100 protein-coding genes, 3 tRNA genes and 2 pseudogenes (1 of these 105 running past the window's edge) are annotated in these 115,343 nt (G+C 44.2%); 41 read left to right on the forward strand and 64 right to left on the reverse strand.

All coding sequences use genetic code 11. The features are described from left to right. Positions 1-110: 110 nt before the first annotated feature. From IEW88_RS10665 to IEW88_RS10715, 11 genes are all read right to left on the reverse strand, one after another. Positions 111-404 carry a hypothetical protein gene (locus IEW88_RS10665; protein ID WP_147904482.1) on the reverse strand — a complete coding sequence of 98 codons (294 nt, stop codon included), beginning with the start codon at positions 402-404 and terminating at the stop codon, positions 111-113. Next, positions 401-1,105: an aspartate/glutamate racemase family protein gene (locus IEW88_RS10670; RefSeq protein ID WP_147904481.1), complete on the reverse strand. Its 705-nt coding sequence runs from the start codon at positions 1,103-1,105 to the stop codon at positions 401-403. The genes IEW88_RS10665 and IEW88_RS10670 overlap by 4 nt, the downstream gene beginning before the upstream one ends. A gap of 114 nt (positions 1,106-1,219) precedes the next feature. Further along, on the reverse strand, positions 1,220-1,414 hold the full coding sequence (locus IEW88_RS10675) for a hypothetical protein (RefSeq protein ID WP_053424663.1): 195 nt from the start codon (positions 1,412-1,414) through the stop codon (positions 1,220-1,222). 185 nt (positions 1,415-1,599) lie between these two features. Continuing rightward, entirely contained in the window at positions 1,600-2,541 is a 942-nt protein-coding gene (rluB, locus tag IEW88_RS10680; RefSeq protein WP_147904480.1) for a 23S rRNA pseudouridine(2605) synthase RluB, read from the reverse strand. A 3-nt stretch (positions 2,542-2,544) separates the two neighbouring features. After that, positions 2,545-3,126, reverse strand: coding sequence for an SMC-Scp complex subunit ScpB (scpB, locus tag IEW88_RS10685; protein ID WP_147904479.1), 582 nt, complete (start codon positions 3,124-3,126; stop codon positions 2,545-2,547). A 38-nt stretch (positions 3,127-3,164) separates the two neighbouring features. Next, the gene (locus IEW88_RS10690; RefSeq protein ID WP_147904492.1) at positions 3,165-3,986 is read right to left on the reverse strand and encodes a segregation and condensation protein A; all 822 of its coding nucleotides are present in this window, start codon (positions 3,984-3,986) and stop codon (positions 3,165-3,167) included. Between the two features lie 143 nt (positions 3,987-4,129). Beyond that, complete coding sequence (locus tag IEW88_RS10695; RefSeq protein WP_147904478.1) at positions 4,130-4,750, reverse strand: L-threonylcarbamoyladenylate synthase; 621 nt, start codon at positions 4,748-4,750, stop codon at positions 4,130-4,132. 58 nt (positions 4,751-4,808) lie between these two features. Next, positions 4,809-5,672 (reverse strand): RNase RNM, encoded by an 864-nt coding sequence (gene rnm / locus IEW88_RS10700; protein ID WP_147904477.1) that lies wholly within the window; start codon positions 5,670-5,672, stop codon positions 4,809-4,811. Positions 5,673-5,794: 122 nt separating this feature from the next. Further along, positions 5,795-7,189 carry a glycoside hydrolase family 30 protein gene (locus tag IEW88_RS10705; RefSeq protein ID WP_147904476.1) on the reverse strand — a complete coding sequence of 465 codons (1,395 nt, stop codon included), beginning with the start codon at positions 7,187-7,189 and terminating at the stop codon, positions 5,795-5,797. Positions 7,190-7,201: 12 nt separating this feature from the next. After that, a complete protein-coding gene (locus tag IEW88_RS10710) occupies positions 7,202-8,701 on the reverse strand; it encodes a tryptophan halogenase family protein (protein WP_147904475.1) in 1,500 nt (499 codons plus the stop codon). A 15-nt stretch (positions 8,702-8,716) separates the two neighbouring features. Beyond that, positions 8,717-11,473 carry a TonB-dependent receptor gene (locus tag IEW88_RS10715; RefSeq protein WP_147904474.1) on the reverse strand — a complete coding sequence of 919 codons (2,757 nt, stop codon included), beginning with the start codon at positions 11,471-11,473 and terminating at the stop codon, positions 8,717-8,719. Positions 11,474-11,918: 445 nt separating this feature from the next. On the opposite strand from IEW88_RS10715, the gene IEW88_RS10720 reads away from it, so the two are divergent. From IEW88_RS10720 to IEW88_RS10785, 14 genes and pseudogenes are all read left to right on the forward strand, one after another. Then, positions 11,919-13,088 carry an AraC family transcriptional regulator gene (locus tag IEW88_RS10720; protein WP_147904473.1) on the forward strand — a complete coding sequence of 390 codons (1,170 nt, stop codon included), beginning with the start codon at positions 11,919-11,921 and terminating at the stop codon, positions 13,086-13,088. A 514-nt stretch (positions 13,089-13,602) separates the two neighbouring features. Beyond that, positions 13,603-15,183, forward strand: a complete 1,581-nt coding sequence (locus IEW88_RS10725) for an anthranilate synthase component 1 (RefSeq protein ID WP_147904472.1) — start codon at positions 13,603-13,605, stop codon at positions 15,181-15,183. Then, a complete protein-coding gene (locus tag IEW88_RS10730; RefSeq protein WP_147904471.1) occupies positions 15,180-15,779 on the forward strand; it encodes an aminodeoxychorismate/anthranilate synthase component II in 600 nt (199 codons plus the stop codon). The genes IEW88_RS10725 and IEW88_RS10730 overlap by 4 nt, the downstream gene beginning before the upstream one ends. After that, positions 15,776-16,810, forward strand: a complete 1,035-nt coding sequence (gene trpD / locus IEW88_RS10735; protein ID WP_147904470.1) for an anthranilate phosphoribosyltransferase — start codon at positions 15,776-15,778, stop codon at positions 16,808-16,810. Before IEW88_RS10730 ends, trpD begins: the two co-directional genes overlap by 4 nt. Next, the gene (gene trpCF / locus IEW88_RS10740; protein ID WP_147904469.1) at positions 16,803-18,185 is read left to right on the forward strand and encodes a bifunctional indole-3-glycerol-phosphate synthase TrpC/phosphoribosylanthranilate isomerase TrpF; all 1,383 of its coding nucleotides are present in this window, start codon (positions 16,803-16,805) and stop codon (positions 18,183-18,185) included. Before trpD ends, trpCF begins: the two co-directional genes overlap by 8 nt. Continuing rightward, positions 18,178-19,395, forward strand: coding sequence for a tryptophan synthase subunit beta (gene trpB, locus IEW88_RS10745; RefSeq protein ID WP_147904468.1), 1,218 nt, complete (start codon positions 18,178-18,180; stop codon positions 19,393-19,395). Before trpCF ends, trpB begins: the two co-directional genes overlap by 8 nt. Positions 19,396-19,405: 10 nt before the next feature. Beyond that, positions 19,406-20,206, forward strand: a complete 801-nt coding sequence (trpA, locus tag IEW88_RS10750; protein WP_147904467.1) for a tryptophan synthase subunit alpha — start codon at positions 19,406-19,408, stop codon at positions 20,204-20,206. A 564-nt stretch (positions 20,207-20,770) separates the two neighbouring features. Further along, entirely contained in the window at positions 20,771-22,168 is a 1,398-nt protein-coding gene (locus tag IEW88_RS10755) for an undecaprenyl-phosphate glucose phosphotransferase (RefSeq protein WP_147904466.1), read from the forward strand. Positions 22,169-22,180: 12 nt separating this feature from the next. Next, positions 22,181-23,362, forward strand: coding sequence for an outer membrane beta-barrel protein (locus IEW88_RS10760; RefSeq protein ID WP_147904465.1), 1,182 nt, complete (start codon positions 22,181-22,183; stop codon positions 23,360-23,362). Positions 23,363-23,455: 93 nt separating this feature from the next. After that, entirely contained in the window at positions 23,456-23,983 is a 528-nt protein-coding gene (locus IEW88_RS10765; RefSeq protein ID WP_053424647.1) for a polysaccharide biosynthesis/export family protein, read from the forward strand. A 2-nt stretch (positions 23,984-23,985) separates the two neighbouring features. Next, on the forward strand, positions 23,986-26,178 hold the full coding sequence (locus IEW88_RS10770) for a GumC family protein (RefSeq protein ID WP_229670442.1): 2,193 nt from the start codon (positions 23,986-23,988) through the stop codon (positions 26,176-26,178). Between the two features lie 32 nt (positions 26,179-26,210). Continuing rightward, positions 26,211-26,939, forward strand: coding sequence for a tyrosine-protein phosphatase (locus tag IEW88_RS10775; protein ID WP_147904463.1), 729 nt, complete (start codon positions 26,211-26,213; stop codon positions 26,937-26,939). After that, positions 26,929-27,702 (forward strand): hypothetical protein, encoded by a 774-nt coding sequence (locus IEW88_RS10780; protein ID WP_147904462.1) that lies wholly within the window; start codon positions 26,929-26,931, stop codon positions 27,700-27,702. The genes IEW88_RS10775 and IEW88_RS10780 overlap by 11 nt, the downstream gene beginning before the upstream one ends. Before the next feature lie 55 nt (positions 27,703-27,757). Beyond that, a pseudogene (locus IEW88_RS10785) lies at positions 27,758-27,928 on the forward strand (IS481 family transposase); the annotation flags it as partial. An 86-nt stretch (positions 27,929-28,014) separates the two neighbouring features. Here the strand turns inward: IEW88_RS10785 and IEW88_RS10790 are convergent. The 11 genes from IEW88_RS10790 to galU form a co-directional block, all read right to left on the reverse strand. After that, on the reverse strand, positions 28,015-28,593 hold the full coding sequence (locus tag IEW88_RS10790) for a serine O-acetyltransferase (RefSeq protein ID WP_147904461.1): 579 nt from the start codon (positions 28,591-28,593) through the stop codon (positions 28,015-28,017). A gap of 63 nt (positions 28,594-28,656) precedes the next feature. Next, entirely contained in the window at positions 28,657-29,685 is a 1,029-nt protein-coding gene (locus IEW88_RS10795) for a hypothetical protein (protein WP_147904460.1), read from the reverse strand. Between the two features lie 37 nt (positions 29,686-29,722). Continuing rightward, positions 29,723-30,637 carry a glycosyltransferase family 2 protein gene (locus IEW88_RS10800; protein ID WP_185148604.1) on the reverse strand — a complete coding sequence of 305 codons (915 nt, stop codon included), beginning with the start codon at positions 30,635-30,637 and terminating at the stop codon, positions 29,723-29,725. Between the two features lie 16 nt (positions 30,638-30,653). Then, a complete protein-coding gene (locus IEW88_RS10805) occupies positions 30,654-31,787 on the reverse strand; it encodes an endo-1,4-beta-xylanase (RefSeq protein ID WP_147904458.1) in 1,134 nt (377 codons plus the stop codon). After that, positions 31,788-33,056 carry an O-antigen ligase family protein gene (locus IEW88_RS10810; RefSeq protein WP_147904457.1) on the reverse strand — a complete coding sequence of 423 codons (1,269 nt, stop codon included), beginning with the start codon at positions 33,054-33,056 and terminating at the stop codon, positions 31,788-31,790. 18 nt (positions 33,057-33,074) lie between these two features. Beyond that, the gene (locus tag IEW88_RS10815; protein WP_147904456.1) at positions 33,075-34,013 is read right to left on the reverse strand and encodes a glycosyltransferase family 2 protein; all 939 of its coding nucleotides are present in this window, start codon (positions 34,011-34,013) and stop codon (positions 33,075-33,077) included. Between the two features lies 1 nt (position 34,014). Beyond that, positions 34,015-35,250: a polysaccharide biosynthesis protein gene (locus tag IEW88_RS10820; RefSeq protein WP_147904455.1), complete on the reverse strand. Its 1,236-nt coding sequence runs from the start codon at positions 35,248-35,250 to the stop codon at positions 34,015-34,017. Next, positions 35,251-36,033: a WecB/TagA/CpsF family glycosyltransferase gene (locus IEW88_RS10825; RefSeq protein ID WP_147904454.1), complete on the reverse strand. Its 783-nt coding sequence runs from the start codon at positions 36,031-36,033 to the stop codon at positions 35,251-35,253. Then, entirely contained in the window at positions 36,033-37,025 is a 993-nt protein-coding gene (locus tag IEW88_RS10830) for an NAD-dependent epimerase (protein ID WP_147904453.1), read from the reverse strand. Before IEW88_RS10830 ends, IEW88_RS10825 begins: the two co-directional genes overlap by 1 nt. 3 nt (positions 37,026-37,028) lie before the next feature. After that, positions 37,029-38,408: a UDP-glucose dehydrogenase family protein gene (locus IEW88_RS10835; RefSeq protein WP_147904452.1), complete on the reverse strand. Its 1,380-nt coding sequence runs from the start codon at positions 38,406-38,408 to the stop codon at positions 37,029-37,031. Between the two features lie 175 nt (positions 38,409-38,583). Next, on the reverse strand, positions 38,584-39,516 hold the full coding sequence (gene galU, locus IEW88_RS10840) for a UTP--glucose-1-phosphate uridylyltransferase GalU (protein ID WP_147904451.1): 933 nt from the start codon (positions 39,514-39,516) through the stop codon (positions 38,584-38,586). Between the two features lie 617 nt (positions 39,517-40,133). Here galU and IEW88_RS10845 point away from each other — a divergent pair. From IEW88_RS10845 to IEW88_RS10870, 6 genes are all read left to right on the forward strand, one after another. Then, positions 40,134-40,787: a transglutaminase-like cysteine peptidase gene (locus IEW88_RS10845; protein WP_147904450.1), complete on the forward strand. Its 654-nt coding sequence runs from the start codon at positions 40,134-40,136 to the stop codon at positions 40,785-40,787. 5 nt (positions 40,788-40,792) lie between these two features. After that, positions 40,793-42,820 carry a bifunctional diguanylate cyclase/phosphodiesterase gene (locus IEW88_RS10850; protein WP_147904449.1) on the forward strand — a complete coding sequence of 676 codons (2,028 nt, stop codon included), beginning with the start codon at positions 40,793-40,795 and terminating at the stop codon, positions 42,818-42,820. 18 nt (positions 42,821-42,838) lie between these two features. Continuing rightward, positions 42,839-43,375 (forward strand): hypothetical protein, encoded by a 537-nt coding sequence (locus IEW88_RS10855; protein ID WP_185148603.1) that lies wholly within the window; start codon positions 42,839-42,841, stop codon positions 43,373-43,375. 98 nt (positions 43,376-43,473) lie between these two features. Next, positions 43,474-44,820 (forward strand): O-antigen ligase family protein, encoded by a 1,347-nt coding sequence (locus tag IEW88_RS10860; RefSeq protein WP_147904448.1) that lies wholly within the window; start codon positions 43,474-43,476, stop codon positions 44,818-44,820. A 72-nt stretch (positions 44,821-44,892) separates the two neighbouring features. Next, positions 44,893-45,867: an ABC transporter substrate-binding protein gene (locus tag IEW88_RS10865; protein WP_147904447.1), complete on the forward strand. Its 975-nt coding sequence runs from the start codon at positions 44,893-44,895 to the stop codon at positions 45,865-45,867. Next, complete coding sequence (locus IEW88_RS10870; RefSeq protein ID WP_147904446.1) at positions 45,867-48,611, forward strand: diguanylate cyclase domain-containing protein; 2,745 nt, start codon at positions 45,867-45,869, stop codon at positions 48,609-48,611. Before IEW88_RS10865 ends, IEW88_RS10870 begins: the two co-directional genes overlap by 1 nt. Before the next feature lie 56 nt (positions 48,612-48,667). Here IEW88_RS10870 and IEW88_RS10875 read toward each other — a convergent pair whose 3' ends face one another. The 3 genes from IEW88_RS10875 to IEW88_RS10885 all read right to left on the reverse strand — a co-directional run bounded on the left by IEW88_RS10875 (position 48,668) and on the right by IEW88_RS10885 (position 54,742). Continuing rightward, the gene (locus IEW88_RS10875; protein WP_147904445.1) at positions 48,668-50,440 is read right to left on the reverse strand and encodes a M14 family metallopeptidase; all 1,773 of its coding nucleotides are present in this window, start codon (positions 50,438-50,440) and stop codon (positions 48,668-48,670) included. 153 nt (positions 50,441-50,593) lie between these two features. Beyond that, on the reverse strand, positions 50,594-53,659 hold the full coding sequence (locus IEW88_RS10880) for an efflux RND transporter permease subunit (RefSeq protein ID WP_147904444.1): 3,066 nt from the start codon (positions 53,657-53,659) through the stop codon (positions 50,594-50,596). A gap of 3 nt (positions 53,660-53,662) precedes the next feature. After that, on the reverse strand, positions 53,663-54,742 hold the full coding sequence (locus IEW88_RS10885; RefSeq protein WP_147904443.1) for an efflux RND transporter periplasmic adaptor subunit: 1,080 nt from the start codon (positions 54,740-54,742) through the stop codon (positions 53,663-53,665). A 110-nt stretch (positions 54,743-54,852) separates the two neighbouring features. Between IEW88_RS10885 and IEW88_RS10890 the strand changes: the two genes are divergently transcribed. Beyond that, entirely contained in the window at positions 54,853-55,737 is an 885-nt protein-coding gene (locus IEW88_RS10890; RefSeq protein WP_147904442.1) for a LysR family transcriptional regulator, read from the forward strand. 188 nt (positions 55,738-55,925) lie between these two features. On the opposite strand, the gene IEW88_RS10895 is transcribed toward IEW88_RS10890, so the two are convergent. The 3 genes from IEW88_RS10895 to IEW88_RS10905 all read right to left on the reverse strand — a co-directional run bounded on the left by IEW88_RS10895 (position 55,926) and on the right by IEW88_RS10905 (position 60,191). Next, positions 55,926-56,699, reverse strand: coding sequence for a putative porin (locus IEW88_RS10895; protein ID WP_185148602.1), 774 nt, complete (start codon positions 56,697-56,699; stop codon positions 55,926-55,928). A 136-nt stretch (positions 56,700-56,835) separates the two neighbouring features. Then, complete coding sequence (uvrB, locus tag IEW88_RS10900) at positions 56,836-58,827, reverse strand: excinuclease ABC subunit UvrB (protein WP_147904440.1); 1,992 nt, start codon at positions 58,825-58,827, stop codon at positions 56,836-56,838. After that, positions 58,827-60,191, reverse strand: a complete 1,365-nt coding sequence (locus IEW88_RS10905; protein WP_147904439.1) for an MATE family efflux transporter — start codon at positions 60,189-60,191, stop codon at positions 58,827-58,829. The genes uvrB and IEW88_RS10905 overlap by 1 nt, the downstream gene beginning before the upstream one ends. 534 nt (positions 60,192-60,725) lie before the next feature. On the opposite strand from IEW88_RS10905, the gene IEW88_RS10910 reads away from it, so the two are divergent. From IEW88_RS10910 to nth, 11 genes are all read left to right on the forward strand, one after another. Continuing rightward, positions 60,726-60,802, forward strand: a tRNA-Asn gene (locus IEW88_RS10910). 26 nt (positions 60,803-60,828) lie between these two features. Further along, positions 60,829-60,905 (forward strand) — tRNA-Asn (locus IEW88_RS10915). A 35-nt stretch (positions 60,906-60,940) separates the two neighbouring features. Beyond that, positions 60,941-61,017: transfer RNA gene (locus IEW88_RS10920), tRNA-Asn, on the forward strand. Positions 61,018-61,140: 123 nt separating this feature from the next. Then, positions 61,141-62,997: an EAL domain-containing protein gene (locus tag IEW88_RS10925; RefSeq protein WP_185148601.1), complete on the forward strand. Its 1,857-nt coding sequence runs from the start codon at positions 61,141-61,143 to the stop codon at positions 62,995-62,997. A gap of 319 nt (positions 62,998-63,316) precedes the next feature. After that, positions 63,317-63,898: an electron transport complex subunit RsxA gene (gene rsxA, locus IEW88_RS10930; protein WP_053424623.1), complete on the forward strand. Its 582-nt coding sequence runs from the start codon at positions 63,317-63,319 to the stop codon at positions 63,896-63,898. After that, entirely contained in the window at positions 63,899-64,453 is a 555-nt protein-coding gene (gene rsxB, locus IEW88_RS10935) for an electron transport complex subunit RsxB (RefSeq protein WP_053424622.1), read from the forward strand. Between the two features lies 1 nt (position 64,454). Then, positions 64,455-66,584, forward strand: coding sequence for an electron transport complex subunit RsxC (gene rsxC / locus IEW88_RS10940; RefSeq protein WP_147904437.1), 2,130 nt, complete (start codon positions 64,455-64,457; stop codon positions 66,582-66,584). Then, a complete protein-coding gene (gene rsxD, locus IEW88_RS10945; RefSeq protein ID WP_147904436.1) occupies positions 66,581-67,645 on the forward strand; it encodes an electron transport complex subunit RsxD in 1,065 nt (354 codons plus the stop codon). Before rsxC ends, rsxD begins: the two co-directional genes overlap by 4 nt. Then, positions 67,645-68,271 carry an electron transport complex subunit RsxG gene (rsxG, locus tag IEW88_RS10950; RefSeq protein WP_053424619.1) on the forward strand — a complete coding sequence of 209 codons (627 nt, stop codon included), beginning with the start codon at positions 67,645-67,647 and terminating at the stop codon, positions 68,269-68,271. Before rsxD ends, rsxG begins: the two co-directional genes overlap by 1 nt. 4 nt (positions 68,272-68,275) lie before the next feature. After that, positions 68,276-68,974 (forward strand): electron transport complex subunit E, encoded by a 699-nt coding sequence (locus IEW88_RS10955; RefSeq protein WP_147904435.1) that lies wholly within the window; start codon positions 68,276-68,278, stop codon positions 68,972-68,974. A gap of 27 nt (positions 68,975-69,001) precedes the next feature. Continuing rightward, the gene (gene nth / locus IEW88_RS10960; protein ID WP_053424618.1) at positions 69,002-69,664 is read left to right on the forward strand and encodes an endonuclease III; all 663 of its coding nucleotides are present in this window, start codon (positions 69,002-69,004) and stop codon (positions 69,662-69,664) included. Between the two features lie 59 nt (positions 69,665-69,723). Here nth and IEW88_RS18880 read toward each other — a convergent pair whose 3' ends face one another. From IEW88_RS18880 to IEW88_RS10970, 3 genes and pseudogenes are all read right to left on the reverse strand, one after another. Beyond that, positions 69,724-70,251 (reverse strand): methyl-accepting chemotaxis protein, encoded by a 528-nt coding sequence (locus tag IEW88_RS18880; protein ID WP_371870982.1) that lies wholly within the window; start codon positions 70,249-70,251, stop codon positions 69,724-69,726. Between the two features lie 6 nt (positions 70,252-70,257). Next, positions 70,258-71,019: pseudogene (locus tag IEW88_RS18885) on the reverse strand (PAS domain-containing protein); the annotation flags it as partial. Between the two features lie 221 nt (positions 71,020-71,240). Beyond that, a complete protein-coding gene (locus IEW88_RS10970) occupies positions 71,241-72,230 on the reverse strand; it encodes a LysR family transcriptional regulator (protein ID WP_147904433.1) in 990 nt (329 codons plus the stop codon). A 134-nt stretch (positions 72,231-72,364) separates the two neighbouring features. Between IEW88_RS10970 and IEW88_RS10975 the strand changes: the two genes are divergently transcribed. The 4 genes from IEW88_RS10975 to gloA all read left to right on the forward strand — a co-directional run bounded on the left by IEW88_RS10975 (position 72,365) and on the right by gloA (position 76,231). Further along, on the forward strand, positions 72,365-73,873 hold the full coding sequence (locus tag IEW88_RS10975) for an NADP-dependent isocitrate dehydrogenase (protein WP_147904432.1): 1,509 nt from the start codon (positions 72,365-72,367) through the stop codon (positions 73,871-73,873). Then, positions 73,874-74,704 carry a DUF6671 family protein gene (locus IEW88_RS10980; protein WP_147904431.1) on the forward strand — a complete coding sequence of 277 codons (831 nt, stop codon included), beginning with the start codon at positions 73,874-73,876 and terminating at the stop codon, positions 74,702-74,704. A gap of 30 nt (positions 74,705-74,734) precedes the next feature. Next, positions 74,735-75,715: an L-threonylcarbamoyladenylate synthase gene (locus IEW88_RS10985; RefSeq protein WP_229670444.1), complete on the forward strand. Its 981-nt coding sequence runs from the start codon at positions 74,735-74,737 to the stop codon at positions 75,713-75,715. A gap of 114 nt (positions 75,716-75,829) precedes the next feature. Beyond that, positions 75,830-76,231: a lactoylglutathione lyase gene (gloA, locus tag IEW88_RS10990; RefSeq protein WP_147904430.1), complete on the forward strand. Its 402-nt coding sequence runs from the start codon at positions 75,830-75,832 to the stop codon at positions 76,229-76,231. Positions 76,232-76,284: 53 nt separating this feature from the next. Here gloA and IEW88_RS10995 read toward each other — a convergent pair whose 3' ends face one another. From IEW88_RS10995 to IEW88_RS11020, 6 genes are all read right to left on the reverse strand, one after another. Continuing rightward, positions 76,285-77,175, reverse strand: a complete 891-nt coding sequence (locus IEW88_RS10995; protein WP_147904429.1) for an aspartoacylase — start codon at positions 77,173-77,175, stop codon at positions 76,285-76,287. Between the two features lie 135 nt (positions 77,176-77,310). Beyond that, positions 77,311-77,535, reverse strand: a complete 225-nt coding sequence (locus tag IEW88_RS11000; protein WP_053424611.1) for a bacterioferritin-associated ferredoxin — start codon at positions 77,533-77,535, stop codon at positions 77,311-77,313. Positions 77,536-77,654: 119 nt separating this feature from the next. After that, on the reverse strand, positions 77,655-78,047 hold the full coding sequence (locus IEW88_RS11005; protein WP_147904428.1) for a DUF2750 domain-containing protein: 393 nt from the start codon (positions 78,045-78,047) through the stop codon (positions 77,655-77,657). Positions 78,048-78,193: 146 nt separating this feature from the next. Beyond that, complete coding sequence (locus IEW88_RS11010) at positions 78,194-79,087, reverse strand: peptidylprolyl isomerase (RefSeq protein ID WP_147904427.1); 894 nt, start codon at positions 79,085-79,087, stop codon at positions 78,194-78,196. Between the two features lie 19 nt (positions 79,088-79,106). Next, a complete protein-coding gene (locus IEW88_RS11015) occupies positions 79,107-79,541 on the reverse strand; it encodes a YqaA family protein (RefSeq protein WP_147904426.1) in 435 nt (144 codons plus the stop codon). Beyond that, entirely contained in the window at positions 79,541-79,960 is a 420-nt protein-coding gene (locus IEW88_RS11020) for an MAPEG family protein (protein ID WP_147904425.1), read from the reverse strand. Before IEW88_RS11020 ends, IEW88_RS11015 begins: the two co-directional genes overlap by 1 nt. Before the next feature lie 198 nt (positions 79,961-80,158). Between IEW88_RS11020 and IEW88_RS11025 the strand changes: the two genes are divergently transcribed. The 5 genes from IEW88_RS11025 to rfbA all read left to right on the forward strand — a co-directional run bounded on the left by IEW88_RS11025 (position 80,159) and on the right by rfbA (position 85,506). Further along, complete coding sequence (locus IEW88_RS11025) at positions 80,159-80,749, forward strand: thymidine kinase (RefSeq protein ID WP_147904424.1); 591 nt, start codon at positions 80,159-80,161, stop codon at positions 80,747-80,749. 4 nt (positions 80,750-80,753) lie between these two features. Then, positions 80,754-81,785 (forward strand): MJ1255/VC2487 family glycosyltransferase, encoded by a 1,032-nt coding sequence (locus tag IEW88_RS11030; protein WP_147904423.1) that lies wholly within the window; start codon positions 80,754-80,756, stop codon positions 81,783-81,785. Positions 81,786-81,880: 95 nt separating this feature from the next. Continuing rightward, complete coding sequence (locus tag IEW88_RS11035) at positions 81,881-83,497, forward strand: response regulator (RefSeq protein ID WP_260394371.1); 1,617 nt, start codon at positions 81,881-81,883, stop codon at positions 83,495-83,497. Between the two features lie 72 nt (positions 83,498-83,569). Then, positions 83,570-84,634 carry a dTDP-glucose 4,6-dehydratase gene (gene rfbB / locus IEW88_RS11040; protein ID WP_147904421.1) on the forward strand — a complete coding sequence of 355 codons (1,065 nt, stop codon included), beginning with the start codon at positions 83,570-83,572 and terminating at the stop codon, positions 84,632-84,634. Next, the gene (gene rfbA / locus IEW88_RS11045; RefSeq protein WP_147904490.1) at positions 84,634-85,506 is read left to right on the forward strand and encodes a glucose-1-phosphate thymidylyltransferase RfbA; all 873 of its coding nucleotides are present in this window, start codon (positions 84,634-84,636) and stop codon (positions 85,504-85,506) included. The genes rfbB and rfbA overlap by 1 nt, the downstream gene beginning before the upstream one ends. A gap of 63 nt (positions 85,507-85,569) precedes the next feature. Here rfbA and IEW88_RS11050 read toward each other — a convergent pair whose 3' ends face one another. The 27 genes from IEW88_RS11050 to IEW88_RS11180 form a co-directional block, all read right to left on the reverse strand. After that, entirely contained in the window at positions 85,570-86,376 is an 807-nt protein-coding gene (locus IEW88_RS11050) for a PI-PLC domain-containing protein (RefSeq protein ID WP_147904420.1), read from the reverse strand. Further along, a complete protein-coding gene (locus IEW88_RS11055; RefSeq protein WP_147904419.1) occupies positions 86,376-87,731 on the reverse strand; it encodes a sulfatase-like hydrolase/transferase in 1,356 nt (451 codons plus the stop codon). The genes IEW88_RS11050 and IEW88_RS11055 overlap by 1 nt, the downstream gene beginning before the upstream one ends. A 164-nt stretch (positions 87,732-87,895) precedes the next feature. Further along, positions 87,896-88,915, reverse strand: a complete 1,020-nt coding sequence (galE, locus tag IEW88_RS11060) for a UDP-glucose 4-epimerase GalE (RefSeq protein WP_147904418.1) — start codon at positions 88,913-88,915, stop codon at positions 87,896-87,898. Positions 88,916-88,926: 11 nt separating this feature from the next. After that, on the reverse strand, positions 88,927-89,811 hold the full coding sequence (gene rfbD / locus IEW88_RS11065) for a dTDP-4-dehydrorhamnose reductase (protein ID WP_147904417.1): 885 nt from the start codon (positions 89,809-89,811) through the stop codon (positions 88,927-88,929). Beyond that, positions 89,811-90,374, reverse strand: a complete 564-nt coding sequence (gene rfbC / locus IEW88_RS11070; protein WP_147904416.1) for a dTDP-4-dehydrorhamnose 3,5-epimerase — start codon at positions 90,372-90,374, stop codon at positions 89,811-89,813. The genes rfbD and rfbC overlap by 1 nt, the downstream gene beginning before the upstream one ends. A 108-nt stretch (positions 90,375-90,482) precedes the next feature. Beyond that, a complete protein-coding gene (locus IEW88_RS11075; protein WP_147904415.1) occupies positions 90,483-92,573 on the reverse strand; it encodes a YjbH domain-containing protein in 2,091 nt (696 codons plus the stop codon). Continuing rightward, positions 92,570-93,325 carry a capsule biosynthesis GfcC D2 domain-containing protein gene (locus tag IEW88_RS11080; protein ID WP_147904414.1) on the reverse strand — a complete coding sequence of 252 codons (756 nt, stop codon included), beginning with the start codon at positions 93,323-93,325 and terminating at the stop codon, positions 92,570-92,572. Before IEW88_RS11080 ends, IEW88_RS11075 begins: the two co-directional genes overlap by 4 nt. Next, positions 93,322-94,008, reverse strand: a complete 687-nt coding sequence (locus tag IEW88_RS11085) for a YjbF family lipoprotein (protein WP_147904413.1) — start codon at positions 94,006-94,008, stop codon at positions 93,322-93,324. Before IEW88_RS11085 ends, IEW88_RS11080 begins: the two co-directional genes overlap by 4 nt. Before the next feature lie 77 nt (positions 94,009-94,085). Continuing rightward, positions 94,086-94,430 (reverse strand): hypothetical protein, encoded by a 345-nt coding sequence (locus tag IEW88_RS11090; RefSeq protein ID WP_147904412.1) that lies wholly within the window; start codon positions 94,428-94,430, stop codon positions 94,086-94,088. A 132-nt stretch (positions 94,431-94,562) separates the two neighbouring features. Further along, on the reverse strand, positions 94,563-96,470 hold the full coding sequence (locus IEW88_RS11095) for a nucleoside-diphosphate sugar epimerase/dehydratase (protein ID WP_371870983.1): 1,908 nt from the start codon (positions 96,468-96,470) through the stop codon (positions 94,563-94,565). Positions 96,471-96,711: 241 nt separating this feature from the next. Then, positions 96,712-98,640 carry a polysaccharide biosynthesis protein gene (locus IEW88_RS11100; protein ID WP_221411426.1) on the reverse strand — a complete coding sequence of 643 codons (1,929 nt, stop codon included), beginning with the start codon at positions 98,638-98,640 and terminating at the stop codon, positions 96,712-96,714. A gap of 117 nt (positions 98,641-98,757) precedes the next feature. After that, on the reverse strand, positions 98,758-100,098 hold the full coding sequence (locus IEW88_RS11105; protein WP_147904410.1) for a UDP-glucose dehydrogenase family protein: 1,341 nt from the start codon (positions 100,096-100,098) through the stop codon (positions 98,758-98,760). Positions 100,099-100,174: 76 nt separating this feature from the next. Next, positions 100,175-100,729 (reverse strand): sugar transferase, encoded by a 555-nt coding sequence (locus IEW88_RS11110; protein WP_147904409.1) that lies wholly within the window; start codon positions 100,727-100,729, stop codon positions 100,175-100,177. Between the two features lie 7 nt (positions 100,730-100,736). Beyond that, on the reverse strand, positions 100,737-101,675 hold the full coding sequence (locus IEW88_RS11115; RefSeq protein ID WP_147904408.1) for an NAD-dependent epimerase/dehydratase family protein: 939 nt from the start codon (positions 101,673-101,675) through the stop codon (positions 100,737-100,739). Positions 101,676-101,677: 2 nt separating this feature from the next. Further along, positions 101,678-102,442: a glycosyltransferase family 2 protein gene (locus tag IEW88_RS11120; RefSeq protein WP_147904407.1), complete on the reverse strand. Its 765-nt coding sequence runs from the start codon at positions 102,440-102,442 to the stop codon at positions 101,678-101,680. A 1-nt stretch (position 102,443) separates the two neighbouring features. Further along, positions 102,444-103,859, reverse strand: a complete 1,416-nt coding sequence (locus tag IEW88_RS11125; RefSeq protein ID WP_147904406.1) for a phosphomannomutase — start codon at positions 103,857-103,859, stop codon at positions 102,444-102,446. A gap of 3 nt (positions 103,860-103,862) precedes the next feature. Continuing rightward, positions 103,863-105,266: a mannose-1-phosphate guanylyltransferase/mannose-6-phosphate isomerase gene (locus tag IEW88_RS11130; RefSeq protein ID WP_147904405.1), complete on the reverse strand. Its 1,404-nt coding sequence runs from the start codon at positions 105,264-105,266 to the stop codon at positions 103,863-103,865. A 19-nt stretch (positions 105,267-105,285) separates the two neighbouring features. After that, positions 105,286-106,317 carry a glycosyltransferase gene (locus IEW88_RS11135; protein ID WP_147904404.1) on the reverse strand — a complete coding sequence of 344 codons (1,032 nt, stop codon included), beginning with the start codon at positions 106,315-106,317 and terminating at the stop codon, positions 105,286-105,288. Beyond that, on the reverse strand, positions 106,299-107,249 hold the full coding sequence (locus tag IEW88_RS11140; protein WP_147904403.1) for an EpsG family protein: 951 nt from the start codon (positions 107,247-107,249) through the stop codon (positions 106,299-106,301). Before IEW88_RS11140 ends, IEW88_RS11135 begins: the two co-directional genes overlap by 19 nt. After that, a complete protein-coding gene (locus IEW88_RS11145; RefSeq protein WP_147904402.1) occupies positions 107,249-108,154 on the reverse strand; it encodes a glycosyltransferase family 2 protein in 906 nt (301 codons plus the stop codon). Before IEW88_RS11145 ends, IEW88_RS11140 begins: the two co-directional genes overlap by 1 nt. 86 nt (positions 108,155-108,240) lie before the next feature. After that, positions 108,241-109,425 (reverse strand): glycosyltransferase, encoded by a 1,185-nt coding sequence (locus tag IEW88_RS11150; protein ID WP_147904401.1) that lies wholly within the window; start codon positions 109,423-109,425, stop codon positions 108,241-108,243. Continuing rightward, positions 109,395-110,324 (reverse strand): NAD-dependent epimerase/dehydratase family protein, encoded by a 930-nt coding sequence (locus IEW88_RS11155; RefSeq protein ID WP_147904400.1) that lies wholly within the window; start codon positions 110,322-110,324, stop codon positions 109,395-109,397. Before IEW88_RS11155 ends, IEW88_RS11150 begins: the two co-directional genes overlap by 31 nt. Then, positions 110,314-110,916, reverse strand: coding sequence for an acyltransferase (locus IEW88_RS11160; RefSeq protein ID WP_221411425.1), 603 nt, complete (start codon positions 110,914-110,916; stop codon positions 110,314-110,316). The genes IEW88_RS11155 and IEW88_RS11160 overlap by 11 nt, the downstream gene beginning before the upstream one ends. Further along, complete coding sequence (locus tag IEW88_RS11165; protein ID WP_185148599.1) at positions 110,909-112,168, reverse strand: lipopolysaccharide biosynthesis protein; 1,260 nt, start codon at positions 112,166-112,168, stop codon at positions 110,909-110,911. Before IEW88_RS11165 ends, IEW88_RS11160 begins: the two co-directional genes overlap by 8 nt. A gap of 39 nt (positions 112,169-112,207) precedes the next feature. Further along, on the reverse strand, positions 112,208-113,224 hold the full coding sequence (locus tag IEW88_RS11170) for a glycosyltransferase family 2 protein (RefSeq protein WP_147904398.1): 1,017 nt from the start codon (positions 113,222-113,224) through the stop codon (positions 112,208-112,210). A gap of 123 nt (positions 113,225-113,347) precedes the next feature. Further along, a complete protein-coding gene (locus IEW88_RS11175; protein WP_147904397.1) occupies positions 113,348-114,571 on the reverse strand; it encodes an acyl-CoA reductase in 1,224 nt (407 codons plus the stop codon). Then, positions 114,568-115,343, reverse strand: the 3' portion of a protein-coding gene (locus tag IEW88_RS11180; protein WP_147904396.1) for a LuxE/PaaK family acyltransferase. The gene runs 307 nt beyond the window's last position; only the last 776 of its 1,083 coding nucleotides appear in the window; its start codon lies off the right edge, out of view — the gene reads right to left on this strand; it ends in the stop codon at positions 114,568-114,570. The genes IEW88_RS11175 and IEW88_RS11180 overlap by 4 nt, the downstream gene beginning before the upstream one ends.

The following is a 115,343-nucleotide window of genomic DNA, read 5'->3' on the forward strand; positions in this document are numbered from 1 at the left end:
AGGAAGATATGGACGTAGAAAACGAGTTTGGAATAATCGAACGGTTCAGACAGCATACTGCTGAGTATGCTGTCCGGTGGGCTGCTTAATGAAAAATTCGTGGGGATCCCTCAGGATCTGACCCCATTTTTACTGAGATGTACTGAGCGGCTGGAGGATACCGCCGGATGCGAAATTTGCACCTGAATATCACTGATCAATTGATGTAGCTCAGTATCATCAATAGCCTCTTTCATCTCTAGCTGAAACTCCAGGCAGGCATGACCATGCCAATTGGTTACACCTAATAAATCCCAGTCCAAAAGCTGCGGATGACTCAAGGTATGACCACTGTCCCGCGCTACTTCATCTAAGTCGGCGTCATCATCCGACAAATCCACTTCGAGGTATAAATACAACATCATCGGTCTTCCTGCTCCAAGGCAAAGTCAGCAGCTTTTTGTGCATGCAAAAAAGTCGTATCAAATAATGGCACGGCGCAGTCCTCAGCGCTTACCAATAAAGCTATTTCAGTGCAGCCCAGAATAATGGCTTCTGCACCTTGAACCACCAAATCTGCCATGATCTGCTGATACTGCAGCCGTGAGTCTGGCTTCACCACGCCCAGACACAATTCCTGATAAATCACCTGATGCACTAAGGCTCTGCTCTCTTCGTCCGGCACCAGCACCTCTAAACCATAAGACTCGGTCAGACGTTTTTTATAGAAATCCTGCTCCATGGTAAAGCGGGTGCCTAATAAAGCGACTTTGTTCAAACCTGCCAGCTGAATAGCTTCGGCCGTAGCATCAGCAATATGCAACAGTGGAATAGTCACAGCGGTTTCAATCACAGCGGCAACCTTATGCATGGTATTGGTACAAAGCACTAAACAATCCGCACCAGCAGATTGCAGCTTAACTGCCGCTTCAGCCAATAATTCAGCTGCTTTGTCCCAATCGCCACTGCGTTGCAACGCCTCAATGTCGGCAAAATCCACGCTGTATAAAATGATTTTGGCGCTGTGCAGGCCGCCTAGTTGCTGTTTAATGTGCTGATTGATCTGACGGTAATAAGGAATAGTTGACTCCCAGCTCATACCGCCTAGTAAACCTATAGTTTTCATTAAAAGTTCTCGAGGGTAATGACGGGGTTACAGTAACAAGGCCGGCCACTATAAACAACAAACCCGTTGACGACTGCAACGGGTTTTTATCATTCACGCAGAAGTAGGTAGTGCTTAGTAATAAATATCAGCTTTTTGATGCAGCTGAGGTTCGTCCTGCAGATCATCAAAAGAGACAGCTATATGCTGATCTTTATTATCCAGATCAGACAAATACACAGCTCTGTCCTGTGCATCAATCCAGCTCACTACACCTATGCCTTTTTTGGTTTGGCACACCATGCCTAATTTCAGCTCAAGTACGTTCATCTTACTTCTCCTCAGGCTTCGTCATTTAACTTGTCTGCTAAGTTAGACGCCCAAAGATGTCATTTTGATGTCCGACCAGATAAATTAATGCTAACTGAATGAATTAAAGCCGAATTTAGTTCAAAAAAATGGGGTCAGATCACATTGTTAACAGTTAACAATGTGATCTGACCCCATTTTAAGAGTTAGATACGGGTACGTTTTTTCTGAGTTTGTTTTGGCTTTTTCGCTTTAGCGCTTGAAGCGGCCGCTGCTTTTTCTGCTTTGACGACTTCAGGTTTCACACCCGACTGCACCATGATTTGATGCTTACGCACGGCACGCTTAATGCCAGCCATACGACGACGACGCTCATCGCGGTCTTCCGGCTTCATTAAACTTGTCGTCTCTGGCGACATCTGCACCAATTTACGTAAATAGTTTACTTCTTCCAGCGGGTATTCAGCATAACCACCCGCTGGTAAATGTTTAGGCAGTAATAAATCACCGTAACGAATACGGATAAGGCGGCTGACTACAGCGCCCTGCGATTCCCACATCCGGCGCACTTCGCGATTACGGCCTTCCGTCAACACTACGTGGAACCAGCGGTTAATACCTTCGCCGCCCATAGACTTCACTTTTTTGAAGTTGGCTTTACCATCTTCCAGCTCAACGCCCGTGCGCAGTTTTTGGATCATCGCATCGTTGACATCACCAAATACCCGCACTGCGTATTCACGTTCAACTTCAAACTTTGGATGCATTAAACGATTGGCCAGTTCACCGTCTGTGGTGAACAGCAATAAACCGCTGGTATTAATATCTAAACGGCCTATGGCTATCCAGCGTGAGTCTTTAATTTTCGGCAGGCGGTCAAATACCGTAGGACGACCTTCCGGATCGGTACGGGAACAAATCTCGCCTTCAGGTTTATGGTAAGCAATAACCCGGCACACCTGTTCCGCTTCAGCGGCAATTTTGACAGGATGGCCATCGACCCGCACTTGTTGGTTGGCATGAATACGATCGCCTAAATGCGCCACTTTGCCATCCACAGTCACACGTCCAGCACTGATGTATTCTTCCATCTCGCGGCGGGATCCAACACCGGATCGCGCCAGCACTTTCTGTAGTTTTTCACTCATGATTTAATGTATCTCTTCAGTCATCACGACTGGGTTAAAAAAATCCGGCGTTGCCTGAAACTCGGCCAGAGCAGGTAAATCGCTTAAATCCTTTAAGCCAAAATAATCTAAAAATATCGCTGTGGTGGCATACAAACCAGGACGACCCGGTACTTCTTTATGCCCCACCACTTTGACCCAACCGCGGTCGAGCAGCGTTCGCATAATCTGACTGCTGACCGTCACCCCCCGCACTTCTTCAATTTCGCCGCGGGTAATAGGCTGACGATAAGCAATCAGTGCCAAAGTTTCCAGCACAGCACGGGAATAACGCGGTGAACGTTCAGGCCATAATAGCGCCAGATATTCACTTAAATCAGCGCGGGTCTGAAAGCGAAAACCAGAAGCGGTTTCAATCAACTGAATGCCCCGGCCTAAATAATCCTGTTGCAACTGACTTAAAGCCTGCTGCAAACGTTTTCGGGTTAACTCAAAACTTTCCAGCACAGTGCTTTGCAAGTCATTCACAGACAAAGGTTTATCAGAGGCAAAAATAGCGGCTTCGACTAACTGCAGCAGTTGTTGCTCGTTAATTTTTTTCGCCATGCCCTCTCCTTAGTCTGTCGCTTCAAATAAGGCCGCTATTATGAAGATCTGATATGGATTTGACCATAAGCTTCTACTTGAATGACTTGTATCAGCTTTTCTTTAACCAGCTCCAGAATAGCTAAAAAGCTCACCACTACACCCTGCCTTCCTTCTGATAACTCAAAACATTCGGCAAACTCCAGGTAGTCGGTGCGTCCACGCAATAACTCCAAAATTTTACTCATACGCTCGCGGGTGGATAAATGCTCTTTTTTAATCTGGTGATGCTGAAAATCCTTGGCGCGTTTGGCAATGTCTTTTAGTGCCAGCAAAATTTCCTGCAACGACACTTCTGGCAAAATTACATAAGGCTCAAAATTATCATCTAAGGCTGCTTTGGCAGGAAAATAATCCCGCTCCTGGCGCGGCAGGCCGTCCATATCCGTAGCGGCTTTGCGGATAATTTCGTATTCCTGCAAACGCCGGACTAAATCAGCACGGGGATCCACCTCTTCATCCGACTTATGGTCGTGCTGCGGCAGTAATAAACGTGATTTAATTTCCGCCAGCATAGCGGCCATTAATAAATACTCTGCCGCCAGTTCAAAGTTCATATCCTGCATTAAATCAATGTATTCCATATACTGCAGGGTGATTTCATTGATCGGCAAATCGACAATATCAAAGCGGTGACGACGAATTAAATACAGCAGAAAATCCAGCGGGCCTTCGAAACTTTCCAGCAATACCGACAGCGCTTCAGGCGGAATATACAAATCTTCCGGCTTATCCAGCACAGCCTCGCCGCGGACAAAAGCCAGCGGCAAAGGCTGCTGTATCGTCAGGCTGGCAAAGCTGTCGGCTAAAGGCTCAGACATCATTGTTCAACCGGATTTCCAACCCAAAGTAATTGATGTTGCAGCGCGACGACAAGTGCGTGAGACCCCAGGAGCATAGTTTACCTATGTGACTGGGGCGAGCGCATGAAGTCAACAAAGCTGCAGCTTCAAGTACGAAGGGCTTAAACGAAAGCACTGCTATCGCCTGCACCCTGACGTATTACCACCGGATTGTCTTCTGATAAATCAATCACTGTGGTGTGGTTTTCAGCGATTACGCCACCGTGAATAATTAAATCCACCTGACGTTCTAATTGGTCGCGCATTTCTTCCGGGTCGGATTCGGCAAAGTCATTGCCAGGCAACACCAGTGAGCTCGACATTAAAGGTTCGCCCAGCTCTTCCAAAAGCGCCAGCGCAATTTTGTTTTGCGGAATACGCAAACCTACGGTTTTTTTCTTGTCGTTTAACAAACGCTTAGGTACTTCTTTGGTGCCCTTTAAAATAAAAGTATAAGCACCAGGGGTATGGTTTTTGATTAAACGAAAGGCGCTGTTTTCAACCTTGGCGTACACAGACAACTCAGAAAAATCGCGGCACATCAGGGTAAAATGATGCTCTGTGTTCATCTGGCGGATTTGTAAAATACGCTCAAGCGCGGCTTTGTCACCTATATGACAACCCAGTGCATAACCTGAATCTGTAGGGTAAATCACCACCCCACCTTGTTGAATAATATGCACAGCCTGTTTAATTAAACGCTGCTGTGGATTTTCAGGATGAATATAAAAAAACTGGCTCATAAAACTCTTCTTATTTTTTGTGCGCGTGATTAAGCAATAGCAATAAATTTGTTAAAAATCAAGATGAAAGCTGTACTGACTTGGGCTCAGGCAACTGCCAGTCCTGCCATACCGGAATGACATCGTCGGTAAAATACAATTGTCTGCCCAGCTCATTCCAGGGCGTTTCCTGATGAAAATCTGAACCGGCAGAGGCGGTTAAACCAAACTTCTGGCACAGCATCCACACCTGGCGTTTTTGCACAGGTGTCATCTGAGCTGAAGCCACCTCTATCGCCTTGCCACCAGCGGCAGAAAACTCTTCAGCTAAACGGGTTAACCAGCGGCCATTGAGTTTGTACTTCAGCGGATGGGCTAAAACCGGCGTACCACCTGCGGCTAAAATCCACTGCACAGCCTCTTGCAGCGGCACCCAGTTATTTGGCACATAGCCCGTATTGCCGCGGCTTAAATACTTTTTAAACACAGTATTCATCGAGCTGGCTTTGCCAATCTGCACCAGATAACGGGCAAAATGAGTGCGGGTTAAGGCGGCGCCATTAGCAATTTTGAGTACGTTCTCCAGTACGTCCGGTATTTTGTTTTTCTCTAAACGGCGTGCCATCTCTTCAGCCCGCTCTACCCTGCGCTGTTGCTGCGATGCCAAATGCTGTAAAAACACCGGACAATAGCTATTGATATTCAAACCCACAATATGAATTTCAAACTCGTACCAACTGGTCGAGATTTCCACACCTGGGATCAGGGTCAAAGGCAGTTGTTTTTCTGCAATAGCGGCACGGGCTTCTGCCAGACCAGCAATAGTATCGTGATCGGTAATAGCCAGCACATCCACGCCTTTACTGACGGCGCGTTCAACCAGTTCGGTTGGGCTTAATACGCCATCTGAGCAATAAGTGTGGCTGTGTAAATCAATTTTCATGGGAAAGGCTGCCTGACTAAACGGCCGTCATTGTGCCATACAATGCCCTTCGCGACCAGAAAGACGCTCGCCCTTTAGCTTCAACTCTCAAAGCAGTAAAAACTAAAGGACTTTTCTAAGCTTTAAAGCACCAGACTTAATACAGTGCGTGGAGGTAATTGCACAGAATAAGGCTGCAACGCACCTTTGAGCTGCAAATTAAAGCCTTTAGACTCCTGCGTAATATTTTGTACGATCAGCGCATAACGGCCATTAGGGCGCAGATAAGCCACATGACGAATATCCTGAGTGGATACTGAATCAATACGCACTGAGCCCTGCGGTACTACTTTAGTGGCGTGGGCAATTATGTAATAAGCCACATTACGCTTCACCTGTTGCCCCTCAATAGTCAAAGCCCCCAGACACAAACTGCAGCCACCTTTGGTATGAGGCTGCAGCTTAGCGTCAGAGCTTAAGTTCCATTGCAACACATTGCGGGCCCAATGCCGTGGCGCACCAATAATTAAATGTTCGATATGCCACATCAAAGAATCGTTAAAATCTGAATTGGCCCCCACCCACTGCTCGGTAAAATAAATGTTTTTATCCGGATGCGCCTGTTTTAGCTTATCCAACTCTTCGATGCTGCCGTTGTACAAATGAAAAGCTGAGCCATCGATATAAGGCTTTGCCTCTTTGTCGTTCAGCACCGCAATTGGGTATTCGATATGATCGGTATTGTGGTCATAAATAATAATTTTGGTGTCCAGTCCGGCTTTTTTAAACGCGGGCCCCAGATGGTTTTTAATAAAGTTGGCCTGATCCCGGGCATGCATCAATAAGCTTGGATTGTTGCCTGGATGCAGTGGTTCGTTTTGCACTGTCACAGCATCCAGATGAATCCCCTGCTGCTGCATCGCCTGAATGTACTTCACAAAATACAGCGCATAGCTGCCAAAATGTTGCTCCAAAAGCTCGCCACCTATAGTGGAATTGTTGCTTTTCATCCAGGCTGGCGGCGACCAGGGGCTGCCCAGCAGTTTAATCTTCGGATTAATCGCCAAAATTTGCTTCAACACCGGGATCAGATACTTTTCATCCGGCTTTATTGAAAACTGTTTAAGTTCAGGATCCTGCTGGCCTTCAGCTAAGTCGTTGTAGCTAAAAGGTTCAGGATCTAAATCCGAAGCACCAATACTGATGCGTAAATAACTCACGGCCAGTCCTTGCGCACCAAACAACTCTTGCAGCAAGGCGTTGCGATTCTCTGCGGTTAAGCCCATCAGATGCATAGCGCTGCCGCCCGTCAGGGTATAACCAAAGCCGTCCATCTGTTGAAATTGCTGCTCAGCCTTCAGCTGCAGTAGCGGCAGTTCTTTATTGAGCGGCTGCTGCCATAAGGCGGTTTCAGTACTTAATAACTGTTTTTGATCGGCGCTGGATAAATAGCTTTTTGTTGCCGCACTGGCGGTAAAAGGCAAAACAAATGCCCAAACCAGAGCAATCAGCTCCAGCTGTATTTTCAACAACTTCATAAATAACCTCTGTTAATGCGCGGCAATACCGGCAATAAAATCTGTATGTGTTGGCATTTTTTCAACACAAGCGCTAATGACATGGGCAGTGGACGCGGCAAAATCAGTGATTTGGGCCAGAGTTTTATTATCCACCATAGGGTCGTAACGCTCTGGCATCAGGCGCTGACCTAACAACACCTGCACCCAGCTGTCTTCGCGAAACAGCTCATCGGCCACTCGATGCACCCGGCCATAGCTCTGAAAAATGTCCAGTTTTTGCTGTAATGAGTCAGGCACTGTCATCTGCTTTAAGTAACGCCAGTACTCACTGTCATCCCGCTCTGTCACCTTATAATGCGCAATAATAAAATCGCGGATCTGCTCCATTTCCTGAGCGGCCAACAGGTTGTAATGATCGGTATTGGCCTTAGCAAAACTGCGATCGGGAAACAAATTCACCAAACGAGTGATGGCGGTTTGTACCAGATGTAAACTGGTCGACTCCAGCGGTTCCAGAAAGCCACTGGATAAGCCAATAGCGACACAATTACCCACCCACATTTGCTTGCGTTTACCTGTAGTAAAGCGGATCAGCCGGGGATCTGCACTTGCTGGCTGCTCAAGTGTCTGCAGCAAGCGTTGTTGGGCTACATCATCACTGGCATAAGCAGAGCTAAACACCAGCCCGTTACCAGTGCGGTGTTGCAGTGGAATACGCCATTGCCAGCCAAACTCATGTGCCGTAGCACGGGTATAAGGCGGCAAGGGGTTCAAGGTCGCCGAAGGCACAGCCCATGCGCTGTCATTGGGTAACCAGTGGCTCCAGTCGTCGTAGCCCACCCCCATAGTCTGACCAATCAATAAAGCGCGCAAACCTGAGCAGTCGATAAATAAATCTCCTGCTACCTGACGACCATCTTCCAGCAGCAGATGCCGGATATGACCACTGACCGCATCCCGCTCCACATGCCTGATCACCCCCTCATGCCGAATTACACCACGCTTTTCACTTAAGCTGCGCAGATAACGGGCATACAAACTGGCGTCAAAATGGTAGGCGTAGGCAATTTCACTGACAGGTGACTTAGGTTTGCCAGGATCAGCTGGCATAAACTTGTGCTGCTGAGCCATCTGACTGGCAATACAGTAGTGCTCAAAAGGCAAAGCCAGGCCTTGTTGTTTTAGCTTTAACCAGTACTGATAAAAACTTAGCCATTCCCACTGTCGGCCCAAAGCGCCAAAGGCATGAAAATAGCTGTCGCCTTGTTGCCCCCAGTTGGCAAACTCAATACCTAATTTAAAGGTGGCACCTGTAGCACGAATAAACTCCTGCTCGTTTATGCCACATAAATGGTTGTAGAGTTTAATGGCAGGAATAGTGGCTTCACCAACCCCTACAGTACCAATCTGCTCGGATTCCACCAGTTCAATCCGATAACGCTGCCCCGTCAGTTTCGCCAGCAAGGCTGCGCTCATCCAACCGGATGAGCCGCCTCCGACGATCACAATGGTCTGAATAGGTTCAAGCATTGTGCCGTCCTTCTGCTAAAGCTTGTAGCTCACACCCAGCAGGAACTGCCGGCCATATTCTTCATACACTTCCGGGAAGTAACTGCCACCGCCTTGCAAGGTATTCAGACGAGTGGTGTAAGGTGAGTTCGTCAGGTTATTCACTTGCATCAACAAAGTGATGCCGTCAAAACGGCCTTCGTCAAAGCTGTAACTTAACTGAGCATCCACTTGTTTATCCGCCAGTACTTCAGTGTAACCACGGGTGGCAAACAGCTGCACCACCTCACCACGGAATTCAGAGCGGTAGCGCTGACTCACCCTGGCTGAAAAGCCATTTTGCTCGTAGTAGAAAGTTAAATCCCGTACCCGATCAGACAAGCCTGGCAACTTGCTTGATGTACCAGGGCCGTCCGGCTGGATACTCGAATCTGACCAGGACTGACTACCAATAAAACCAAAACCTTCCAAAGCTGTTACATAGTTGCCAATATCTATCGACATACTCAGCTCCAGCCCTTTGATATTTCCGCCCTGACCATTGGCTGGACGGCTCATATTGCCAATAGGACTGATAGGTTCGATAGTGGAGTTATTGGGCGCATTGGAAAAATCAAAGTCAAAATTCTGGGTGTAGATATAGCTGTCGAGCTTTTTATAAAAAGCACCAGCTGCAACATAAGTGCTGCCATCCAGATAAGCTTCGTAGGTTAAATCCAAAGCTTTAGCACGCCATGGTTCCAGTTCAGGGTTACCACTGCTGCCGCTCCAGCGCCGTGAATCCACACCTACACCAGCGGTAATACTGGCGCGCATTTCATCCATGCGCGGACGCGCCATAGTTTTACCAGCCGCAAAACGGACAAACTGATCCTCCAGCACTTCCAGACTCAGGTTAATAGCAGGCAGCACATCGGTATAGGAAGCACCGGTTTCAACCTGAACTAAAGTAGCCGGGTTGTCCGGGTCATAGTCGCTGGCAAGGAAGCCGCTGGACAGCTGATCGGTTTGCACCACTTGCGTACCAAAGTTACCTTTGAGCGGTAAACCAAAAACTTCGGTATCCAGGTTGGCCCGCAGATAACTGGTCAGCACTTCTTCATCCACACCCCAGGCTTTATTCCATCTGTTGGTATCCAGAATAGGTTTGATGTCGTAATACCGATCGACCGTTGGCAAAATGTCGTACGAAATCACGCCAGGAATACCAGCAAAAGCCAGCGAGGTTGGGCTCACGAGCAAGGATGGGTCGATAGAAACCGGCGCTCTGTCATTTTTCAAAAACAGGTCGTTATCGTCTACCACTTTATCTTTGGTGCGTTTGGTGAAGTTCATGCCAAAATCGATAGAGCTGAAATTAGCACCGAGTTTGGTGTCTGTTAAATCGTAACGGGCACTGGCTTCGGCTTCACGGATTTGCTCTTTGACATGAGGGAAACGAATTGCACCGTCATGACCCCAACCGCCCCATGGCGCCGGGTCGCTCAACTGCACCTGATTGACATCAGTGTAATCTGTTGCCGGCGTATAGGTTGGGAAACCATGAGGCACTAAATCAAAACCAATGGAGTCAAAACCACCATTGTTGATACCAGCATAAGTTTCTAGCACCTGTTCGTCACGCTCAGAGCCTGAATAAGATAAATCCAGCTCCAAAGTCCAGCGATCCACTGTGTAGCTGGTGTTCCAGCCTATGGCTTTTAGCTCATCTTCCCGGGTATTGTTGTCATTACGCAGCACAGGACGCAGGTTGGTCGCAGTGCCGCTTTGCACCACTTTAGTGCCGCCAAATTCAGTAAAAGCAGGATTCTCAAACTGCATGCCGTCACCTGTCCACTGGTTAGTGAACCACATGGCACCCCGCATAATTTCATCTTGTTCGAATTTGGAGTAGTAAGTATCTATAGTGCTGTGCAGCTGATCGTTGGGCTTAAATTCAAACACAGCCATCACACCGTCACGCACCTGACTGCGCGCTACGGCTGTGACTTCCTGTCCGACTAAACCTAAAGCGTCGTCATTGTCAGTGCCTTCCAGCGCAGTATCGACAGTATTCCATTCCCAGGCTTTGTAATGCTTGACCTGAGTGGGCGTATCCATATGAGCAAAACCAATGGCCAGGCCTATAGTGTCGTCGGCAAACTGGTCAATATAAGACACACTGCCGCGCCAGCCATTAGCTGACACTTCAGGATGCATTTGGTCAAAGGAGCTTTTTTCACCCCGCAGGTTCATCATCACGGTTTGCTCGCCATGAGCCAAAGGCCGGATGGTGCGCATATCCACAGTGCCTGATAAGCCCATACCTGCTATAGCTAAATCTGAGGTTTTATATACCACAGCCCCATTAATCAGCTCTGAAGGGTACTGATCGTATTCCACAGCCCTGTTATCACCAGCACTGGCCTGTTGGCGGCCATTAAGAGTAGTAGTTGAGAAATCCGGTGCCAGACCCCGAATAGAGATCACCTGCACCCGGCCATTGACCCGCTGTCCTGCTAAACCAGGTAAACGGGTCAGAGATTCGGCAATACTCTGATCCGGCAATTTACCTATATCCTCTGCCGATACCGCTTCAACGATAGAGCTTTCATTCTTTTTAATATCAATAGTGGATTCCATACTACGACGGATACCCATCACCGAAATCACTTCAATTTGTTCATCAGCTTTTGCTTTCGCTGTGGTCTCAGTACCCGTTTGTTGAGCTATTGCCAGCGACGGCAACAAAGTCACGCCAACGGCCAATCCTAAAATCTGCTGAATAGCACTGCCTAATTTTGTCTTTTTCATCTTGATGTCTTCCTTCCCCTGTTGATGCCGGCTTTGCACCTTATTTATTTAGTTATGCCGATTTGACCCTACCCCAAGGCTCCCTGCTTGTCGTTTGAAACAGGTCGAACGCGTTAAAAAAATTCAATTATGCAGGTTCGAATAAAGTCGAACCAACAATCAGAACCATTAACCAATTGAAATTATTAAGCTTACGCTCAAAGCCTCCGACTATAAAATTTGTAAAATTAATCACAGTTTAAAAAAGCGCTGTTCTGAAAAAGCCTGTGCTGACTCAACCTACTTTGATTTTTACCGCAGAAAAATGCCTGCGACTAATGTATCAGTAACTGCCTCTACAAAGTCCTTGCCCTTCCCTGGTGACAGAGGCATAGTAAAGCTCTGATTGCACCGAAGATGTGCAAAACCATAACGAAAACAACGACAAACGCTGACGACACCCTCTATGGATACCATTCTGTTTAACTTCCATGACCTGCTGATGGTGGTCACGGCTTTTGAATCTTTGCTGTTGGCCTTACTGCTGGCGGCTTCGACACCAAAATCGTCTTTAAGTAACTGGCTGTTGGCTGCGTTTTTGTTTTGTCACTTTTTGATCCCTTTGCATGAGCTGACTTTCTGGGGCAAATTATTCCGCATCTGGTTGCTGGATATCTCACCTAACATCTTTTTTCTGTTTAGCTACGCCTACTTTTTAGATGGTCCTTTGTTGTACTTCTTTGTCCGGGCTTTGCTGTATAAAGATGTGCGTTTGCAGCGAAAACATCTGTGGCATCTCACGCCCTTAGCACTGTACGCTTTGCATATGCTGTGGAATTTTTACTCGCTGGATCACTCAACCCGGCTTGATCTGATTGAAAGCCAACATATCGCCTACTCGTCACCCCATTTGTATTTCGAAGCCTTGGGCCGTTTTGTCCGGGTCGGTTATGTGATCTGGTGTTTCCTGCTGGTCTGGAACTACCGCCAGCAATTAAGACATGAACAAGCCGATTTAAAAACTGCAGATATCGCCTGGTTAAAATTGATGCTGCTGTCCTTTCTGGTCATTTTTGGCTGGGATAGCGCTTTGCATTGCATCAAACTTTATGGCTTATTCACCAACAACTTTGATTTAGAGCTGTTGAATGTGGTGGGTTTATCCAGTTATTACCTGAACTTTATTGCGTTGAATATTCTGATTTTTTTACGTTTTACCGCATTTTCAAGCGTCAAACCTGTTAGTGAACAACCATGGTATGAAGCCAAAGAAGAACAAAACCCGTTGTCTGATCCGCTGATAGTGCAAAAGCTGGAGCAACTGATGTTGCAACAAAAGTTCTACGCCAACCCGGATATCACGCTGGACAAGCTGGCCGAAGCAGCGGGTTATCCGGCAAAAAAAATATCGCTGACGATTAAGCAGGCCTACCAGCTGAATTTCTATGAGTATGTAAACAGCCACAGGATCAACGCTGCGAAAAAACTACTGGCGGACAAGAGCCCTGACGCCAAAACCATTACCGACATTTACTACGAAGTGGGTTTTAACAGCAAATCTGTGTTTAATACTTTTTTTAAACGCCTGGAAGGGGTAACTCCCAGCCAATACAGAGAAAAGATGACGTCCGGATAATAGCAACACTTGTGGTATGCCAGTAAAAACAACAGCATCGCCCTAAAAAACTTAGCCATCTATCCACTTATACGTATTTTTTTGGGTTTATAACCAAACAGAGCTTGACGGCCATTTGATTTCAGGGTTTTATAGAGGCGTTTTCAAGACAACTGAATTAGAACGGATTTATAGCCAATGCAATTTCAAACAACAACTCAAACTCACATTTGGTGGTGGCATACTCCTTAACGGGCGTGTGGAGGCGTTGTATTCGCTATAAAACCAGGCCCGTTTCGAAAGATGCGGGCCTTTCGTTTTCTTAGGGTTGGTAAAATTTAATAACAGGAAAAACAATGATGAATTCTCAAGTAACACGTTGGCACTGGTGGCGACTTCCTGTTTAGCGGGCCGGACAACTATTGTCCGAATACAGCCAAAAAGCCCGCTTAAAGCGGGCTTTTTTTATATGGCCAATACTTCGCGTTGTTAAAAATCGTTCCTGACGATTTTTTATAAGAATTTAGGATTAGTGATGAATTTACAGCAAATTACTACCACCACAGGACAAGTGGCCAGCTTCAGCCAAACTCTGAGTATTCAGCCTGATCCGCTGCAAAGCTTCAGAGCTTTAACCAGCCAGGGCCAAATGGCGTTGTTACTGGAATCGGCTGAAATTGACAGCAAAAACAGCTTAAAAAGCCTGATGCTGATTGACGCCGCTTTGCGTATTGAGTGCAACTCCTTAGCAGTAAAAGTTGAAGCCTTAACAGACAACGGCAAAACGCTGCTGCCTTATCTGGCGTCTTTGCTGCAAGGCAAAGCAGAGCTGGAGCTTTCCCCTACTCTGTTACAAGTGCAGTTTGCCAAAGCCGACCCGCTACTGGATGAAGAAAGCCGCTTGTTGCTGCCGAACTCTTTAACTGTATTACGTTTGCTGCAACAGCAGTTGCAGAACAACAGCGACGAGCCTTTAGCCATCTTTTTAGGCGGTGTGATAGGTTACGACTTAGTCGCTATGGTGGAAGATTTACCCCAAGTGCCAACCGCTGAAAACCAATGCCCTGACTACCTGTTTTATCTGGCTGAAACTTTATTAGTGGTCGATCATCAGGCAGGCAATAGCCGTCTGATTGGTAATGTGTTTTGTGGTGCGCAAGCCCAGCAGCAGTATTTTGTTATAGGTCAGCGTCTATCAGAACTGCAGCAGTTATTACAGCAAGCAGCAGAGCCAACAGCAGCAACAGAGCCTGCAGCCAAAGCTGAAGTTAAAGTCGATATCAGCGACGCCGACTTTGTCGCCCAGGTCGAAATGCTGAAACAAAACATTGTGGCTGGTGATGTATTTCAGGTGGTGCCGTCGCGTTGTTTCAGCCTGCCCTGCCCTGATCCACAAGCCGCTTACGCCAAACTCAAACAACAAAACCCAAGTCCTTACATGTTTTACCTGCAGGACAGAAACTTCAGCTTATTTGGCGCTTCTCCTGAATCAGCATTGAAGTATGAAGCACAGACAGCCCAAGTTGAAATTTACCCTATAGCTGGCACCCGCCGCCGTGGTTTCGCGGCTAACGGCAGTATTGACCGCGACTTAGACAGCCGCATTGAACTGGAGCTGCGTCAGGACGAAAAAGAAAAAGCCGAACATTTAATGCTGGTCGACTTAGCCCGTAACGACGTCGCCCGTATCAGCGTGCCGGGCAGTCGTTACGTCAAAGAGCTGCTCAAAGTCGACCGTTACTCCTATGTGATGCATTTAGTCTCTCGTGTGGTCGGTACCTTAAAACCAGAACTGGACGCTTTGCATGCCTATCAGGCTTGCATGAATATGGGCACCTTAGTAGGCGCGCCCAAAGTGCGGGCTGCAGAACTGATCCGTGGTGTCGAGAAAAAACGTCGTGGCAGTTACGGTGGTGCAGTCGGCTATTTAGCAGGCAATGGCGACTTTGACAGCTGTATTGTGATTCGTTCGGCTTATGTGCAAAACGGCACAGCTTATATTCAGGCCGGTGCTGGTGTGGTGTATGACAGCGTAGCGCAAGCCGAAGCCGATGAAACCCGCAGCAAAGCTCAGGCTGTGATTAACGCTATTCAATCTGCAGGAGCTGCCGTATGAGCGTTGTGTACCTTTTAGATAATTTAGATTCGTTCAGCTACAACCTGGTCGATGAAGTCGCGCAGTTAGGCTTTAGCTTAAAGCTGTACCGCAACACAGTTCCTGCCGCTTATATCTTTGAAAAAATGCAGCAAGAACAACAGCCTGTCGTCTTATTATTATCGCCAGGCCCAGGCGCACCTTCACAAGCGGGCTCAATGCCGGAGCTCATTTCGCTTTGTGCCGGCAAATTTCCTATGCTCGGTATTTGTTTAGGTCATCAGGCGCTGGTGGAACATTATGGCGGAGTGGTCGGTCGAGCCGGTGAAACAGTGCATGGTAAAACCTCCATTATTACTTTGAACGACCATCCGGTATTTGGCGCTTTACCCAAACAATTCCCTGTGGCGCGTTATCACTCGTTAATGGCGACTGAAGTACCAAATTCGTTACAAGTCATTGCTGCTTATCAACATATTCCAATGGCTATAGTGCATGAAGAGCATAAAGCTCTGGGTTATCAATTCCACCCTGAGTCTATTTTGACCACTTTAGGTAAGCCTTTGTTAAAACAAAGCCTGGATTACTTAATGAAAAACCAGGGAGCCATAGCATGAGCCTTTCCTTATTAGAACTGGTACAAAAAAGCCTGAAAGGCGAAGCGTTATCCTTCGAACAAAGCCATGCCTTTTTCAGCGCAGTCGTCAAAGGTGACGTCGAACCTGTGTTACTGACAGCGCTTTTGGTCGCGCTGAAAATGCGTGGCGAAACGGCCGATGAAATTGCCGGTGCTGCCGCTGCGATGCGCGAAGCTGCAACAGCGTTTCCGACATCAGTAGCTGGCGCTATCGACTGTTGTGGTACAGGCGGCGATGGCTCCAATACCATCAATATTTCCAGCACTGCAGCTATTGTTGCCGCAAGTATGGGGTTGCCAGTGGCCAAACACGGCAATAGAAGCGTATCCTCTCAGTCCGGTTCAGCCGACTTACTGGAGCACTTAGGCATTAATATCCAAATGAGCCCTGCTACTGCCGCCAAAGCCTTAAGCCAAAGCAACAGCAGCTTCTTATTTGCGCCTTTGTATCATGCGGGTATAAAGCATGCGATGCCGGTGCGTACAGCGCTAAAAAGCCGCACTATTTTTAACTTATTAGGACCGCTGATGAACCCGGCTAAACCTGATTTCCAGCTGCTTGGCGTCTACGATCCGGCCTTAACGGGCGTGATGGCAGAGGCTCTGCAGCAATTGGGTGTCAAAGCAGCCTGGGTGGTGCATGGCAGCGGTTGTGATGAAATTGCTTTACATGGTGTGACCAACGTCAGCGCTGTCACCAGCACAGGGGCTATTGAGCACTTTGAACTAACGCCTGCTGATTTTGGTTTACCACAAATCAGCCTGAGTGAACTGACAGGCGGCAGTCCGGCCGACAACGCCGCTGCCACACTGGCTATTTTACAAGGCCAGGGCAAAACAGCGCATAACCAGGCGGTCGCGGCAAACGTTGCAGCCATGCTGCATATCACAGGTAAAAATGGCAGCCAAGGTTCTGATTTAAAACAGCTTACACAATCTGTCCTTGATCATTTAGCTTCAGGACAGGCTTTTTCGACATTGACGCAGTTAAGGGAACTTAGTCATGGCTAATGTGTTAACCACTATTATCGACCACAAAAAACTGGAAGTAGCAGAGCGCAAGCAACAACTGCCACTGGAGCAGTTTAAACAGTTAGTGCAACCTAGTCAGCGTAACTTTTTAAAAGCGCTGCAGCAAAAAGGCCCACGTTTTATTCTTGAATGCAAAAAGGCATCGCCCTCTAAAGGTTTAATCCGTAGCCCTTTTGATTTGGATGAAATATCTGCCGCTTATGCTCAATATGCCGATTGTATTTCAGTACTGACCGACGAGAAGTTTTTTCAGGGCAATTACGACTATCTGGCCAAAGTGCGCGCTAAAGTAAACCAGCCTTTGCTGCACAAAGACTTTATTATCGACCCTTACCAGATTTACCTCGGCCGTTTGCAGGGTTCTGACGCTGTGCTGTTAATGCTCTCTGTGCTGAACGATCTGGAGTATCTGGAACTGGCCAAGGTAGCGAAAAGCTTAAACCTGACCATCTTAACCGAGGTCAGCAACGAAGCAGAAACGCTGCGTGCTGTGGCTTTAGGTGCGGAGCTGATTGGCATTAATAACCGTGACTTGCGCACCTTGGATACCAACTTAGAAACCAGTTTTAAACTGGCTCGTCTGATCCCTAAAGGTATTACTATCGTATCCGAATCAGGCATTTACAGTTCACAACAAGTACGGCAACTGGCCAAAGTCGCAGATGCCTATCTGGTCGGTAGTTCGTTAATGGCGCAAGCTGATTTAGCCGACGCTTGCCGCTCACTGATCCGTGGCGAACATAAAGTCTGTGGTTTAACCCGCGCGCAAGACAGCAAAGCTGTATATGACAATGGTGCTTATTTTGGTGGCTTAATTTTTTATCCAAAATCACCGCGTTGTGTCACAGTCGAGCAAGCGAAAGCCGTACAACAAGGTGCGCCAGCACTGCATTATGTCGGTGTTTTTGTGGACGAAGCCGTAGAGACAGTAGCCGAAATAGCAAGGGATTTAAAACTAGCTGCAGTGCAGTTGCATGGTGATGAATCCGACTTGTACTTACAAAAACTGCGCCCTTTATTGCCGAAAACAACAGAGATTTGGAAAGCCTATCGTGTACAACACCAGCTACCGAAACTAACACGTTACGCTGACCGTTATTTGCTTGATGCTTACCATCCAACTCAAGCCGGTGGCACAGGCCAGCAATTTGACTGGCAATTATTGGACGAACAGCTGCTGGATAAAAAAGTGATGCTGGCTGGCGGTTTAACACCAGACAATGTCATAGCAGCACTTAAACATCAGGTTTTGGCCGTGGATCTTAATTCAGGCCTCGAATCCGCTCCCGGCATCAAAGATGCGGGCAAAGTTCAACACGCTTTTGCAAATATCAGAGAATTCAGTCATGACTAAACTCAATTTAAACCCCTATTTTGGCGATTTCGGTGGCATGTTTGTGCCTGAGTTGCTGGTTCCGGCTTTAGTGCAACTGGAGCAGGCTTTTGTGGATGCGCAAAAGGATCCGGCCTTTATCGCCGAATTTCAGGCCTTGCTAAAAGATTATGCTGGTCGCCCGACACCTTTGACCTTATGTCGAAATTTATCACCTAACCCGCTGGCAAAAATTTATTTAAAACGCGAAGACTTATTGCACGGTGGCGCGCACAAAACCAATCAGGTGTTGGGTCAGGCTTTGCTGGCTAAACGTATGGGTAAAAAAGATATTATTGCTGAAACAGGCGCTGGTCAGCATGGTGTAGCTACAGCTCTGGCGTGCGCCCTGTTGGGCCTTAACTGCAAAATTTACATGGGCGCTAAGGATATCGAGCGCCAGCAACCCAACGTATTCCGTATGAAGCTGATGGGCGCTACTGTTATTCCTGTCACAGCAGGTTCAGGCACCTTAAAGGATGCCGTCAACGAGGCGATGCGGGATTGGTCTGGCAGTTATGCCACCAGCCATTATTTATTAGGCACAGCAGCGGGCCCTCACCCATTCCCGACTATAGTGCGCGAATTCCAGAAAATGATTGGTGAAGAAGCCAAACAACAAATTCTTGAAGCCGAAGGTAAATTACCTGACGCTGTGCTGGCGTGCGTCGGCGGCGGCTCTAATGCCATTGGTATGTTCGCTGATTTCATTAAGGAAGAAGGCGTACGCTTAATTGGTATTGAACCAGGTGGCATGGGCATTCAAACGCACCAACACGGCGCAGCCTTAAGTACCGGCAGCTTTGGTATTTTGCATGGCGCGTACACTGCTATTATGCAAACCACTGATGGCCAGATTGAAGAGTCTTATTCTGTGTCTGCAGGTTTAGACTATCCGGCCGTTGGACCGCAACACACTTATCTGCAAAGCATAGGCCGCGCTGAATATGTGGCGATTAACGACGACGAAGCTTTAGCGGCTTTCCAGCATCTGGCGAAATCTGAGGGTATTATTCCTGCCCTTGAAAGCTCACATGCTTTGGCTCACGCGCTAAAAATGGCTGCAGCAGCGACCGAACCTTTAGTACTGCTGGTCAACTTATCAGGCCGTGGCGACAAAGACTTAAACCACGTCTACTCAATTATTGGCGAAGAGCACATCCAACCTAACGACATGGCCAAGCGCAGCTAAGGAGATTTTTATGCAACGTTATCAGCAGTTATTCAGCCGCCTTGCCGCTGCTAAACAAGGTGCTTTTGTACCATTCGTCACCATGGGAGATCCTGGTCTTGAATTGTCTTTTGATATTATCAAAACCTTAATTGACGCAGGCGCAGACGCGCTGGAACTGGGTATTCCCTTCTCCGACCCTATTGCCGACGGTCCTGTCATTCAAAACGCCAATATACGTGCATTGGCCGCAGGCGTGACACCAGCCCAGTGCTTTGAACTGATAAGCCGTATTCGTCAGTACAACAAAGACATTCCTATTGGTCTGTTGCTGTATAGCAATCTGGTGATGGCCAAAGGCATCGACAGCTTTTATCAGCAGGCGCAGCAAGCAGGCGTAGATTCTATTCTGATCGCCGACGTACCACTGCATGAAAGTAAGTTATTCAGAAACGCCGCGATGAAATACGACATCGCACCTATTTTTATCGCGCCGCCAAACATCACAGACGACAGCTTACGTGAATTGGCGTCTTACGGCCGTGGTTACACTTATCTGTTAAGCCGCGCTGGCGTCACTGGCACTGAAACTCAGGCCGCTATGCCTGCCAGCACACTGATTAATCAGCTGAAAGAATACAACGCAGCCCCTACCTTGCTCGGTTTTGGCATCTCCAAACCAGAGCATGTCAAAGCAGCTATCGAAAGCGGTGCGGCAGGCGCTATTTCAGGCTCAGCCATAGTGCAGATCATTGAAAAATATCAGGCAGAACCAGAACAACTAAAACAGCAGTTGTTTAACTTTGTCTCAGCGATGAAAGCCGCCACCTAACAATGTAAAAATGGGGTCAGATCACATTGTTAACAGTTAACAATGTGATCTGACCCCATTTTCATTACAAACCTCAGTACCTCATATCGCAAAACCCGCCAGTTTCGACTTTTTTTTGTAATTTTTCTGAAAATAAATTTCTGGCTTTTTAAATTTTTTTTCTGACGGATTTTCAGTTTTTTTGGCGCCAAACGAACACTTCTCAAGCAGTCTATAGATGGTAAATTTTTATCTATAAACCGCAGCAAAGCCAAAAAATCAGCACTTTCCACAAAAAAGGGAAATGAAAAAAACCGTTAAAAATCAAATAAAAATCGCCATTCCCGCCACAAAATTGCTCGAAAAAACTGCAATAATTGCAAAACCGATAATGATTTAATAAAATTCATCCGTTTGAATCTGTGAAAAAGATCGTTATACCTGTGTAAGGCCTTTGTCACACAATGTGGCTAAAGTCACGGGTAGGTGGAAAAATTAAAGCAAATTTTTTCGTTGTTTTAGTTTTTTTGCTGTGTAAAATCTGAGCGGCAATCTTATTGCCCCCTTAGTTAACAGGATGTAACTATGAACACGCACACAAGTTTTAAAGCTGGCGACAGCAGCTCCAGCTTCCTAAATAGACTTTTTGACATCATAGCTATAGGCGCAGCTTTATATCTGAGCCTTAAACTCTATGGTCAAGTCGTGACTACCAGTTACATTATGTTGTACTTCACTGTGATGGCTGTTTATCTGTACGCAGCGGAGTCAGTGCAACTTTACCGTTCATGGCGAATAGGATCGTTTTCACACAATATCTTTTTTGTAGCTTTGTGCTTATTTTTAGCTTTTAGCGCAATGCTGCTTATCACTTTTGCGTTAAAAAATACTGCCAGTTATTCGAGGGTGGTTTGTGTAGGCTGGTTTACCCTGGCATTTTGTTTTTCTGCACTGTGGCGTATCGCAGGTCGCATGATCAAAAACACACTGCACAAAAAAGGCTTCAGCACCAGAAAAGTGGCCATTATTGGTTGTACCGCTAATGCCAGCCGCTTAATCACTGAAATAGCGAACAGACCAGAACTTGGCCTGCAATTTCATGGCGTCTATGACGATCGCGTGCCGGATCGTCTGCCTGAATGCGGTCAATTGCTGCATGGTAAAATTGATGAATGTGTAGAGTCGGCCAGAGATGGCGCTTTTGACAAACTTTATATCACTTTGCCTTTGTCAGCCGACAAACGTATTTCAGAAATTATTCAACGCTTAGGCGACACCACTGTCGACGTGCACATAGTGCCCGACCTGCTGCTCTACAACCTGATGCATGCCAGATTAGGCAACATAGGCAGTGTGGAAACCTTAAGTGTATTTGAATCGCCCTATTACGGCGCCAGAGACTGGTTAAAACGCACTTTCGATGTTGTGGTCAGTACTATAGCTTTAGTTTTACTTGCTGTTCCTATGCTGGTTATAGCTGCAGCTATCAAGCTAACAAGCCGTGGTCCTGTGTTTTTTAAGCAGGACAGGTACGGATTGGACGGCAAGCCAATCAAGGTCTATAAGTTCCGTAGCATGACAGTTCAGGACAATGGCAACACAGTTATTCAGGCGACAAAAAACGATGCCAGAGTCACACCATTAGGTGCTGTATTGCGACGTACCTCACTCGACGAATTACCACAGTTTATCAATGTATTAAAAGGCGACATGTCTGTTGTTGGCCCGCGCCCTCATGCGGTAGCTCACAACGAACAGTACCGTAAGTTAGTGGCCTTTTATATGCTGCGGCATAAAGTAAAACCAGGCATTACCGGCTGGGCGCAAATCAACGGTTGGCGTGGTGAAACTGATTCGTTAGAAAAAATGGAGAAACGCGTAGAGTACGACCTGAATTACATCAAAAACTGGTCACTCTGGTGGGACACCAAAATTGTATTTTTAACCTTTTTCCGTGGTTTTACTGGAAAAAACGTTTACTAAAAGGGAAACTTTATGAAATCCAAGTTAGCTGTTATGGTGGCATTGGCATGTGCCAGCTCGCAGGTGGTTGCTGTTGAACCTCAGTCTATTCAAACCTCGTCCGGCTTTGACATTACGCCTTTATTGACTACTGGTTTAAAACATGACGACAACGTCGCCAGCACCAGTGCCAATGAAATTGACAGCTGGATCATGACTGTAGTGCCTTCAGTCAAAGCAGTGCTGGACGATGGTGTCAGCAAAACTGAATTAACTGCAGCAGTGGCTAACGGTACTTATTTTGACAGCAGTGCTGACAACTTCACTGACACTTTTGTCGGTGGTCTGTTTGACACCCAGCTGTCTGAACAAGGTAAATTTAATGCCAAAGCAGATTTTGTCTGGGGCCATGAAGACAGAGGTACTGGTATTACTGAAGGCCTGAGTAACGGTCAGGATGAACCAACCCGCTTTAATAACCAGACAGTGTCAGGCTACTACGAATATGGCGCTAAAGCAGCCCCTGCCCGTGTGCGTTTTGGCGCTAAATACTTTAATAAAGAGTATATGAACCAACGTGAAGTCACTCAGTTCCGTGATTACGACTCAGTGTTAGGTGGCGTGAATTTTTACTACGACACCTTAAGTGGCGTATCTGCAGTATTGGAAAGCAGTGTGGAAGACACTGGTTACGATTTTGTCGACCCTACAGCGCCACGCGATAGCAAAGACACCAACGTTAAAGTAGGTGCCGAGTGGCAAATCAGTGCTTTAACTTCTGGTGAAGCTAAAATTGGTTATCAGAAAAAGAATTTTGACGACAGCGCCCGCGAAGATTTCAGCGGTGTAGCCTGGACAGTCAACGCTAACTGGTCGCCTCTTACTTATAGCGTATTTAATATAGGCACTGGCCGCAAAGCCAAAGATCCATTGCAAGGCGGCGATTACATCAAAGAAACGACTTATGTCGCGGGCTGGAGCCATAACTGGAGCGAAACAGTGCAAACCAATCTGTCTTACAACAGAATGGAAGAAGATTACGTTGGCGTAGCGCGTAAAGACGAAAACGACTCTTACACAGCCAGCATCAAATATGCTTTCCGTCGTTTTGTTGACGTGTCTTTATTTACTACTGTGACAGACAAAACTTCATCTGTGCAAGGTATTGAGTTTGATCGCAATATCACAGGTATAAGTTTCGACTTTTCGCTCTAAGTTGTTGTAAACAAGGCCGCTGCAAATCATGCAGCGCTAAATAAAATTTTTAGTTCGTATTAAATAGTGTTCACAAACTTTAGGCAAAACCTCATGCAACAACTCGTAGTGCTGTTTGTTGCCCTTTGTATCAGTTGGTCGTCCTGGGTGAAAGCCCAGGACGACGCTGGTTATTTATTAGGGCCAGGCGACAAAATTATTATTCAGGTATATGGCGAAGAAGAGCTGAAAATAGAAACTCAGCTGACCGACAGCGGCAAAATAAACTACCCTTTCCTTGGCGAAATCATGGCTAAAGGCTTAACCATTAAGCAGCTGGAAAACCGTATTTATACCGGATTAAAGGGCGATTATTTTGTCGAGCCTAATGTATTTGTTGGCATGGTGGAATACAGACCATTTTTCATTAATGGTGAAGTTAAACAATCTGGCGGTTACCCTTATAAACCAGGTATGACAGTTAATCAGGCTATAGCTTTAGCCGGTGGTTTAACAGAGCGTGCATCTAAAGAGAAAATCTTTATTTATCGCGAAGGCAATAAAAGTCAGGCTTTAAACGCTAACCTGAGCTCCAGAGTGAATGCTGGCGACACCATTACCATAGAACAGAGATTCTTTTAATTATGGCAGTAACGGATTTAATGGTAAGCCCTGCACCACAGCAGGATGTAATCGACTTACGTAAATACCTTAGTGTGATTAATATTCACAAATGGCGTATTTTTGGTCTGGCTATATTAGTCACCTTAATTACGGTGTTAGTGGTGTTAAATATCCGCTCACAATATTCGGCTACTGCCACTTTGCTAATAGAATCTCAGCAAGCCAAAGCTGTGTCTATTGAAGAAGTCTATGGCATGAACTCCAGCCAACAGGAATACTACTTAACCCAGTTTGAAATTTTAAAATCCCGTTCTATTGCTCAAACCGTAGTAGAAAAAATGGATTTGACCAATCATCCGGACTTTGAAGTAAAACCAGGCTTAATGACGCGTTTACGCGATTTATTGCCGTTTTTGCCAACGCCGGAAAGTGAACTGACAGAAGCTGAACTGGCGCACAAAGCCCGCGAAGACTTAATTACCGAGTTTCAAAAACGTTTAACCATAAGCCCAATCCGCAAAACCCAGTTGGTGAACATCAGTTTTCAAACCTATAGCCCGCAGTTGGCGGCTGATGTTGCCAATGCCATAGCTGATGCTTATATCGAAAGCCAGTTAGAGGCTAAGTTAGGTATTACCCAAAAAGCAGCAAGCTGGTTAGGTGGCCGTTTAGGCGAATTAAGAGCGCAATTGGATGATTCTGAAGCACGTTTACAAGCTTACCGTGAAAAAGAAGGTTTAATAGATGTTGAAGGTGTACGAGGCTTAGGGGCTAAAGAGCTGGAACGCTTGTCTGAAGCTTTAACTGAAGCCCGCTCACGTAAAGCCCAAGTGGATGGTTTTATGCGGGTCATTCAACAATATGGCACTGATAAAATTGAGCGGCTGGAAAGCTTGCCAGAAATTACAGCTCATAAAGGTGTGCAGGACGTAAAAGCCCAGCAGGTATTAACAGAGCGCCGGGTGTCTGAGCTATCAAAAATTTATGGTGCTAAACACCCTAAATTAATAGCAGCACAAAGCGAGTTGACGGCAGTACAGGACAACTTACGCAACCAGATTAAAAAGCTGATCGCTGGTATAGAAAACGAAGCCCAAACCATACAAGAAACGGTGAATTCGCTGGAGGCCGAAATAGCTAAAGCGAAAGACTTGTATCAGGACGTAAGCTTAAAAGAAACCACTTACCAGCGTTTAGAGCGGGAAGTAGAAACCAATAAACAGCTGTTTGATACCTTTTTATCGCGCCAGAAAGAAACCGAAGTCACCAGTGACTTTAACTCAGCCATAGCCCGTTTTACCGACAGAGCTGTTGCTGCTACTGAGCCGGTAGCGCCTAAACGTAAGCTGATTGTGATTTTAGCTTTTGTGGCCACTTTAGGTTTTGGTGTGATGTTGGCTTTTGTGCTGGATGCACTGAACGACACCATTAAATCGCCACAGGAAGTCGAAGGCTTATTAGCGCAACGCTCTTTAGGTTTTATTCCTGCTATACCGCATAAAAAGACAGTGGATTTACCTATCCATACCTTTTTCAGCGACCAGCATAAACAATATGCCGAGTCGGTGCGCAGTATACGCACCAGCTTAACTTTATTAGCGCTGGATCGCAGTTTAAAAACAATCGAAGTCACATCATCAGTGCCAGGGGAAGGCAAATCGACAGTGGCAGCCAATATAGCTTTTGCTTTTGGCCAAATGGAAAAAGTATTGTTAATAGACGCCGATATGCGCCGCCCTACTCTGGCAAAGCGTTTTGGTTTACCGGCTTATCAGCCAGGTTTAGCCAATATTATTGCCGGCCGTGAGCAAATAGACGATTGTTTAGTGCTAGACGAAGCTTCGGGTATTACTTTATTGGCCGCCGGTAATGTGCCACCTAACCCACTGGAGTTATTAGCTTCAGAAAAGTTTAATGAAGTCATAGCAGAGCTGGCGTTACGCTTCGACCGCATTATTGTTGATACACCACCAGTGCAGGCCGTCAGCGACCCGTTGGTGATTGCCAAACAAATGGATGCTGTGGTTTATGTGGTATCAGCTGATCATACCAGAGGCGGCGCTGTACGTAATGGTGTGGCGAAGTTACTGCAGGCCGAAAACAACCTGTACGGCGTAGTGTTAAACAAAGTGGATATGAAAAAAGTAGCCCAGGCCTATGGCGACTATGGCCAGTATGGCTATTACCATTACTACAGCAGCAGCGAGAGTTAATGCCATGCACAGCACTTTAAGGACAAACCGCTGTGTATGATTTGCACTGCCACATCATCCCTGGTATAGACGACGGTGCCCGCAATATGGACGAAGCCCTTGCTCTGCTGCGCATCGCAGAGCAAGAAGGCATTAGCCATATGGTGATTACCCCTCATATTCATCCGGGCACTTTTGACAATACCAGCAGTATTATTCAGCAAGGTTTATTTGAACTGCGTGCAGCCAGTAAACAAGCTGGCCTGCATATTCAGTTAGCCGCAGCTGCTGAAGTACGTTTGTCTACTGAAATCCTCAACTGGGCCGAACAGGGTATGTTGCCTTTTATTGGTAAGTATCAGGGCTTTGATGTGCTATTGCTGGAGTTTCCGCACAGCCACATTCCAGCTGGCGCCGACAAACTGGTGAAATGGCTGCTTAGTAAAAATATTTTGCCTATGATAGCCCACCCTGAGCGCAACAGAGATGTGCAAAGCGACACTGCCAAATTAGCGCCTTTTATCCGGCTAAACTGTTTATTTCAGCTGACTGCCAGCTCTGTACTAGGCGATATGGGCGAACGCAGCACCGCGCTTGCTGAGCAGTTATTAAAGCAAAAACTGTTTCATGTCATGGCAACCGACAGTCATAACTTATTACGCCGCCCGCCTAAATTAAAGCAAGCAGCACAATATGTCAGCGAACTGGTGAGCCCTGACTATGCAGAACTTTTAGTGCTACAGATGCCAAAACAAATCAGTGAGGTATTGTTTGCCAGCTAAAGCCATTTCAACCTCAGCTCAACTGCAGCAACCAAGCACGAACAAGCAAACTAAATACCTGCTTTGGACACATAAAATATTACCTGCTCTGATTTTAGTAGCATGCTGCCTGTTGGCTTTGTCAATAGCCGACAAAGGCCTGGCTAGCGCTTATTATTTTAAAGCTAATCATTATCTGGAATTATGGCAGCGTAAGCCTCAAACTCTTGATATAAACAGCTGGCATCAAGCTGAGGATGCTATAAAAACTGCAGTTAAATACCATCCTGATCATCCACATTATTTACTAACCCAAGCAAAAATTAATGAATGGGCTTGGTATAACGGCTTTAAAACTGCAGATCAGATAGCAATAAACGACCAGCTATACCAACAAGCTATTTCATTAAGGCCAAACTGGCCCAATACTTACGCTGACTATGCTTATTATTTGGGTATTGTTAATTTTAGGGTAAGCGAAGCCTTTGATGCTTTAAAAACAGCGAACAAATATGGTCCCTTTATTCCGGAAACCTTTCAGCGCACCTTTAGCATAGCCACCTACCACTGGCCCCATCTAAACGGTGATCAAAGAGCTAAAGGGCTTTACGCACTGGAAAAGATGGTGAAGCACTCCAACACAACCTATCGGCAGGCGGTTGGCGACACAAAACAGTACAACTTACAGCGCATCTTCTGTCTGTATTTGCGCCTGAAAAAACAAGAATTTCCGGACAGCACGCAAAAGCGAATAGAAAAAGATTTTTGCGGCGGCAGACACTGAGGGTTTTCCGCGAATTTAAGCCTATAAATCATCTCCATAGGAAGCGGTGATTTGTCTAACCTTCCTCAAAAAGCTGTATCAAACGCCGGAGGAGCTACAAAAAGATCTGGACGAGTGGCTGTTTTATTAAAGCAATAAACAAACTCATCAGGGCAAAATGTACAACGGCAGAACGCCACTTGAAACAATAATTTGTAGGAAAGGGGTTTATCTGACTCGAATCTAGTCTAACAGACACCAACACAAAACTGGTAAATGTCAGATCAAGTCTAAGCTAGTACAGATTGTGTATCATGTGCTTCCCCCTAAGAGCTAACGTTTAAGTGGCCAGGCTTTAACAAGAAACCCTTCAGATGTTTTGTCAGAAATAACTTTTGCGGGAATGCCACCTAAAGTACAATTCCCTTTAGGGAAACTTTTATTTACCACTGCATTTGCGCCAAAAGCGACATTATCACCAATTTCAATGTCGCCATACATCTTTACACCTGGCCCTATATAACAATTTTTTCCTATTTTCGGAGCTTTAAACTCGTGCCCTGCTGCGGTACCGATATTGACACATACATGTATCCTACAGTTAGAACCTATTTTAGCAGCTGAATTGACTATAATTGGGCCTATGTGTGCAATACATAATCCAGGGCCAAATACATTTGGCGGAATGCTGAAACCCAAGCGAGAACCAAGTCTTTTCAAACGATATCTGTAATAAAATCTAAGTATTTTTGGTTTTTTACAATTAATCACGTATTCGAGCTTTCTTAATATTATTTGGTAGCGCCAAACATAGTCGAAAAGAAAATTCTTTAAATTATTTTCAACCCCTAGAGCTATCCGGTCTGCTTCTAAAAAATTTTTCAAACTCAACTTACTATCAATTTGACACATAAAAATTATGTCCGTAAAAATAAAAGTATAAATTATTACATCGCCTTAAATGATTATAAATAATTATAACCAATATGCTTGTTTGATGATATCCAATGGGGGAATGTCTAGTTCAGAAACTTTATCCATACCTAACAGCAAACTTGTTTCGTGTAATGTAGCTAAAGCTCCCGGTAATTTGTGTAGTGAGTAGCCTTCATCCGGTATAGCATAAAAAAATGCAACTAGATCCAAATTAAACTTACTAACACGCTGATTAATATTATCTGAGCGTTTTTTAGGTCTTTGTTCAAGCGCAGTTCTAATTAACTGAATATAATCGAAGTCGAGACAGTATGGCATCTTTTCTAAAAACCTATCGACGTCTAGATCAGTTTCACATCTTTCAATTAACTTATCAGCCGCAATATATGGTCGTCCTGCTACGTGATTAACCCAGTGAATATGCACCAAACCGCCTATATCTCCATGCTCAGGGCTGTGTCTCAATCGGTAAGCTAAACGAAATAGCTGCTGGAGTAACTCACTACGATAAGCCCTCATCAAGCCCGTGTTTGATTGCAGAATATGTTTATCACAAGCTTCAAGTATTTCAAGAACTTGCAACTCAGAAACTTGCTTTTTTGGATCATGTCGAGAGAAAGTCATCAAAATTGAGGGTATACCACCAATCCAATGACTTACACGCCACGTATGGTGAGACCATTTCTCAGGCCAAATAGGTAACTGAGTTTTAGCATCAACAAGTTTGTTTAGGTCCAACTTTATTGAACTTAGCACTTCTGCACGCACATCTGCACCTGCATATGCCAACAAATTCAAAGATGCCAACACGTATGCTGTAAGGTGAGGGAGTAGAGGTTGATTGACTCCTTCCTTTCCTGCTAACGGTGCATTTTTGATAACTTCTTTATATTTCGTAACAGCTTCCGGGATATACCAGCCTGAGTCGCCTAGTAAAACTCTCGTATAAATATAGTCTGCATGGTCTTGTAACAACTTCGCATTCCATGGCGTCTCTTTTCCTGTTAACCAAAAGGTTTTGACGGCAGGAGCAACTAAATCCAAAAAAGCCTCAATCTTTAATTTCAATGTCCTTACTCCCTAGAAGCTATAGTTTCAAAAGCAATCAAGGCTGTACCCCAAATTTTGCTAAAATATCCGACATTTTTCGGTATGCACTTTTTGATAACGCTACTTGTAAAAAAACAACTACTGCCATTTTTGGTCTGAAGCTTCCCATAAATAAAGCTTTGAAATAATGCTTCAATGCCTGTATGCGTTTACCATCCTCAGCTAAATATTTCGCAATCGGCCAGCCCATTTCAGCATAATATGCTTTATCAGTTATCAAGCCTCTAATACGGTTCAACCAATCAATACGCTCTTGTGTATTAATCGCGTTAGACAAACGGTTGGGATTCCATTTATCATCCCAAATAGCCGCTGGCTTATCTAACATAACTAACTCGCCCCCAGCAGCGACTAACCTAATAGCAAAATCATAGTCATCACCTTTACTAAGATTCTCGTCATAACGAACCTTCTTCGCTAATAACTTAGGTACAATTAATGAAATTGTTGGGATAAATCCTCTATCTGCCATCAAATATTCTGATATATGTTCATTTTCTTTTTGGGCTCTATGCGGTTTCAAATATTTAATGCCATCGCCTCGGTCAACAATAATTTGAGTAAATGTGCAAATATTCGCACCTTTTTCTAAAACATCGAACGCTTGTTTTAAATGATGCGGTAGAAATAAGTCATCAGAATCTAAAAAAGCTATGTACTTTCCTTTAGCCTGGTCTATTCCAGTATTTCTTGCGCTAGAAGCACCTTTATTCTGTTGAGCCACAATTCTAATTCTTGAATCGCCGACACCTTCAACAACCTTAATAGTATTATCTTCAGAACCATCATCTACAATGATTATTTCATAATCCTGAAAATCTTGTTCTAAAACTGAATTTATAGAATACTTTATGATATCAGCTCTATTGTAAACAGGCATCACAACACTAAATACTGGCGAGTTAGACATTTTCATTCCTTAAAAATTAGCGACAAGAAAGATCGCTAGACAATTTAACTTCCTTTAGCCTTTTCAAAGCATTCTTCGGCTTCATCTCTCGATCAAACAATAACGGGTAATCTACTCTACCATTAACAGGCCAGTGATTTAACCAACTATGCTTGTCAGAAATACCCCAAAATGTAACACGATTGATAAATTCACTATGTTTAATGAATATGCAGAACAGTTCCACATATCGATTACTTTGACTATCAGCAATACTATCAGGTAATTTATTAGGATATGGGTTCAATAGTAATTTTTTTACCTCTGAAACTATAGCTCCTTGCTCCATCACATCTTGGCTAACAAAAGGCAAAACAGAAACATCTAGCTCAGTGATCATTACATTTATGCCCTCCTTTGAAAAACGCGATATCGCTTGATCCAGCTTTGATAAATCAGGAAATTGAAGACTGTAGTGACCCTGTATACCTATAGCATGGACAGGTATACCCTTACTTCGTATTCGTTTAACCAAAGAAATAACAGCTTCTTGTTTTTTAGAATGAACCAACCCATAATCGTTATAATACAACTCAGCTGTTGGGTCTGCTAAATGAGTAAATTCGAATGCCTTTTCTATGTAATCGTCACCAATGATATTAAACCAAGGGCTCTTACGAAAAGAACCATCATTATTAAAGGCTTCATTAACAACATCCCAACCAGTAACTCGCCCACGATACCTGCCAACATAGGTATTAATGTGTTCCTGTAGTTTTACTAGTAGTTGCTCGCGTTTTAATGGATTACCTTGCTCATCACGAAAAAACCAATCTGGAGAATTCTTATGCCAAACAAGCGTATGACCGATAAGTGAATGTCCATTCTCTTCCGCAAATCGCAAAAATTTATCTGGCCAGTAAAAATCATAAATACCAGGTTTTGGAATTACATCAATCATTTTCATACCAAACTCAGCGACTATCGAATTGAATTCCCTATTAACGATAGAAACACTCTTTGGGTCATCTAAGTCACTATTCGCCAAAGCAACCCCAACAATAAAATCATTCTTGTATATGTCTCTGAGCGGCCGAGCTTCAGAACAGAACGGAGCGAACAAGAAAAAAAAGAAGAGTCCTTTTATATATAAAGAAAAATCATAGAACATTTAATCAAACTCTCGCTCATTTTTGATATAGAGACAGAAATGCATAATCAAAATTAATAACCACCGCCCATCCGCAGGATTTAGGTAATCAACTTCGACTAAATTATGTAAAACAAAGAACAAATAAATAGAAAAATATAAAAATATAAATTTTGGAGCATGAAATCTTATTGATAAACCATTTAAAAAAGGAAGGACTACGAACACCAAAACAGATAATAAGAATCCCACAAAACCAGTAGATGCAAAAATTTCTAAATAACCATTGTGTGCGTGCGTTAGTGTAAAAACCCAATCAACCCAACCGATTGCATAATCGACTAACCTCATGTCCTCACCAACGCTCCAGATAGAACCATAACCAACACCAAACCAAAAATGGTCTTTTATTAGTAAATAAACCATATTCCAGATGGTAGATCTTCCAGTGAATGCCTCAGGATTATCGAGAAGCTCGACAAAAAAATCTAGCAACAATGGTATCGACAAAACAAAAGAAGTTAAGATCAAAAAAAACAGTATCGTAATAAAACGCTTACTTCCTGGATTGTCATTTGATTTATACATCAAATAGCCAAAAAGCAAACAAGGCAAGAGCAATACTATGCTTGTCTTAGATTTTGTGAAAATTAAAAAAACCAATGATAAAACAATCATTACTAACCAACGGAATCGATTAGTTCTATTAAAATTAAAAATAAAAAGAGAAATAGAAAAAACAAGGGCGGGACCAGCGTGATTCTTATGTATAAAGATACCCTTCCAGCTCCCAATCAACCCAGAATCTAATAGTTCGGTTCCAGAATGCACAGCCCCATCAATGATAGGTATTGATATCAAGCTTGTAATTATCATTATCACCATAATATTTGAAATACTAGCTATTACTTGATTAAAACTTAAAACACTTACTAACATAAATATTGATGATGTAATAATAAACAGTAAACCGACGCGACGTAGCGATATTAACGAATGGTCCGCCCAGAGAACAGACAGAAGGCACCAACTGAGCATTAAAACCAAAGGCATAGATTGTTTGAAATCGCCAACTTTTACATGATTCTTATAAAAAAACACAGAAACTATAAAAAATAAAAGATAAATAATTTGCCTTAACAAATTAGAAGCACCTGTTTCATCTAATGCTCTTACATCATTATCCATCACGGAAAACGGTGATAAACCAATAAATGAAAACGCTACAATAAGCGCCAATATTAAACTAGCAACATTATTAACATCAAATGCACGCTTAGATAATATCATTTTTTCTTCAACCGTCTGTTAATTACCATGGACATTACGATACACCTGCTTTTGAATCCCTAACAGGGCACTGATTTTACCCATTTGCCTAGAAAACTTTAATCTAGCCTTCATACGTTTATGTGGTACAGCAATCATTAACACAAATGCAACGGTAGAAACTACAATAGCCCCGATAAGTTTTATAGTTTCTTTTATCCAAGTCAAAGTCGACGGGTTATTTTTACTAATTATACGGATGTCACCGGCACCAATACGATATGAGCGCTCAATCGCCCATTTTTTAGTTAGGCGTGACGCACCGAATATCTCATGAGCTTTCGCTTCATGTGCAAAAGCAAAGGTCGCCCCTAACCGTTTAAGTCGTGTGAAAAATTCTTTATCACCGCCACCAACTAATGAATAGTATGGGTCAAACCGTTCTCCTGGATACTTGTCTATTATGCTGCGACTGAGTAAGACATTTGTGGTACCAGATACTAACGGGACAATACCAGATTCATCATATTCACTTTGATAGTAAATATTTAGCCCTTTAATCCAATTAGGCGGTGTTACTTCAAATTCAGGACTAACACTCCCACCAACTACGTCTACTTTAGTCTGTTGTTGAACCTTCACCAACGCAGAAATCCACTGTGGTTCAACCCACTCATCATCATCGATCATAGCCAGCATGTCGGCCCCGATATTATCGAAAGCCTCACTCATAAGAGCATTACGTACTTGTGAAATACCTCGTTCATTAACCGCTATAGCACTCAACTGTAGTGGATATCTCTCTGCTAAAATCTGTTGGACAGTAACCAAACCTATGCCACCATCGCCCTCATTATCTGCGACTAATACTATTAGTTCATGATCTACGATTTGCACAGCAACAGATTCCAGCAAACGTCGGAGACCATGAGGCCGCTTGAATGTGGGGATACCTACTACTATTTTTAGATTTTTCATGTTAGAGCTTTACCCTTTGATAGAGCCTTACCAGTAACAAAAGGGCAAACAATTCACCCAACAAAATACCAGCTAAGGAAAATGATGGTTCAAAGATGAGTAATGAAACATAAACCAATGGAACAGTTAGAAATGAAGATTTGATCGTGATTAAACTTAATTCTTTAAATTTATCTGCTGCTTGCATATAAACATTATAGGTAGTGCTTATGCATCTACTCAATCGAATTAAAGAAAAAAATACTGCCGCCCACACTAAATCACTTTTACTATGTTCTTCCTTCCAGTAAACATCAAAGAATAAACTTAGCAAGAAAATAACAAAAATTGAATTTATTGACCAAAAAAGTAAATTTAACATTTTGAAACGACGTAAAGAATATTCTATCGCAAAAACTTTTGAGTCTAAGATAAGCTTTCTGATACGAGGTTTTTCAATTTGTGTAAGGCTATTCAAGACAACCATCACTGGCCGGAATAACAAAGATGCAGCAGCTATCGGCGCAAATGCAGTGGGTCCAAGGATTAACGTTACCAAGTAAGAATGACTATTTAATGTGCCTTCTGTCGTCAGTACACCGACTAAAGCATGCTTACCTTGCTGCTGAAACCCTTGAATAAAACCACGGAGCCCAGCAGTAAGAGAACTTATAAATTGTAATCTAGCATAGTTTATTCCTAATGCCGGAAAGGCAAGTATGGCTGCCGTAGCGGTTATTAATCCGAAACTAAACAAACTTACGTCTTCGGTAAAATATAGTATCGCAGCTGCACTCAAACTACATAGACTGTAGAGAGCATCAGATGCAACCACTCTATCGTGCTGGTGACTATTATTACAGTATGCTCTACCGAACCAACGTAAGGTTGTAATAAAGGCACTAAAAGCATATACAAGTGCCATTGCTATTGAATAAACAAATGACAGCAAGATAGCTGCCTGTATCAAAGAAAACAGTAAACTCAAAAGTAAGTTGGCAAGCATAAAACTACGTATTTTCTCTGAAGCCTGCGATGTATTATTTTCGCTTAGAGCGATTAATAAAGGAGAACCTAACAATGCATTTGATATACCGGTAGCAAGTGCTTGGGTAACTAACAAAAACGCAAACAATCCATAGTCAGCAACGCTTCCCTTTTGTATTAAACACAGTGCTAATACTAAACTGGTTAACGCCATTCCAGCAGAGCTACCAATGGCTGCAAAGGCAGTTTTAAATGGAAGTTTGTCAGTCATTTATCCAGATATTCTCTTTGCTAAACCATTTTTTACAACACAAAAAATAGCATGTGGGTTGGTTAGTAAATAGCGAATAAATAGTTTCCTCGGATCGCTAGCCATACGAAATAGCCATTCCAGACCAGCATTTTGCATCCATATTGGCGCTCTGGGGTATTCGCCAGTGATGTAGTTGTAACAACCACCGCAAGAAATAATTACAGGCACATTTAAGCGATCTTTATTTCTTATACAAAAAATTTGCTCTTTCGGCTTGCCTAAGCCAACCCATAATACGTCTGGTTTTGCTTTATTAATGGCGTTGCATATGGCGTCTTCATCAGAGTCTGTAAAGTAACCATGCTGATGACCCACTACATCAAAATTATTATAGGTGTGGGCCAGTATTTCACCTGCTTTGCTAACTGAACTCTCTTTGCCACCAAGCAAAAAATGCTTTAACTTGCCGGAATAATAATTAGGAATATCATGGATCATATCGGTGGTCGCGGTGCGTTCTGGCACAGCTTTACCTTTGCCAAACCAACGAGAAAAGCTGACAACACTCTGCCCATCAGCGTGAACTAAGTCTGCTTGGTTCATTTGCTCGCGAGCTTCTTTATCTGAGTTGTATATAGATATGGCATGACCATTATTACTGAAGATAACAAATGGGACCGTCTTTTCATCTTTAACAGATGCTGAGCAAATATTGCCAACTAATAGCGCCAATTCTTCTCTACTAACACAAGCGGTTTGAATGCCACCCACATTAACGGTATCAAATACTGGTTTGAACATTAATGTTTCTCTCCGTAAAAACTTTTATACCAACTCACAAAACTTTGTATACCTTGTGCCAATGTAGTTTCAGGCATAAAACCTATCGATTTATACAACTTGCTTACATCAGCAAAAGTTTGGTACACATCGCCTGGCTGCATAGGTAAAAGAATTTTCTCGGCCTTCGTCCCGACTGCTTTTTCAACGGTAGTTATAAATTCTTCTAATTTGACTGGTTGATTGTTGCCAATGTTGTATAAAACCGAGGTGTCTGGTTTTGTCGGAATCAAATCCTGAACACTAATCACACCTTTAACGATGTCGTCGATAAAAGTAAAATCGCGCATCAAATTACCATTATTGAATACTTTGATAGGCTTGCCGTTCATTATCGCTTCAGTAAATAACCAAGGCGCCATATCAGGGCGCCCCCAAGGTCCATATACGGTAAAAAATCTCAGGCCTGTGGTAGGCAACTGATATAAATGGCTATAAGTATGAGCCATTAATTCATTGGCTTTTTTGGTGGCCGCATAAAGTGATATTGGATGGTCTACTCGATCGTCTTCAGAGAATGGCACTTTTTCCTGATTACCATATACAGAACTGCTGGAGGCATAGACTAGGTGTTCCACTTTATTATGGCGGCAGCCTTCCAGAATGGTCATCATACCAACCAGGTTTGAATCTACGTAAGCCATTGGATTATCAATGGAATAACGTACACCAGCTTGAGCAGCTAAATGAATAACCCGCTGAAACTGTTCTGCGGCAAAAAGTGACGCTATGCCCTCTCTGTCTGCCAAATCCATCTTCAAAAAGCGAAAATTGGCTTGTTTACCATGCTCAGTCAGTAAAGTTTCGATACGTTTTAAGCGCGCTAGCTTTAGATTTGGGTCGTAGTAGTCGTTTAAATTGTCTAAACCAATAACATCATGGCCCAATAAAGCTAATTCTTCAGCAACACGGCTTCCAATAAAGCCTGCCGCTCCTGTCACTAAATATTTCATATCTTAATTGCCAGCCACTTTCAAAGTATCACCACGACCTATCGCATAATAAGCCAACCCATGTCGATGCACATTTGCAGGCTCAAATAAATTTCTGCCGTCAAAAATAACCGGGTCGCTGATATTTTCTTTTATGGCATTAAAATCTGGCGCACGGAAGTTTTTCCACTCAGTGCAAATGACTAACGCATCAGCGTTATTGATGGCGGCTTCCTTGGTACCACACAAAACTAAGTCAGCTCTGTTGCCATAAATACGTTGGGTTTCTTCCATAGCTTCAGGGTCGTAAGCTTTCACTGTAGCTCCGGCCAACCATAAGTTCTCCATTAATACACGGCTAGAAGCTTCACGCATATCATCAGTATTAGGTTTAAAAGCTAGGCCCCAAAGTGCAAAAGTTTTACCTTTCAGGATATCTTTAATGTCACCTTTGGCTGCCTGCTGCCATACACCATAGTGCTTACAGATCAGCTCAAAGAGTTTGTATTTTTGCTTGTCGTTAACTTGCTCTACCGCATTAAGGATTTTTGACTCGTAACCAAATTGCTCCGAAGTTCGGGCCAATGCCTGTACATCTTTAGGGAAACAGCTGCCACCATAACCGCAGCCTGGGTAAATAAAGTGGTAACCAATACGGGGGTCTGAACCTATACCTTTACGCACGTTTTCAATATCAGCCCCTACCCGCTCGGCAATATTGGCCATTTCGTTCATAAAGCTGATTTTAGTGGCTAACATGCAGTTGGCAGCGTATTTGGTCAGCTCACTACTGCGTACATCCATCACTATGACTTTGTCATGGTTGCGGTTAAAAGGAGCATAAACTTCCCGCATTATGTCTTCGGCAAATTTAGAGCTGGTACCTATTACTATCCGGTCTGGTCTCATGCAATCTGCTACTGCTGCGCCTTCTTTTAAAAACTCCGGGTTGGATACCACGTCAAACTCAGCCTTAAAGCCACGTTGATCTAAAGTTTGTTGAATTGCAGTAGTCACTTTGTCGGCTGTGCCTACTGGCACTGTGCTTTTATTGACCACCACTTTATAACTTTGCATCAACTGGCCTATGGTTTTGCCCACAGCCATTACATACTGCAAATCGGCTGAGCCGTCTTCGTCTGGTGGTGTGCCTACAGCTATGTAGATCACTTCAGCATGTTGCACTGCTTCTTCAGCACTGGTGGTAAAACGCAGGTTGCCCTGGCTGACGTTGGTTTTTACCACGTTTTCCAGGCCAGGTTCGTAGATAGGGATAATGCCTTGTTTTAAGCCGTCAATTTTTGCCTGATTTACATCTGCACAGATAACGTCGTGGCCTACATCAGCCAAACAAGCACCGGTAACCAGACCAACATAGCCTGTACCAAAAATACTAATCTTCATTCCCTTTCCTTTTGTATCGTGTGACGGTTTTTAGCTGCCATTTTTTAATGCGTTGCGGGCGGGTAAACCTCCGCCCCTACATTATCTGGGGTTGAATTCCCCAGCAACATTTGGTTTCGTTTTGCGGGCGGGGGATAAAGCCCGCACCAACAATCTATATGGCCGTTATATCAGATCAGGCAATTAAACTAAGTGGTGTGCCTGTCGTCATTTTTTTCAATAACGCCGCAAAATCAGCACCTAGTTTAGGATCTTTTAAGGCGTAATCTACTATAGCTTCTAAATAACCCAGTTTGCTGCCGCAATCGTGGCTGCGGCCTACAATACGGTAAGCTTCCATGGCTTCTTCGGTAAGCAGCTGAGCTAAAGCGTCGGTTAACTGTATTTCGTCGCCAGCACCAGGTTGGGTAAAACTCAGAATTTCCATCACTGTAGGCGACAATACATAGCGGCCTGTAATGGCCATATTAGAAGGAGCGTCGTCTGCGTCTGGCTTTTCAACCATCGCCTTCAGGCTAACCGAATGCCCTGCTTCTATCGGCTGGCCGGCTAAATCGACAATACCGTAGCTGCTGACTAAGTCGCGTGGTACAGCTTCTACCATCACCTGACTGGCGCCGGTTTGTTCGTAGCGCTCGATCATCGCTTTAAGGTTGTCTTGTCGTAAGTTACTGCGGTATTTATCTATTAATACGTCGGGCAACAACACCGCAAATGGCTCATTTCCTACCACTGGAGCCGCGCATAAAATGGCATGGCCTAAGCCTAATGCTACAGGCTGGCGCACTGAAATGACGGTCAGGTTTTTAGGGTTGATGCTGCGCACTTCGTCCAGCAAGGAACGTTTCACTCGTTTTTCTAACTGGGTTTCCAGTTCAAACGAGGTGTCAAAGTGGTTTTCAATCGAATTTTTACTGCTGTGGCTTACCAAAATAACTTCAGTAATTCCTGCTGCGGCAGCTTCTTCAATCACATACTGGATAAGAGGTTTGTCTACCACAGGCAGCATTTCTTTTGGAATAGCTTTGGTTGCAGGTAACATGCGGGTGCCAAGGCCTGCTACAGGTATAACGGCTCTGGTTACTTTGCGGTTGTCTGGAGCTTGCATATAAAATTCCCTCTTGTTACTGATGCAGATTGCTTGTGCAGAGTGCTTGTTTAGTTCACTCGCGCAAAAAAGTTATACCGAATTCAAAAACGCAACGAACTCACTACTTTTGCTCAACAACTCAGCAAAGGCTGTTCCCTGCCTTTCATGCTTAGTCCTCACCGGACAAAACGTTTTTTTACTTTAACCCTGCTCTGTGACAGAAAAGTGAAAAAACGCGCAGCACTATATAACAAAGTGGCATGGTTTACAAAGCAAAGCATATCTCGTGCCACTAAAAAGTATTAAATTTGATAGTTTAAATTTGATAAATTCGATAAATTTGCGAAATACGGTTGAATTTTTCGTAATTAGCTGCAGCACGCAAGGCCAAATTGGTGCATAATCGCCCTAAACTAATGCACAAGTTCTGGCTGTTGATTATTGATGCTGCGCCACCTTGGCAAGTCAGGCAGAAAGTGGCAAATTAATCTATCTTTTTCAGCCAAATCTGATTCACTTAATACAAAGTATCTGTTTAACACGCTGCAGATGTGGGTTGGACGGATTCTTATGTCATGGAAGGTGCCTGATAAAATGCTAATGTCAGTTGCACATCAGGTTGTGCAGGGAGGTTTATGCTACGCAAATATATTGTTGTAGCACTGCTGGCTCTTTCTATATCTGTCTTTAGCAACGCCAGCTATGTGCTGCCTGTGTTTAAGCCGGAGATGCTGCAGACGATTCGCTCTCAATACGGCGATGCAGCTCTGGCAAGAGTCGAGCTGTGGCGCGATTTACTTGAGGAAGGTAAATCGGAGTCAGACTGGGTACGGGTTAACAAAGTAAACAAATTTTTTAATGATCAGATGCGTTATGAGTCTGATCAAAAGCATTGGGGTCAGACAGACTATTGGGCTACCCCACTAGAATCGCTTGGCACAGCGGCGGGTGACTGTGAAGACTTTGCAATTGCAAAATATGTGTCACTGCGGGCTATGGGCATACCTGATAGCAAGTTGCGAATTATGTATGTCAGGGCAATGTCAGTAAATGAGCCTCATATGGTACTCATTTACATGGAAACTGAAGACGCTGTGCCTTTGGTTCTGGACAATTTGATCAAAAAAGTTCAGCCTGCCACCCGCAGACCGGACTTGAAACCTATTTACGGTTTTAATGCTGAAGGGTTATGGCTTGCAAAAGCACAAGGGCTGGGCCGGAAAGTAGAAGGCAAAACAGGCGGTTCGAACTGGCAGGATTTGCTAAACAGAATTGAAAAGGGAATGTAACTGTTATGGCGCATAAATGGTGGAGAAAACTCCCGGGTATTTCGTTAAGGACACAACTGCACTTACTCATAGTGCTGGTGGCTTTATTTACCTTCTCGTTTAGTTTGTACATTTCTGTACAAAGCACACAAAATTATCTGAATACTCAGATGAAATCTCACGCTCAGGACGCGGCAACCAGTTTAGGCTTGTCGATGTCGGCTTATATGGACGACCCCGATCTGGTGATAGCCCAGACGATGGTCAGCGCGATTTTTGATTCGGGTTATTACGCCGAGCTGGAATTTAAAACCGCGAAAGGCGAAGTGAAAATTAAGCGGCAAAATCCTATCGAATACGATGAAGTCCCCCAATGGTTTGTCCGGCTTTTTCCTTTGTCACCGCCTTTCCAAAGCAGCGAAGTGAATAACGGCTGGATGGTAGCCGGTGTGTTATCTATTCAGTCTAATCCTGGTATCGCCTATAAAACACTGTGGCAACAAGCACGACAAAGCTTTTACAGCATTGCGCTCATCACCTTATTCAGTGCATTTTTTATTCAACTGATTGTTTATGCCGTGCTTAAACCTTTGCGCCGCATTGAGGTGCAGGCACAGGAAGTTGGCAAAAAGAACTTTTTGCAACAAGACAAGCTGCCCTTTACTACGGATTTGCGTTCTGTGGTCAAAGCCATGAATACAATGGTGGCTAATATTCAGCGTAGTTTTAAGTCGCTTAGCCTGCAGGCCGACGAGCTGAAGGTCAAAGTATTCACAGATATGCTGACCGGCCTTGGCAACAGACGTTTGCTGGAACAACGTTTCGCCGCCGAAAAAACTGAGCAAAAAGCGCATGACTTACGTTTGCATATTGGCATGATGAGTTTGCATTCGCTGACGGAAGTGCATCAACGCCAGGGCTTTGAAGCGGCTGACCAGTATATTCTGCTGGCGGTAAAAGAATTTAAAGAAATGCTCGAAGCAATGACTAATAACCAACTGTTCCGTTTAAGTGGCAGTGATTTTATCTTTTTAAGTCATTTAGGTGCTGACGAACTGGAACAACAAGTACAGCAATTAAGCACCAAACTGAAGCTGCTGGACAGCGTGTTTTATCCTAAAGGTTTTGCCTCAGTGGCTCTGATGGAAGTGGAGCCTGAAGACAACCTGCATCACTGCCTGTCCAGCTTAGACAGCGCTATCATTCAGCGCGCTCAGCAGCCAGACTTACCTGTGATGGTTAAAGATGAAAGCATGCTGATTAAACCTGAAGGCAGAATGGCCTGGCATGCAGTGATCAAGGATCTGATCCAGAATCAAAATTTTGAGTTGTGGGCTCAGCCTGTCATTAATGCTGACAAGTCTGTTGAGTATATTGAAACTTTCGTACGCTTTTATTACCTGCATTCGCAGCTGTCTACTGCTGAAACTTACGCTATGGCTGAGCAGCAAGGGTTGTCGTTGCAACTGGATCAGCAGGTTATTCATTTCATTCTGCAGCAAGTGCAGAATGAACCTGACCACATCTACGCTATTAATTTATCGTTGGGTGCGGTTAGTTCAGCAACATTTTTGCAGTGGCTTGAAAAAGAACTGCAATTATTAGCTGGTAAAGTTCGTCTGGTGTTTGAGGTGTCTGAGTACTCTATTTTGCGGGCGCCAGAAGAAACCAAAGCACTGATGAATGTGATTAAACAAAATAGATGCAAAGTTTGTATCGAGCGTTTTGGCTCAAGTATGGCCACCTTCAAGTACTTACAAGGTTTGAATGTCGACTACGTAAAAATTGACGGTGCTTACGTGAGCGTACTCAATGACGCGGACAACCAGTTCTTTATCAAGACCTTATGCCAGATCAGTCACGGTATAGGAATTAAAGTGCTGGCGCCGCACATTGAATGTGAGCAAACAATGGACAGTTGTTTTGCTGCAGGAGTAAACGCGGTTCAGGGCAACTGGCTGCTTGCACCACAGAAAGTTAATGCACAAGTGAAAAAATCTGTCTTGACACAACCGTTCATTAACCTAGAATTGGTGCATTCGCCCAGAAATTAATCAAAAAGGATGTTAAATATGAAAAAAATGAACACTCTTGCTGCAGCGGTGTTTGCTGCTACGCTGTTCAGCACTGCTGCAATGGCACAAGATACTTCAGCTGTTGATGCTGCAGTTGCTCAATACCCAACGCTGGTTACTCAGTATCAGGCTCAGGGTATGTCAGCTGCTGAAGCTGAAGCTGCTGCTGCACAAACTGTGGAAGCGAACCTGCAAGCTTTAATTGCTGCTGCTCCGGATGATGCAACTAAAGAAGCTTTAGTTGCTGCTGCTCTGGAAGCTGCTGCAACTATCGGTGAGTCAGCTGTATCCGCTGTAGCTTCTGCTGCTGCAGCTGCTGGTGTATCAGCTGATACTATCACTGCCATCGCTGCTGCAACGCCTGGCGTGAACGTTGCGACTGTTGCTGCAGCTACTGCTGCAGGTCCAGGTGCTGGCGCAGGTGCAGGCGCTGGTGCGGGCGCGGGTGCTGGTACAGGCACTGTTGGTGCTCCTGGTGGCGCTGGCTTCGGCGGCGGTTCAGGTGGCGGCGGCGGTACTGCTTCAGGCAACTAAGAGCTGTAACTGTTCAGTTATATGAGGGCCGCAAGGCCCTTAGTACTTTTTACCCTGATACATTTTGAGTATCGGTGCGATATGGAAAGCGCTCCCCGATGGCTACACGACAATATTTGTTTTCTCTGATCCGAGCCTTGTGTTGTTTCACCCTGGTCTGGTGCCCTATTCCTTTGGCAAGTAACAGACCCTGGGCATGGGCTATTCTTGAACTTCTGATCCTTGTTATTTTCAGTCTGCATTTAATTTCCGTCTATCGTGGCCGCTCTCCCTGGTTCGCCGGACTCTGGCAACAGCTTAGTCTTTTACCTTTTGTCGCCATACTGGCGGTGCTTGCTGCGCAGCTTTGGTCTCCGGTGTCCTGGTTAAGTACTGTGGACCCGAATCAAACAGAAATTCTTTGGGTTAAAACGCTGTGTTATGGCCTTTTTGCCTGGATGATCAGCAGCTATTTCCGTACAGACAGCCAGTTGAAGCTGCTGTGTTACATCATTGTTGCCAGTGGTGTATTTCAGGCCAGTTATGGTGCTATCCTGAATTTACAGGGCGCTGAAACGTCCCCCATTTTTGGCGTGCCCGAAGGCAACAGAGCCCGTGGATCTTTTGTTTATCAGAATCATTTTGCCAACTATTTGGCGATGACGCTGGCTTTGGGCGTGGGCTTGTTGATGGCTGAATTATCCAGCCGTGCTATGCAGTGGAACTGGCGTAATATCAGCCGTACTGTGCTGGAATCTATGCTCAGCACTAAAATTTTGTTGCGTCTGGCTTTGGTGATCATGGTAATCGGCCTCATCTTAAGCCGCTCCCGTATGGGCAACGCTGCCTTTTTCACTGCCCTGTTGGCAATCTCTTTGTATGCCATCTGGTTTTACAAAAATAAACCTGCACTGCTAAAACCTCTGGTGATCAGCATTTTTATACTGGATATGATTGCGGTAGGTTCTATTTTTGGTATTGAGAAACTGCAACAACGTTACGAAGAAACGTCGTTTTCATCTGAAACCCGTGACGAAGTTGTGCAGGATAGTCTGCCGATAGTGGCTGATGCGCCCTGGTTTGGTCATGGCGGTGGCAGTTTTTATACAGTGTTCCCTGGTTATCAACCTGGCCACTACTCAGCTTTTTATGATCACGCTCATAATGAATACCTGCAGTTTGCGATTGAACTGGGAGTTCCATTAACTGTCTTGCTTGGACTTTGGTTGTTGTGGATGCTGTGGCTGAATTTGCAAACCATGAGGCTAAGACAGAATAAACTCAGCAGAGGCATAGCGTTCGGCTGTTCCATTGCTATTGTTCATATGTTGATCCATAACCTGGTGGATTTTAATTTACAGGCACCTGCGAATGCGGTGCTCTTTATCACAGTGTTGTGTCTGAGCTGTATTGTATTTACGCGACAGGACAATAGAGGAATAAGTTCCACCCAGCCTGAAGCCTGAGGAACAAGGGATGTCTGTTTTTCGGCTGGATTTGATTTAGCAACCATTGAGTTGCAAGGATTGCACATTATTATGGGGAACTTGTTCGGGTTGTCACGTCGCCGGTTTTTACAACTGTGCGTGGCAAGCCCTTTGCTTTTGACTGCGGCTTCGGCCTGCGGCAGAAAAAAAGATTTTAGCCTTGGGGTGTATCAGCACCCTGGTCATGAAGCTTTTTATATCAGCGATCATTTCAATTTATTGCCCGATAACGTAATGCTGCGAAAAAGCCAGTCGGCAGAGGTGATTGTCAGTGCCATGCTCGCAGGTGAGCTGGATGCAGCCACTCTTGCACTGGACGAAGTGCTGACTTGTTTGGCCGCAGACATACCTTTGCAAGTGATCCTTATTCTTTCCCGCTCTTGTGGTGCAAATGTTTTGTTGTCCCGCCCCGAGCTGACCAGCGCAGCACAACTGAAAGGCAAAATCATAGCGCTGGAATCTCGCGCAGTCTCTGAGTTATTGCTTGAACACTATTTGCAAAAATCCGGTTTGCAACGACAAGACATAGAAGTTGCTTATCTGCCTCAGCTCAAACAATTAATGGCATGGGAAAATGGCCAAATTGATGCGGCTATCAACACGCCTCCGGTGTCGCATTACATCGAACGTACCGGTGCAAAACGGCTGTTTGATAGCAGTCAGTGCCCTGCCCTGATGTTCCAGGTGCTGGCCGTCAGAACAGACAGGGTGAACCTGCTTAGTGACATTCCGGCCCTGTTACTCAATAGCTATTATCTGGGACTGGATCATCTGCGGCTATTCTCCGGCGATAGCCTCAGGCGAACGGCCTTCTGGCGTAATCTGACGTTAAGTGAAACTACAAATTACTTTGCCAGTGTGCAGTATCCTGGTTTGGCTCAAAACATTGCTTTGCTGTCAGAGTCGGACGCCCTACACAAAGCGATGCAGCAGCTGATTCGCTTTATGCCCGCAGCGGCGCAACCCAAAATCTATAGCCCCGCTTTATTTGATACCGCAGCTTTACGTCAATTGGTGTTGAACTGATGAAGAACCTGATCTTTGGCCTGTTGTTGCTGTTCTGGCTACCGGCACCGGCATCTGCTTTAACAATCCGTTTTGCCGTAGTTACGCAAGATGCCCAACACAGTATGCAGCACTACGGTGCACTGCAGCTTTTCCTGCAAGCCCAGCTGGCGCCGGATCAAGTGCAACTCCTTGCTATTGACCCTGCTAACCAGGATTTAAACGATATCCAAAACAAAGCAGATTTTCTGCTAACGGACCCCTACCATTACCTTAAACTAAAAGCCAAAGGTGCGGTGCGAGCTCCACTGCTAAGTCAGGTAACCTTGACCAAATCAGGTCAGTTTGATTTAGCAGGCGGGGTGATTTTTTGTCTGGCGTCGAATCCGCTCTGTGATTTGAGCTTTATCTCTCAGGCGAGGATCGCAACTGGCGGTCCCTCTTCATTTTTTAGCTATGTTGCTCAGGTAAAGGAGCTAAAACAACTGGACATTCAGTTGCCTGCACATAAGCTCAGTGCAGCCAAATCTGATCAGGCTGTGGTGGCCGAAGTAAAAAATAAACAGGTGGACATAGGTTTTGTCCGAACTGGCGTGCTGGAGAAGCTGATCGAACAAGGCCAGCTGACCGCCAATGAAATAAAACTGCTGAACAAGCAGGAACTGGCAGAACTACCAGTGCAAAGCTCCACCCGCCTTTATCCAGACTGGCCGGTAGTGATGATGCCCACTGTACAACCCGCCTTAGCCAGCCGGATGATGGCTGCGCTGCTGGCATGGGAAACACAAGCCAGAACTGACGGATCCTCAGAAGCTTTTGGTGCTGCAGCTGATTATCAGCCGGTTGAATATACCTTGCGAGAGCTGTCTTTGCCGCCTTATCAGGCAGAAGGGAAAAGCAGTTATCTGCATAGCTGGACTGATCACAGAGCAACTCTGGCCTTTGTTGTGGCACTGCTGGTGTTGCTGCTGACGCTGTACATTGTATCCAGACAGAAACAGGCCAGACAAAGCCTGGTCAACGACAAGTTGCAACAGTTGAACCAACAACTGATGTTGCACAAAACACAGATGAGTACAGTGCTGAATAATACAGTGCATGTGCTGTTGTTTGGTTTGGATATGCAAGGCCGTGTTGTGCATTTTAATGACAATGCGCTGAAGCTTCTGCAGATCACTGCAGATAGCTTACAAGGGCAGTTTTTGATTGACTGGTTGCCTGAACCTGAGCAGAAATCAGTAGTGCAAACAGCGATGCAACGCCTGCAGGATAAGCCTCAGGAGACTGTTGTGCTTAGCCTTAAGATACAGCTGGCCAGCGGCAAAGAATTGTATCTGGATTCCGATTTATTCCGTTTGCCCGGAGCGTCTGCTGAAAGTCCTCACTTTGTATTGCTCTGCACTGACGTGAGCCGGCGTCACTGGATAGAAAAACGTCTGCAAAAAAGCTTTAAACGGCTGGATCAACTGATTGAGCGCAGCCCTTCTGTGATTTATGCCTTCGACCCTATCACAATGCGGCTGAATTACATTAGTCCAAACTGCTTTACGATGTACTTAAAAAGCTCCATGGAAATCATGCGGATGGCCAATTGGTGGAATTTATCTGTGCATCCGGATAACCAGCAATTGATTGCGCAAAAGTTTATGGACTGGGCCAGCGCTGGTTACCCTGGTGTGCTGAAATACAGCTGTACTTTGGAACGTAATGTGGCTCATTCAGGACTTTATGCAGAGGATCCGCAGCTGAAACATCAGTTGATCTGCATTGAAAACCAGTTGTGTGCCTTGCGAGACGAGCAAGGCCATGTCACTGAGGTCATAGGCTCACAATTGGATATTTCGGAACGTCACCATGCACAAATGAAGCAAGAGCTGGCCGCCAGCGTATTTATTCAGGCCCGGGAAGGCATTTTTATCACAGATGCCAGTGGCACCATTCTGGATTTAAACCACTCCTTTTGCCGCATTACCGGCTATACCGAAACTGAGGCATTGGGCCGCCATCTGGCACTTCTGGTAGCTTCGCAGTCGGATAAAGAGTATTTCGAAGCCTTATGGCAGGAACTGAGCCGGGCTGGTTTCTGGGAAGGCGAAATACAAGGAAAACGCAAAACCGGTGAATCTATCGTGTTAGCGCTGACGATTTCCGTGGTGCGCGATGTGCAGCATCAGGCCGTGCATTATGTGGCTTTGTTTTCTGATATTACGGTGCAAAAAGCTCAGGAAGATAAGCTCCGTGTTATTGCCCATTTTGATGCGCTGACTGGCTTACCCAATCGTTTGTTGTTGAAAGATAGAATTGCGCAAAATATGGCGCTCACCAAACGCAAAAAGAAACTAATGGCCGTTATTTTTATTGATATCGACGGTTTCAAAGAGGTGAATGACAGTTTGGGTCATGAAGCCGGTGACTGTTTGCTGGTTGAACTGGCCAACAGGATGCGTGGTTTAATGCGCGAAAACGATACACTCGCCAGATTGGGCGGGGATGAGTTTATTGCTTTATTAACCGAATTACCCAGCGAAGCTGATTGTATTCCGCTGATCGAACGTTTGCTCCAGAGCGTCAGTCAACCTGTTGATCTGCAAAAACAGCAGGCTAAAGTCAGCGCCAGTATTGGTATCACCTTTTATCCGCAGAAAAAGCCAGTGGATGATGCCACGTTAATAAGACAAGCCGATATGGCGATGTATCAGGCTAAACACTCGGGCAAAAACCAGTACGCGATTTTCAGCAACTCGGACAAAGAACTCGTCAGTTAAAAATGGGGTCAGATCACATTGTTAACTGTTAACAATGTGATCTGACCCCATTTTCATTATTCGATGAGGATTGGATATTTCAGGTAATGCTGATCGTAGTATGGCAAACGCTGATACAACCATTGCAGCTTGGCTTGTGGGTCAGCAGAGAGCTTTTTGTCTTGCTTCAGCGCTTCGTCAAATTCTGCTTTGAGCTTTTTGTCCTGCTTCAGCGCAGTCTCAATCAGCGGCACTATGGCGTAGGTTTCAAAGTATTCAACCCGCTCAAACATACCCAGCATATAACCCCAGCTGAATAAAGAGTCTGGCGCTGTAGGTTCCAGTAAGGCAACAGCCAAAGCGCCTAACGGCTGATCGGTACTGACCCGGATTGAACCAGCTGGTAAGCGGATTTTTTGCCAGTTACGGCTAAATTCAGCTTTGACTGCAAAACGTCCTTCAAAAGGTTTGTTGGCAAACTCGTGTGAAGTGGCAGTTAATTGCTGTAACTGAATGGTTTTTGGTGATTTTAAACTAGTAAATTGCACACCATGCAATGCCAGTTTGGCAATAACCTCTTGCTGCTCTGGTGGGATCCAATAGGCTTTTGGCACGTCAATTTCAGCAGCAGGTTCTTTTTCCCAATACACAGGTAGTTGCTCATAATTCAGTGGTTTACCTGTCCAAGTTTGATAAGTGACACCTGTGATCGGATCTTTTTTCTGTACGGCTTCCACACCTTTAAATGCAATATAATCAGGGGTTTCACTGGCTTTCCAGGCGAGTATCTGACGTTCTGGCCGCGCATTTTCATCGGCTTTTTTCGCCAGTTTCAGCACAGTACCTTGTTGCTGTAGCAGTTTTAAACTTTGCTCCAACAAGACATAAGTGCCTAACACCCTTTGCTTATAAGGCTTTAAGCTGTGATTTTCCACCAGTACTGTTGGGATATGACGCAAGTCACCATAGCCATTGGAAAAACGTGGAGAAGAGGTAGACCCAGCCAGGCCTTTACTGAAATCTGCACTGTTATGAGCAAATACCAGCGGACCCGGAATATGACCTGCAGCTGTGAGCGCCTGATCTACTTCAGGGCGGAAACTACTGGCAAGCCAACTGGCCGCGTTCGGGCTTAAAGCAGCAAAAGGCTCGTTAAAACCATAAGTGATGTCGTACTGGTAATCTTCACCGTCTGTTACATGGATATCCAGATACAGATCCGGTTTATAGCTATTGAGTAGTTTCAGTAGCGCCTGCATTTCAGGCGCTTCAGCTTTCATATAGTCACGGTTTAAATTCAGGTTTTGTGCTGTTGCACGCCAGCCCTGCAATTCAGGCCCGCGTTGATTCATGCGGTTGTATTTACCGCTGCGCTCATGACCATCAACCGAAAAAATTGGAATAAACAGCAAGTTGACGTCTTTTAACAAATCCGCTTTATCGCCATGCGCTATGTCACGCAGTAGCATTAAACCCGCATCTTTGCCGTCAATTTCACCACTGTGAATACCAGCCTGCGCCAGTAACACTGGTTTATTGTCCCGCCCTATCATGTCGGGATCAGTGCCGGCTTTGACCAGATAAATAGCACGGCCCTGAGGGCTTTGCCCTATCACTTCAAGCTTAATCAATGAAGTACTGGCCGCCAGACGTTGCAGATAGTTGATCGTAGTTTCGTAGTCAGGCGTTTCAGACAAATCAGACACTTCAGCTGGGGTTACCCAGGGATGCTGCGCAGGTTTAATCAGACTTAAGGTCGCACCTTGCCAGTCAGGTAAAGGCGGCAGATGGTCAGCAGCAGTAACAGAAAAGACAAAGCTGCATGCCAGAGAAAGGGCTAGTTTTTTCATTCGAAACAAATCCGTTTTTGGAGCTTTAAATCATATCGCCACAGTTTTTACCACTAACAGTTCACACATGCTATAGCTATACGCAGATAAACTTAAAAATGGGGTCAGATCACATTGTTAACTGTTAACAATGTGATCTGACCCCAATTTTATTTAGGTTTTGGATGGGATCCGATAGATGGAGCAATACATCAGAGGTAAAAACAGCAAGGTGAGAATGGTACCAAAACCCAGTCCAAACATAATGACTACTGCCATACTGGCGAAGAAGTCATCGGTGACCAAAGGCAACATCCCCAAAATAGTAGTGATAGCGCCCATAGAGACGGGACGAACCCGACTAACTGCGCTGTCGTATACAGCCTGATAAGGCGCCAGCCCCTGACTTAATTCGAGTTTGATCTGATCAAGTAAGACGATGCCATTTTTCACCAGCATACCTGACAAGCTTAAAAAGCCAAGCAAGGCTAAAAAGCCAAATGGCACATTGACTGACAATAGCCCCAACGTCACACCAATCAATGCCATAGGCACACAAGCCCAAATCACCAAAGCGTCACGCATTGAGTTGAACAGCAAGACCGTAATAACAAACATCACCAGATAGCCCATAGGCAGCGAACTGAACAAAGCCTTTTGCGCTTTAGTCTGAGCCTCCAGTTCTCCACCCCAACTCAGGCTGTAACCAGTAGGCAGAGGTATAGCTTCGATTTGAGGCCGCACTCTTTTCAATAAAGAGGCTGCGGTGTCATCACTTAAAATATTATGATCGACCATCACAGTGACAGTGCGTTTACGATCACGCCGCATAATTTGTGGGTCTTCCCACTCCAAAGCAAAACTACTCACCACCTGACTGATCGGGATATAGCGGTTTAACTTAGGGCTGTAGACCTGCAAATCTGACAGCGCATCAACACTTTGCCGTTCTGAATCCGGCGCTCGGGTGATGATCGGCAGTAAGTGTGTGCCGTCACGATAAATACCCACAGTACGGCCATTCACATGGGTCAGCAGCACATCGTCGATATCCTGCTTACTGATCCCCACTCTGCGCGCTAAAGCTTCATTAAACTGAGGCCGGATCACTTTGACTCTGTTACTCCAGTCATCGCGTAAATTACGGGTGCCTGAATCCTGCGCCATAATGGCCTTAGCCTGCTCAGCCAGTTGTCGTAGCACATTAGGATCGGCACCACTAAAACGGGCTTCGAGTTTAGCAGCTGTGGAAGGCCCCACATCCAGCCGTTTTAATTTGTGCCTAAGTCCTGGATGTTGGTCATCTATGTAGGAGCTGACATCCGCCATACGGCCAGAGAGCAGCGACTTGTCCTGCACCCGCACCACCAGTTGACTGTAGGCTGCATAAAAACGTTCGGGCTGATAGGTCAGCATAAAACGATCAGCACCACGGCCTGAGGTTAAAGTAACAGCTTCTACCCCATCTAACGACTTTAAGTACTTTACGACGTCCAGAGCTTCAGCATCGGACTGTCGAATATCAGTCCCAGCGGGTTGCCATAAATCCACCAGAAAAATCGGAGTATTGGATGCAGGGAAAAATACTTGTTTGACCTTCGCAAACCCCATAACTGACAGCACTAACAATAGAATCATTAGCGCATAACTTAATACTCTGTAGCGCAACACTGCGGTTAGAACTGCTCTGTACCCCTCGAAAATAAAGCCCTGATAAAGTTCAGGCTCAGCCTGCTCTTGTTCAGATCCGGCTTTGAGTTGTTCTTTAAAAAACAAACTGGCGAAAAACGGGGTCAGGGTAATAGCAGTCACCCAGCTCAAGAGTAAACTGACCAATAACACCCAAAACAAACTACCAGCAAATTCCCCCGTTGCATCACTGGATAAACCTATAGGAGCAAAAGCGGTGATCGCTATGACGGTCGCACCTAACAAAGGCCATTTAGTTTGTTTGACGATGGCAGAAGCCGACTCACTGATACTCAGCCGTCTTTGCATGCCAATTAAAATACCTTCGGTGATCACTATGGCGTTATCCACCAGCATGCCCAACGCTATAATGAGCGCGCCTAAAGACACCCTCTGCAGTTCAATTTGCATTTGCTGCATAAAAATAAAGGTGCCCAGCACAGTCAGCAGTAAAATAAGGCCAATTAAAAAGCCACTGCGCAGCCCCATAAACACCAGTAGTACCACGATCACTATAGCAACCGATTCCACCAGGTTTAGTACAAAGCCTCCGACCGAAGCTTCCACTTCGGCAGGTTGGTTATAGATGGTATTAATATCCATACCTACAGGACGAGCGTAGTCCAGCTCTTTTAGGCGGGCAGTCACCAGAGCGCCGACATCGACGACGTTAACCCCCTGGCTGAACGATACGCCAAGAGTCAGGGTATTTTTACCATCGAACTTTAAGATCTGACTCGGCACTTCCTGCACGTCTTTGTAAACTTTGGCGACATCACCTAAATAAATCAGCTCTTTGGCTGCTGGATTGCTAATGATCAGCTGTTCCAGCTCTTGCACTGACTGAAACTCACCTGTAGGGTGAATTCGGATCCTGTCAGGCCCGAGGCGCAAAGCGCCGGCATTACTGACCACATTCTGAGTTTGCAATAAGCTGGCAATTTGTGTCGGTGGAATGCCTAATGAAGCCAAACGGGAACGGGATATTTCGACTACGACTTGTTCCTGTTGCCGACCACTGACAGAGACTTTACCAACCCCATCAACCAGCACCAGCTCACGACGTAAAAAGTCGACATAATCCCGGATCTCTTCGTCGGAATAGCCTTCGCCGGTGATGGCATATAACATGCCGTATACATCACCAAAGTCGTCATTGACGACGGGCGCCTGCACCCCAGGAGGTAACGCTGGGGTTAAATCATGCACCTTACGACGCAGTTCATCCCAAATTTGCTTTAGCTCTTTGGCACGATAAATACCTTTCATTTCCACCATAATTTGCGAGGTACCACTGGTGGAAATAGAAGTCACGTGATCGACATAAGGTAATTGCTGAATCGCATTTTCAATCGGATAACTAACCTCTTCTTCTACCTGCAAAGGTGAAGCGCCAGGGTAGGACGTGATAATCAAAGCTTGTTTTAACGTGAACTGTGGGTCTTCCAGTCGCCCCAGACCAAAATAGGCCATGGTGCCACCTATCAGCAGAATAAGGGTGACCAGCCAGGACGAGGTTTTATTTTTTATAAAATACTGAGCGACATCCATACCTTACAGACCCCGCTCACGTTGCCATGGCCGTACTTGCTGGTTCTCCGTTAGTTGATTTACACCAGCAGTGACGATTTGATCTCCAGCGGCTAAACCAGATAACACTTCGATCCCCTGCTCTGTTAAACGCCCGACAGTCACAGCTCTTCTGTTGACTTTGCCTTCGTTAAAAACCCAGACAAAACGTTCTGTAGCATCCACAGGCTGATCATTAGCCGCAAATACCGCTGTGGCAGGCACCACGACTGCGGAAGCCTGAGCGCGCATCAGTTGGCTCATATCAGCCACGACGTTGGCCGTCATGCCAGAGAGCACATTAAATTCTTCCGGTGCCGGCATACTAAACACCACTTTAAAGCTGTTGGTGGCGCTGTCCGCTCTGGTATCCCATTCTTTAATACTGGCTTTGTAGCTTAAGCTGGGGTATGAATCAAAAATCACATCAGGCTGATAACTGATGTCTTTTTTCACCAGCGCTATCACATCCTCAGGGACCTGAATGACGACGTCCACCATACCTTTGAGTTGTAATTCCAGAATGGCTTGCTGAGCGGCGACGTTCTCATGATTCTCAACTAAAGAACGTGACACTATGCCGCTAAAAGGCGCCGCCATTTCGGTGTAGGACAAATTGGTCTGAGCGGTTTTTAAATCAGCTTCCGCTACTTGCAACTGGGCCTTGGCCTCATCGTACATTGCCTGCGATACCAGCTTTTGGCCTATCAAACTGGCCGCTCTGTCAAACTGCGCTTTGGATAACTGATAACGGGCCTGTGCCTGCTCTACCTTCAATTTAAAATCAGTGGCATCTAAACGGGCTAACACATCGCCTTTTTTCACATCCTGACCGGGCCGGATAGAAAATTGGGTGAGTTTACCGCTAACCCTAAAGGTTAGACGGGCATTTTCAGTAGGCTCGACTATGGCAGGGAACTGGCGAATTAGTTTTTGCTGACCATCCTGTACCAGATGCAATTTCACTGGCCTGTTCTGATTTTGCTGTACAGGTTCTAACGGCTTGGAGCAGCCTGCAACAGCGGCCACACACAAAAGCGCACTTATCATCATCTGTTTGGACATGTATACCCTTCCCTTTTTCTTGCTACGCAGCTTCTTTTATCGTTGCACTATACAAAAGCACAATTAACATTAAAATTTATATTTATTTCATTTCTACATAAGAATAATTGATGAACCTGACTCAGCTTTATATTCTCGATGCAGTCGCCAGCAGTGAAAGCCTGCTGCAGGCCGCGATAAAACTCCATAAAACCCAACCAGCATTGAGCATGGCGCTGAAGAAGCTGGAACAGGAATGCGGTTTTACTATAGTGGATCGGAGTCAATATCGCCTGCAATTTACTGAAGCTGGACGACGTTTTTATCAACAAGCTCAACAACTTCTGCATCAAAGTGCTCAGTTGAAGTCTTTAGCTCAGCATTTAAGCCGTGGAGCTGAAGCTAGTTTGCGCCTGGCTTTTGATGAAGCTGTGGATCTAACCCCCTTTATGAGCGCGATACGACAAGCGCAGCAACAATTTCCTCATACCGAGTTGTTGTTAAGTTGCGATTACCGGCTGCAAGCGCTGGAAAAGCTGAAAAACCAGCAAGCGGATTTGGCAATCAGCCCCTGGTATCCAGTGTTTATCAGTTTGGGCGACTTTGAAGCTGTTGCCATTGGTAGTTTTGATATTTTATGTGTTGCCAGCCCCGAGTTTTTACAACAACTGGGGGAGCCTTTAACTCATCAGGCGCAATTGGCAGAACTGCCTCAACTGGTCGCAAATTCAGAAGCGTTAAATTTTGATAGCGGGAAATTATTGCCCTTGCAGTCGGCACGGCGGGTCAAAGTCAACAACAGTTTATGTATGAAACAAGCCCTGTTAGCTCATTTAGGCTGGGGCATGGTGGCACGTCACCAGGTGGCGGATGAATTAGCTCGCGGTGCTTTGGTGCAGCTAAAGCCGATGGAATTTCCAAAGTTGATTCAGGGGGACGTGGCGCTGGTACGGCATAAAGATCAACAACTGGGCCCGGTAGCAAAAGCCATCTGGCAGCAATTGACTGCAAGTTAATTCATCAGAAAAGACTAAGGAGCCTTGCGGCTCCTCAGTAAAATCATTTTGCACTAATTTGCCCTAAGTAGTTGGTGTTGCAGCTAGGCGGCAAGACATCGAGCCCCCAGAAGCATAGCTGACCATGCGACTGGGGCGAGATGCCTCAGCCAACAACGCTGCGGCGCCAAATACAACGGGTAATAAGATTAGAAGCGGTAGCTTGCGCCTACTTGATACACATCATCACCAGTTTCCAGCGCATCAAAAGCAACGCTGGCTGATAACGACAAGTTTGGCAGAGCAAACCACTTAGTACGTAAGCTCAGGCTATCTTCGCTTTCGCTTAATACACCATCAGAAATCCACTGATAACCTACACCGGCAGAGAAGTTTTTACCGAAGTAGTAATCCGCACCTACACCATAGCGGGTGGCAGAATCATCGCGGTAATCCAGGATATTGGCTTCCAGGTTGATCATATCCCCAGTGCCTAAATCCCATAACTTTTTAGTCATCACACCATAGTTTGTGCTGCTGCCACCTTGATCCGGGCGGCTATGCTCAAAAATAGCACCCACTAACCAATCGTTGCTGATGAAATAACCTACAGTACCATCTACTTCCTGATAGTCTGTGCCACTGTAATGCAGCCATTCCAGCTTACCGTAGAAGTTATGGCTTTGGTCCATATACTCACCACCCACTGACCAGCCGTTTTGATCTTCAGAATCAGCTGACAAACGAGATAAAGTACCGAAAACACTGGCGTTTTTATTGATAAATGCAGCTTCAGCGCGCGGCGTATTGCCTGAAGTGTCTACTGCATTAAAGAAATACTGATGCTTCAGTTGCCACAGATCCAAATCAACACCATTGATCTCACTGTTGCCATAATCGACTGAAGATTCATTTTGATAGCTGTTCGCTGCTGCACCGGTTGACACTACAGCGATAAGTAAAGCGAGCATAGAACGTTTCATAAGTACTACCTTTTGGTTGAGAAAACGCAGGCAGTGTAAACTTCTGAAAGTTAATGCTCTCTGAACGAACCTGTAAATAAATGTATAAATATCAAACAGATAACCATATAAAACAGGAAAAATCCGATGGATCTGATTAAATCTCCAGCAAAGCTTCGCGTAAGTGATGAATTTGATCGCGCAATTGCGCTGCCAGTTCAAACTCCAGATCTTTGGCATGCTGCAGCATTTTTTGCTCCAGTTGCTTAATTTCAGCCTGCAGCTGATAAGGTGTTTTGCCTTTGGCCAGTTTGATTTTTTCCGCTACTTTCGGCAAATCGGCGTCCTGGCCCAAGTCCATCACATCTGACACTTTCTTCTTAATAGCAGTTGGTGTAATACCATGCAGTTCGTTATAAGCGATCTGTTTCGCGCGCCGCCTTTCAGTTTCATCGATAGCACGCTGCATAGAACCAGTAATGCGATCGGCGTACAGTACTGCTTTACCCGCCAGATTACGCGCAGCACGTCCCATAGTTTGAATAAGCGACCGCTCTGAACGTAAAAAGCCTTCTTTATCAGCATCCAGTATTGCCACTAACGACACTTCCGGAATATCTAAACCTTCCCGCAGTAAGTTGATACCGACCAGTACATCAAACACACCTAAACGCAGATCCCGGATAATTTCCATCCGCTCGACAGTGTCTATGTCCGAGTGCAAATACCGCACCTTGACGCCGTGGCCCGCTAAGTAATCGGTTAAGTCTTCTGCCATCTTTTTGGTCAGCACTGTGACCAATACCCGCTCACCTAATTTGGCGCAGCGCATAGTTTCCGACATTAAATCATCCACCTGAGTCGCCACAGGACGGATTTCAATCACAGGGTCTACCAAGCCCGTCGGCCGCACCACCTGCTCTACCACTTCACCAGCCGATTGTTTCAGCTCGTAATCTGCAGGTGTCGCCGAGACATAAATACGCTGCGGTGCAATAGACTCAAATTCATCGAACTTCAGCGGCCTGTTGTCCAAAGCGGACGGCAGACGAAAACCATAATTCACCAGGTTTTCTTTGCGCGACCTATCGCCTTTATACATAGCGCCAATTTGTGAAATGGTGACGTGCGACTCGTCGATAAACATCAGGCCATCGGCCGGGAAATAGTCCAGCAAAGTTGGCGGTGGCTCGCCCTCAGCTCTGCCCGACAAATAACGTGAATAGTTTTCGATGCCTGAGCAATAGCCCAGTTCCACCATCATTTCTAAATCAAACAAGGTGCGCTGGCCGATACGCTGCTCTTCTATCAAACGGTTCTCAGCAAGCAACTGGGCGCGGCGTTCTTTCAGCTCTACTTTAATCCGCTCTGTCGCTTCGAGAATTTTCTCTCTTGGTGTGACATAGTGCGTTTTTGGATAAATAGTGTAGCGGCTCACTACTTTTTCGACCGAACCTGTCAGCGGGTCAAATAAACTGATGCGCTCAATTTCTTCGTCAAACAGCTCAATACGCACTGCGATTTCATCCGACTCAGCCGGAAATACGTCAATCACATCGCCACGCACCCTGTAGGTGGCACGCTCAAAGGCCGCATCGTTGCGGTTGTATTGCAGCTCGGCCAGACGACGCAGGATAGAGCGCTGATCAACGATGTCGCCTACTTTCAGATGCAACAGCATCTTCATATAAGATTCAGGGTCACCCAAACCATAAATAGCAGACACCGAGGCGATAATCACAACGTCCCGTCTTTCCATCAGCGCTTTGGTGGCGGACAAACGCATCTGCTCTATATGCTCATTAATAGACGCGTCTTTCTCAATAAAGGTGTCACTGGCCGGTACATAAGCTTCTGGCTGGTAGTAGTCGTAATAAGATACGAAGTACTCTACCGAGTTATTCGGAAAAAACTCCTTCATCTCACCATAAAGCTGAGCTGCCAGAGTTTTATTGTGCGCCATAATCAAGGTAGGTCGGTTTACCTGGGCTATCACATTCGCCATAGTGAAGGTTTTACCTGAGCCAGTGACCCCTAATAAGGTTTGATGGGCTAAACCAGACTCCAGGCCATCCACCAGTTTAGCTATAGCAGTAGGCTGATCGCCCGCAGGCTTATAATTGGAGACTAATTCAAAATCGCGGCTCATCAGGATTCTCCACTTAAAGTTAAAGCTGCCAGTTTACGTTTGAACCAGTAATACGCCAGACTAGAGGTAAATGCATTGGCAATCAGTCCACCTGCGAACACCCCGACTACGCCACCGAGCAAACCACCTACATAGGCAAAAGGTACATAGAATACAAAAAGCCGGATCACACTCAGTTGTAATGCATTCAGGGGTAAATGCAGCGCATTAAAAGAAGAGTTCGTCAGAATAATGATACCTTGCAGGCCATAACCTAAAGGCAAAATCCAGATAAAGTAACGGATATACTGAGCTACTAACGGATCTTCAGTAAAAACATCTGCTACCAGCCAGGCACTTGCGGCTAAGCCCAGATAAACCAAAAACTGCCATCCAAGAACAAATCGGATACAACTTCTGTAAGCCGTATGAATACGATCATAAGCACAAGCGCCGTAGTTCTGACTGACAAAAGGCGGCAAGGTCATAGAAAGCGCCAGCACTACTAAAGAAGCAATGCTCTCAATACGGGCACCTACGCCAAAAGCCGCCACTGCTTCGGCGCCATAACTGGCCATTAAGGCCGTTAAAATAGCCATTGCCAACGGAGTTAACATATTGGCACCCGCTGCGGGTAAACCTATATGCAGAATTTTTCGGCTGATGGTAATAAATTCAGCAAAAGGCTGATGCCCCGTATCGATCAGTTTGCGACGCACCATCAGTAAATACAAAATAAGACCAAAACCCAACAACCAGGAAATCAGGCTGGCCAATGAAGCTCCGGCCACCCCCATAGCTGGCACCGGACCCCAGCCAAATATCAGAATAGGATCCAAAACCGCATTTAACAGACCGGCACAAGCCATCAGAATACTGGGCGTTTTAGTGTCCCCTGCCGCTCTTAAGACGGCATTGCCAATCATAGGGGTGATTAAAAACACCGCACCAAAAAACCAGATATCCATATAGTCGTGGATAAAAGGCAAGGTATCTTCTTTTGCTCCCAACAAACGGAATAAAGGGTCTATGGTCAGGTAACCCACTATAGATAAGGCAATGACTAAATAAGCAGATAACCATAACGCCGCCAAACCATCACTACGGGCACTTTGTTCATCACCACTGCCTAAGGCTCTTGCGATCACAGCCGAAGTACCAATACTCAGGCCAATAGCTAAGCTGATGACGGTAAAAGTAACAGGAAAAGTAAAACTGACAGCTGCAAGTTCTGCAGTGCCCAGCATACTGATAAAAAAGGTGTCGACCAGATTAAAGGACATTAAGGTGATCATGCCAAACAACACAGGCACCGTCATTTGTTTCATCGTGGCCTGAATATCACCTTTGAGCAGATCAGGACGTTTCGAAGTGGATTGAGTCATAACAGTCAGCTTAAGCGCAAGTGGCGCTATTGTAGAGAAAAGTAACAGACGGCACTACCAGCAATGCGACCAAATTGGTGTAAAACTGAACAAGAAATAGAAAAAATGTTCACAATCTGCTTTTACAGAGAAATTTTGTTTCTGTCCTGTAGTTTTGCATAAAGTTTCAGTTGTTTCAGATTTGTAAGCCTTTGTTTTATAAAGCATAAAAAATTAGTCGCAAACCTATTGATCTGTCGCTAAGCCTTATCTGTTAAGGCTTAGCATGCCCATCAACACAACAACTCACAGACTTATCCACAGATTCTGTGGGTAACTTACGCTAGCCCTTTAGTGGCCTGACTTTGGCAAAAACCAATGCCGCCACGGACTAACGAATAGCTTCTGCATATGCAAAATTCATAGTTGCACAGCTTTTCGACCAGGGTTGGCTAAACAAACAGCAAGTAAACTTCTTTTATGAAAAAGCACCGGGCAAAGTGTTGACAGTGTTTAAGACGGGCATTAGTATTGCGCCCCGTTGCAGAACACAGTTCCTCAGTAGCTCAGCCGGTTAGAGCGGCGGACTGTTAATCCGTAGGTCGTTGGTTCGAGTCCAACCTGGGGAGCCACTGTAGTCTCAACATATTATTTCAGTTCCTCAGTAGCTCAGCCGGTTAGAGCGGCGGACTGTTAATCCGTAGGTCGTTGGTTCGAGTCCAACCTGGGGAGCCAACTGAAATAATCACAATTTGATAACCGTATACAATTCCTCAGTAGCTCAGCCGGTTAGAGCGGCGGACTGTTAATCCGTAGGTCGTTGGTTCGAGTCCAACCTGGGGAGCCACCTCAAGTACATCTTGTTTCCTCTCTTAATAGTCTCTTTTCCTTAGTGTTTTTTTCTGAAATAACTTAAGCTTACTTTTCGATGTTCAAGCGTGGACAAAAAATTCAGTATGGGTTGCCAGCTATGAAGTCTCCATCCTTTATTGCCTTAAGTCACTGGGCTGCTGCTTTGGTATCGGCACTGCTGGCGCTTTGGTTGTTTTGGTTTGCTGCAGCTCAGCAAATTCAGAGTTTATATCAGCTGCATTACAGTGCTATTCAACAAATGTTAGCCAGCGATCTGACTGGCGATACCAAAATTCTGACCCGTCAGCTGAGCAGCAGTTTTGACCTGCCTTATTTAAAAGTCAGCCAACTGGATGGAGTGGTGTTACACGAACAAAGCAATACTCTGCCTGAACACGCCTTTTCTTCCTGGATCCTGACGCAGTTTGATCGCCCTTTGACTCCTGCCTCAGTGAAAGATCAAGCCCATAATTTACAGGTCGAGTTTTTGCCGCAGTTAGCTGAGCAACTCAGTACGCTTGAACTCTTTAGTTTGTTTTTATTTTTTGGTCCACTGCTTTTGGGTGTCTTGCCTTATTACCTGCAACCAAACCGGCCAAAAAAGCCCAAAGCCCTGCCCCCTCATCCGATAGAAGCGGCTGTGCAGCAGGCTCCAGCTGTAGTACAACCATTACAACCTCAAAGCACCACCTCTGGTACTGACTACTTGCTGGAGTTGGCGCTTTATGATCAATTGACCTCTTTACCAAACCGACAACAGTTTGTGCGTTATTACGAACAGCAACTCAAAGCGGCGAATGCAGTGCATCAGTCGATATTTTTATTGGTCCGTTGCCATGCGCTGCCTCAAATTAATCATAAACAAGGTTATCTTGCCGGTGATTTATATATCAAAGAGATGGCTGACTTATTGAAGCAACTGCCGCAACTCAGTGATGAAAGCCCGTTATTCCGTTTAAATAACACAGACTTTTGTGTGTTGTTTCCACAAATGACCACAGAACAAACCGAAGAGCTGGTCGTGCTACTGCAGCAAAATTTCGACAGCTACCAACAGCAAAAACAACTGGATTCAGTGGCGTTAACAGGTTTAGTACAAGTGGCTCAGGGCAAACCTTTGGGTGAATTGCTGGCGATGGCGGATACCGCTTTAGGTCTGGCAAAAACCAAACAAAGTAAGGCCAATAAACAAACGAACCTGTGGTATCTATTTACCGATAGTCAGGAGCAAACAGCAGAGTCGTCCTTTAGCACGAAGAACTGGCGCAGTTTAATTGACGATGTGCTGCAAGGTCAGCGGTTAAGTTTACTGGCACAGCCTATTCAACCACTGAATAAAACCAGCAAAACCTATTCCGAATTATTAGTGCGTTTTCGCAGTAACGAAGATCAACTGCTGCCTACCGCTCTGTTTTTAGATATGGCGCAAAAACTCGACAAGCTGATTGAGATAGAGCAGTTGATCATAGAGCAGGCGCTGACTTTGGTTGCCAATACTCCTGGCCAAATATTTGGTTTGAATCTGTCCGCTCATGCGGTGCAAGACGAAGGCTTCATCAGTTATCTGGAACGACGTTTACTAAAAGAAACTGAATTAACGTCACGGCTAGTGTTTGAAATTAGCGAATGGGGTTTGCAACAGAATCTGAAACTGAGTAAACGCCTGATTGATATGCTGCATCAGTGTGGGGCCAGAGTTACAGTAGAAAAATTTGGCGCAGGTATTACGTCTTTTAAATTTTTCCGCGATTTAAAACCTGACTTTGTCAAAATGGACGGCAGCTACACCCGACAAATCGAAGAGGATAAAAACAACCAGTATTTTGTCCGGCTGATGGTTGATTTGGCGCATAGGATAGGAGTGGCAGTGTTTGCTGAAAATGTTGAAACGGCGGCCGAAAAACAAATGCTGGAGTCATTATTAATTGACGGGATCCAGGGGTACTACCTCAGTAAGCCTGCACCATTGGAATAAAGCTTCTCACAACAATCTATCTGAACCACACTACCGTATAAACAAACAACATCTGAGTGCCGGCTTGTCCCGGCCCGTCAATGGACACAGCGGTTTCGTGTAGACGGGCGGGTACAAGACCCACCCCTACAGTTGATTGATTTTAATTAGAATTATTATAGGGGCGGCCTTTATGGTCACCCACAAATCCTGCATCGATTGATTTTGAGGTGAATTCTGCTAGGTCAGTAGGCTCAGATAAGAGCAATTCGCGTTCAGTGCTGTTGTTTCAGACCTTACAAAGCTTCATAATAGCGCGACTTTTTTCTGGGGTTCTTTTATGTCGGAATTTTTGCTGTTGCTGGTGAGCACTGTACTGGTGAACAACTTCGTACTGGTGAAGTTTCTCGGCTTATGCCCTGTGATGGGTGTATCAAAAAAACTCGAAACCGCTATCGGCATGTCAATGGCCACCACTTTTGTGCTGACGTTAGCCTCACTCTGCAGTTATCTGGTGGACTATTACATATTGCAACCACTGGATTTGCTGTACCTGCGAACTTTGGCTTTTATTCTGGTGATTGCTGTTGTCGTACAATTTACCGAGATGGTAGTACATAAAACCAGCCCGGTGCTGTACCGCCTGTTAGGTATTTTTTTACCACTGATCACCACCAACTGTGCGGTATTAGGGGTGGCAATTCTGAACGTGAATGCCCGCCATGACTTTTTCTCTTCCGTGGTCTATGGCTTTGGTGCCGCGGTTGGTTTTTCTTTGGTCTTGATTTTATTTGCCGCTATGCGTGAACGTCTGGCTGCTGCCGATGTGCCAGTTTCTTTTAAAGGCGCCGCTATCGGCATGATCACTGCGGGTTTAATGTCGTTGGCCTTTATGGGCTTTACTGGTTTGGTGAAGGTGTAAATGTCTATTATCACAGCCCTCTGGGCTCTGGGTATTCTGGCGCTGATTTTTGGCGCTGTGCTGGGATACGCCGCTATCCGCTTCAAGGTGGATGCTGATCCGCTGGTTGAACAAATTGATGAGATCTTACCTCAAACTCAATGTGGTCAATGTGGTTACCCTGGCTGCCGGCCTTACGCCGAAGCAATAGCCAATGGCGACGACATCAACAAATGTCCGCCGGGTGGCGATGCGACTATTAAAAAACTGGCCGATTTAATGGGCGTTGAAGCCAAGCCTTTGGACGCAGCACAAACTCCGGCGGTCAAGCGTGTCGCTTTTATTCGCGAAGACGAGTGTATTGGCTGTACTAAATGTATTCAGGCCTGCCCTGTTGACGCTATTGTTGGTGCATCCAAGCAGATGCACACTGTGATTGTCGACGAGTGCACTGGCTGTGATTTATGTGTTGAACCTTGTCCTGTGGATTGCATAGACATGGTGCCATTAGCCAGCAGTATTGAGCGCTGGAAGTGGGACTTAAATGCTATCCCGGTAAAAGTGCTGGAGTCGTAACTTGCCTACTTTATTTCAACACATCCAGGCCGGAAAAGTCTGGGACTTTCACGGCGGTATTCATCCACCAAGCCGTAAAGAACGCACCAACCAAAAACCTGTAGCGCTTTTGGATATTCCTGACCGTTTATACATCCCACTGCGCCAACATATTGGCGTAGCTGGCAAAGTGCTGGTAAAAGTCGGCGATCGGGTGCTCAAAGGTCAGGCTTTAACTCAAGCCGATAATGCCATGGCTGTGCCTGTGCATGCGCCAACCTCTGGCATAGTGCAGGCGATTGAACTTCATACCAGTGCCCACCCGTCGAGCTTAGCTGAACCTGCGTTAGTACTGGCGCCGGATGGCATGGACGAATGGCGCCCTCGTAAGCCTTTAGATCCTGAGCAAGTGGATGCCTATACTTTGCTTGAACGTATTCAGGAATCAGGTATCTCCGGTATGGGCGGTGCGGGTTTCCCGACTCATATTAAAGTGAACGTAAAACAACCTGTTGATTATCTGATCATTAATGCAGTCGAGTGTGAACCCTATATCACAGCCGATGATCTGCTGATGCAGGAACGTGCCAGCGACATTATTGCCGGTATTGAAATTTTGGTAAAACTGTTAAGCCCCAAAGCAGTGTTAATAGGGATTGAAGACGATAAGCCAATTGCAGCAGCTTCGTTAAAAGCAGCCATAGGTCAACGTACTAATTATTTTGTTCGCGAAGTACCGACCAAATACCCTTCTGGCGGCGAGAAACAGTTGATCCAGTTGCTGACTAATAAAGAAGTACCAGCAGGTCGCAGGCCTTTAGATATCGGTATAGTGATGCAAAACGTTGGAACTGCTTTTGCGATAGCACAAGCGGTGCTGGATGATATTCCGCTGATCCACCGCGTCGTAACAGTCGCAGGCGAAACTTTAGCGCAACAACAAAATGTGTTGGCGCTGATAGGCACTCCTATCTCCGACTTACTGAATGCCTGCGGATTTCAGCCTGAACCGCAGCAGCGCATCATTGTTGGTGGCCCGATGATGGGTTTTGCCATAGCAGACTGGTCCGTGCCTGTAGTAAAAACCACCAATTGCATTTTAGCGCCCACCGAAAACGAATTAGGCGCAGCCAGTGAGGAAATGGACTGTATTCGCTGTGGCGCTTGCGCTGACGCTTGTCCAGCCAGCCTATTGCCACAACAACTATTGTGGTACAGCAAAGCCAAAGATCAGGACAAACTGGCGGAATACAATTTATCTGACTGCATTGAATGTGGTGCCTGCGCTTATGTCTGCCCCAGCGAAATTCCGCTAGTGCATTATTACCGTGTTGCTAAGGCAGAAATACGTGAAACTCAGCGTGAAGCCTTAAAAGCTGAACAAGCTAAAGCTCGTTTTGACGCCCGCACTGAACGTTTGGAACGCGAGAAACAAGAACGTCTGGAACGTAACCAGCAACTGGCCGCTCAGCGTGTCGCCCAGCAACAGGCTAGCGGTTTGGCCAGTCAAACCGCAGCGGCGGTGCAACAAGCCTTAGAACGTACTCAACAGCAGACTGCGCCAGCTCTGGACAAAGAACAAATTATTGCCGAGCGTGAACGGAAAAAAGCCGAAGCTTTGGCTTATCAACAGCAGAAACAACAAACCCAAACCGCAGAACCGGCTTCGGTTCAAACCTCAGAGCAGACTGAAGATCCACGTAAAGCTGCAATAGCTGCAGCTTTAGCCCGCGCTAAAGCGAAAAAGCAAGCAGAAGCTCAATCTGAAGTAGCGGCAGAATCGGCTCCTGCAGAGACAGCGGCTTCTGATGCCGATGCGAAAAAAGCCGCAGTGGCTGCAGCTATAGCCCGGGCTAAGGCGAAAAAGCTGGCAGAAGCTCAATCTGAAGAAGCTGCCGAACCGGCTCCAGCAGAGACAGCCGCTTCTGATGCCGATGCGAAAAAAGCCGCAGTGGCTGCCGCTATAGCCCGTGCTAAGGCGAAAAAGCTGGCGGAGCAACCCCAGGCGGAAACAGCGCCTGCGTCTGAAGTGGCAGAGCCCGTTGCAGTGCCCACAGAGTCAACGCCTGAACAAGATGCAAAAAAAGTCGCTATTGCAGCCGCAATAGCCAGAGCCAAAGCTAAAAAACAACAAAACAGTGAGCCGTTATGAGTTTTAAAATCGCCAGCTCTCCGCACCAGCACAGTCAAAAAAGTACGGCTCAACTGATGAAACTCGTTGCACTTGCCGCGCTGCCTGGTATCGCCGTACAAGCATACTTTTTTGGGTATGGCGTGCTCATTCAATTGGTGCTCGCGAGCGTCACAGCACTCTGCTGTGAAGCCGCTGTACTGGCTATTCGTAGTAAAAAAATCAAAGTTAAACTGCTGGATCACAGCGCTTTAGTTACAGCCCTTTTGCTGGCGGTTGCCATTCCTTCTTACGCCCCCTGGTGGCTGGTGGTGATAGGCACTGCCTTTGCCATTATCGTTGTAAAACAATTATACGGCGGCTTAGGTCATAACTTGTTTAACCCTGCCATGGCAGCTTATGTACTGCTGCTGGTGTCCTTTCCTCTGCCCATGACCAGTTGGTTACCAGCAGCTCCCGTACAGCACGTCACTGTAGGCCCACTTGATGCTGTCTGCGCTATTTTCACCGACTTTAGCTGCAGCGGTTACAGTGTCAGCCAACTCCGTCAGGATGCGGACGGCATCAGTATGGCGACGCCTTTGGATACTTTAAAAACTGATCTGTCGCAGGGTTACACCACCGCAGAAAGTTTAAAAAAACCTGTATTTGGCTGGTTGTCTGGTGAAGGTTGGTTTTGGGTCAATTTGGCTTATTTGCTCGGTGGTTTGTTTTTATTGCAGCAAAAAGTCATTCAGTGGCGCATTCCAGTGGCTGTATTGGGCTCGTTATTTGGTTGCAGTCTACTGGCATGGCTGATTTCCCCCGATACCAATGCCAGCCCGATATTCCAGCTATTTTCGGGTGCCACTATGCTGGCAGCATTTTTTATTGCCACAGACCCGGTATCCGCCTCCACCACTGAGAAAGGCCGCTTGATTTTTGGTGCTTTAATAGGGGTCTTAGTATTTTTGATCCGCAGCTACGGCGGTTATCCGGATGCTTTTGCTTTTGCCGTCATGCTGGCCAATATGACAGTGCCTTTAATTGACTACTACACCCAACCACGCACTTATGGCCATAAACACAAAGGAGCGCGCTGATGCTAAGTTCTGTTGGTAAAAATGCGCTGTTGCTTGGAACTGCGGCTGTACTTTGTGTCTTTGCAGTAGCCGCTGTCAATGAAATCACCAAAACAGAAATTGAACAGCAACAGCTCGCCAGTAAATTGAATACTTTGGTGGAAGTTATGCCAGAACTTGCAGGCAATACCGACATACTGAAGGACTGTGTCGCGGTGCTCGATACCCAGTTATTGGGAAAAGATGCTAAACAAAAAATCTACCGTTACCGCACGGAAGGCCAGCTCAAAGCCTATTTGATGGAGACCACAGCACCAGATGGTTACAGTGGTGCTATTGAGGTGTTGGCAGCTATTAGTCCAGACAGCGAAGTGATTGGGGTACGGGTTCTAAGCCATAAAGAAACACCAGGCCTTGGCGATAAAGTAGAGCTGCGTAAAACCCCTTGGATACTGAGTTTTAATGGCCAGACCGTTGCTTCTGCCGAAGATAAAAGTTTTGCGGTCAAAAAAGACGGCGGTCAGTTTGATCAGTTTGCCGGTGCTACTATTACGCCTCGTGCTGTTGTAAAAGCAGTGAAAAACGCTGCAGTTTATATTCAGCAACATCCTGAACTGGCCAGCTTGCCAGCCGATTGTGGAGCCTGAAGCAATGAATCACTATCAGGAAATAATTCGTCAGGGCCTGTGGAAAAATAATCCAGGGTTAGTGCAGTTATTGGGGCTTTGTCCTTTATTAGCAGTCACCTCCAGTTTAACCAACGCCTTAGGCTTAGGTTTGGCTACTATGCTGGTGTTATTGTGCACTAATACTGTAGTGTCGCTTATTCGTAACTATGTACCGAATGAAATCCGTATCCCGGTTTTTGTGATGGTCATCGCGTCTGTGGTCACAGTCATTGAACTGTTGATGCACGCCTTTCTATACAACCTGTATCAGGCCTTGGGTATTTTTATTCCGCTTATTGTCACCAACTGCATAGTGATTGGTCGCGCCGAAGCCTATGCCTCCAAGAATGCCGTGTTACCGGCTGCTTTTGATGGTTTGATGATGGGCACAGGTTTTGCGTTAGTGCTTTGCACTTTAGGAGCCATTCGTGAAGTGATAGGTGCTGGTACTCTATTCGCCGGTGCCGATTTATTGCTGGGCGATTGGGCAAAAGTACTGACCATTCATTTATATCAGGCCGACCATCAGTTTTTATTAGCGATTTTGCCACCTGGCGCCTTTTTAGTGATGGGATTTTTGATTGCAGGTAAAAATGCTATAGATGCCCGAGCCGCAGCCAAAGCTAAACCTGCAGAGCAGAAAATCAGCAGAGCACGGGTCACGCAAGTGTCCGCCCAGTGAAACGCTTAGAGATTTAAACAGAACCCAATGAATAAAGAAAAACGCATTCAGATTTTACAGCGCCTGCGGGAGAATAACCCTAAACCCACCACTGAGCTGGAGTTTAATTCACCTTTTGAATTACTGGTGGCCGTGTTGTTATCAGCTCAGGCCACGGACGTTAGTGTCAATAAGGCCACCCGCCTGCTCTACCCTGTCGCCAATACGCCGCAGGCTATTTTTGATTTGGGCGTGGATGGAGTAAAGCAGTACATCAAAACCATAGGGCTTTTTAACTCCAAAGCAGAAAACCTGATTAAAACCTGTCGTATTCTGCTGGATAAGCACAATGGCGAAGTGCCGGAAAACCGTGAAGCCTTAGAAGCATTGCCTGGTGTAGGCCGCAAAACGGCTAATGTGGTTTTAAATACAGCCTTCGGTTGGCTCAAGGATAACGAGGGCAAATACTTTATCGCGGTCGATACTCATATCCAGCGCGTCGCCAATCGCACCGGCTACGCTAAAGGCAAAACGGTTGAAGAAACGGAACAAAGTATTATCCGCAACACGCCAAATAAAGAAGAATTTATGTTCGACCTTCACCACTGGCTGATTTTGCATGGCCGCTATACCTGCGTGGCACGCAAACCTAAATGTGGCTCTTGTATCATTGAAGACCTTTGCGAGTTCAAAGAGAAAACAGAAGAGTAAACTTATTATTCAGGGCGCCAGTTCAACGTCACGCCCTTATAAACTTTACACTCTGATTATTATTGGATCGCAGATACGGACTGCACAACCTCTTGTGCACCTTTTTCTATATCCATAATAATGCTGGACAGCTGCACTATTTTTTCTCCATTTTGGCTGCTTAAGCCATCTATAGAGTTAATTGCTTGCATCACCTGGTCCGTGACGTCAAGGTTTCTTGCCACAACCTTAGCTATGTCATTCGTTGCAGCACTGGTTCTGGAAGCCAAAGACCTGACTTCATCTGCAACTACGGCAAAACCGCGCCCCGCCTCACCAGCCCTTGCCGCCTCGATAGCAGCATTCAGAGCAAGCAGATTAGTCTGCTCTGCAACAGAGCGGATCATAGTCACCATACTGGAAATTTCTTTTGCCTGATCACTCAATCGTTGAATAACCTGATTAGTCGCCAAAACGGTTTCAGATATTTCGCTCGCCAGATCTAAAGAGAACCCAATATGACTTTTCCCTTGTTCAGCGATATTAAATGTCTGTAATGCTGTGTCATGGGCAATCTGAGCCGCTTGTTTTGTCCTCATGGCTTGCATAACCCGGTCGGTAATGACGGTGGCAAACTTTATCACTTTGATGATATTGCCAGTGTCATCTTTTACCGGGTTATAACTGGCCTCAAGCCATATCTCACGGCCTCTGGCATCGTAGCGCTTAAACTTACCCGAGCTAAGTTTGCCTCCCGCCAGATTTCTCCAGAACTCTGGGTTCTCCCTGTAAAAACTATCATCACAAAACATCTTGTGGTGCTTGTTAATAATGTCAGAAAGTTGATATCCCATGACCTGCAGGAAGTTGTCGTTGGCATGAACAATTTCACCATCAGGGGTAAATTCGATAATAGCCATCGCTTTGTCCAGCGCAGAATATATAGCATGTTGATCAGCCAGATCCGCGGTTTGCTCTGTTACATCCGAAGCAATTTTAATAACGTTTGTGACTTTTCCGTCGTGGTTGTGAACGGGAAAATAAGTCGCCTCCAACCAAATAGACTTTGCAGCCTTAGTTTTTCTGCGAAATGTTCCATGCTTAGCTTTTCCAGAGGCGAGCTCAGACCAAAAGTTCTTATACTCATAGCTTGAAGAATAGTGGGAGTCACAAAAAATTGAGTGATGTTTACCTACTATTTCAGATAACGAATAACCGACAGTCAGCAGAAACAATTCGTTCGCATTCTGGATATAGCCATCAGGCGAGAACTGTATAAATGCAACACTACCTTTAATGGCTGAAATCACAGAGTGCGCCTCTGACAACTCCTTCCTTAGTCTTTCGTTTTCTAATTTAATTGTTTTGTTAAACATCTTTAGGCTGTTTCGATTCAAGTGTATTTGGTGATTATACAGTAATAATTCAAAAAAGTATCATTTTTGCAATTTTTGCCGAATTTGCGATATTTAAGACTTTTATAATCTACACCGCAATACGCTGATAATCAGACCAATATTCAGGAACAGAGTCGTTGACCCTGATAGTTTCACTCCTGACCTTTCAACGCGCCCCCATCCTTCATGATGCAGCATGACTAGGATGATGGTTGTGCTTGCGAAGTCTGAAGATAATCAAGGAAATGCCGGGCTGTTGCCGATAGCGGGTTGTCTTTGCGCCATACTACGGACCAATGCCGCAGAATAGGGAAATCTTTCACTTGCATTATGCCGAGCCCGGCTTGCAGCAAGGCGCTTGAGTCTAATGGCACAGAGTTTTGGCTAGTGGCAGCCGCTGCATAGCGGCCAGGCCATAAAGCAGGTTGTACGGCCAACTGCGACAAGACAGCGATACCTAAACCAGCCGCCACCGAATGTTTTATGGCTTCATTACTGCCTAAACTCATCACCACATTAGGTTTGAAGTTGTGCTTTGTGAAATGCTGCTCCGCTGCCATGCGGGTGCCACTACCCGGCTCGCGCATCAACCAGCGCTCGTTGCTTAAATCACTGAGATCAACAGTTTTGTTGACTAAAGCATGTTTTGAAGAGGCGATAATGACTAGCGGATTAATCTGGAACTGCATCCGATCCAAAGGTAAGTCATCTGGAGGCATCATCATCACCGCCAGATCGTCCATGCCTTGAGTAAGGCGCCCTACCACTCTGTCTCTGTTTTCAATAGCCAGCTCAATTTCTACACCCTGATGCGCAGCAGAAAATGGTCCTAATAAGTCAGGCACAAAGTACTCTGCTGTCGTCACCGCCGCAATGCGCAGACGCCCACTGATCAAACCGTTAATTTCTGCAATTCTGGATTCAAAGCGCTGCCAACACGCAGCTACTTCACGAACCGCTTTGTACAACTCTTCACCGGCCTGAGTTAAGCGAATTTGTCTGCCTGTAGTTTCGAATAATCGCTGCCCAGTGGTGATAGCTAACTCCCGCAACTGCACAGATACCGTAGGTTGACTGACATAGAGTTCCTGTGCTGCTTTGGTCACAGATAACAAACGTGCTGTGGCTTCAAAAGCCCGCAGTTGCTGTGGAGTAATACGCTGAAATCGGGCAAGAGTTAAGGCTGGCATCAAAGAAACTCAATCAGATCAAACACAACCCCAATTTATAGCTTTAAAGCTATAGATTCAATTAGAACAAAGTATTTTTATTTATACATCCATTCACATAAAGTGCGCTCAATCGCAAAATGGAGTGTCAAATCATGAGTAACGAATGCCTTTATCACGAAATCAATAAAAACCACAGTAGTCAGCAGCACAGTGCAGATGTCGCTATCACTGTAGCGATGGGAGATGGCATAGGTCCGGAAATCACCCGGGCTACGTTAAAAGTTTTAAGCGCTGCTAAAGCGCGGATCGTGACTGAATCTATTGATATTGGCGAACAGGTCTATCTGGCGGGTCATAGCTCAGGTATCAGACAAGATGCCTGGCAAAGCCTGCGCCGGACCAAAGTGTTTCTCAAAGGTCCTATCACAACTCCCTCGGGCTCTGGTTATAAAAGTCTGAACGTTACCATACGTAAAACACTGGGGCTTTATGCCAATGTCAGACCCTGCATCAGCTACTCACCTTATGTGCATACCTTACATCCGGATATGGATCTGGTGATCATCAGGGAAAACGAAGAGGACTTGTATGCCGGTATTGAGCACCGGCAAACCGATGAGGTGTATCAATGTCTTAAACTGATCACAAGGCCTGGCTGTGAGAAAATAATCCGCTACGCCTTTGAATATGCCCGTAATCATGGCCGCAAAAAAGTCACCTGTATGGTGAAAGACAACATCATGAAAATGACCGATGGTTTGTTTTATAAGGTGTTTCAGGAGATTGGCGCAGAATATCCCGATATACTACAAGACCGCTATATCATAGATATAGGCAGCGCCCGCCTGGCGACACGGCCAGAGCTTTTTGATGTCATAGTCACCAGCAACTTATATGGTGACATCATCAGTGATATCGCCGCTGAACTGTCCGGCAGTATTGGCTTAGCGGGCAGTGCCAATATAGGTGAGCATGTGGCGATGTTTGAGGCGATTCATGGCTGTGCTCCTGATATTGCAGGTCAGAATATCGCCAACCCCAGTGGCTTATTACTGGCGGCAGTGATGATGCTGGTGCACATAGGTCAGGCGGATATAGCGCAAAAAATACATAACGCCTGGTTAAAAACTATTGAAGATGGCATTCATACCAAAGACTTAAAAAGTGAGTACACCAAGGTGCTGGTTACAACCGACCAATTTGCCGAAGCTGTGATAGCACGGCTGGGAACCGAACCTCAGAGATTTAGCGCCGTGAGTTATCAGAATTCAACTCAACAGCAAAAAGCTGTGACTGTCGCTTACCAACCGCAGGCCGCTGCAGAGAAAATTCTGGTCGGCGTTGATGTTTTTTTACATCAGCACCAGCACAGTGCCGACGAACTGGCGCAGCATCTGAAGCAGCTGGAAACGACAGAACTGGAGCTACAAATGATCACCAACAGAGGAGTCAAAGTCTGGCCTGATGGCTTTCCTGAAACCTTCTGCACCGATCACTGGCGCTGCCGTTTTATGCTCAGGCCTGGTCTGACACAACTCGCTTACAGCGACATTATCCGCCTGCTTAGCCAAATCTCGGGCGATAAGTTGGATGTGATAAAAACTGAGAACCTGTGCAGCTTTAATGGTGAGCCGGGTTTTACTTTAGGACAAGGGCAATAGATGACGCAGAAAGAGCAACGGGCGTCATTGCTGACCAAACATCATAAGTTGCCGCTGATAACACCAGCCTTAGCACAGGCTGGTGTTATAGTGGAGCTGACAGACAGCTTTGATACAGATACTTTGGGCACCTTTTCCGGTGAAGTCCCACGCACACTCAGCCCGCTGGATTGCGTAAAAACCAAAGCTAAACTGGCCTGTCAAATCAGCGGTTTGAGTTTTGGCATAGGCAGTGAGGGCAGCTTTGGTGGCGGCCCGGCACCAGGTTTAATCAACTGGGACCATGAACTCTTGTGCTGGTATGACAGCAGCAGGGGTCACTACATCATTGCCTCAGCCAGTGGCCCTGTGCCCTTGTCTGATCTCGAAACCGATCAGCTTAATTTGCTCCATCAGCATCTGCTTCAGCATGATGCAGCTCAAGGCTGGATCATCAGTCACAGCACAGGGGTGATCAAAGGCCTGACAGGCTTTAGCGCAGTCGTTCAGGCTTTGCAGCAAACTAAGTTACTGAAATCAGAAACGCAGCTTACTCAAAGCCTTCGTCTATCTCCCGATTTACGCGCGCACTTTTGTCCATCCCGGCAGCAGTATATTCAGCAAGCGGCAGCACAGCTGGCTGAACGCTTGCAGGCCCTTTGCCCGAAGTGCCAAGCACCCGACTTTTGGCGCAAAGAGCTGCAATTGGGCCTGCCCTGCTCCGTCTGCACCTATCCAACGCAGCGCGTGAAATACTTTCTGAAAAAATGTGATTGCTGTGGTCATACCGAGCAGGAGTTTCCATCTGAAGCTTTTGCTGATCCAGCCTATTGCCCGCTTTGTAATCCTTAATCAATGACCACGAAGTACCGGAGTTAAATTGTGTTGAATACCCTCATGTTACACTCAGAACTGCCTGAGGATTTGGAGACTGCGGCTGAGCTCCTGAAGCAAGGCAAGCTGGTTGCTGTGCCAACAGAAACAGTCTATGGCCTGGCGGCGGATGCCTGCAATAAAAGCGCAGTGAATAACATCTTTGCCGCTAAAGGCCGACCTTCTGATCATCCGCTGATAGTGCATCTGCATGCCTCAAGCGCTCTGCACGACTGGGCACAAGATATCCCGGCAGAGGCTTTTGCTTTGGCCGACGCCTTTTGGCCGGGCCCTCTGACTTTGTTACTGAAAAAAGCCGACCATGTGGATAGTGTTGTGACCGGAGGTTTGGATACCATAGGTTTACGGGTGCCCGCTCATCCGGTGTTACTCAAGCTGTTAGCCAGCCATCAGCTCGCAGTGGCAGCGCCATCGGCCAATCCATACAAACAATTAAGCCCCACCAGCGCACAGCAGGTGATGGAAACTATGGCAGGTAAATTAGATGCCGTGCTGGACGGTGGGGATTGTGAGTTTGGCCTTGAATCTACTATTGTCAGTTTGGTTGATGGCACGATTCAGGTGCTGCGCGCAGGCCCCATCAGTTCAGATCAGTTAGAAAAAGTGCTGGGGCAGAAGGTGCAGAGCCCTTTGCAGCATCAGGTAAAAGTTTCAGGCAATGTGGCCGCTCATTACCAGCCCAAAACCAGTTTACGTTGTGTCTCAGCCACACAGCTCGATGAATTACTGACTGGTACAAAGTTAAAACTTGCGGTGCTGTCGTTCAGTAATTTGTCCTTCAATGCACAACCGTACTGGCACACCACTATGCCAACGAATGCGCAGGATTATGGCCGTGTCTTGTATAAGCAGCTTTATCAGGCCGATCAGAGTGGAGCTGAACTTATCCTGCTGGAACTGCCCCCAGCGGGCTATGAATGGGCTGCAGTGCAAAACCGACTACAGCGTGCGGCTTATCAGGAAGACTAAGAGATAACAGACTGTCGATACAGAGGCACAGCCCGTCCTGTTTTTGCAATGCGACTGTGCTCCCCTGCATATCGGCATGCTAAAATCGGTGAAAAAGTCGATGAAGGAAATTTTATGCGCATTTTACATACCATGCTTCGCGTGACGAACTTAGAACGCTCTCTGGCCTTTTACACTGAAGTATTGGGCATGAAACTGTTACGTACTTCAGAAAATCCTGAGTACAAGTACACTTTGGCCTTTGTTGGTTTTAGTGATGAAAGCGAAGGTGCGGTGTTGGAATTGACCTACAACTGGGGTGTGGACAGTTACGAGTTAGGCACGGCTTATGGTCATATAGCACTGGAAGTAGACGACATTTATGCAGCTTGTGAGTTGATACGCGCTAAAGGTGGCGTGATCAGCCGCGAACCTGGCCCGGTCAAAGGCGGCACGACCGAAATCGCCTTTGTGCGCGACCCGGACAACTACGCCATTGAACTTATCCAGAAAAAAGCCAGCTACGTTCAGCTGTGATCAGCGGATAGCAAAAAGGAGCCGATTGGCTCCTTTGTCAATGGCTCGCTGGCTTATTCCAGCTCAATCCAGATTTTGTCGTTCAGCGACATCGCCAGATTGTTATCATAATAAGCCGCTTCATTGATAAAAGTCGGATACACCACCGTATCACCGTCGTAAGGCACTTCAGTGCCATCAAATAAAGTGAAGATCGGATCACCAGGGTGGATAGGATGATAATCCTTATCCTGCACATTTTTGTGCACCATGCCCAAACGTTCGCCTTTTTCATTCATCGGCAACTTAATACTGTGCAAATACAGATAAGCTTCAGTGCGTTTTGGCAGCTCTGGCAGGCTCTGGGTGTTGTACAGCTCCACAAAGTCCAGAATATGGGCCGTCATTTGTTGCATTTGCTCCAGCACGTCCTGACGCAGCACAGACTGAGATTGCGGTCCTACTTCGACGATCACCCCATAACGGCCCAGCGTACACATCAGCGCGTGATCTTCAGCCGCTAAATGGTCTTCATCACGGGAAATAATAGCTTCGGGCATTTTCATCTTCACATAAGCGGCCAGCTGATTATAAAAAGGCCCGGCTTGCGTCATGATCAGACAAGCGCCCATATTGCTGGTGGTATTGTGTAAATCAATCACCAGATCGGTTTTGGCATTGCCTTTTGGCCCCAGAATCTCATTGATCACTTTGGCGCGGCTTTGCTCGTAGTTGGTCAAATCAGGGTTTGCCAAATCAACAGTTTTAAACTGACGGTTTAAGTCGCTATGGATATAACGCTTGTTGGCTTTAAAGGCTTCAGGATTGGCAAACACAGTGCTGGTTTCAAAGCTTGGGCGCTGGATCAAAGCCGGGTTGGCCTGGTACTGACGAATGGCATAAATACCGGAGAATTCGTTGCCGTGGGTGCCGCCCACTATCGCAACCTTAGCAATTTTAGTCATAAAGCTTACCTCAGGAGAAGATAGCGATATTATGCCCAGTCATGCCAAAAAATGCAGCTCATTTAACTTTAAATGCTGATTTTATGCATAAAAATGAAAAATAGTGCTTAGAAATTAAGAGGTTTTAGAAATGAATTAAGCTGCAGGACGCGAATTATTAATCATCAATACCGGAATACGTTGCTGTGAAGCATGTTTCGATAAAGCCGCATCCAGAATATCGCTGGCCTGACAGACACATTTGCCACATTGAGTACCTACACCCAAATTCTGCTTCAGCTCACGCATAGAACAAGCACCTGCTTCGACCTGTTGGCGAATGGCTTTATCTGTAACGGCTTTACAAAGACAAACGTACATAAATGCACCTGCGAATTGAACTGCGTGCATCATAATCTAATCAAGAATTGTTATCAATAGCTTTGCGGGTAAAAAATAAAGGGCAGAACTTCTACCCTCTATTTTATTGGAAATAACTGTTATTCGTTGTCTTGTGTCGCTTCAATCAGAGTTTCAGCGAACTCTTCAGGGCCAATCACCACACCAGGTTCCTGCGCGTGTGGGAATACTGCGATAGCTAACTCGTCACCATCTAAGCCGTTGGTCCATTTGTCTAACCAGGTGGCAATATCAACTGCCTGAGCCTGACACTGAGCCCAGTCACCATTGATCCACAGTTCAGCTAATTCAGCATGTGGCCATACCGGAATGCAACGCTCTTCGTCCGCATCAACCAATACAAAACCTTCTTCATCAACCAGGATCCAGATCTTTTCCAGATCGGCTACTGCCTGAATGAAGTAGTCGTAACGCTGTTCAGCGTCCAATAAACTGAGTTTGTTTAAATCGTCAGGTGTTAATTCGTAGTTCATTGCAATCCCCTTGGAGCGCCACAGAAAAGGCGCACATAATGACTGAAAAGGTCGTTATCGACCAGTAAATTCTTTGTTTATACTCGTCGCCCTTAAAGCAGCAACTTTGTTGACTGCAACATCGAGTCACTTGAGTATAAAAAGCTTTATACTGGTTTTACCTCACGCACCGGTACTTGTGGATAACACACATCCATATTGCCGTTGCCTTTATGCTGATAAAACACATGGGTACGAGAGCGTCGCTCGGCCAGTGACTGTGAAAATTCTGAACTGGTGGTGCTTAGCCATTCCAGTTGTAGCTGGCGATCTGGCGCTAAATCAGAGCCTAAACGGGCTTGTTTAATCACAGAACGAGCGGTCGCAGAACCTATAACCCCACCATCTGCAGTGTCGCCACGGCGAATACGATTCAAGGCATACTGGCCCCAAATCACCTTCCCAAAGGCCGACATATTTTTATCCAGATGACGTGGCGCCTGCCCCATCATAATGGCAATGTCTGCCACAGCAGTGTCAGGTTCATTGGCTCGAGCCATATTGACTACACCAGGGCAATGCACCAACCATTCCTGATTTTGCTCACGAGCCACAGCAAACCCCTGATTAAAGCCTGTTTCTTCTGCTAATAAATCGGGCCGCTGTACTAAAAGATAAGGATCGCCACTGCGAACTGGCCAGCTGAACTCTGCTTTCATCGGCGTTAATTTGGCGCGGCTGCCCCACTCATGTTCCGGCACACCAAACTGAGCAACAAAACCTTCAATCACCCGATAAAAAGTCACTCCGTCATAAAATCCGGCTTTCACCAGTTCTTTCACCCGTTTCACATGTTCAGGTGCAAACGCAGGCGCCAACAAAATTACAATACGGCCTTGATCGGTCTCCAGATACAGCAAATTATCTTGCGGCAACAACTGCCACGCAGAATTTACAGCCGCAGCAGGCGCTGCTGTAGTGGCTGTTGTTGGGGTTTGCTGCGCGGCCGCACTGCCAAGCCCCAGCGCCACAACCAAAGCACAAAAAGATATAACTCTCATCAGAACTCCAAAAAACAATTCAAACCGCAGGCATCAGGCCTATCACTACAGCATAACGCACGCCTTTGCCAAAACCTACCAGCAGCACAAACCAGAGCAGACGAACCCTGAGCACACCAGCTACCAGTGTCAGAGGATCACCAATCACAGGCAACCAGGCCAACAATAACGACGGCAAGCCCCAACGTTGAAACTGAGAGCTGGCTTGTTCTATTTGTGTTGGCTTGAACATAAACCAGCTTTTGTGTTGAAATAAAAGCAATTGCCGGCCCAGATACCAGTTCAGCACAGAACCAAGCGTATTAAACACTGTTGCTATGCCCCACAACAGCAAGGCCGGATAACCTTGAGTTAATAACCCAGCCAGTACCAGCTCAGAGCCAAAAGGTAATAAAGTGGCTGATATAAAAGCACTGAAAGCCAGGCTTAGGTAAGGCCAGAGCAACTCGGTCATCAGGCGAGTAAATAGGCCATGCTTAACCGCAGCCAGAACAGCAATAGCATCAGAGCGCCAAACACATACACGGCAAAACGCAGACGCACATGGTTAGCTCCGACATGAATAAAAGCATGAACCAACCGGCTAAGGACAAATAATCCGCCCAAAACCACTAAAGTCAAATCAGCCAAAGCAAACTGCAATGCAAAAACTACAGCAAATAAATACAACATGGGTAACTGGAACTGATTATCAAAATTGCGGCTGGCTGTGATCACTTGCTCGTTGGCGCCAGTTAAATCCATCAGTTTGAACGCTTTAAACGGCAGCTCACGGTTTTTCGCCGCTTTAAAACGACGTTTGCCCATCAATACCATCATAAACAACGTGAGCAGCACCTGCACCAGCACAGTCCCAAATAGCAACTTATCCATTTTATCCCCTTAAATTCAAACGCTTAAAATGGGGTCAGATCACATTGTTAACCGTTAACAATGTGATCTGACCCCATTTTTATATCGGTAGGCAGTGTACGTCAATTGTCTTCTTACTGTCATCTTCCGACGTTAGGCTACGCCAGACTAATGCTTTTGGTTATACTGCGCCGGACTTTAATTTACGAGACCACGCAGATGGCGCAATTGTATTTTTATTATTCAGCGATGAACGCTGGTAAATCGACTTCTTTACTGCAAAGTGCTTACAACTATCAGGAAAGAGGTATGACGGTGGCGCTGTTTACCGCCGCTATTGATGACAGATTCGGTGTTGGCAAAATCAGTTCTCGCATTGGATTGTCCATGGATGCGCAGATTTTCGACGCTGACTTTGACTTTATCCAAGCCTGTAAAAAGCTGAAACAAAAAGGCACTCTGGACTGCGTGCTGATAGATGAAGCGCAGTTTTTATCTAAAGCTCAGGTCAAGCAACTGACGTATGTCGTCGACGATTTAAATATACCTGTGTTGGCTTTTGGCCTTAGAACAGACTTTTTAGGCGAAACCTTTGCCGGCAGTCAGGCCTTGCTGGCATGGGCAGACAAGTTAGTGGAATTAAAGACGGTTTGTCACTGCGGCCGCAAAGCCAACTTCGTAGTGCGACTGGATGAACAGGGCAACGCCGCTACCACAGGCAGTCAGGTGCAAATCGGTGGCAATAATCATTATGTCTCTATGTGCCGCGCCCACTTTAAAGCGCTGGTCTGGAGGGATGAACAGGAGTAATTCAATGCGGGTTTTGTATGGTGTGCAGGCAACAGGCAATGGACATATCAGCAGAGCCCGCGCTGTGGGAAAATACCTTCAGGCCGAAGGCATAGCAGTCGATTTCTTATTTTCCGGTCGTCCGGCTGATCAATTATTTGATATGCAGCAATTTGGCGACTATCAGCTGAAAGCAGGCCTGACTTTTGTGACAGAACAAGGCCAAATTAATTATTTAAAAACAGCTTTGCGCGCCAAACCTCTTGAACTGTGGCGTGATATACGGCAACTGGATTGTTCGCCTTATGATCTAGTCCTAACCGACTTCGAACCTGTCACCGCCTGGGCGGCGCGGCTTCAGAAAAAGCGCTCTGTTGCCTTTGGCCATCAGTACGCGTTTTTACATCAAATTCCACAAGCTGATTCCACGCCACTGAGTCGTAGCATCTTTAAATTTTTTGCACCAGGCCAACAACAAATTGGCTTACACTGGCATCATTTTAATCAGCCTATTTTGCCACCTATTGTTGATTTAGAGCCTGCGGAAAATACCGCAGAGCCGGACAAAGTGCTGGTCTATCTGCCGTTTGAAGATCAAAACAAAGTGCTGCAGTGGTTACACCCTTTAACTCAGTACCAGTTTTATCTGTATGGCCCGGGGTTGAGTAAAAGCCAAAGTGGGCATATTCAATGCTCAGGCCCTTGCGTAGAACAGTTTAAACATGACTTGAGGCAATCTTACGCGGTGATCAGCAACGCAGGTTTTGAGCTGGTCAGCGAAGCATTGCAACTGCAAAAACGCATCTTAGTCAAAGCATTACAAGGCCAAATGGAGCAGCAATCCAACGCACTGGCACTGAACCAACTGCAGCTGGGCCAAAGTACTAAGATTTTGAATACAGATGTGATCAAAACCTGGTTAACCTCACCATCACACAGCAGTAAAGTGCAGTATGCCAATGTGGCGCAGGCATTAGCTAAATGGATCCGCGCCGGTGCCTGCCCTACTGAATTAAGCCAGATGAATTTATGGCACGACAGGTCAGCCCAGACTTAAAGGCTCTCATCGCAAAATAAAGTTACATATTCTTATTCCCGGTGTCGCTGAGTGTTGTGGTAGGCTAGCGGCTGTTAGCGTGAGAGTTGAGTTCAGTGGTATCCAAGCGAGCATTTTACCGGTCTAAAAAAGTTCTGGTCATCGAAGATTACGAACAAGTGATAGCGTACATGAAAAGCATGTTGGCGCTGATTGGTTTTGACCAGGTTGTAGTAGCCCGTAACGCTGAAACTGCAATGTCAGCCTGTCGCAGAACCGACTTCGACTTTATTTTATGCGACTATAACTTAGGTGTAGGCCGTGACGGTTATCAGCTATTTGAAGCGCTAAAAGCAGAACACTGCCTGAAACACAGCTGTTGTTTTATTGTGATTAGCGGCGAACGTCATCGCCAGTCTGTGTATGGCATGATTGAATTCCTACCGGACGATTATCTGCTCAAACCTTTTAGTTACGCCGAACTGGAACGCCGTATTGATCGGGCTTTTCAGGTAAAACGCGCATTAAAATACGCTTATCAAATGATTGCTGAAGAAAACTATCCGGATGCAATTCAGGCCTGCGATATCGCCTTAGAGCAATACCCCGTTCACCATACTTATATTCAGCGCCTCAAAGGCGAGTTGTTAGTCAAAGTAGGCCGCTATAAAGAGGCTGAAGCGCTGTATAGCGAGGTGTTGGCTTTTCGGGAGTTGCCTTGGGCTAAGTTAGGTATAGCGGTAGCCAAAGGCTATCAGGAACAGGATACCGAAGCGGAAGGCATGTTAATTGAGTTAGTCGACCAGCCCGAAACTAAAATTGAAGCACTGGATTGGTTAACCCGACTTTATTTAAGCCAAAACCGTGCTGAAGACGCTTTTAATACGGTGCGTGTTGTGGCTGAAGCATCTCCGAAAAACTATCTGCGCCAGCACGTATTAGCTAATTTAGCCGTGATCAACAACCAGCCTGATTTAGCAGTACGGGTACACAGCAAACTACTTGAAGCGGCAAAGTACTCCATTTATGACACAGCCGACAATATGCTGAACTACGCCCGCGCTATGATCCAAAATGCGCAAGGCTTGTCTGTGCGGGACAAACGCACCGTACTTGGCAAAGTGGATTACTTTTTAAAAGATGTAAAAAAACGTTTTAACCCAAGCAGTTACGAGCATGACAAACTAGTCATTGAAGCAAGGGTTGCGATACTGGACGGCAAAACAGATAAAGCAAAGGCTCTACTTCAAGAAAGTGAAGAGCTCAGTTTAGGTAAAACCTTGTCGCCTTCGGCATTGCTGGACAGAGCCAGAGCTTATTTTGAAAGCGGAAATCTTGCGATGAGCGACCACTATATGGGTAGTTTAAATACCCTGTCGCAAAGTGCAGATTTGTACAACAAAGCACTAAATATGATGTTTTTATCCGAACAGGATAAGTACAGCCATAAAAGATCAACTATGATGGCAAGCCACAACGCAGGTATGGAAGCCTACAGCCTGGGCCAATACTCAGAGGCCATCAACTACTTTATTGAAGCACAAAAAAGCATGCCAGCCAACGCCAGCATCGCGATGAACTTACTACAAGCCATCAGCCAGCGCGGCCGTTTAAACGAAGATTTAATCTACCTCGCCCACAAATGCATGAACGTGATAGACGACGCCGAACTACCCAAAGATCAACGCAAAAGATACAGTTTTATCAAAGAACAAATTCAGCAGATGTTGTAAAATGACGTCAGATCACATAGTTAACAGTTAACCATGTGATCTGACCCCATTTTTATTTTTTGTAGGTAACAAATGAGAATTTTGGTCACTGGTGGCGCAGGTTTTATTGGCTCCAATTTAGTCCGATTTTTACTGAGTCAGCCCGGTACTCAAGTGGCCAATCTGGACAAACTTACCTATGCAGGCAATTTGCAGTCCTTGCTGGATATTCAGCACTCAGCCAACTATCACTTTTTTCATGTGGACATCACAGATAGCAAGCGTCTGAATGATGTATTTGATCTGTTCCAACCTGAAGCTGTGATGCACCTTGCTGCAGAATCTCACGTCGACCGTTCAATTGATAACGCAAGCGCTTTTATTCAAACCAATATACAGGGCACCTTTCAGTTGCTTGAGACTAGCCTGCGCTATTGGAAGAACTTAAGCAAGCAGACACAAAAAGCCTTCCGTTTTTTACATGTGTCTACAGACGAAGTTTTTGGCGATCTGGATGGCACTACAACCAAGTTCAATGAAAACACTCCTTATGCTCCAAGTTCTCCTTATGCTGTATCAAAAGCTGCAGCCGATCATTTAGTGCGTAGTTGGCATCGCACTTACGGTTTACCAGTGTTAATCAGTAACTGTTCTAACAACTACGGTCCCTATCAGTTCCCAGAAAAACTAATACCACACATGCTTTTATCAGCAATCAAGGGCAAAGAATTACCCATTTATGGTGATGGTCAACAGAGCCGTGACTGGCTGCATGTTGAGGATCATGTCAGTGCGTTATGGACAGTGCTAAAACACGGACAAATTGGTGAAACTTACCTGATTGGCGGCAGTGCAGAAAAAACTAACCTGAGCGTAGTAAAAACTATATGCTCTCTGTTGGATAAGCTGCGGCCTTTATCAACAGGGAATAGCTATAACCAACAAATCAGTTTTGTTGCCGACAGGCCTGGTCATGACAGAAGATATGCAGTGGATACTACAAAAATCTCACAGCATTTGCATTGGCAGCCATCATATAACTTTGAAACCGGACTTCAGCAAACTCTGAACTGGTACCTGAGTAACCAGCAATGGTGGCAAAATATACTGTCTGGCAATTATCAGATTGAACGCAAAGGTCTTGCTGAGAATAAATGATGACAACATATAAAGGCATAGTACTGGCTGGCGGTTCTGGTACCAGGTTATACCCACTGACATTATCCATGTCAAAACAGCTGCTGCCTATCTACGATAAACCAATGATTTTTTACCCCATATCCGTACTTATGCTGGCTGGGATACGTGAAATACTGATAGTGACAACAGCTGAAAGTCTATCCGACTTTAAAAATCTGCTCGGTACAGGTGAAGATTTCGGTGTCGAATTTACTTATGTAATTCAGCAAAAACCCGAAGGTATAGCTCAGGCGCTTATTCTGGCCGAGCCATTTCTTGCAGGCTCTCCTTGCTGCTTAGTGTTGGGTGATAATATTTTTTATGGTCAACATTTTGTTGAACTCCTGAATCAGGCAACACGAGTTGAACAGGGCTGCACAGTTTTTGCGTACCACGTTACAAACCCACAACGTTTTGGCGTAGTGGAACTAGACGCAGAAATGAAAGTGCTGAGTATCGAAGAAAAACCTAAACAGCCAAAATCAAACTATGTAGTCACTGGCCTGTATTTTTTTGACAGTACGGCTGTTGCAGTAGCGAAGACTCTTTCCCGCTCCAACCGCGGCGAATTCGAAATCACTGATGTGATCAGAAGTTACATAAGCAATAATAAGTTAAACGTGAGTTTACTTGGTCGCGGTTTTGCGTGGCTGGATACAGGAACCTATGACTCGTTATTAGATGCGGGCCACTTTGTAGAAACTATAGAAAAACGTCAGGGTTTAAAAATAGCCTGTCTTGAAGAAATAGCCTACAGAAAAGGTTGGCTCAGCAAAGAACAAGTTATCGCCAGAGCTCAGCTATTTCAACAAAACGCCTATGGGAAATATCTTTTGGATACAGCAACTTAGCTGCAATCTTTAACGGAGATAAACAAACAACTTAACGAAAATGACTACTTTGCAGATATATATTCAAAAATTGCACTTAAGATCTTTAGTAATTGTTTCTATAAAATCAACATAGACAACGGCGTCATATTTTTGAATCATTTCAGCTATGAATTTCGGATCGTTTGAAGTGTAGATAAAAATTTTAATATCTCTGCTATGAAGCCAATTCATATATCTTGGATTGTTTATCGCTGATTCAGCACTCAATGCCACAAAATATGGTTTCAAAAAAAACACCTTAAACATTTGATACAGTACTCCCGTGTAGCCAATATCTACGTTTAGTATAGGATTTTTTATTCCATAAATAGCAGCTCTAGCATAGTCAGCAACACTGAATATCTCGACATAAACTCGTGAGTTGTAACCAAGATCATTAATAAGAGAAAAATCATTGGTCTTATCTGTAAATAATAAAACGTCAGGATTAGTAGCGAGAATATTACTTATATCTGCGCCAAAAAGAACACTGTATTTTTCATGAATTTTATGATCATTAATTTCTGCAACAGACAGTGAATTACTTCCCTGCTCAGGATAAGCAATTATTTCTTTAAAGAACAGCCAGTCGTGAGCAGCGACTAATACTCCGTCTTCTGATGTAATCAAGTCTAATTCAATAGCCCTTATTCCTCTCGATATTGATAGTTCAACAGCTTCGCGGGAGTTAGTGTAAGTGTTGCATTCAATTCCCCCTCCGGCATGCGCTATGAATCTATAGGCATCTTCTTGAGGGTAAGGAGATATTTTTATCAGGCTAAAAATATAAAACCTACTAATAGAAAATATAGCAAATAAAATTAAAATAGAAAAAAATATCTTTTTCATCAATAACTCTCCCCTACATGTAAATCAATATAATAAGGAGGGGGAGGTCCGTTAAATCCGAGAGAAATATCTCGTACCCACGTTTGAGATCTTTCAGCAACATGACTCCTGTAACCTGAACTACCTAAACCAAAAGTGTTTACATTTATCTCAAAGCCCATAGAATCGAAAACAGTGAGCGGCAGATCAAAAGGAGTTAAATTTTTAGATTTCAACTTGGCACCCGATGGAGTATATATCTTGCTAAACACATGCCTTTTAACAGACAAAGATGGAAATCCCCCCATAAAAAGATGGTCGCCCATGATCATTAACACTGTGTTTTCCAGCACCCCATATTCTTTAATTTTCGTTATGAAATCAGCAAGCGAATCACTATTGCATCGAATAACGTCTGTTATCTGGATGCCATATTGTTCAATACAACGTTCTGACGGAAACCCTCTAGGTGCGTGGTTATCGTAAGTCATAATCGTAACACTAAATTTTTTTTGTGGATTTTTATGTAGCTCTAGTATCCTAGCTAAGGAAAAATCTAATACATCTTCATCATTTTGCTGCTTTTTACTTAATTTCCCATTAATATTTTTTATAACGCTGTAATCGTAAATTACGGCATCACCATGATGAGAAAAAAAGTTACCCACACTACTAAAGGTAGCATCATGCCCAACAATAAACTCCGAATGATAACCATTGTTTTTAAGGAAATCATCAAAACATAACGCATTTTTGAAGGGCGTAAGTATATTGAAATTTTGAGATATTGCGCCAGTAAATAACGGGGCAGCACATCGAGTTGATACAACTGAGCCCATGGTATAGCCATTTACCAAAGGTTCAATAAAAAAATCTTCCATAAAAAGAGTAGCTGATTCTAAACGCTTAAGTATTTCGACGTTTTTATATTCCTTTTCAGTACTTTCAGTGTAAATCCAAATAATATTCTTATTGTTACTGCCTAATATGACATCGCCGTTGCTCGGTTTCGAGTAATTTTCCTCAAAAAAATTAGACCATCGGCCCGATAGGCCAGTTTCGAAATTTCCTATAAATATTTTCACAGACACAAAAACAATGAACAAAATGAAAACAAAATACGCAACAACCTTAAGAATGGTTACATTAATTCGCCTATTTAACATGATAAAAAAAGTTATAATGGCAGGGCAAATTACAACCAGCTTTATAAATGTAGGAAGAAACAGATGACTAAACGAAAACACTCCACCTAGATGAAATGTAGCTATTACATTTCCAATATCTTGAACGCCAAAAAGACGCACCATCGCAACACTTAAAAAAATTAGTGCAATAGGTATGTAAATAACGAAAAACTCTAATATGACTTTCACAAAAAACCTTAAAATTTATAAAACCAGATACATATCGTTTAATAAAAAATAAATCATATCCCTAACATAGAGTATATTTAACATTTTTCATGTTATATAGAATTCAACATCTAGGTGAACAAGTAAATTGCAGTTTGGCCGAGATACTAAATTTAAGACATAGATTAACTCAATGTATAACCGTTGGGGTTACTTTTTTGCCAATTCCAGCTGTCTCTCACTATATCTTCCAGAGTCTTTTCTGTGTGCCAGTTCAATACCGCCTTTGCTTTGGATGGGTCGGCAAAATAGCGAGCCACATCACCAGGACGGCGTGCAACAAACTGATAAGGCACGGCAACCTGATTCACATCTGCAAAGCACTTCACTATATCCAATACAGATAAAGCTTCACCGCTGCCTAAGTTAAAACAATCAAAGCCTGGTCCGTTAGAAAGATGCTGCAAAGCAGCCACATGACCAGCTGCCAAGTCTGTTACATGAATATAATCTCTCACCCCTGTGCCGTCTGCTGTTGGATAATCATTACCAAAAATCTGCAGCTGCGCACGTTTACCCACAGCGACTTGCGTGATAAACGGCATCAAATTGTTAGGAATGCCGTTTGGGTCTTCGCCAATACGACCACTGACATCTGCACCAACAGGATTAAAATAACGCAATACAGCAATATTCCAGCTGTTATCTGACTGATACAAGTCCTTTAATACCCACTCCGTCATCAGCTTAGACTGACCATAAGGGTTCATTGCCACCGTAGGTGTAGTCTCTGGCAATGGACTATTTTGCGCGTCGCCATACACTGTGGCAGACGAGCTAAATACCAGATTTTTTACACCAAACTTCGCCATCACCTGACAAAGTTTAATAGTGCCACCGACATTAGTTTCGTAGTACAACAAAGGCTTTTGGGTCGATTCCCCTACCGCTTTTAGGCCAGCAAAATGTACGACGGCTTTCACAGGATACTGCTCAAACACTGCTGCTAGAGCATCAGCATCTAATACATCACCTTTAATCTGAATCACAGACTTGCCAGTCAGCTGCTCCACCCGCTTTAACGACTCTGGGCTGGAGTTGCTGTAATTATCGAAACTTACTACCTGCTCACCTGCACGCAGCAAAGCCAATGACGTATGGCTGCCGATATAACCTGCGCCGCCGGTTAATAAAACATAACTCATTGTAGTCCCTTCTAATTAACCTGAACGGCTGAAAACGAACGTAAAGCTCGTTCTAGTTGCTCTTGCCAGGATAATACCGGCAAAGATAATGTATTTCGCAATAAAGTACTGTCCAAAGCGCTAAACCTTGGACGCATTGCCGCTTGAGCAAAATGACCCGAGTCGACAGCTACGATTTGCGCCTTATGACTAAGCAGATCCAGCGTTAATCCTAAGGCTTGAATTGCCAGAGCAAATTCATATCTGGAGCAATAACCTGAATCGGCCCAATGATAGATCCCTGACGTGACAACTTTAGTGCTGATCAGGTGCCAAATCACACAAGATAAACCATAGGCCCAGCAAGGTGAACCTTGCTGATCCTGAACCATCTGCAACATTTCTTTCGTCTGCATCAGCTTCAACATAGTCTTAACGAAATTAGAGCCGTAAGCTGAATACAACCAACTGGTACGGATAACCACGCTGGAATCAGCATACTCTTGTAACAACCAAAGTTCTGCCTCTCTCTTACTTTTTCCGTATTGATTGATAGGTTGTGACTGATCATGCTCCATGTAAGGTATGTTCGCCAAACCATCAAATACATAATCTGTAGAGATATGCAGTAATTTACTCTTCGTCAAAACGCAAAGCTTCTGCAGCTTTTGTACCAGATAAAAGTTACCCGCTATAGCGCGTTCAGGATAAAGCTCGGCTTGATCCACCAGATTATAAGCCACAGCATTAATCACCCAATCCGGAGAGAAGCAAATAAACAACTGTTTAAGTGCAGTGTCAGTCAGACAACAAAAATCAGCATAACTCAACACCTTTAGTTCAATAGACGTTGGTGCAGTTAATCTGAGTTCAGACGCCAGTTGCCCTGATTGCCCGAGCAATAATACCTTCGCCATTAAATGTGATCTGACCCCATATTTAAAAAGATGTCAGCATGAGCAAAAGTCGTAGCCTTAGCATCTTTAGCAGAAAGAATCGGAGCCTCCTTCAGAGGCCATTGTATTGCCAATTGCGGATCGTCCCATCGAATAGAGCGCTCAGAAGCCGGGTCGTAATACTGATCGGTTTTGTACAGCACCTCAGCATAAGTACTTAAGGTTAAAAAGCCATGAGCAAAACCTGCCGGAATAAAAAGTTGCTGCTTTTTGTCACTACAAAGCTCAATACCAAACCACCGGCCAAAACTTGCTGATTGTTGTCTTAAATCCACCACTACATCAAAAATGCGACCAGTTAACACCCTCAATAATTTGGCCTGTGGCTTGTTCAGTTGGTAGTGCAACCCCCTTAATACGTTTTGATAAGAACCAGATTGAGACTCTTGAACAAAGTCTATTCCTCTAAAAATTTGTGTTAATTCAGATGAACGACTTACCTCGAAAAAGTACCCTCTCTCGTCCCGAAATAACTGTGGATCCAGTAACAGCAATCCAGGTAAAGATAGAGAAGTAATGTGCATAATCAGTGATCTGCCGAAACTATCAAGAACCAATACTCCTGAACTAATAAGTCTGTAACTCTAAAGTAAAAAGCCCCTATCAAAAGAGGCTTTTATTATTTTAATAAGTTACCGTAAAAACGGTGAGCGCACTTCCGTTAAATCATTGAGGTTCATTGGTCTATTCAGCATTTGACCACCATCTCTTGATATTGGTATCCAAGGAATACGACCACGGCCTGTGGCTGATTTTAACGAGAACAAGTCAAACGGAATAGACACATAAAAACCTTTGGTAAAACTGCCTTCACCATATTCTTCTGACGACATATCAGTAATAGCAGCATAAGCCCCTACCACAATTCCACTGTCAAACCGTTTGGCAAAATCTACTGTTACACCTTTATCTTTAGCTAAGTACTGGCCCAAACTGGTCGTGATCAATGTGTCTTTTAAGAAAAAAGGTTCCCAGTAAAAGCTAACATGACCCGTCATAGTTTTATAGTCAAACAGTGCCACTTCACTGTCGTAGTCGCGTTGGCGTACATAGTTCAGATCCACACCAATGGCCAGCGATGAATCTAGCGGCTTATATAAAACCTCGCCACCAACACCAGCATACATAGTTTCTAAATAACCACCATAAGCTTGAGCATACCAATTATCGGCAAGCTCATCTTTCCAATGCCCGTATAAATTCTCCATAGTTACATCACTACGGCTTACATACTCACGAATATAGGTACGTACACGTGGCACATTATTATTAAAAGCATCAACTTTAAAATTAAAATCGTCGTAGTTAGTTAACAGGTTTACTTTCGCGGTAGTTTGTACACTAAAGTTGTTATTAAACTGATAACCGGCACCTAGTAACACCCCCCCCTGATACATATAAAAACGTTCAGGATTACCAAAAGTCTGGCTCCAAAAAATTTCAGCTCCATAACCAAAACCACTTTCACTGAGTTCAACAGCCCAAGGCTCGTTGCTTACTTCTGGCTCTTTTCTGCTATAACTGTCAGTTACCACTGCAGTTAAACTTTCTTTACGCACTGCTTTCACAAACTTTTCAGCGTCAATTACAGTTTCTACCTGTGGTAAACCAGCTTCCACTTCGACTATTCGATACTTTTTTACTTCTGCCGGTAAATGACTGGCTAATACCCTACCAATACGTTCTAACGCGACATGTTCATCCCGATAAGATATCTGACGGCCTGTCACCACTATTTCGTTATCTTTTAACGCATAGTTGATCACCATAAAACCAGCATTTAAATACAGGTCCCTGTTCATCTGTGTTCTATCTAAATTGTCAGTATTTGCAACTTGCACAGCAGGCACTACTTTCGGCGTTGGGTCTAACTTCAGTTGTTTTACCGAATTAAAGTCCACTTTATAGTTCACCCCAAAACCAAAGGTATTACCACGCATATAGTTCAGATTAAAATCAAGTGCATCTGAATAGGTATAGACAGCAGCAATGTTGTAAGCTGAATCCTGAACTAATGTACCAGCAAAATCGTTAACGTAATTATTACCGTCGTATTCCAGTTTTAGTAGCAATGGGTCCCACGGAGTCTGGTATTCAATGCCACCATATAGAGAAGCTGTACCTTTAAAAAACTTCTGGTAATCAACCTTGCCACCGGAACCACTGAACTCACCAGGCCGTACGCAAAAGCTATCTTTTAAATCACAGAACGGGTTGGTGATATTACCTTTGCTACCTAAATAACCCCAGCCTAAGCCAATATGAAAATCAAAGGGACCAATACGTTTACTGGCTGCTATATATTCGCTTTCAAATAAACCTGTGCCACCAAAGTCACGAAAACCTACCGATACATCAGGTAAAAACTCGCTTTCCTGCCAGAGCCTGAATTTAGCATCTATGCCTTTATCTTTATAAGTTTGATCGCCACTGAAATCAGGGTCATCACTATAAAGCCGGGTACGGACGTCTGTATAACGCACAGTAGCTTCCATCCAGGGAAACAGCTGCACAGAGGCTGACCACAAGCGGTATTCCTGACTGTCCTGATAATTTAAGCTAAATTTACCTGGTTCGTTATGTCGGGCTGTAGGCATTTGAATTAAACCTACGCCACCATGATTCATTTGGCTATAGCTTTTAGTTGAAGGCTCAAAACCCTGTTCTGCAGCGACCGAAGCGCAGTACAGTGACACTAAAGTGGCTAGATAAGACTTTTTCATGGTGCTACAACCTTATGAACCAATAAGTCTAAAATTTGCTGATTGATATCTTCAAATTCGGACGGTAAATGTCTAAGTTCCAGTGGAACAAATAAAGTAGCCCCAGCAGGAATAGCTTTAAACTCTCTGTTCCATAGGCCTACTTTAGCGATAAAAGGATCTGCATTAGCGGGTACTACATAAAGGAAAGAAGCACTTGCACCCTCTAGTAATTTTAAATCACTCAAATAATCTGCGGCCTCGCTGGCGTTTAGCAATAAAGTACTGCTATTTTCAACTGCGCCGAACAATGCAACAGTAGCAGGCTTCTCTGCAACGACCAACAAATACTGTCCCGCATCAATTAATGGGTTTAATGAAGTTTTAATTCTCACCGTATCAGGATCAAGCGGAAGCACTATCTTTTTAGCTAATTGAAGTGGCGTAAGCTCAAGCACTATTTTTTTAGTAGTTGCCGCCAGACCCTCATCACCATGCTGGGCATAATAGTTATGTAATTCAGTTAAGCGTTGTAAAAGTTTAGCTTTTTTCTGCTCTAAACTATGTATTTCTGTCGAAGATAAACTATAAAAACTGGCAGACGGCCAGTACAAATTAGCACTAGTATTCACGCCAGCAACTAAATCACTTAATCTTGGCTGCTGTGCATAGTCTAAAAACACATCGTTAAATTGCACTCTCACCACTGGATTCGCCTGAAGCGTTAAGCTACAGGAAACAACAATAAATAACAGCAAAAAGCGATAGATCATTTTCTATTCCCTGCATTCCTGATACCTAGAAGACGACCTGCCGAACTGATGAAAGTAAGCTCCAGCTCAGGCCAAAACGGTGCAATAGTCTGTTTAGTCTTTAGCAAATAACCACTGCTCAAGTCATACCAAAACAGATTGATAGCTGTTGTACCATCGGCAAACGTAACTTGTTCTGTGACTAATTTTGTTTGAAAGCTATGCTCCAACAACTCAAGGCTTGTTACTTCAACTTGTATAATTTCATAGTTACTTTGATAACCAGTTTCATTATTCTCAGACCAATCCGAGTGACTAGTCCATTGCTGCCCCTGGTTAATTTTTACCATAGCTTGCTTTAGTGGGTCTTGTGCTCTGTTGGATTGAAACATCAGGTTATTACTAAAACCCGTCGTTTTTACAACACGGCCTTTTTCTATGACCAACATGGCTTCATCCGCTGAAATCCATTTTTGTTGGTTATGCTCTAAAAAAGCTAAACCTAACACAGCTATCGGTTTGTTACCTACTTTGGCATAAAGCGCGTCAGCTTTACGTTCTGCTAGTTCAGCCCTAGTCAAAAAGGCATCTTCACCCTGAGAAAAGGCTAATTTCAATGTGTCGGTGTAAGTGCGTACCGTGCTGGAGCAACCTGACAACACCAGCATAGCTGTCAGCGAAAAAAATACAGCTGTTCTTAACATTGTGCATCCAATTCAACAAAAAACAGATAATAAAAAGCCGCCTGAAGGCGGCTTACGCATTAGCTCGTTAGCTAAAATTACTGAGCTGGGCGAGTGATGGCCACAGTAGTAGTTTTAGTATTAGTACCAGTACCCGTCACTGTTACAGTGCTGCCAGTACAGACACCGTTTACAGGACCAGAGAAACCTGTAGCACAAGTTTGTTCTTCAACTTCTTCTTCATCAGGAGCTGAATCGCTACGGTTGTTAGAAACAACAGCAGCTAAAACGCCTGCAGCGATAGCACCAGCAACGATAGTACCAGTAGCGATACCACCGATAGTGCCAGCACCTGAACCACCAGCACTTGACTCTTCATCTTGTGCCATAACAGCACCTGAAGCTACTAATAAAGCAGCCATTACAACACTTAATTTCTTCATCACATCATCCCTTTTAAAAAAGTACCTCTAGAATAGAGGTTTTTCGCACAACCGACAAGCATTTTTTTGCCAGCGGTTTACAACATCCCCACCTAAAATAAGCAGGAAACCTTTTTTGTCTCAACTATTTACCTAATGAACCAGTTCTTTTTTAACTGTTTCACTGGTATGGCCACTGACAAATAATAAATCACAAATTTCACTGCTAGGCGCAAAGCCCGTTGGTGCATCCAGTAAAATTTGTCTGAGCATTTGTTGATCAAAGCTCTGGCATGCAACATCCAGACTATTTAGCAACAGCATAGTAGCTGACCATGACAGAAATTGTTCTTTTGCCGCTCGTATTCTGGCATGTTGTGTTCGGCTTTCATTGCTGCCGATCAATAATTCTTCATAAAGTTTTTCGCCCGGGCGTAAACCTGTGATCTGAATCTCAATATCACCATTTGGGTTAGTTTTATCTTTCAGCTTTAATCCTGCCAGCTGGATCATGCGTTTAGCCAAATCGTAAATGCGCACAGGCTCGCCCATATCCAGCACAAAAACTTCACCGCCTTTAGCCATAGCGCCAGCTTGTATCACCAACTGTGAGGCTTCTGGAATCGTCATAAAAAAACGGGTAATTTCTTTATGGGTCAAAGTGACAGGCCCACCTGCTTTAATTTGCTGTGCAAACAAAGGCACCACCGAGCCAGAAGAACCCAACACATTACCAAAACGTACCATACACATCCGAGTGCAGGTCTGCCTATTCGCCAAGCCTTGCAATACAAGCTCTGCCATGCGTTTGCTTGCACCCATTACATTGGTAGGTCGTACCGCTTTGTCAGTGGAAATTAATACAAAATTCTCAACTTTTGCCGCTATGGCTGCTTCAGCGCAAGCCCAGGTACCAAAGACATTATTGCGAACCCCTTCAACCATATTGTATTCAACCAAAGGTACATGCTTATAAGCAGCAGCGTGGTAAAGAGTTTGCACCTGAAAATTAGTCATCACCTGCTCGAGCAATTTCTGCTGTTGCACCGACCCCAACACAGGCTTGATAGCACAATGATAACCAAAGCGCCGTTTCACGGCATTTAACTCGCGTTCAATCGAATACAAAGCAAACTCAGATACATCGAATAACACCAAAACATCAGGTTTACAACGAATTATCTGCCGGCATAACTCGGAACCAATAGAACCACCAGCTCCCGTGACCATAACTATTTTATGCCGGATATTAGCTTGTAAAAGTTGTTGATCAGGTTCAATGACTTCGCGGCCTAACAAGTCTTCAATACGAATATCCTGTAAATCGTCAATTTTCATATGGCCAGCGACTAAATCAGCCATGCCCGGAATACTTTGCACTGGTACAGGAAGCTTGGACAAATATTCAAGCAATTCACGTTTACGGCCACGCCCGGCTGATGGCATGGCTAACAATACACGATCAACACGATAACGCTGAATAGCTTTTTCTAATAGCTCAGAAGGCAGCACAGTTAAACCACAGACAGTGGTTTTTTGTAGCTCAGTATTATCATCAACAAAAACCACTGGCTTGTATTCGTCACCACTTTGCAGCGCGTATAACAATTGACGGCCAGAACAACCTGCTCCGTAAATCAGCACTCTGCTCTTTGTCTTGTGACGCTGCATTTGTAAAGCGCTGCGAAATCCCCATCTGCTGCCGCCTACGAACAATACAGCGATCACCGAAAAACATAAGACTAAACGAATAATCTCATCTAAAGGCAAAAACCAGCACAAAGCCATCAAACCTAAGGAGCTTGCAGCAACACCATTTACCACTGTGGCAATGGCTTGAGGAGCCATATAACGTAAGATTGCACGATACAACCCAAGCACCGAAAAAACGACAAGGCTAAACGCAAGCCAAACCAACAGGCTCACAGTGTGCGATAAAATAAATACAGAAGGCTGTGCAACGCCCGACAACCAGCTGGCTGCAAACAAGGCACTACATAAAAAAACTGAATCTGATACTACAGATATAACCCGCTTTATATCGCGGGGAAGCGACATCATCCAAGTCACGCTTTCACTCCCTCTTTACTCATAGAGTTATCTACTTTTATCAGCGATATGACTGGTTTAAAGACCATCAGCTTAGGACAGCCTTTGAATATCTACCAGTTTTAGCCTACTAAAAATGAACTTTATATGAATAAAAATGTCCTTTGAGTCCGTTATTTACAACAACATTACATTTTTCGCTAATTTCACACAATAGCGAATTAGTAACTAAAAGTAATTCTGTATCGCTTAATTAATGACTAATTTTATTGCTCTGCCAAACCAAATCACAAATACCATCTGTAGGGGCAAAACCTGTTGGAGCATTCAGCATTAAAGTTCGTACTTTTTCCAAATCGTAGTTTATAGCTGATTCGCTGAGTTCACTTAATAAAGCTTGCATTTCTGGCCAGCCTAAATAAACTTCATTCGCTGCTTTAATGCGAGGGTGACGGGTTGGTTTTTCATCCTCACCTATTAGTAACTCTTCGTACAATTTTTCACCTGGCCTTAAACCAGTAATTTTAATTTCAATGTCACCCTGCGGGTTCTGTTTATTTTTAATTTCTAACCCGGTCAGATGGACCATCTTTCTCGCCAGGTCGTAAATTCTCACAGGTTCGCCCATATCCAATACAAATACATCACCGCCCTCTCCCATAGCACCGGCCTGAATCACCAACTGAGCTGCCTCGGGTATGGTCATAAAATAGCGGGTAATATCTTCGTGGGTCAGGGTGATTGGCCCACCTTTTTTAATCTGCTTACGAAACAAAGGCACAACAGAACCGGAAGAACCTAATACATTGCCAAAACGTACCATACAAAATCTGGTGTTCTGCTGGCGCTTTGCCAGCGCTTGCAGAGTTAGTTCTGCCAAACGTTTTGTGGTGCCCATCACGTTGGTTGGTCGTACTGCTTTGTCCGTTGAAATCAACACAAAAGTCTCAACCTCTGAGGCAATAGCGGCTTCAGCTGTGTGCCAGGTTCCGAACACATTGTTTCTTAAACCCTCAATCACATTAAATTCGACCAATGGCACATGCTTGTAGGCCGCTGCATGATACACAGTTTGCACCTGGTAACTTTGCATAATACTCTGCAATCGCTGCTGGTCTAGCACTGTGCCCAGAGTTGGAATCAACTGCACATCGAGTTGTTTACTAGTCAAAGTACTACTGAGCTCTTTATCAATTTCGTAAAGAGAAAATTCAGACGCTTCAAATAAAACCAGCTTTAAAGGCGACTGCAGAATAATCTGCCGACACAACTCAGAGCCAATTGAACCGCCAGCGCCAGTTACCATCACCACTTTGCCGGTAATATTGGCAGTTAATAATGATGGAATAGGCGTAACTGCGTCACGGCCTAACAAGTCTTCAATTTTTACATCCTGAAGCTCGTCTATTTTCATCTTACCGTCGACTAAATCTGTCATACCAGGAATAGTTAACACAGGTAAACCCAAAGGTTCCAGACGTTCGATTAACTTAGCTCTGGTGCCACGGCTTGCTGAAGGAACAGCGAGCAAAATACGGCTGATACCATATTTGTGAATGACAGCTTCAATGCAGTCAGGAGAATATACTTTGACGTCACGGATCATAACACCATGAAAAGACGGGTCGTCATCAACAAAGGCAACAGCGCGAAACTCAACACTACTGGCAAGCGCTAACAGTAACTGACGACCACTAGCACCGGCACCATAAATTAATACTTTATGCTGAGCTGAACGGCTACTCGCGGTTACCAATTCCCTTAACAACAAACGCACACCAGCGATACCGGTAAAAGCAAAAAATACATAATTTAAGTTGCCAGACAAACTGTAAAGAAAGGCGTTAGCGTCTATCGCAAAATTAAGCAGAACACCTGAAAAAAGCGAGCCAGCCGCGATTGCTACCATGGAGCGTAAACCAATATAACGCACCACAGATTTATATAAACCCAGCAGACTAAATACAACAATAGTGGCCAAGGTCACAGCCATAAAACTTAAGACAAAAGACTCATCCTTCACCAGTTCAAAACTGTCATAACGCAGGTAATAAGCCAGTACCCAGGACACAAATAAAATAGAGGTATCTATAGAGATAGAAACTGAGCGTTTTAATAAACGTGGCCAATCCATTAATGGCTGCAAACATTGCTGTAATGCTTTAGATGTCAAATTACGCAAGAAAACTCCAGACTTAAAATCGTATCTATGCCAGCAAGATTAATGAAAAAGCCAGCTTAAAAACAATGTAAAACGCTGCTACTTTAGGTTATAAAAAATTATAACCTGACTACAAAACTAGAAAGAAACCACGCTTTGTCCACGACCAATCGCATAATAACTAAAACCTTTTTGTTTTAAACGTTCAGGGTCAAATAAATTCCGTCCGTCAAAAACTACCGGAGTTTTAAGTTGCTGCTTTAAAAAGTCAAAATCAGGCGCTTTAAATTGTTGCCACTCAGTGCAAATGATCAAAGCGTCAGCCCCTTGTAAAGCGGCCTCTTTAGTTCCACACAGCACAAAATCAGGTCTAACACCGTAAATACGCTGAGTTTCTTCCATAGCCTGAGGATCATAAGCATGAACAGTTGCACCAGCTGCCCATAATTCTTCTATTAACACCCTGCTTGAGGCTTCGCGCATATCGTCGGTATTTGGCTTAAAACTCAGCCCCCAGACTGCAAAAGTTTTACCCGTTAAATCATCACCAAAGTGTTTTCTGACCAAAGTAGGTAATTTGTACTTTTGCTTATTATTCACTGTTTCTACGGCTTGCAGAATTTGCGGACTATAGCCATTTTGTTCAGAGGTGCGAATAAGTGCCTGCACGTCTTTAGGGAAACAAGAGCCTCCATAACCACAACCCGGATAAATAAAGTGATAACCGATGCGAGGGTCTGACCCTATACCTTTTCGTACAGCTTCAATATCAGCACCAAGTAACTCTGCTAAATTAGCCATTTCGTTCATAAAGGATATCTTAGTTGCCAACATGCAGTTAGCTGCATATTTAGTCAGCTCAGCACTACGAACATCCATAAAAATCATTTTGTCGTGATTGCGATTAAAAGGCTCGTACAACTCTCGAACCACCTCGGCCGGGCGTTCATTATAAGTACCGATGATAATACGATCAGGCCGCATGCAATCAGCAACAGCAGCGCCTTCTTTTAAAAACTCTGGATTTGATACTACATCAAAAGGAATATCTAAAGTGCGTCTTGCAAGCACAGCAGCAATCTGCTCCCGCACCTTATCTGCGGTACCTACAGGTACAGTGGACTTATCAATCACCACTTTATAGCTGGTCATGTAACTTGCAATGGTATCAGCCACAGCAAGTACATATTTCAGATCAGCAGAGCCATCCTCATCAGGTGGAGTACCTACGGCAATAAACTGTATTAAACCATGCTCTACACCAAAAGCTGCATCTGTAGTAAAACGTAAACGGCCAGCCTGAAAGTTACTGGTCACAAGCGGTGTCAAGCCAGGTTCGTATATCGGGATAATGCCCTGGTTTAGCTTTTCAACCCGCTCAGCATTCACATCCACACAAACAACATCATGGCCAACCTCTGCCAATACTGCAGCCTGCACCAGACCTACATAACCAATACCAAAGACTGTAACTTTCATAGGGTTTTATTAATCCATTAGTGAGCTTGAGCCCGAGCTTAACTATCTGAGTATTAACACTAAGTGAACTTAAGCCTTAGCGTTTTACTCTGTCACCAGAGCCTTTACCTGCAACAGTCATAAAAATATATTTGAAATAATCTTTTATGGTCAAACTCTCTAACATTTGTTGGTCAGTTTCAGCAAGCAATACCGGCGTAGACATATCAATTTCATTCACCTGCGCAAGGCCTGTAATACCTGGTCTGTGCCTAAAAACGCCGCGCTTTTCACGTTCAGCAATAAGTTCTTCCTGGTTAAACAAACAAGGCCTCGGCCCTACCAGACTCATTTCACCTTTAAGCACATTCCATAACTGAGGTAATTCATCCAACTTGGTTTTACGTAAAAAGCCACCAAAAGGCGTAATAGCAGAAGCACTGGCTAAATGGCTGGCAACAGAAGCAGTATCCGGTCTCATGGTGCGAAATTTGACTAAAGTGAAAGGCTTTTTATTACGACCTACGCGTTCCTGACGAAAAATAGGAGAGCCGGTATCGAATATCCCAACAACAGTGAGTACCAGAAGTAGAGGAAAGCCAACTGCAAGTCCAATAATTGAAAACAATATATCCAGAAAACGGAGAAACATTAGAATTCTAATCCTTTGAAAAACATTGGTTAATTGCCTCTTGTACCGTGACAATAGGCCGCCAGTTCAATGTGTTTTTGGTATGTTCGATATCTATTTGTAAGTTTCCACACAAGCGATCGATCATCCCTTGCTTTCCAACTACGCGAGCGGCAATTTTTAACAGACTCACTGGCACTGGCAGTAATAACAAAGATTGTCCAGTGGCCTTGGCCATCATTCTCAGTAATGTAGTAGTAGACAGGTCATAATCATCGCTAACCAAAAATGTCTGATTTCCAGCCTGAGGAGCGTCGATACAAGTCGTAATGAGGTTCGTCAAATTGCCTAACGAAACCATGCTTCTTTTATTATTAACTGCTCCGAGTGGGAGAGGTATTCCACTTTTCACTAAAGCAGTTAACTTACCAAAATTACCAGGAGCTTTAGGTCCGTACACCAAAGGTGGACGTATAATAACAAACTCCATACCTGTACTCTTTGCTACCTCTAGTAATCCTATTTCAGCTTCAAGCTTTGAGACCGCATAACTTTCCACTGGGGCAGGCTTATCTGTAACTTTAAAAGGTTTTAAATTAGAGATGCCGTTTACACCGATAGAGCTTAAAAAAATAAACCTCTTCACACCTGCAGCCGCTGCTTTTCTGGCTAAATCCAAAGTCAAGTGGCAATTAACTTTTCTGAACTCTTGCAAAGGGTCTGTTAAATATTCGCTCGTCACATGAGCACGGGCAGCCAGATGGATAACTACATCACAACTATTCTTGGCAAAATAGTCCTCTGTAATATCTGAAAGATCAGCAAAAACGGTAATATCACCCGCAGTGCCGCAAGATTGGATATCTCTTACCGGCAACATTAACTTGTGCTCAGTGAATGAGCCAAGAGTTTGGGCTAAATGTTGGCCTATGAACCCTGTACTTCCGGTAATGCAAACGGTAGCCATAATTAATGACCCTTTACATCTTTAGGTTTGTTAAAAAAGCTCAACAACTTAAATGGTAATTTAATAACCAGCAACGGGAACACCGTAAAAATTCCATTTTCGTTACAAGCTCTGGATATCTCCATGTTCTGATGAATACGCCAGCGTAATCCATTGGAGCTAATCCCGCCTTCACGCATCGACACAACAATAGCCTTTACTCGCTTAGCCTTTATACCCCCGATAAAAAAACGTGCCATAAGTTCAAAATCAGCGGCAACCCTATAATTCAGCTTGTAATACCCAAATTTATCGAAAAGATTACGCCGGGCGTAAAATGTTGGATGAGGAACCATAAAACCAAAACGCATCTTCCATTTCGCAAAACCAGCTGAACTATAAAGTCGGGAGATTACCGCTGAGTTGTCTTGCTTTACGTAGACCAGATCTGCATAGACAGCATCTACATCAGGGATAAAACCTGACACTATATGAGCGATGCTCTGATTCGAAGTAAAAAAATCATCCGAATTAAGTATGCCTACAACATCACCAGTAGCAGCTTTGATACCTTTATTCATGGCATCGTAAATACCTTTATCCGGTTCGCTGATCACAGTTGCAATGCGATCACTGTACTCATTCACAATGCTCAAGGTATTATCTTTTGAGGCACCATCAACAATGATATATTCGATATCAGCATAATCCTGCGCCAATACAGATTCGATGGTATCGCGGATAGTGGCCGCACTGTTATAGCAGACGGTAACAATAGAAACTTTCATCTCAGTTCAGTAATCCCTTCACAGCGTTAAGTATCACTTGTACCAGCTCTTGTGCCGCAGCTTGTCCTGTAGACTCAGCATAACAGCGTAGCTCAGGCGCATTGCCCGACGGACGCAAATGCACTATATCACCATCGACAAACTGTATCCGTAATCCGTCAGTCTGATCCAAACGTTGTATCTGTCGCGCCCCCTGCCCCAACTGCTCAAGTAATTCTTTCGGAGACAAGGCAGCTTTGGCTAAAAAGTCTTTACTCCACTGAGTTGGAACCTGCTGCAAACGATCACTAGCTGTGTAACGTTGCGGCAAAGCCTCTGTTAACCTAGACAATGGCTGCTCGCCAGCTAACGCAAGTAATGCCAAACCTGGCAATAAAGCATCGCGGGTTGGCAAAGCTCTAAGTATTTGCCCTGAGAGATTAACATCAGAACCAAGTAAGAACCCGCCATTGGCTTCAAAGCCAGCTACAGAACCGCTTAATTCAGCAAAAGCAGCAATAACGTATGGAGAACCAATTTTAGTCCGTATTACCTTAGAAAATATTCCAGCTTGCTCTATTGCCGTATTACAGCTAACCGGTACAGCCAAAGACTTAACACCTAAAGCCTTAGCACAAAGCAATCCAACTATATCACCACGCAACCATTGGCCTTTTTCGTCAGCGATCAAAGGACGATCGCCATCACCATCAGTAGAAAAAATGGCATCAAAACCATACTGCTTTGACCAATCCAGGCCTTTTTGCTGATCTGCTTCTGTCACAGCTTCGGTATCGATAGGAACAAAAGTGTTTGTCCGCTCTAATGAGGTCACTTCAGCGCCTAATTTCGTAAAGACCGTTTTGTACAGGTCTCGTCCTGCACTAGAATGTTCGTAGATACCAATACGTTTGCCAGCCAACATCTGCATTGGGTAGATATCTAAATAGCGTTGAATATAGTTATCAGATGCGACAGAACTGGTGGCAGGCAACGCCGATACAGACCTAACCAGCTCATCTGAGACGGTCAGAATTGCTTGCTCGTCTTCCTTGCTGATTTCGCCATCAGGTCGATAAAACTTTAAGCCATTACGGTCGAATGGAATATGGCTACCCGTTACCATTATTGCAGGCACTTTGTCCTGCATAGCCTGATAGGCCAATGCAGGAGTTGGTAACACACCATAATAATCAACAGAATAACCCATTGATTCTAAAACACCGGCACAAGCAGCAGCCATTTGCGAGCTGCTAGGTCTGTTATCAATACCTATGGCAATGCGCTTAAAACTAAAAGAGCGTTGCATCACGCTGACAAAACTTTGGGCAAAGGCGGCGCAGGCTTGATCGGTAAAGTCGGATACCAGCCCTCTGGCACCACTGGTGCCAAAAGCGATATTACTCTGTGCAATAATCTGTTCTAAAGCTGATGACATGAATTAAGCCCTGCCATAGCGGTCAGAGAAACGGACAATATCATCTTCACCCAGATAAGAACCTGATTGTACTTCAATTAATTCCAATGGGATTTTACCTGGGTTTTCCAGTGCATGTATTGCGCCCAGTGGGATATAAATAGATTCGTTTTCTGACATCAGTGTATCTTTGCCATCTACAGTTACATTGGCTGTACCGGATACAACAATCCAGTGTTCAGCTCTGTGGTGGTGCATCTGAATAGATAATTTCTCGCCTGGTTTTACAGTAATGCGCTTCACCTGATAACGGGAACCATTGTCGATGGAGTCATATTTACCCCAAGGGCGATACACTTCACGATGAATTCTATGCTCGGTGCGACCTGCGCTTTTTAATTGCTGAACAATAGACTTCACGTCCTGCACTTTATCTTTAGCTGCAACCAGTACTGCATCTTTGGTTTGAACTACAATAATATTTTCAAGGCCTACTGTAGCCACAAGCCCAGTCTCAGCGAATACGTAGTTGTCTTTACTGGCAACGCTTAACACATCACCTTTATGCACATTATTGTTTTCATCTTTTGCTGTCACATCCCATAGAGAAGACCACGAACCTACATCGCTCCAGCCAGCATTTAATGGTACGACGACAGCCTTGGTTGTTTTTTCCATTACTGCATAATCAATAGAATCATCCGGGCAAGCTAAGAACGCTTCTTTATTTACACGGATAAAGTCCAGATCAGGATCAACTTCGGCCATTGCTTGTTCACAGGCAGAATAGATATCCGGACGATGCTTTTTCAGTTCAGCAAGATAAACACTTGCCTTGAACATAAACATGCCACTATTCCAGTAGTACTCGCCAGAAGAAACATAGCTTTTCGCTGTCTCCAAATCAGGCTTTTCAACAAATTGCTGAACACTGTAAGCACCTGATTTCTCGACGCCTCTCTTTATATAGCCGTAGCCAGTCTCAGGACCTGAAGCGACAATACCGAAAGTAACCAGATTATCTGCTGCTACAAATTCTGACGCCTGAGCCACAACCTGCCGGAATTCCTGACTATCAGAAATGATATGATCGGCAGCCAGAACTAATAAAAGAGGATCCTGACCTTTCTTAATCGCAGTCATTGCCGCCAGCGCTATTGCAGGAGCTGTGTTACGACCAACAGGTTCCAGAATGATATTGTGATCAAGCTGGTTGATTTGACGCATTTGCTCAGCCGCAATAAACCGGTGCTCTTCATTACAAATCACTAACGGAGGTAAAGCATCCAAACCTTGCAGGCGTTGAACTGTGGCTTGAAGCATAGTAGTGTCGCCGTCCAGTTTTAGGAACTGTTTTGGCATTAGATCACGTGACAAAGGCCACAAACGACTACCGGTACCACCACATAAAATAATAGGAAGAATCATAAGACCTCTGATATATAAACTAAATGAAAAATTTGGATATAACTGATTTCAACGCATCGGAGTGACGTTCGTAGGAAAAATATTCTTTTATCCTTTTTGAAGCTCTCTCGCCTAAAAGTCTCCTTTTCTCATTATTCTCAACAAGTTCTGTCAATTTTCTAGTTATATCATCAACTGAAAGAGGATCCGCATAAATGGCGCAATCTCCAGCAACCTCGCTGGTAGCACCATTATCACTTGTCAACACCGCACAGCCGCACGCTAGGGCTTCAGCTATAGCAACACCAAACCCTTCATATCGCGTTGGTGATAAAAATATATCCGTATTTTGCAGAAGAGAAATCTTACACTCTTCTTTGATGTGCCCCAAAATACGAACATTGTTTCCATACTCTAGGGAAGAAACAAAATCAACGAATTCCTGGTATCCGGTGCCTGGACGACCAGCTATGTTGAGAATTATAGGATATCCGAGCTTAGAAACCTCATTGAATGCCTGTACAGCTTCCCTTATACATTTTCGTTCAATGTTGTATGTTTCCAACCAACTAATAATCGTAATATTGATAGTAGAATTAGTTTCAGGACGAATACCATCTGGGTGATACTTATCGATATCTATACCGTGATGAACTACAAATGGATTGTTAACTGATAAATTAGTCACAACATCTCTAAACTCGTAGTTAGACACGAATATATTAGCGTGAGCTAATTTTAGGGCCGACTTAACCAAAAACTTATACAAGACAGAATTTCTAACAAAATCAGTCCCTTGCATAAGCGGCGTTGAGTAATGAAAAGCTCCTGCGACAACAACTTTTCGTTGTGTTAATCGACTCCAAATTATTGGAAAAAGTGAGTAAGACCACCACCAAACATAACAAAAATCGTATTTAGTAAAGAAAAAGTCGCGATACTTATTTGTAATGCAAACTTCAAATCCCATATCCTCAAGCGCACGAACATCTTGCTCATAAAAAGAGATATCTTTAATGAGAGATACTTTGTCCACATGCGCATAAAATAACACTACTTTCCGTTTAGCCACTGATCTGACTCCATATAAATATCAGGGTAAATTGCCCATCCGTAAAATCCAAAAGTAAGCGAATTGAGCGCAACATAAAATACTACAAAAAGTCTCGCAAAACCATTGCCATAATTATACACATAATACAAACCTAGCAAGACAAACATCGTAGCGACTCGCGACATAACTTCAAAATCCAACATTCCAAACTTGACTATATTAGCCGCAAGAAATAACGAGAGTGCAATAGAATAAGATTTGTTGTCGTAGACCATTGATTTACCCAAAACAAAAAATGCAATAGGCAATACTGTATACTTTGCAACATTCGTAATGCTGAAGTCGTTAGTGGATTCAAGATATCTTGAGTAGTTGACACCAAACGATGAAATGAAATCAAAAAAATAACCTTTTGCAAAAATAAAAAAAGAAACAAAGGAAAAAACAGAAAATATAAAGAGTCGACGATTCAAAATAAAAAACGAATAGACAGGAAGAGTCGAGTAGTGAGTTAGCAACGGAAATCCATATCTAAAAAAAGACCTAGAATTAGCGACCAATAACGATAAAAGCATCGCTGCAAAGAAAAACCGAGGAGACACAACACCAAGAGGAGATAAAAAAAGCAGCGCAAGGAAATTATAGTTGTTATCGCCAAAAGTTCTACACACGAAATAAACTAAGAAAAAGACACTCCCTAAAAAAAACTCTGGCTCGACAACCCCATTTAAAATATACATTACAAGAACAAAAAGAGGTTCGAAAAGACCATAGACCTGGGTACTATAATACAATTGATAATTTGCATGATCAAAATTGTCTGATTGAGAGAAAACAAAAATCATTAAAAAAACTAATATAGCGAAAATATCAGTAAAACCTCTGCTTAACTTTTTAAGAGCAAAAATACAAAAAACAGCTAAAACCAATATGAAAATATAATAAGTCATCAGAACCCTAGCCTTTTAATTAAGCTCCGAATAACTGCATTCAAGAATAACCTAACAAAACCAGCAAAGTTCCTCTTAATAATTCTAGGATAAATATCAGCTTCAAGCCGCTTAGCTACCTTATAAATAGATTTGGCATTGTTGATATATATATAGCTACTTGCACCACCTGTAAGATAAGACGAAACAACCTTATTGACCTTTACGATTCCGCCTCTAGATATGCGAGTGTACATAAAGTGTAAATCAGCATGAATGCCCAAACTAGTATCGAAACTAAGATACTCATCTTTCTTAAAAACAAACCCCTGATGGTGCAAAGGAAAACTAAGAAAATCTTTGTCTGCGTTTGGAACCTGGCAAACATGTTTCCGCTTTGAATGATTTCTAAAGTCCTCCCTCTCCACATCAAACAAGAGGTTTCTCGCGCCTTCTGATTCAGCTGCTGCAAAAGCAACACAAGTTACATCAAGTAACCTGTCGTCAGCACCGATTATTAAAACCCATGCTCCAGGCGACGCTAGAGAAATCGCTTTGTTCATTGCATCATAAATACCGCGATCACCTTCACTAACCCAGTAATCTATAACGTGTTCGTATCTATGAATGATGTCCAAAGTGCCATCTTTCGAGCCACCATCAACAATTATGTATTCAATATTGTCATATACTTGATTAGTAACACTGAGGATACTTTCTTCCAAGTATTTTTCGCCATTATAAACAACAGTAATAATTGATATTAAAGGTTTCACACCAGAGCCGAACTTAGTGATCCCTTTTGTACGAAGACCGCCTTCCCCCTTACGACTAACACTTATAGGTAGTGTCGAAAGAAATAAATTGCCGTCCCCACAATACCCACAGGCTTTATTTTCATGAAGACAATCAAAATTGTTAGACATAGCAACCTCAAATAACGTAAACCTGCGTTAACCAGTAGCAGATAGTTAAAATCCTAAAAACGCAAGCTCAAAAATATATTCTTTAATTACATCGAGGGACCATTAACTACTGTTGAATATATTTCCATACAGACTGATGCGTAATCTTGGGTTCTTTCTTCCACACTTTTTATAGACGCGGAATGCTCAGACAGTTCCCCACGTACGGCCTTAGCTATTACGTTAGCGAGAGAGTCTGAAGAGTTCACGTTAAAGAAATTTGCTTGCGGATATTGTTCCTTATGAACAGATATATCAGACAGAATCATCATCTTGCCAACACTCTTGCACTCTTCTACGGTAGAACTCCATCCCTCAAACTTAGAAGGGTTCAAAACTAATAAAGAAAACTTAATTAGAGAAAACACATCTTTGTAAGGGATTAATCCCAAAAATTTTACATTATCTGAGAGATCATTATTCTTTACATATTTAATTAATGAATCTACATATGAACTGTCGCGGTAATCTTCCATGAGCCCTGAACACAAGACAAGAGGGCTGACACCTTGCTGTTTAGATTTAAAAATAGCTTCCAATAACAACTGATGATTTTTATGACGCCAAAACTGATTTGGTACATAAATGTAAGGTCTATCTATTGAGTATTTATCAACTAGATCGCTATACTCTTTTTCCGAAAGCTCAGAGTAAAAAGAAGGAGGTTGCGACACAAATTGTGCAACACGACCTTTAGAAAAGAATTCAGGAGAGAATGAACTGAAATCATTTAACGCATCGTAGCTACTCAGAATGACAACATCCGCTTTTGACGCTACGCTCATAAATGATTTGTCCCTGTTCTTTATTTCATCTTTAGAGAACATCTGAGGTAGATGCAAATGCTGAAAATCAGGCACCCATCCGACTTGACGGCAAGATACTCCCATATCGCATTGAACATGAGATATTAAATTAACCTTGTATCGTTTTAAAATTGCGTCAAGAATGAACCTTTTACCGAATAGTGCCCAAGAAGCACGGTCAATGAACCATTCAAAACTAAATCGATCCAAAACTGAGACTTTTATCACTTTGACATTAAATTGTTCATATAACGCAATAATATCCAAAGGAGTTTTTGTGCCTACAATAGCAAGAAGATCAAAATTGCTATCTGAAACATTTGTCAGCGCTTGAAATAGATTACAGTAATAATTAACGCCGCCCATCCAAGACTTATCCTGTGGAGGAAGAAACGCTACTGCTGTTTGATTTGATTCAAGAACCATTTGGCATACCTTTTAATCCCATCTTCCAACTCAACTTTCGGGCTCCAGCCAATATCTAAAGCCTTAGTAATGTCAGCCCAGTAATACAAAGGGTCGCCAGCTCTGACTATTTGATTGAATTCAATTTCACCGCTATAATCAAGCTCACGAGCCAACAAGTCTAATACTGCTTTTATAGTGGTTGACTTGCCGCTGCCAGCGTTAACTACTGCACCAGAAGCGAGCTCAGAATCAGCTACTTTATGCATCAACCGAATGGCATCATCAACATGTATCCAATCCCTTGTTTCGTAACCACAGCCCCAGAATACGGCTTGTTGCGCTCCAACAATTTTGTTTGAAGCGTCCCACAATAGCTGCTTGGTTAAACCTTCGCCATAAACAGAAAAAAGTCTTAGAATGACTATATTAACAGAAAAATTGTTCGAATAAGTATGGCAAAGGTGCTCTGCCATGTATTTGAATTCACCATAAGGAGACGCTGGGCGTATACCATCATCCTCTTTAATTGGGCTGTCACAGTGTTCACCATGTACCGCCGGGCTTGATGGATAAATCAACTTGGCGTCAGGATTGTAGAGTCTAATGTACTCCAACACAGCAGCTGTCCCTGAAACAGTCTTACCAAAGTCCTGATATGGATTTGTGATCGAATAAGCAACCGAGCCACTACCACCGCAATGGATTATCACGTCAAAACAGACATTTAAGCTTGTTATGCTTTCAACTGTTATGTCGTCTCCTTTCCAAATAGAAAAACCATACTCCCTATATTCTTCAGAGGTCCAGTTGCCATGTCCAACACCATAAACGGTGTATCCTAAATCAGAAAAATACCTGGCTACATTGCGACCTAAAAAACCGTAGCCACCAGTTACTAATAAATTTTTATTTTTCACGCTTTAAACTCTTTACAAAAACGGCAGGATTTCCCGCTACAACGGTCCATGGAGCAACATTATCACGAACTACACTTCCAGCTCCAATAATAGCCCCCTCTCCAATTGTAACGCCTTTTAATATTATACAATCGAATCCGATCCATACATCGTCTTCAATGACTATAGGAGCAGTCTTAACTGTAGACCAGTCTTTATTTTCAATTATATCATTTCCCTGTCTATAAGATTCGACCTGTCGTCTAATATCATTTCTTCGTTCTCTATAATCTAGTGAATGAGAACTATGATCGTAGATAGTAGTGCCCCATGCAATAGTTACATTTGAACCAATAATTATCGATGACTTAGAAATAAGTGTTGAGCCACCTATATAGGTGTTGTCGCCTATTACTATATTGCCTGTGTTGGACTCAAAAACAAAAACACATCCTACTGTTGTATTTTCACCTATAGATACCTTATTACTGTCAGAACGTATAAGAAATCTACAAGAATCTAGTAATATAGATGAGGGTCGGATAGAAATGCCTTTGTGTCGTTTAACTACCCTGTAGGGATTTCTTATAACTCTTCTTAAAAAGTTAAGCATCACTTAAACCCCTAATAAGACTTATAGCCTTATAATTGCAATAGAATAACCCTGGAATACTAATAAGAAGCGAAGCGATAGGTACAGACACTATATCAAAGTTAATAGAAAATAAGTATGAACTCAGAGGTATCATGAGTACTACAGCTAAGCCTGAAAGCACGATTTGAAAATTTAGGTCTTCAAATGAATTCATAACCGTTGCACCACAATAAGTGATAGCTTGAATAGATAACATGGCCGCGAAAAAAAGCGTTGTGCTGGAATCAACATCAATTCTACCGTCAGTCCACCAATTAATCAGGTCTGGAGATATTATAGAAAAACAGAAAACGCACATTGAAAAAAGCAACGCCAAAGTGAAAAATATAATATATAACCTCATAAGCTTTTTTCTAGATCTGCGTTCAATTAAAAATACGATTTCAGCCCAAAACACACTCACTACAACATTGAATAATGTCATGCCGAACATGTAAACCTTATTGACAACATCATATTGAGCCGCGTCAGCTGAACTCAAATTATCAATAGTCAGAACAGTTCCCATGGAGTATAAAAATATACCAGACAGTTGTAATATAAAAAATCTAAGTGCAATCTTTAAGCGAGGAAGAAACATTGCACCGCCTAAACCGAGCCTTCTAAGAACATCGTGAAGACCAACCTCTTGTCTAGCTGAATACCAAATAAATATTATGCTTCCAGCATTTAAAGAGGCATAAAATATAGCGAGAGAAATCATTTCTAATTTAATTTCGCTGACATAAAAAACGAGCACAAAAGCAACAAAAAAAACTTGGGGAATCAATGCGATTACAGAGTTTTTAATAAACTTTCTTGCACCCTGTAAAATCATTGAACCTACGGTAATGGGAAAGATAATAATGAATGGAACAACCAATACTATTGCGACACTCCAATTAGCTCTTAAAAAAGGGAAATAAAACAAAGACAAAAAAAACAAACAGAGAGCGACCATTGAAATCATAGATAAGAAGCGAACTGTTTGAATAATTTCCGTCCTTACAGTTTCAAGTTCTTCATTTGCTAAAGAGCGAGACACGGAATTTTTTACAGTTACACCTGCGCCAAAATCAAAAAGCATGATCCAGCTAATAACAGACGTTAGAGCGGCCCACGTGCCATAATTATCAACACCCAACATATTTAAAAGTATAGGAATCGACAATAAAGTAGCAGAGGCACTTATTAGACGTATTAGAATAGTCCAGTATGCATTTTTAAACAAAATAACGCCTTTCTAAAAACGGAAAAAGAAAAAAGAAATCTATTTAGAAAATTTTCCATTGAAGGTTGCAATTACTTTTCTAATATAGACATGTATTTTTGGCTGTCGTAGCAAAATTGATAAATAACAGTAAGCCTTGTATTTAGTATTCAAGGAGCCAACAAAGCTTAGCTTATCTTTTAAAGAAACATCAAAATCTCTTACAACAGCCATTACAAACATATATTTGTAGTATTCAAAATCAGAAGACAGCTTCTGACTGTAAAAATTATTTAACTCATCGATAGTCAACAACATCTTGCGTATATACGTCAAGAAAACATCCTTCTTTCTCATAGTAGAAGACCACGAGCCTTCGGACATTATTCGATATACACTACCAACTAAAGGGACAGCAATAGCTCCACTTTCAAAAGTTGCAGCTATTCTTATGATGACATCTGCCACAGGGCTTCTTGATATAATGTCATAACTCAAATGATTTAAAGCACGCCTTGAAAAAACTATGGAGCTGGTTTGTACAAAATGGAAATTTTTACGTATTAAATCCGAAGCAGAGTAAAACTTATTTGAATACGCAGCGGTATCTGGAATCAATATTTCATCATTTTTAAGCTCTGCAGCCGGGTGGAAACACATGCCCACACCAGTTTGCTTCAAAACATCAACCTGTACTTGTAACTTAGAGTCATCACACCAATAATCATCACCTTCACAAAAGGCAAAGTACTCTCCTGAAGCAGCATCTAGCGCAGTCTTCAGAACTCGCGAAAAACCGAACTTACTATACTGATTTTCAGTTTGAATAATTAAACGAACTCTATCAGGAAATTGAGCCTGTAAATTTTTCAGAACTTCTGCTGTTCTATCATTTGATGCATCATCGTGAATAATTATTTCGTAATCAAAGTTAGTTTTCTGAGCTAGAAAACTCTGAACTGCTTGAGTAATATATCTCTCATGATTGTAAGTGAGACAAATTATACTTACTGTGACAGTTTTATAATTATTGGAATCATTTAATACGCACGGAATTTCAGGGCTAATATCTGACATTAACTGCCATATCCTTTTACTTAAACACTACGAAATTTAAAAAAGCCTTCGATTATCCGGCCATACCTCAAACAACGTCATTATTAACTAGTTATTTAAGTTAGTACCAAATTGTAGGTTAACTTATTTGATACTAACTATTCTGGAGACTCCATCAAATAAGTTGACTCCATCCCACACGTAATCGAAATCAAGACTCTTGCCAAAAGGAACAATCCTGTCTACCCCATAAATACCTGAACGAATCCAATCGCTGAGAGCTTCAAACGTAAAACCGAGGTAAGTCAGAGTTTGTATTTTTCGAGATAAGTGTTTATTTAAATCAGTAAGTTTATCTACTTCAGCTTGTAGAAAAAGGCCGCTCCCACAGTGAAATTCACTATCGACAATTTCTGATAACGCAACATCAACTATCGTCAACACGCTGTTTTCAGAAGTTTCGTTAAGCTTAGAACGGTGTTTAGAAGCATGTTCAAATACATAAGCTAACTTATCGATATAATTTGATTCAGTTAACTCATGTTCAAATCCGTAAAGAATTTCTTTAACTACTTGCCAAAATTTACTCTTTGCAATAGAGATAGAGGACGTATCCCCTACCCAACAAATCGCTCTGGGCGAAGAGCAGGCCATTTGACCAAAGCTGTAAGAGTCATTGACAAAAGCTCTAGCCTGAAGATAAAGCTCGTCAGCCGACAAATAATTGATATGTTCAGCAGAAATGATAGCCATCGAGTATTTGTTTGCAAACTTAATGTCTACTGACGTTGGACGAATTGGTAACGCACTAAAGTATCCAACGGTTTTATCACCACCCCAGAGCATACGAACATCAGCTTTTTCACTTATATAACGACTAGTCACATCATCATGTGAGTATGTAATTATAAGGAGATTCGCGGACGTATCAGTTAAAGCAGGAGATAAAAGTAAATCATTTATCAATTGAACAATGAGATCTTTTTGCAGCGAAGGTTTCCCTGAAACTCTAACCACATTCTTATTCCCCATCAAAAGAGAAATAATAAGGGAATAGATGAAAATAGTGTCAACATTCGAGGGTGCTACGTGGAAGACCACACCTCTGGGCAACCTGATAATACTATCTGTCAAAACCTGTTGTTTCAAACGCTGAATATTTGCTCTACGAAGCCAAAAGCCCAAAGCAATCATTTCTGGATACATCTTATAAGCTGAATTAGTTAAAAGAGCTGAAGATAGTGCATCCACAAAATTTACGGATTCATCAGAGAAAGGCTGCCCCAGTGTAGATAGATCACTGAAAAACAGCTCCAAATCGACAGTTTTGCCGAGAGGCGCCACAATATTAACTGTTGGTTTAGTCAAAGCTTTTGCTCCACAGCATGGGTATCACTACACCCTCGAACTTCCGCTTTTGGTACACGACCATGTACATGAAAATACTTACCTTTTAATCCACATGCACAGTTGTCTTCGCCATAAATCGTACCAAGGTCTTCTGTTAACAATCTATGTCCAGGGTAGCTGTAGGGTAATACCGAACTCACAGCTATCAGTCCCTTCTCTCCATAGGGCAAGACTTTCATAGTTTCAGCTGAGATAATATCAATATCAGCATAATCAGGAGCATGCAGGTAACCATGTGAGCATTCAACAAAAATCGACCCTACCTGCTCTACCATTCCATAAAAATTATGAACTCGCTTTATCTCACAGGTATTGTAGGCAACCTGCTTGAAGACTGTATTATCAACAGCAACATCAATAAGCTTTTTCCATCCACCACTATGAACAAGAACAGCATCAGACAAATTCAAATGAATATTTTTAGCCTTCAATTCTTGAAAAAAATACTGCCAGATCATAAAAGTGAAGCCAAATATAAAAACAGGCTGACCTGAATACTTCTCAGAGAATGACTTAACACGCTCTATATTAATGGTCATATCATCATCTAAAGCATAGGTATGATCTCGACCAAATGTCGCCAAACCCAAAATTCCTGCTCCTCGTGCAGAAAAGGAAGTTCGATCTTTAACAACAGATGGATGATCAATAATTAACATAGGTAAACGCTGCAATCCAAGATAATGCTGCATGATTTTAACCAGCACTTTACTTTGATTCGAAGCGGTCC

Origin of the sequence: Rheinheimera tangshanensis, from assembly GCF_014645135.1 — a bacterium.
Lineage (GTDB): Bacteria > Pseudomonadota > Gammaproteobacteria > Enterobacterales > Alteromonadaceae > Pararheinheimera > Pararheinheimera tangshanensis.

Bases quoted from the DNA above. Each gene is read 5' to 3' on its own strand.
- IEW88_RS10665 (WP_147904482.1), bottom strand. From the start codon at position 404: ATGATGTTGTATTTATACCTCGAAGTGGATTTGTCGGATGATGACGCC.
- IEW88_RS10670 (WP_147904481.1), bottom strand. From the start codon at position 1,105: ATGAAAACTATAGGTTTACTAGGCGGTATGAGCTGGGAGTCAACTATT.
- IEW88_RS10675 (WP_053424663.1), bottom strand. From the start codon at position 1,414: ATGAACGTACTTGAGCTGAAATTAGGCATGGTGTGCCAAACCAAAAAA.
- rluB (WP_147904480.1), bottom strand. From the start codon at position 2,541: ATGAGTGAAAAACTACAGAAAGTGCTGGCGCGATCCGGTGTTGGATCC.
- scpB (WP_147904479.1), bottom strand. From the start codon at position 3,126: ATGGCGAAAAAAATTAACGAGCAACAACTGCTGCAGTTAGTCGAAGCC.
- IEW88_RS10690 (WP_147904492.1), bottom strand. From the start codon at position 3,986: ATGTCTGAGCCTTTAGCCGACAGCTTTGCCAGCCTGACGATACAGCAG.
- IEW88_RS10695 (WP_147904478.1), bottom strand. From the start codon at position 4,750: ATGAGCCAGTTTTTTTATATTCATCCTGAAAATCCACAGCAGCGTTTA.
- rnm (WP_147904477.1), bottom strand. From the start codon at position 5,672: ATGAAAATTGATTTACACAGCCACACTTATTGCTCAGATGGCGTATTA.
- IEW88_RS10705 (WP_147904476.1), bottom strand. From the start codon at position 7,189: ATGAAGTTGTTGAAAATACAGCTGGAGCTGATTGCTCTGGTTTGGGCA.
- IEW88_RS10710 (WP_147904475.1), bottom strand. From the start codon at position 8,701: ATGCTTGAACCTATTCAGACCATTGTGATCGTCGGAGGCGGCTCATCC.
- IEW88_RS10715 (WP_147904474.1), bottom strand. From the start codon at position 11,473: ATGAAAAAGACAAAATTAGGCAGTGCTATTCAGCAGATTTTAGGATTG.
- IEW88_RS10720 (WP_147904473.1), top strand. From the start codon at position 11,919: ATGGATACCATTCTGTTTAACTTCCATGACCTGCTGATGGTGGTCACG.
- IEW88_RS10725 (WP_147904472.1), top strand. From the start codon at position 13,603: ATGAATTTACAGCAAATTACTACCACCACAGGACAAGTGGCCAGCTTC.
- IEW88_RS10730 (WP_147904471.1), top strand. From the start codon at position 15,180: ATGAGCGTTGTGTACCTTTTAGATAATTTAGATTCGTTCAGCTACAAC.
- trpD (WP_147904470.1), top strand. From the start codon at position 15,776: ATGAGCCTTTCCTTATTAGAACTGGTACAAAAAAGCCTGAAAGGCGAA.
- trpCF (WP_147904469.1), top strand. From the start codon at position 16,803: ATGGCTAATGTGTTAACCACTATTATCGACCACAAAAAACTGGAAGTA.
- trpB (WP_147904468.1), top strand. From the start codon at position 18,178: ATGACTAAACTCAATTTAAACCCCTATTTTGGCGATTTCGGTGGCATG.
- trpA (WP_147904467.1), top strand. From the start codon at position 19,406: ATGCAACGTTATCAGCAGTTATTCAGCCGCCTTGCCGCTGCTAAACAA.
- IEW88_RS10755 (WP_147904466.1), top strand. From the start codon at position 20,771: ATGAACACGCACACAAGTTTTAAAGCTGGCGACAGCAGCTCCAGCTTC.
- IEW88_RS10760 (WP_147904465.1), top strand. From the start codon at position 22,181: ATGAAATCCAAGTTAGCTGTTATGGTGGCATTGGCATGTGCCAGCTCG.
- IEW88_RS10765 (WP_053424647.1), top strand. From the start codon at position 23,456: ATGCAACAACTCGTAGTGCTGTTTGTTGCCCTTTGTATCAGTTGGTCG.
- IEW88_RS10770 (WP_229670442.1), top strand. From the start codon at position 23,986: ATGGCAGTAACGGATTTAATGGTAAGCCCTGCACCACAGCAGGATGTA.
- IEW88_RS10790 (WP_147904461.1), bottom strand. From the start codon at position 28,593: ATGTGTCAAATTGATAGTAAGTTGAGTTTGAAAAATTTTTTAGAAGCA.
- IEW88_RS10800 (WP_185148604.1), bottom strand. From the start codon at position 30,637: ATGTCTAACTCGCCAGTATTTAGTGTTGTGATGCCTGTTTACAATAGA.
- IEW88_RS10805 (WP_147904458.1), bottom strand. From the start codon at position 31,787: ATGTTCTATGATTTTTCTTTATATATAAAAGGACTCTTCTTTTTTTTC.
- IEW88_RS10810 (WP_147904457.1), bottom strand. From the start codon at position 33,056: ATGATATTATCTAAGCGTGCATTTGATGTTAATAATGTTGCTAGTTTA.
- IEW88_RS10815 (WP_147904456.1), bottom strand. From the start codon at position 34,013: ATGAAAAATCTAAAAATAGTAGTAGGTATCCCCACATTCAAGCGGCCT.
- IEW88_RS10820 (WP_147904455.1), bottom strand. From the start codon at position 35,250: ATGACTGACAAACTTCCATTTAAAACTGCCTTTGCAGCCATTGGTAGC.
- IEW88_RS10825 (WP_147904454.1), bottom strand. From the start codon at position 36,033: ATGTTCAAACCAGTATTTGATACCGTTAATGTGGGTGGCATTCAAACC.
- IEW88_RS10830 (WP_147904453.1), bottom strand. From the start codon at position 37,025: ATGAAATATTTAGTGACAGGAGCGGCAGGCTTTATTGGAAGCCGTGTT.
- IEW88_RS10835 (WP_147904452.1), bottom strand. From the start codon at position 38,408: ATGAAGATTAGTATTTTTGGTACAGGCTATGTTGGTCTGGTTACCGGT.
- galU (WP_147904451.1), bottom strand. From the start codon at position 39,516: ATGCAAGCTCCAGACAACCGCAAAGTAACCAGAGCCGTTATACCTGTA.
- IEW88_RS10845 (WP_147904450.1), top strand. From the start codon at position 40,134: ATGCTACGCAAATATATTGTTGTAGCACTGCTGGCTCTTTCTATATCT.
- IEW88_RS10850 (WP_147904449.1), top strand. From the start codon at position 40,793: ATGGCGCATAAATGGTGGAGAAAACTCCCGGGTATTTCGTTAAGGACA.
- IEW88_RS10855 (WP_185148603.1), top strand. From the start codon at position 42,839: ATGAAAAAAATGAACACTCTTGCTGCAGCGGTGTTTGCTGCTACGCTG.
- IEW88_RS10860 (WP_147904448.1), top strand. From the start codon at position 43,474: ATGGCTACACGACAATATTTGTTTTCTCTGATCCGAGCCTTGTGTTGT.
- IEW88_RS10865 (WP_147904447.1), top strand. From the start codon at position 44,893: ATGGGGAACTTGTTCGGGTTGTCACGTCGCCGGTTTTTACAACTGTGC.
- IEW88_RS10870 (WP_147904446.1), top strand. From the start codon at position 45,867: ATGAAGAACCTGATCTTTGGCCTGTTGTTGCTGTTCTGGCTACCGGCA.
- IEW88_RS10875 (WP_147904445.1), bottom strand. From the start codon at position 50,440: ATGAAAAAACTAGCCCTTTCTCTGGCATGCAGCTTTGTCTTTTCTGTT.
- IEW88_RS10880 (WP_147904444.1), bottom strand. From the start codon at position 53,659: ATGGATGTCGCTCAGTATTTTATAAAAAATAAAACCTCGTCCTGGCTG.
- IEW88_RS10885 (WP_147904443.1), bottom strand. From the start codon at position 54,742: ATGTCCAAACAGATGATGATAAGTGCGCTTTTGTGTGTGGCCGCTGTT.
- IEW88_RS10890 (WP_147904442.1), top strand. From the start codon at position 54,853: ATGAACCTGACTCAGCTTTATATTCTCGATGCAGTCGCCAGCAGTGAA.
- IEW88_RS10895 (WP_185148602.1), bottom strand. From the start codon at position 56,699: ATGAAACGTTCTATGCTCGCTTTACTTATCGCTGTAGTGTCAACCGGT.
- uvrB (WP_147904440.1), bottom strand. From the start codon at position 58,827: ATGAGCCGCGATTTTGAATTAGTCTCCAATTATAAGCCTGCGGGCGAT.
- IEW88_RS10905 (WP_147904439.1), bottom strand. From the start codon at position 60,191: ATGACTCAATCCACTTCGAAACGTCCTGATCTGCTCAAAGGTGATATT.
- IEW88_RS10925 (WP_185148601.1), top strand. From the start codon at position 61,141: ATGAAGTCTCCATCCTTTATTGCCTTAAGTCACTGGGCTGCTGCTTTG.
- rsxA (WP_053424623.1), top strand. From the start codon at position 63,317: ATGTCGGAATTTTTGCTGTTGCTGGTGAGCACTGTACTGGTGAACAAC.
- rsxB (WP_053424622.1), top strand. From the start codon at position 63,899: ATGTCTATTATCACAGCCCTCTGGGCTCTGGGTATTCTGGCGCTGATT.
- rsxD (WP_147904436.1), top strand. From the start codon at position 66,581: ATGAGTTTTAAAATCGCCAGCTCTCCGCACCAGCACAGTCAAAAAAGT.
- rsxG (WP_053424619.1), top strand. From the start codon at position 67,645: ATGCTAAGTTCTGTTGGTAAAAATGCGCTGTTGCTTGGAACTGCGGCT.
- IEW88_RS10955 (WP_147904435.1), top strand. From the start codon at position 68,276: ATGAATCACTATCAGGAAATAATTCGTCAGGGCCTGTGGAAAAATAAT.
- nth (WP_053424618.1), top strand. From the start codon at position 69,002: ATGAATAAAGAAAAACGCATTCAGATTTTACAGCGCCTGCGGGAGAAT.
- IEW88_RS18880 (WP_371870982.1), bottom strand. From the start codon at position 70,251: ATGCAAGCCATGAGGACAAAACAAGCGGCTCAGATTGCCCATGACACA.
- IEW88_RS10970 (WP_147904433.1), bottom strand. From the start codon at position 72,230: ATGCCAGCCTTAACTCTTGCCCGATTTCAGCGTATTACTCCACAGCAA.
- IEW88_RS10975 (WP_147904432.1), top strand. From the start codon at position 72,365: ATGAGTAACGAATGCCTTTATCACGAAATCAATAAAAACCACAGTAGT.
- IEW88_RS10980 (WP_147904431.1), top strand. From the start codon at position 73,874: ATGACGCAGAAAGAGCAACGGGCGTCATTGCTGACCAAACATCATAAG.
- gloA (WP_147904430.1), top strand. From the start codon at position 75,830: ATGCGCATTTTACATACCATGCTTCGCGTGACGAACTTAGAACGCTCT.
- IEW88_RS10995 (WP_147904429.1), bottom strand. From the start codon at position 77,175: ATGACTAAAATTGCTAAGGTTGCGATAGTGGGCGGCACCCACGGCAAC.
- IEW88_RS11000 (WP_053424611.1), bottom strand. From the start codon at position 77,535: ATGTACGTTTGTCTTTGTAAAGCCGTTACAGATAAAGCCATTCGCCAA.
- IEW88_RS11005 (WP_147904428.1), bottom strand. From the start codon at position 78,047: ATGAACTACGAATTAACACCTGACGATTTAAACAAACTCAGTTTATTG.
- IEW88_RS11010 (WP_147904427.1), bottom strand. From the start codon at position 79,087: ATGAGAGTTATATCTTTTTGTGCTTTGGTTGTGGCGCTGGGGCTTGGC.
- IEW88_RS11015 (WP_147904426.1), bottom strand. From the start codon at position 79,541: ATGACCGAGTTGCTCTGGCCTTACCTAAGCCTGGCTTTCAGTGCTTTT.
- IEW88_RS11020 (WP_147904425.1), bottom strand. From the start codon at position 79,960: ATGGATAAGTTGCTATTTGGGACTGTGCTGGTGCAGGTGCTGCTCACG.
- IEW88_RS11025 (WP_147904424.1), top strand. From the start codon at position 80,159: ATGGCGCAATTGTATTTTTATTATTCAGCGATGAACGCTGGTAAATCG.
- IEW88_RS11030 (WP_147904423.1), top strand. From the start codon at position 80,754: ATGCGGGTTTTGTATGGTGTGCAGGCAACAGGCAATGGACATATCAGC.
- rfbB (WP_147904421.1), top strand. From the start codon at position 83,570: ATGAGAATTTTGGTCACTGGTGGCGCAGGTTTTATTGGCTCCAATTTA.
- rfbA (WP_147904490.1), top strand. From the start codon at position 84,634: ATGACAACATATAAAGGCATAGTACTGGCTGGCGGTTCTGGTACCAGG.
- IEW88_RS11050 (WP_147904420.1), bottom strand. From the start codon at position 86,376: ATGAAAAAGATATTTTTTTCTATTTTAATTTTATTTGCTATATTTTCT.
- galE (WP_147904418.1), bottom strand. From the start codon at position 88,915: ATGAGTTATGTTTTATTAACCGGCGGCGCAGGTTATATCGGCAGCCAT.
- rfbD (WP_147904417.1), bottom strand. From the start codon at position 89,811: ATGGCGAAGGTATTATTGCTCGGGCAATCAGGGCAACTGGCGTCTGAA.
- rfbC (WP_147904416.1), bottom strand. From the start codon at position 90,374: ATGCACATTACTTCTCTATCTTTACCTGGATTGCTGTTACTGGATCCA.
- IEW88_RS11075 (WP_147904415.1), bottom strand. From the start codon at position 92,573: ATGAAAAAGTCTTATCTAGCCACTTTAGTGTCACTGTACTGCGCTTCG.
- IEW88_RS11080 (WP_147904414.1), bottom strand. From the start codon at position 93,325: ATGATCTATCGCTTTTTGCTGTTATTTATTGTTGTTTCCTGTAGCTTA.
- IEW88_RS11085 (WP_147904413.1), bottom strand. From the start codon at position 94,008: ATGTTAAGAACAGCTGTATTTTTTTCGCTGACAGCTATGCTGGTGTTG.
- IEW88_RS11090 (WP_147904412.1), bottom strand. From the start codon at position 94,430: ATGAAGAAATTAAGTGTTGTAATGGCTGCTTTATTAGTAGCTTCAGGT.
- IEW88_RS11095 (WP_371870983.1), bottom strand. From the start codon at position 96,470: ATGATGTCGCTTCCCCGCGATATAAAGCGGGTTATATCTGTAGTATCA.
- IEW88_RS11105 (WP_147904410.1), bottom strand. From the start codon at position 100,098: ATGAAAGTTACAGTCTTTGGTATTGGTTATGTAGGTCTGGTGCAGGCT.
- IEW88_RS11110 (WP_147904409.1), bottom strand. From the start codon at position 100,729: ATGTTTCTCCGTTTTCTGGATATATTGTTTTCAATTATTGGACTTGCA.
- IEW88_RS11115 (WP_147904408.1), bottom strand. From the start codon at position 101,675: ATGGCTACCGTTTGCATTACCGGAAGTACAGGGTTCATAGGCCAACAT.
- IEW88_RS11120 (WP_147904407.1), bottom strand. From the start codon at position 102,442: ATGAAAGTTTCTATTGTTACCGTCTGCTATAACAGTGCGGCCACTATC.
- IEW88_RS11125 (WP_147904406.1), bottom strand. From the start codon at position 103,859: ATGTCATCAGCTTTAGAACAGATTATTGCACAGAGTAATATCGCTTTT.
- IEW88_RS11130 (WP_147904405.1), bottom strand. From the start codon at position 105,266: ATGATTCTTCCTATTATTTTATGTGGTGGTACCGGTAGTCGTTTGTGG.
- IEW88_RS11140 (WP_147904403.1), bottom strand. From the start codon at position 107,249: ATGACTTATTATATTTTCATATTGGTTTTAGCTGTTTTTTGTATTTTT.
- IEW88_RS11145 (WP_147904402.1), bottom strand. From the start codon at position 108,154: ATGTCTAACAATTTTGATTGTCTTCATGAAAATAAAGCCTGTGGGTAT.
- IEW88_RS11150 (WP_147904401.1), bottom strand. From the start codon at position 109,425: ATGGTTCTTGAATCAAATCAAACAGCAGTAGCGTTTCTTCCTCCACAG.
- IEW88_RS11160 (WP_221411425.1), bottom strand. From the start codon at position 110,916: ATGCTTAACTTTTTAAGAAGAGTTATAAGAAATCCCTACAGGGTAGTT.
- IEW88_RS11170 (WP_147904398.1), bottom strand. From the start codon at position 113,224: ATGTCAGATATTAGCCCTGAAATTCCGTGCGTATTAAATGATTCCAAT.